112 protein-coding genes, 1 tRNA gene, 1 pseudogene and 1 riboswitch (1 of these 115 running past the window's edge) are annotated in these 115,343 nt (G+C 40.5%); of the genes and pseudogenes, 18 read left to right on the top strand and 96 right to left on the bottom strand.

All coding sequences use genetic code 11. The features are described 5' to 3' along the window. The 21 genes from KH180_RS01870 to KH180_RS01770 form a co-directional block, all read right to left on the bottom strand. Positions 1 to 201, bottom strand: the beginning of a protein-coding gene (locus KH180_RS01870; RefSeq protein WP_290755824.1) for an N-acetyltransferase. Its footprint begins 375 nt before the window's first position; 201 of the gene's 576 nt are visible here — the first part of the coding sequence; its start codon is at positions 199 to 201; its stop codon lies beyond the left edge, outside the window. Further along, positions 201 to 1,274: a Gfo/Idh/MocA family protein gene (locus KH180_RS01865; protein WP_290755822.1), complete on the bottom strand. Its 1,074-nt coding sequence runs from the start codon at positions 1,272 to 1,274 to the stop codon at positions 201 to 203. Before KH180_RS01865 ends, KH180_RS01870 begins: the two co-directional genes overlap by 1 nt. 10 nt (positions 1,275 to 1,284) lie before the next feature. After that, positions 1,285 to 2,199: a UDP-3-O-(3-hydroxymyristoyl)glucosamine N-acyltransferase gene (locus KH180_RS01860; RefSeq protein ID WP_290755820.1), complete on the bottom strand. Its 915-nt coding sequence runs from the start codon at positions 2,197 to 2,199 to the stop codon at positions 1,285 to 1,287. After that, positions 2,189 to 2,926, bottom strand: a complete 738-nt coding sequence (locus tag KH180_RS01855) for a hypothetical protein (protein ID WP_290755818.1) — start codon at positions 2,924 to 2,926, stop codon at positions 2,189 to 2,191. The genes KH180_RS01860 and KH180_RS01855 overlap by 11 nt, the downstream gene beginning before the upstream one ends. Before the next feature lie 2 nt (positions 2,927 to 2,928). Further along, complete coding sequence (locus KH180_RS01850) at positions 2,929 to 4,242, bottom strand: nucleotide sugar dehydrogenase (RefSeq protein WP_290755816.1); 1,314 nt, start codon at positions 4,240 to 4,242, stop codon at positions 2,929 to 2,931. A 13-nt stretch (positions 4,243 to 4,255) separates the two neighbouring features. Continuing rightward, positions 4,256 to 5,344: a non-hydrolyzing UDP-N-acetylglucosamine 2-epimerase gene (wecB, locus tag KH180_RS01845; RefSeq protein ID WP_290755814.1), complete on the bottom strand. Its 1,089-nt coding sequence runs from the start codon at positions 5,342 to 5,344 to the stop codon at positions 4,256 to 4,258. 4 nt (positions 5,345 to 5,348) lie between these two features. Then, a complete protein-coding gene (asnB, locus tag KH180_RS01840; protein ID WP_290755812.1) occupies positions 5,349 to 7,181 on the bottom strand; it encodes an asparagine synthase (glutamine-hydrolyzing) in 1,833 nt (610 codons plus the stop codon). 12 nt (positions 7,182 to 7,193) lie between these two features. Beyond that, complete coding sequence (locus tag KH180_RS01835; RefSeq protein ID WP_290755810.1) at positions 7,194 to 8,168, bottom strand: D-glucuronyl C5-epimerase family protein; 975 nt, start codon at positions 8,166 to 8,168, stop codon at positions 7,194 to 7,196. Then, on the bottom strand, positions 8,156 to 9,466 hold the full coding sequence (locus tag KH180_RS01830; RefSeq protein ID WP_290755808.1) for a lipid II flippase MurJ: 1,311 nt from the start codon (positions 9,464 to 9,466) through the stop codon (positions 8,156 to 8,158). Before KH180_RS01830 ends, KH180_RS01835 begins: the two co-directional genes overlap by 13 nt. Further along, entirely contained in the window at positions 9,463 to 10,779 is a 1,317-nt protein-coding gene (locus KH180_RS01825) for an O-antigen ligase family protein (RefSeq protein ID WP_290755806.1), read from the bottom strand. The genes KH180_RS01830 and KH180_RS01825 overlap by 4 nt, the downstream gene beginning before the upstream one ends. Beyond that, positions 10,776 to 12,041 (bottom strand): glycosyltransferase family 4 protein, encoded by a 1,266-nt coding sequence (locus KH180_RS01820; protein ID WP_290755805.1) that lies wholly within the window; start codon positions 12,039 to 12,041, stop codon positions 10,776 to 10,778. The genes KH180_RS01825 and KH180_RS01820 overlap by 4 nt, the downstream gene beginning before the upstream one ends. Next, positions 12,016 to 13,014 (bottom strand): ATP-grasp domain-containing protein, encoded by a 999-nt coding sequence (locus tag KH180_RS01815; RefSeq protein ID WP_290755803.1) that lies wholly within the window; start codon positions 13,012 to 13,014, stop codon positions 12,016 to 12,018. Before KH180_RS01815 ends, KH180_RS01820 begins: the two co-directional genes overlap by 26 nt. Beyond that, complete coding sequence (locus tag KH180_RS01810; RefSeq protein WP_290755801.1) at positions 13,007 to 14,536, bottom strand: hypothetical protein; 1,530 nt, start codon at positions 14,534 to 14,536, stop codon at positions 13,007 to 13,009. The genes KH180_RS01815 and KH180_RS01810 overlap by 8 nt, the downstream gene beginning before the upstream one ends. After that, on the bottom strand, positions 14,533 to 15,465 hold the full coding sequence (locus KH180_RS01805) for a 1-aminocyclopropane-1-carboxylate deaminase/D-cysteine desulfhydrase (protein ID WP_290755799.1): 933 nt from the start codon (positions 15,463 to 15,465) through the stop codon (positions 14,533 to 14,535). The genes KH180_RS01810 and KH180_RS01805 overlap by 4 nt, the downstream gene beginning before the upstream one ends. A gap of 17 nt (positions 15,466 to 15,482) precedes the next feature. After that, the gene (locus tag KH180_RS01800) at positions 15,483 to 16,448 is read right to left on the bottom strand and encodes a GNAT family N-acetyltransferase (protein ID WP_290755798.1); all 966 of its coding nucleotides are present in this window, start codon (positions 16,446 to 16,448) and stop codon (positions 15,483 to 15,485) included. 3 nt (positions 16,449 to 16,451) lie between these two features. After that, positions 16,452 to 17,048 carry a sugar transferase gene (locus KH180_RS01795; protein ID WP_290755797.1) on the bottom strand — a complete coding sequence of 199 codons (597 nt, stop codon included), beginning with the start codon at positions 17,046 to 17,048 and terminating at the stop codon, positions 16,452 to 16,454. Between the two features lie 38 nt (positions 17,049 to 17,086). Further along, entirely contained in the window at positions 17,087 to 18,238 is a 1,152-nt protein-coding gene (locus KH180_RS01790; RefSeq protein ID WP_290755795.1) for an aminotransferase class I/II-fold pyridoxal phosphate-dependent enzyme, read from the bottom strand. 52 nt (positions 18,239 to 18,290) lie between these two features. Further along, positions 18,291 to 19,685, bottom strand: a complete 1,395-nt coding sequence (locus tag KH180_RS01785) for a glycerophosphodiester phosphodiesterase family protein (protein WP_290755793.1) — start codon at positions 19,683 to 19,685, stop codon at positions 18,291 to 18,293. Between the two features lie 165 nt (positions 19,686 to 19,850). Continuing rightward, on the bottom strand, positions 19,851 to 21,830 hold the full coding sequence (locus KH180_RS01780; RefSeq protein ID WP_290755791.1) for a S8 family serine peptidase: 1,980 nt from the start codon (positions 21,828 to 21,830) through the stop codon (positions 19,851 to 19,853). Next, on the bottom strand, positions 21,827 to 24,493 hold the full coding sequence (locus KH180_RS01775; RefSeq protein WP_290755789.1) for a YfhO family protein: 2,667 nt from the start codon (positions 24,491 to 24,493) through the stop codon (positions 21,827 to 21,829). The genes KH180_RS01780 and KH180_RS01775 overlap by 4 nt, the downstream gene beginning before the upstream one ends. Before the next feature lie 16 nt (positions 24,494 to 24,509). Next, the gene (locus KH180_RS01770) at positions 24,510 to 27,155 is read right to left on the bottom strand and encodes a YfhO family protein (RefSeq protein ID WP_290755787.1); all 2,646 of its coding nucleotides are present in this window, start codon (positions 27,153 to 27,155) and stop codon (positions 24,510 to 24,512) included. Positions 27,156 to 27,349: 194 nt separating this feature from the next. Between KH180_RS01770 and KH180_RS01765 the strand changes: the two genes are divergently transcribed. After that, positions 27,350 to 27,775 carry a GtrA family protein gene (locus KH180_RS01765; RefSeq protein WP_290755786.1) on the top strand — a complete coding sequence of 142 codons (426 nt, stop codon included), beginning with the start codon at positions 27,350 to 27,352 and terminating at the stop codon, positions 27,773 to 27,775. A gap of 3 nt (positions 27,776 to 27,778) precedes the next feature. Beyond that, positions 27,779 to 28,528 carry a PIG-L family deacetylase gene (locus KH180_RS01760; protein WP_290755784.1) on the top strand — a complete coding sequence of 250 codons (750 nt, stop codon included), beginning with the start codon at positions 27,779 to 27,781 and terminating at the stop codon, positions 28,526 to 28,528. Positions 28,529 to 28,547: 19 nt separating this feature from the next. Here KH180_RS01760 and KH180_RS01755 read toward each other — a convergent pair whose 3' ends face one another. The 28 genes and pseudogenes from KH180_RS01755 to KH180_RS01620 all read right to left on the bottom strand — a co-directional run bounded on the left by KH180_RS01755 (position 28,548) and on the right by KH180_RS01620 (position 56,771). Next, the gene (locus tag KH180_RS01755; protein ID WP_290755782.1) at positions 28,548 to 29,474 is read right to left on the bottom strand and encodes a glycosyltransferase family 2 protein; all 927 of its coding nucleotides are present in this window, start codon (positions 29,472 to 29,474) and stop codon (positions 28,548 to 28,550) included. Between the two features lie 10 nt (positions 29,475 to 29,484). Continuing rightward, positions 29,485 to 30,714, bottom strand: a complete 1,230-nt coding sequence (locus KH180_RS01750; RefSeq protein WP_290755780.1) for a CdaR family protein — start codon at positions 30,712 to 30,714, stop codon at positions 29,485 to 29,487. Next, the gene (gene cdaA / locus KH180_RS01745) at positions 30,692 to 31,516 is read right to left on the bottom strand and encodes a diadenylate cyclase CdaA (RefSeq protein WP_290756037.1); all 825 of its coding nucleotides are present in this window, start codon (positions 31,514 to 31,516) and stop codon (positions 30,692 to 30,694) included. The genes KH180_RS01750 and cdaA overlap by 23 nt, the downstream gene beginning before the upstream one ends. A gap of 59 nt (positions 31,517 to 31,575) precedes the next feature. Continuing rightward, the gene (locus KH180_RS01740; RefSeq protein ID WP_290755778.1) at positions 31,576 to 32,532 is read right to left on the bottom strand and encodes a hypothetical protein; all 957 of its coding nucleotides are present in this window, start codon (positions 32,530 to 32,532) and stop codon (positions 31,576 to 31,578) included. Continuing rightward, entirely contained in the window at positions 32,510 to 32,965 is a 456-nt protein-coding gene (locus KH180_RS01735; RefSeq protein ID WP_290755777.1) for a hypothetical protein, read from the bottom strand. The genes KH180_RS01740 and KH180_RS01735 overlap by 23 nt, the downstream gene beginning before the upstream one ends. 109 nt (positions 32,966 to 33,074) lie before the next feature. Next, positions 33,075 to 33,980, bottom strand: coding sequence for a metallophosphoesterase family protein (locus KH180_RS01730; RefSeq protein ID WP_290755775.1), 906 nt, complete (start codon positions 33,978 to 33,980; stop codon positions 33,075 to 33,077). Further along, the gene (locus KH180_RS01725) at positions 33,977 to 35,101 is read right to left on the bottom strand and encodes a DUF4474 domain-containing protein (RefSeq protein WP_290755773.1); all 1,125 of its coding nucleotides are present in this window, start codon (positions 35,099 to 35,101) and stop codon (positions 33,977 to 33,979) included. The genes KH180_RS01730 and KH180_RS01725 overlap by 4 nt, the downstream gene beginning before the upstream one ends. A 406-nt stretch (positions 35,102 to 35,507) precedes the next feature. After that, the gene (locus KH180_RS01720) at positions 35,508 to 36,725 is read right to left on the bottom strand and encodes a hypothetical protein (RefSeq protein WP_290755772.1); all 1,218 of its coding nucleotides are present in this window, start codon (positions 36,723 to 36,725) and stop codon (positions 35,508 to 35,510) included. A 381-nt stretch (positions 36,726 to 37,106) separates the two neighbouring features. Next, positions 37,107 to 38,579: pseudogene (gene lysS / locus KH180_RS01715) on the bottom strand (lysine--tRNA ligase); the annotation flags it as partial. 12 nt (positions 38,580 to 38,591) lie between these two features. Then, the gene (gene greA / locus KH180_RS01710) at positions 38,592 to 39,071 is read right to left on the bottom strand and encodes a transcription elongation factor GreA (RefSeq protein WP_290755769.1); all 480 of its coding nucleotides are present in this window, start codon (positions 39,069 to 39,071) and stop codon (positions 38,592 to 38,594) included. A 116-nt stretch (positions 39,072 to 39,187) separates the two neighbouring features. Beyond that, on the bottom strand, positions 39,188 to 40,114 hold the full coding sequence (locus tag KH180_RS01705) for a glycosyltransferase family 2 protein (RefSeq protein ID WP_290755767.1): 927 nt from the start codon (positions 40,112 to 40,114) through the stop codon (positions 39,188 to 39,190). 11 nt (positions 40,115 to 40,125) lie between these two features. Beyond that, positions 40,126 to 41,109, bottom strand: coding sequence for a tRNA dihydrouridine synthase DusB (gene dusB / locus KH180_RS01700; protein WP_290755765.1), 984 nt, complete (start codon positions 41,107 to 41,109; stop codon positions 40,126 to 40,128). Next, positions 41,093 to 41,860, bottom strand: a complete 768-nt coding sequence (locus KH180_RS01695) for a type III pantothenate kinase (RefSeq protein ID WP_290755764.1) — start codon at positions 41,858 to 41,860, stop codon at positions 41,093 to 41,095. The genes dusB and KH180_RS01695 overlap by 17 nt, the downstream gene beginning before the upstream one ends. 2 nt (positions 41,861 to 41,862) lie before the next feature. Continuing rightward, entirely contained in the window at positions 41,863 to 42,192 is a 330-nt protein-coding gene (locus tag KH180_RS01690) for a DUF6145 family protein (protein ID WP_290755762.1), read from the bottom strand. Positions 42,193 to 42,203: 11 nt separating this feature from the next. After that, positions 42,204 to 43,187, bottom strand: a complete 984-nt coding sequence (locus KH180_RS01685) for a biotin--[acetyl-CoA-carboxylase] ligase (protein WP_290755760.1) — start codon at positions 43,185 to 43,187, stop codon at positions 42,204 to 42,206. 3 nt (positions 43,188 to 43,190) lie between these two features. Then, positions 43,191 to 44,129 carry an ornithine carbamoyltransferase gene (gene argF / locus KH180_RS01680; protein WP_290755758.1) on the bottom strand — a complete coding sequence of 313 codons (939 nt, stop codon included), beginning with the start codon at positions 44,127 to 44,129 and terminating at the stop codon, positions 43,191 to 43,193. Positions 44,130 to 44,167: 38 nt separating this feature from the next. Beyond that, positions 44,168 to 44,821, bottom strand: a complete 654-nt coding sequence (locus tag KH180_RS01675; RefSeq protein WP_290755757.1) for an SGNH/GDSL hydrolase family protein — start codon at positions 44,819 to 44,821, stop codon at positions 44,168 to 44,170. 81 nt (positions 44,822 to 44,902) lie between these two features. Then, positions 44,903 to 45,652, bottom strand: a complete 750-nt coding sequence (locus tag KH180_RS01670; RefSeq protein WP_290755755.1) for an amino acid ABC transporter ATP-binding protein — start codon at positions 45,650 to 45,652, stop codon at positions 44,903 to 44,905. After that, positions 45,642 to 46,325: an amino acid ABC transporter permease gene (locus KH180_RS01665; protein WP_290755754.1), complete on the bottom strand. Its 684-nt coding sequence runs from the start codon at positions 46,323 to 46,325 to the stop codon at positions 45,642 to 45,644. Before KH180_RS01665 ends, KH180_RS01670 begins: the two co-directional genes overlap by 11 nt. An 11-nt stretch (positions 46,326 to 46,336) precedes the next feature. Then, a complete protein-coding gene (locus KH180_RS01660; RefSeq protein WP_290755751.1) occupies positions 46,337 to 47,143 on the bottom strand; it encodes a transporter substrate-binding domain-containing protein in 807 nt (268 codons plus the stop codon). Positions 47,144 to 47,216: 73 nt separating this feature from the next. Beyond that, positions 47,217 to 48,188, bottom strand: a complete 972-nt coding sequence (locus KH180_RS01655) for an SPFH domain-containing protein (protein ID WP_290755748.1) — start codon at positions 48,186 to 48,188, stop codon at positions 47,217 to 47,219. 10 nt (positions 48,189 to 48,198) lie between these two features. Further along, complete coding sequence (locus KH180_RS01650; RefSeq protein WP_290755746.1) at positions 48,199 to 48,624, bottom strand: NfeD family protein; 426 nt, start codon at positions 48,622 to 48,624, stop codon at positions 48,199 to 48,201. Position 48,625: 1 nt separating this feature from the next. Further along, positions 48,626 to 49,399: a TrmH family RNA methyltransferase gene (locus KH180_RS01645; protein WP_290755744.1), complete on the bottom strand. Its 774-nt coding sequence runs from the start codon at positions 49,397 to 49,399 to the stop codon at positions 48,626 to 48,628. 57 nt (positions 49,400 to 49,456) lie between these two features. After that, a complete protein-coding gene (locus KH180_RS01640) occupies positions 49,457 to 50,101 on the bottom strand; it encodes a potassium channel family protein (RefSeq protein WP_024726545.1) in 645 nt (214 codons plus the stop codon). A gap of 140 nt (positions 50,102 to 50,241) precedes the next feature. Then, on the bottom strand, positions 50,242 to 51,600 hold the full coding sequence (locus KH180_RS01635; RefSeq protein WP_290755740.1) for a TrkH family potassium uptake protein: 1,359 nt from the start codon (positions 51,598 to 51,600) through the stop codon (positions 50,242 to 50,244). Between the two features lie 68 nt (positions 51,601 to 51,668). After that, on the bottom strand, positions 51,669 to 52,658 hold the full coding sequence (pfkA, locus tag KH180_RS01630) for a 6-phosphofructokinase (protein ID WP_290755738.1): 990 nt from the start codon (positions 52,656 to 52,658) through the stop codon (positions 51,669 to 51,671). Between the two features lie 81 nt (positions 52,659 to 52,739). Beyond that, positions 52,740 to 56,201 carry a DNA polymerase III subunit alpha gene (locus KH180_RS01625; protein ID WP_290755736.1) on the bottom strand — a complete coding sequence of 1,154 codons (3,462 nt, stop codon included), beginning with the start codon at positions 56,199 to 56,201 and terminating at the stop codon, positions 52,740 to 52,742. Between the two features lie 18 nt (positions 56,202 to 56,219). Further along, positions 56,220 to 56,771 (bottom strand): GerMN domain-containing protein, encoded by a 552-nt coding sequence (locus KH180_RS01620; protein ID WP_290755734.1) that lies wholly within the window; start codon positions 56,769 to 56,771, stop codon positions 56,220 to 56,222. Positions 56,772 to 56,887: 116 nt separating this feature from the next. Here KH180_RS01620 and KH180_RS01615 point away from each other — a divergent pair, with 116 nt between their 5' ends. The 3 genes from KH180_RS01615 (at position 56,888) to KH180_RS01605 (ending at position 60,891) form a co-directional block, all read left to right on the top strand. After that, a complete protein-coding gene (locus tag KH180_RS01615; RefSeq protein WP_290755733.1) occupies positions 56,888 to 58,243 on the top strand; it encodes a UDP-N-acetylmuramoyl-tripeptide--D-alanyl-D-alanine ligase in 1,356 nt (451 codons plus the stop codon). A gap of 392 nt (positions 58,244 to 58,635) precedes the next feature. Next, positions 58,636 to 60,024 carry a uracil-xanthine permease family protein gene (locus KH180_RS01610; protein ID WP_290755730.1) on the top strand — a complete coding sequence of 463 codons (1,389 nt, stop codon included), beginning with the start codon at positions 58,636 to 58,638 and terminating at the stop codon, positions 60,022 to 60,024. A 24-nt stretch (positions 60,025 to 60,048) separates the two neighbouring features. Beyond that, entirely contained in the window at positions 60,049 to 60,891 is an 843-nt protein-coding gene (locus KH180_RS01605) for an MBL fold metallo-hydrolase (protein ID WP_290755728.1), read from the top strand. Between the two features lie 97 nt (positions 60,892 to 60,988). Here KH180_RS01605 and KH180_RS01600 read toward each other — a convergent pair whose 3' ends face one another. The 6 genes from KH180_RS01600 to KH180_RS01575 form a co-directional block, all read right to left on the bottom strand. Then, positions 60,989 to 62,359 carry a sodium-dependent transporter gene (locus KH180_RS01600; protein ID WP_290755726.1) on the bottom strand — a complete coding sequence of 457 codons (1,371 nt, stop codon included), beginning with the start codon at positions 62,357 to 62,359 and terminating at the stop codon, positions 60,989 to 60,991. A gap of 2 nt (positions 62,360 to 62,361) precedes the next feature. After that, positions 62,362 to 63,723 carry a HAMP domain-containing sensor histidine kinase gene (locus tag KH180_RS01595; protein WP_290755724.1) on the bottom strand — a complete coding sequence of 454 codons (1,362 nt, stop codon included), beginning with the start codon at positions 63,721 to 63,723 and terminating at the stop codon, positions 62,362 to 62,364. Beyond that, positions 63,720 to 64,394, bottom strand: a complete 675-nt coding sequence (locus KH180_RS01590; RefSeq protein WP_290755722.1) for a response regulator transcription factor — start codon at positions 64,392 to 64,394, stop codon at positions 63,720 to 63,722. Before KH180_RS01590 ends, KH180_RS01595 begins: the two co-directional genes overlap by 4 nt. 227 nt (positions 64,395 to 64,621) lie before the next feature. Then, a complete protein-coding gene (locus KH180_RS01585; protein ID WP_290755720.1) occupies positions 64,622 to 67,006 on the bottom strand; it encodes a leucine-rich repeat protein in 2,385 nt (794 codons plus the stop codon). Positions 67,007 to 67,075: 69 nt separating this feature from the next. Further along, complete coding sequence (locus tag KH180_RS01580; protein ID WP_290755718.1) at positions 67,076 to 68,395, bottom strand: GHKL domain-containing protein; 1,320 nt, start codon at positions 68,393 to 68,395, stop codon at positions 67,076 to 67,078. After that, positions 68,392 to 69,177, bottom strand: a complete 786-nt coding sequence (locus KH180_RS01575) for a LytR/AlgR family response regulator transcription factor (RefSeq protein ID WP_290755717.1) — start codon at positions 69,175 to 69,177, stop codon at positions 68,392 to 68,394. Before KH180_RS01575 ends, KH180_RS01580 begins: the two co-directional genes overlap by 4 nt. A gap of 470 nt (positions 69,178 to 69,647) precedes the next feature. Between KH180_RS01575 and KH180_RS01570 the strand changes: the two genes are divergently transcribed. Both KH180_RS01570 and KH180_RS01565 read left to right on the top strand, forming a co-directional pair. Beyond that, positions 69,648 to 70,124, top strand: coding sequence for an entericidin EcnA/B family protein (locus KH180_RS01570; protein WP_290755716.1), 477 nt, complete (start codon positions 69,648 to 69,650; stop codon positions 70,122 to 70,124). Between the two features lie 25 nt (positions 70,125 to 70,149). Continuing rightward, on the top strand, positions 70,150 to 70,809 hold the full coding sequence (locus tag KH180_RS01565) for an Ig-like domain-containing protein (protein ID WP_290755714.1): 660 nt from the start codon (positions 70,150 to 70,152) through the stop codon (positions 70,807 to 70,809). 45 nt (positions 70,810 to 70,854) lie between these two features. On the opposite strand, the gene KH180_RS01560 is transcribed toward KH180_RS01565, so the two are convergent. Further along, the gene (locus tag KH180_RS01560; protein WP_290755712.1) at positions 70,855 to 72,255 is read right to left on the bottom strand and encodes a glutamate decarboxylase; all 1,401 of its coding nucleotides are present in this window, start codon (positions 72,253 to 72,255) and stop codon (positions 70,855 to 70,857) included. 134 nt (positions 72,256 to 72,389) lie between these two features. Here KH180_RS01560 and KH180_RS01555 point away from each other — a divergent pair, with 134 nt between their 5' ends. Beyond that, positions 72,390 to 72,563: a hypothetical protein gene (locus KH180_RS01555; protein ID WP_330624276.1), complete on the top strand. Its 174-nt coding sequence runs from the start codon at positions 72,390 to 72,392 to the stop codon at positions 72,561 to 72,563. Between the two features lie 48 nt (positions 72,564 to 72,611). On the opposite strand, the gene KH180_RS01550 is transcribed toward KH180_RS01555, so the two are convergent. From KH180_RS01550 to KH180_RS01450, 21 genes are all read right to left on the bottom strand, one after another. Continuing rightward, on the bottom strand, positions 72,612 to 73,046 hold the full coding sequence (locus KH180_RS01550; protein WP_290755708.1) for a zinc ribbon domain-containing protein: 435 nt from the start codon (positions 73,044 to 73,046) through the stop codon (positions 72,612 to 72,614). A 53-nt stretch (positions 73,047 to 73,099) separates the two neighbouring features. Then, entirely contained in the window at positions 73,100 to 73,900 is an 801-nt protein-coding gene (locus KH180_RS01545; protein ID WP_290755707.1) for an N-acetylmuramoyl-L-alanine amidase, read from the bottom strand. Next, positions 73,887 to 74,159 (bottom strand): phage holin family protein, encoded by a 273-nt coding sequence (locus KH180_RS01540; protein WP_290755705.1) that lies wholly within the window; start codon positions 74,157 to 74,159, stop codon positions 73,887 to 73,889. Before KH180_RS01540 ends, KH180_RS01545 begins: the two co-directional genes overlap by 14 nt. 13 nt (positions 74,160 to 74,172) lie before the next feature. Then, positions 74,173 to 74,457 carry a CTP synthase gene (locus tag KH180_RS01535; protein WP_290755703.1) on the bottom strand — a complete coding sequence of 95 codons (285 nt, stop codon included), beginning with the start codon at positions 74,455 to 74,457 and terminating at the stop codon, positions 74,173 to 74,175. Positions 74,458 to 74,465: 8 nt separating this feature from the next. Continuing rightward, positions 74,466 to 75,596 carry a phage baseplate protein gene (locus KH180_RS01530; protein ID WP_290755702.1) on the bottom strand — a complete coding sequence of 377 codons (1,131 nt, stop codon included), beginning with the start codon at positions 75,594 to 75,596 and terminating at the stop codon, positions 74,466 to 74,468. A gap of 2 nt (positions 75,597 to 75,598) precedes the next feature. Then, positions 75,599 to 76,165: a putative phage tail protein gene (locus KH180_RS01525; RefSeq protein WP_290755700.1), complete on the bottom strand. Its 567-nt coding sequence runs from the start codon at positions 76,163 to 76,165 to the stop codon at positions 75,599 to 75,601. Between the two features lie 9 nt (positions 76,166 to 76,174). Continuing rightward, entirely contained in the window at positions 76,175 to 77,338 is a 1,164-nt protein-coding gene (locus tag KH180_RS01520) for a baseplate J/gp47 family protein (RefSeq protein WP_290755698.1), read from the bottom strand. Between the two features lie 14 nt (positions 77,339 to 77,352). Beyond that, positions 77,353 to 77,823 carry a DUF2634 domain-containing protein gene (locus tag KH180_RS01515; protein WP_290755696.1) on the bottom strand — a complete coding sequence of 157 codons (471 nt, stop codon included), beginning with the start codon at positions 77,821 to 77,823 and terminating at the stop codon, positions 77,353 to 77,355. A gap of 17 nt (positions 77,824 to 77,840) precedes the next feature. Further along, complete coding sequence (locus KH180_RS01510) at positions 77,841 to 78,128, bottom strand: hypothetical protein (protein WP_290755694.1); 288 nt, start codon at positions 78,126 to 78,128, stop codon at positions 77,841 to 77,843. Then, entirely contained in the window at positions 78,128 to 79,132 is a 1,005-nt protein-coding gene (locus KH180_RS01505; RefSeq protein WP_290755692.1) for an XkdQ/YqbQ family protein, read from the bottom strand. Before KH180_RS01505 ends, KH180_RS01510 begins: the two co-directional genes overlap by 1 nt. 12 nt (positions 79,133 to 79,144) lie before the next feature. Next, entirely contained in the window at positions 79,145 to 80,113 is a 969-nt protein-coding gene (locus KH180_RS01500) for a PGRP and LysM peptidoglycan-binding domain-containing protein (RefSeq protein ID WP_290755690.1), read from the bottom strand. A gap of 15 nt (positions 80,114 to 80,128) precedes the next feature. Then, the gene (locus KH180_RS01495; RefSeq protein ID WP_290755688.1) at positions 80,129 to 82,276 is read right to left on the bottom strand and encodes a hypothetical protein; all 2,148 of its coding nucleotides are present in this window, start codon (positions 82,274 to 82,276) and stop codon (positions 80,129 to 80,131) included. A 353-nt stretch (positions 82,277 to 82,629) separates the two neighbouring features. Then, a complete protein-coding gene (locus tag KH180_RS01490) occupies positions 82,630 to 83,136 on the bottom strand; it encodes a phage tail assembly chaperone (protein WP_290755687.1) in 507 nt (168 codons plus the stop codon). A gap of 14 nt (positions 83,137 to 83,150) precedes the next feature. Further along, positions 83,151 to 83,618 carry a phage tail tube protein gene (locus KH180_RS01485; RefSeq protein ID WP_290755686.1) on the bottom strand — a complete coding sequence of 156 codons (468 nt, stop codon included), beginning with the start codon at positions 83,616 to 83,618 and terminating at the stop codon, positions 83,151 to 83,153. 12 nt (positions 83,619 to 83,630) lie between these two features. Next, positions 83,631 to 85,046 (bottom strand): phage tail sheath subtilisin-like domain-containing protein, encoded by a 1,416-nt coding sequence (locus KH180_RS01480; RefSeq protein ID WP_290755684.1) that lies wholly within the window; start codon positions 85,044 to 85,046, stop codon positions 83,631 to 83,633. A gap of 3 nt (positions 85,047 to 85,049) precedes the next feature. Further along, the gene (locus KH180_RS01475; RefSeq protein WP_290755682.1) at positions 85,050 to 85,223 is read right to left on the bottom strand and encodes a hypothetical protein; all 174 of its coding nucleotides are present in this window, start codon (positions 85,221 to 85,223) and stop codon (positions 85,050 to 85,052) included. 1 nt (position 85,224) lies between these two features. After that, positions 85,225 to 86,085 carry a hypothetical protein gene (locus KH180_RS01470; RefSeq protein ID WP_290755680.1) on the bottom strand — a complete coding sequence of 287 codons (861 nt, stop codon included), beginning with the start codon at positions 86,083 to 86,085 and terminating at the stop codon, positions 85,225 to 85,227. Between the two features lie 241 nt (positions 86,086 to 86,326). Next, positions 86,327 to 86,449, bottom strand: a complete 123-nt coding sequence (locus KH180_RS01465) for a hypothetical protein (protein WP_290755678.1) — start codon at positions 86,447 to 86,449, stop codon at positions 86,327 to 86,329. A 2-nt stretch (positions 86,450 to 86,451) separates the two neighbouring features. Continuing rightward, entirely contained in the window at positions 86,452 to 86,871 is a 420-nt protein-coding gene (locus tag KH180_RS01460) for a DUF1492 domain-containing protein (RefSeq protein ID WP_290755676.1), read from the bottom strand. An 18-nt stretch (positions 86,872 to 86,889) separates the two neighbouring features. Continuing rightward, positions 86,890 to 87,162, bottom strand: a complete 273-nt coding sequence (locus tag KH180_RS01455) for a hypothetical protein (RefSeq protein ID WP_290755675.1) — start codon at positions 87,160 to 87,162, stop codon at positions 86,890 to 86,892. An 86-nt stretch (positions 87,163 to 87,248) separates the two neighbouring features. Further along, positions 87,249 to 87,461 carry a hypothetical protein gene (locus KH180_RS01450; RefSeq protein ID WP_290755674.1) on the bottom strand — a complete coding sequence of 71 codons (213 nt, stop codon included), beginning with the start codon at positions 87,459 to 87,461 and terminating at the stop codon, positions 87,249 to 87,251. A gap of 157 nt (positions 87,462 to 87,618) precedes the next feature. Here KH180_RS01450 and KH180_RS01445 point away from each other — a divergent pair, with 157 nt between their 5' ends. Both KH180_RS01445 and KH180_RS01440 read left to right on the top strand, forming a co-directional pair. Beyond that, positions 87,619 to 87,942 carry a helix-turn-helix transcriptional regulator gene (locus KH180_RS01445; RefSeq protein ID WP_290755673.1) on the top strand — a complete coding sequence of 108 codons (324 nt, stop codon included), beginning with the start codon at positions 87,619 to 87,621 and terminating at the stop codon, positions 87,940 to 87,942. 7 nt (positions 87,943 to 87,949) lie between these two features. Then, positions 87,950 to 88,669, top strand: coding sequence for an ImmA/IrrE family metallo-endopeptidase (locus KH180_RS01440; RefSeq protein WP_290755672.1), 720 nt, complete (start codon positions 87,950 to 87,952; stop codon positions 88,667 to 88,669). A 99-nt stretch (positions 88,670 to 88,768) separates the two neighbouring features. Here the strand turns inward: KH180_RS01440 and KH180_RS01435 are convergent, their stop codons facing one another. Continuing rightward, positions 88,769 to 89,842, bottom strand: coding sequence for a serine/threonine protein kinase (locus KH180_RS01435; RefSeq protein WP_290755671.1), 1,074 nt, complete (start codon positions 89,840 to 89,842; stop codon positions 88,769 to 88,771). Between the two features lie 335 nt (positions 89,843 to 90,177). After that, a complete protein-coding gene (locus KH180_RS01430) occupies positions 90,178 to 90,423 on the bottom strand; it encodes a hypothetical protein (RefSeq protein ID WP_290755669.1) in 246 nt (81 codons plus the stop codon). Between the two features lie 107 nt (positions 90,424 to 90,530). Between KH180_RS01430 and KH180_RS01425 the strand changes: the two genes are divergently transcribed. Next, complete coding sequence (locus KH180_RS01425) at positions 90,531 to 90,734, top strand: helix-turn-helix domain-containing protein (RefSeq protein WP_290755667.1); 204 nt, start codon at positions 90,531 to 90,533, stop codon at positions 90,732 to 90,734. Between the two features lie 113 nt (positions 90,735 to 90,847). Here KH180_RS01425 and KH180_RS01420 read toward each other — a convergent pair whose 3' ends face one another. Beyond that, the gene (locus KH180_RS01420; RefSeq protein WP_290755666.1) at positions 90,848 to 91,384 is read right to left on the bottom strand and encodes a helix-turn-helix transcriptional regulator; all 537 of its coding nucleotides are present in this window, start codon (positions 91,382 to 91,384) and stop codon (positions 90,848 to 90,850) included. Between the two features lie 258 nt (positions 91,385 to 91,642). Between KH180_RS01420 and KH180_RS01415 the strand changes: the two genes are divergently transcribed. After that, a complete protein-coding gene (locus KH180_RS01415; RefSeq protein WP_290755665.1) occupies positions 91,643 to 92,689 on the top strand; it encodes a replication initiation factor domain-containing protein in 1,047 nt (348 codons plus the stop codon). Positions 92,690 to 92,701: 12 nt separating this feature from the next. Continuing rightward, entirely contained in the window at positions 92,702 to 93,811 is a 1,110-nt protein-coding gene (locus KH180_RS01410) for a tyrosine-type recombinase/integrase (protein WP_290755663.1), read from the top strand. Positions 93,812 to 93,963: 152 nt separating this feature from the next. Here KH180_RS01410 and KH180_RS01405 read toward each other — a convergent pair. The 11 genes from KH180_RS01405 to queF form a co-directional block, all read right to left on the bottom strand. After that, positions 93,964 to 94,036: transfer RNA gene (locus KH180_RS01405), tRNA-Thr, on the bottom strand. Between the two features lie 13 nt (positions 94,037 to 94,049). Next, a complete protein-coding gene (locus KH180_RS01400; RefSeq protein ID WP_290755661.1) occupies positions 94,050 to 94,307 on the bottom strand; it encodes an HPr family phosphocarrier protein in 258 nt (85 codons plus the stop codon). After that, the gene (gene whiA / locus KH180_RS01395) at positions 94,304 to 95,230 is read right to left on the bottom strand and encodes a DNA-binding protein WhiA (protein ID WP_290755659.1); all 927 of its coding nucleotides are present in this window, start codon (positions 95,228 to 95,230) and stop codon (positions 94,304 to 94,306) included. The genes KH180_RS01400 and whiA overlap by 4 nt, the downstream gene beginning before the upstream one ends. Before the next feature lie 3 nt (positions 95,231 to 95,233). Continuing rightward, entirely contained in the window at positions 95,234 to 96,088 is an 855-nt protein-coding gene (gene rapZ / locus KH180_RS01390) for an RNase adapter RapZ (protein WP_290755657.1), read from the bottom strand. 12 nt (positions 96,089 to 96,100) lie between these two features. Beyond that, positions 96,101 to 97,009, bottom strand: coding sequence for a UDP-N-acetylmuramate dehydrogenase (gene murB / locus KH180_RS01385; protein WP_290755656.1), 909 nt, complete (start codon positions 97,007 to 97,009; stop codon positions 96,101 to 96,103). A 6-nt stretch (positions 97,010 to 97,015) separates the two neighbouring features. After that, the gene (locus KH180_RS01380; RefSeq protein ID WP_290755654.1) at positions 97,016 to 97,954 is read right to left on the bottom strand and encodes an ROK family glucokinase; all 939 of its coding nucleotides are present in this window, start codon (positions 97,952 to 97,954) and stop codon (positions 97,016 to 97,018) included. Positions 97,955 to 97,959: 5 nt separating this feature from the next. Beyond that, entirely contained in the window at positions 97,960 to 98,895 is a 936-nt protein-coding gene (gene hprK, locus KH180_RS01375; protein ID WP_290755652.1) for an HPr(Ser) kinase/phosphatase, read from the bottom strand. Between the two features lie 196 nt (positions 98,896 to 99,091). Then, positions 99,092 to 100,975 (bottom strand): excinuclease ABC subunit UvrC, encoded by a 1,884-nt coding sequence (uvrC, locus tag KH180_RS01370; RefSeq protein WP_290755650.1) that lies wholly within the window; start codon positions 100,973 to 100,975, stop codon positions 99,092 to 99,094. 303 nt (positions 100,976 to 101,278) lie between these two features. Next, the gene (locus tag KH180_RS01365; RefSeq protein ID WP_290755648.1) at positions 101,279 to 101,953 is read right to left on the bottom strand and encodes a DUF5105 domain-containing protein; all 675 of its coding nucleotides are present in this window, start codon (positions 101,951 to 101,953) and stop codon (positions 101,279 to 101,281) included. A gap of 75 nt (positions 101,954 to 102,028) precedes the next feature. Beyond that, a complete protein-coding gene (locus KH180_RS01360; RefSeq protein ID WP_290755647.1) occupies positions 102,029 to 103,177 on the bottom strand; it encodes a pre-peptidase C-terminal domain-containing protein in 1,149 nt (382 codons plus the stop codon). 108 nt (positions 103,178 to 103,285) lie between these two features. Further along, positions 103,286 to 103,783, bottom strand: coding sequence for a preQ(1) synthase (gene queF, locus KH180_RS01355; protein WP_290755645.1), 498 nt, complete (start codon positions 103,781 to 103,783; stop codon positions 103,286 to 103,288). Between the two features lie 388 nt (positions 103,784 to 104,171). On the opposite strand from queF, the gene KH180_RS01350 reads away from it, so the two are divergent. Genes KH180_RS01350 through KH180_RS01340 form a run of 3 tightly spaced genes read left to right on the top strand, consistent with a single transcriptional unit; the run spans position 104,172 to position 106,460 of the window. Beyond that, a complete protein-coding gene (locus KH180_RS01350) occupies positions 104,172 to 104,423 on the top strand; it encodes a TM1266 family iron-only hydrogenase system putative regulator (protein WP_290755643.1) in 252 nt (83 codons plus the stop codon). A gap of 12 nt (positions 104,424 to 104,435) precedes the next feature. Then, positions 104,436 to 105,854: a [FeFe] hydrogenase H-cluster radical SAM maturase HydG gene (gene hydG, locus KH180_RS01345; protein WP_290755641.1), complete on the top strand. Its 1,419-nt coding sequence runs from the start codon at positions 104,436 to 104,438 to the stop codon at positions 105,852 to 105,854. Between the two features lie 9 nt (positions 105,855 to 105,863). Continuing rightward, entirely contained in the window at positions 105,864 to 106,460 is a 597-nt protein-coding gene (locus KH180_RS01340) for an NUDIX hydrolase (protein ID WP_290755639.1), read from the top strand. Here KH180_RS01340 and KH180_RS01335 read toward each other — a convergent pair. The 5 genes from KH180_RS01335 to KH180_RS01315 are packed head-to-tail and all read right to left on the bottom strand — an operon-like array spanning position 106,425 to position 111,791. Further along, the gene (locus KH180_RS01335; protein ID WP_290755637.1) at positions 106,425 to 108,059 is read right to left on the bottom strand and encodes a putative manganese-dependent inorganic diphosphatase; all 1,635 of its coding nucleotides are present in this window, start codon (positions 108,057 to 108,059) and stop codon (positions 106,425 to 106,427) included. The genes KH180_RS01340 and KH180_RS01335 overlap by 36 nt on opposite strands. Further along, positions 108,056 to 109,201, bottom strand: coding sequence for a sensor histidine kinase (locus tag KH180_RS01330; RefSeq protein ID WP_330624259.1), 1,146 nt, complete (start codon positions 109,199 to 109,201; stop codon positions 108,056 to 108,058). The genes KH180_RS01335 and KH180_RS01330 overlap by 4 nt, the downstream gene beginning before the upstream one ends. Beyond that, positions 109,191 to 109,892, bottom strand: coding sequence for a VanR-ABDEGLN family response regulator transcription factor (vanR, locus tag KH180_RS01325; protein ID WP_290755635.1), 702 nt, complete (start codon positions 109,890 to 109,892; stop codon positions 109,191 to 109,193). The genes KH180_RS01330 and vanR overlap by 11 nt, the downstream gene beginning before the upstream one ends. Before the next feature lie 9 nt (positions 109,893 to 109,901). Next, positions 109,902 to 110,930 carry a hypothetical protein gene (locus KH180_RS01320; RefSeq protein ID WP_290755634.1) on the bottom strand — a complete coding sequence of 343 codons (1,029 nt, stop codon included), beginning with the start codon at positions 110,928 to 110,930 and terminating at the stop codon, positions 109,902 to 109,904. Positions 110,931 to 110,960: 30 nt separating this feature from the next. Continuing rightward, complete coding sequence (locus KH180_RS01315; protein ID WP_290755633.1) at positions 110,961 to 111,791, bottom strand: patatin-like phospholipase family protein; 831 nt, start codon at positions 111,789 to 111,791, stop codon at positions 110,961 to 110,963. Positions 111,792 to 112,054: 263 nt separating this feature from the next. Next, positions 112,055 to 112,158: riboswitch (TPP riboswitch) on the top strand. Positions 112,159 to 112,299: 141 nt separating this feature from the next. Between KH180_RS01315 and thiC the strand changes: the two genes are divergently transcribed. Next, entirely contained in the window at positions 112,300 to 113,601 is a 1,302-nt protein-coding gene (gene thiC / locus KH180_RS01310; protein WP_290755632.1) for a phosphomethylpyrimidine synthase ThiC, read from the top strand. Between the two features lie 23 nt (positions 113,602 to 113,624). Then, positions 113,625 to 114,980 carry a sodium-dependent transporter gene (locus tag KH180_RS01305; RefSeq protein ID WP_290755631.1) on the top strand — a complete coding sequence of 452 codons (1,356 nt, stop codon included), beginning with the start codon at positions 113,625 to 113,627 and terminating at the stop codon, positions 114,978 to 114,980. The last annotated feature ends 363 nt before the right edge of the window (positions 114,981 to 115,343 follow it).

Genomic DNA, 115,343 nt, shown 5'->3' with positions numbered 1-115,343 from the left:
CGATACATTATTTTGAATTTTACATCCATCTCCAATCTTTACTGAATTAGATATATTAACATTCTGTCCCAATACACACTGTTTTCCGATCACAGCCCCTTTCTGCAAATGGCAAAAATGCCATATTTGGGTACCATCACCAATCAAAACCTCATCATCTATGTAACTGCTCTCATGGACAAAATATTTTTGTTTATCCATCAGAATTCTCCTTTCATATCTGCACTCGAAAAGTCTGTCATCGGAAAATTGACTATTTCCCCGGTTTTTTGGCTTTTGTAAATAGCTAATATCATTTCCAACGCTCTTTTTCCAGCTCTTGCATCCACATATGGAGTCCTATTTTGTTCAATGGCATACAACATATCCGTAAATAAACTAGTATGTCCATTTCCATATACATTACTTGTTGCTTCTTCTAACCCTTTATTTTTCAAATCATCTTCCGTTTCATCCGCAAAATCCCACACATCTATATTATTGGTAGATTTTCCACCCAATTTAACAGTCCCTTTTTCTCCAAACAAATACAATGTTTCTTCTAAGTTTTTCGGATAGACATTCGTTGTTCCTTCAATAGTTGCCACAGCACCATTTTTAAACTTAACTACTGCCATACCAATATCCTCAGCCTCCAAATAATGATGGAATTGTTGCCTTGTAACACCATATACACTCTCTACTTCATCTCCGAGCATCCATCTTAATAAATCAATTCCATGTATACATTGGTTCATAAGAGCTCCGCCATCCTTATCCCATGTTCCACGCCAAGGAGCCTGTAAATAATAATCCTGGTTTCGATTCCACCTTACGTGAATTGAGCCATGTGATAATTTCCCAAATCTTCCTTCTTCCACTGCTCTCCGCATTCTTTGAACAGCTATATTAAATCTATTTTGATGGCACGCTGCGACCTTAACATTTTTAATTTCAGATAATGCAATAATTTTATCGGCGTCAGCTAAACTCATAGCCATCGGTTTTTCAATAATTACATTGATATTATGCTCAATACAATATATAGCGATTTCCGCATGAACTCCACTTTCTGTGGCAATGCTTATCAATTCTATCTCGTTCTCCTCAATCATCTTTTTATAGTCAGTATAACATTTAATTGATTTCTCTTCTTCGAGATTATGTATTTTTAATAACTGTTTCATATGATCAGTGCTCAAATCACATACAGCTATTATTTGCATGCTATTATTTAATGCTGCCTTTATATGATTTGTTGATATCCTTCCACAACCAATTAATGCATATTTCATATTATACCTCCTAATTGTCTCTTAAAATTTTTGCAGGAACACCAACTACGGTTTTTTTATCATCTACATCTTTAAGAACAACTGATCCCATACCCACAAAACTATTTTCTCCAATTTTTACCTGATTCTTAATTAAACACCCCGGTGCAATATATGAATTTTTTTTCAAATCACAACTGCCACCCAGCAAAGATAGAGCAATTACAAGCGAGTTTTCACCTATATGAACATTGTGAGCAATATGACACAGATTATCGATTTTTACATTATCTTCAATCCTGGTATCTTCAATCGTTCCTCTGTCTATACAAGAATTAGCACCAATTTCTACACATTTTCCTATCTGCACCCCACCAAAATGTGGTACTTTTTTATAGTAACCTTTGCTGTCTTCATAATACCCAAATCCGTCTGTACCAATCACAACTCCAGATCCTATCACAGTATTTTCTCCAACTACAGTAGGACATTCTATCTGCACATTATTCTTAATAATTACGCCATCCTTTAGTATGACATCCTCTCCAATAAAACAATTATGCCCAATAGATACATTTTTTCCTATATGTTTCGTTTCTACTATTGCATCACTACATATTCTTTGTAAAGGTTTATCATAAAAAAATTCATTAAGAATTTCAAAAAACACCATTTTCGAATTTTCACAAACAATAAAATTATGATTTGGATATGCTCTCTCCCTGGTATTTGCTACAATTAATACTTTTTCTGTAATTTGATTTATATTATAGTTAGATACATCTTTTACCCAAACTACAGAATTATTCTTTATATAATTTAAGGAAGAAAATGATGTTATGTACAGATTGTGCTCTCCTAAATATTCAAATCTTATTCCTTTTCCTTTTAAAAAGCAAAGAATATCTTTTACCATTATTTTTCTACTCATATTTTTATTTCTCATTTTCAAAATCCATTCCCATGACCTTTTCCAAATTCAATATATTTTTCTTTAGTCCCTCATAACGTTCTTGACCTGCTCGTGATATAAAATCCCCTAGGCATTCCTTCATTTTTATTTCTTCTTTTCCATACCAAATAGGGTGTGTTAAAATATGCAGTTTTTTATATTTTTCTGAATTAATAATCTCATAAATATTCTCACGCCAATTTCTTCTGGAGTCAGAAACATATTTAAAACCTTCAAAAAATTCTTTTCCATAACTATTGACTATTTCCCCGTTTTTTATTTTGTAGTCTGCATCCAACGTTATTTTTGAAGGTCTGTGCATTGAGACAGAATTCACCTTTCTATTTATGCATTTTTCCAATATTTCAATTTCATTCTCAATATTCTTAATGATATTAGATGTATCGTTATATTTTTCCTCATCAAAATGTAAACCAATATCATGTCCCAAAGAAGAAATTTGCTTCAACAACAATTCATTTTTTTTTGAAAAAACATTATAAAAATCACTTGATAACAATACATAATATGTAGACGATATTCCTAAAGAATATTCCAATGTTGAAATTTCTAAAGCTTTTTCTATGTCCATATCTATATCGTGACGAAGTATTACAGCTTTGTCAAATTCTGCATAGTTGTGATAGTTTGCAAATTTATACTCTTTTTCCTGAAGAAATTTTAATAAATTTCTATATGCCTGAAATGTGAATTCTATCATTTTTATAAAACCTCAATATTTTCTTTATTATGAATATCCTTCATTACATTTTTTGTATCAAATATAGCTTTTGCTGATTTCTGTACCATATTATAATCAACATTTGTATGTCCAGTTGTAATGATAACCAAATCATATCTCTCTATTATTTCCTCATTAATTTCAGTTAATCCCTTATGTTTTTCCCCTTCATAACAATATTCATTAACCCACGGATCATAAAAAGTTACATTTGCACCTTCACGCTTCAGAATTTCAATAACCTGCAATGCAGGGCTTTCTCTATAGTCATCAATATCCTGCTTATAGGCAACCCCTAACACCAACAGTTCAGAACCTTTTAATGATTTCTCATATTTATTCAAAATTTTCCCTGCTCTCTGAACCGTATATTCTGGCATATTATCATTTATCATCATTGAACTTTCAATCATAGAGGTGTGAAATCCATATTCTCTGGCTTTCCATGATAAATAGTACGGATCTAGGGGAATACAGTGTCCGCCTAACCCAGGACCTGGATAAAAAGCCTGAAATCCATATGGTTTTGTTTTTGCGGCATCAATAACTTCCCATATACTGATCCCCATTTTATTACATAGCATAGTTAACTCATTAACTAATCCAATGTTGATATTTCGATATGTATTTTCCAAAATTTTTTCCATTTCTGCTACTGCAGGAGCAGAAACTTCATGTACATCTCCTTCTAATACAGCTCTGTACATTTCAGCAATTACTTCTGTTGCATCTTTACCTATGCCGCCCACAACCTTAGGAGTATTTTTTGTTTTATATATCAGATTTCCAGGATCAACACGTTCTGGCGAGAATCCTAAATAAAAATCTTCTTCACACTTTAATCCTGAACAAGACTCCAAAAGAGGCCGAACAAGTTCTTCTGTAGTTCCAGGATATGTAGTTGATTCTAAAACAACCATAGTATTTGCTTTTAAATATCTTCCAATTTGTTCCGTTGATGCCTGAACATAACGAATATCTGGCTGTTGATGTTTATCTAAAGGAGTAGGAACGCATATGGCAACGAAATCTACATTTTGAATGAAGCTAAAATCATTTGTTGCTTTTAATTTTCCTTCATTTACCAATTTTTTCAAATCAGCATCTACAACGTCTCCAATATAATTTTCTCCTTTATTTACTTTTTTTACTTTTTCCTTCTGTACATCAAAACCAATTGTCTGAAATCCTGCTTTTGCTTTTTCTACTGCTAACGGAAGGCCAACATATCCTAATCCTACCACTCCAACTCTCATACTTTTATTTCTGATCTTATCCAATAATAGTTCTTTCATTAAATTCCTCCGATTAAATCAACTTTTCTTCTTCTAGTATTTTTACAATATATTCAGCTGTTTTCCCATTTCCAAAATAAGAAATTTGTTCTGCTTTCGCAGTATTTTCAATTGAGTTAAAGTACTTTAATTTAGAGTCTATATCCTCATCGTTATTAAAATCTAAAGTTATAATATTTCCGTTTTCTACAAGTTCTTTCCATGGATTAAAATCCAGCATAAACAAACATTTTTTTCCTGCAAAAAAAGCTTCTTTTGAGACGCCGCCCGAATCAGACAAAATAAACTTAGAATAATTCATTAATACAACCATATCCATATATCCAATGGGTTCAATGATTTTTAAATTTTTTATATGTTTAATTCGATCCTTCAACTCAAATACTTCTAACATTTTTCTGGTTCTGGGATGTAAAGGGCAAAGCACCGTTTCGTTAATTTTTTCCACAAAATCCAATATCCCTTCCATCCGCTGTCTGGAAACAGTATTTTCCTGCCTATGCCAAGTCATAAGAACGTATTTATTCTCTTCTACACCATATTTGCATAATATTTTCTGGTTTCCTTTCCCTTTGCAATATAAAAATGTGTCATACATAATATCACCGGTATTATATACACCATGGTATATATTTTCTCTATTCAGATTATCAACAGAAATCTTGTCCGGACAGCACAGTATTTTTGATACATGATCTGTCAATGTTCTATTTATTTCTTCCGGATTATTTTTTACAAATGTTCTTGGACCTGCTTCCACATGAACAATTGGGATATCCAGTTTTACTGCCGCCAATGCACCTGCTAATGTAGAATTTGTATCTCCATAGACAATAACAATTTGGGGGGCTATTTCTGTCATTATTTTTTCTAATTCTATTAATGCTACCCCAGTCATATGTCCATGTGTTCCACTTCCGACCTGAAGATTTTTATATGGCTTTTCTATTTCAAGTTCGTCAAAAAAAATATCTGACATATTTTCGTCATAATGCTGACCTGTATGAATAATTATATCTTCATAACCTTTTTTTCTCAGTGTTCTTGACAGGGGCGCTAATTTAATTAATTGAGGTCTGTTCCCTACTATATGCATTATCATATTTTTATCTCCCTAAATCTTCCGATTTCACTTTGAATTTACGCATCCACAATTCCAGACATATATATCGAAAAAGTCCTGCTCCATTATTATTATCTAATATACTATCCCAATTTTTCAACAATTGATTTGTATCTATAAATGCTTCGGACCAAATTTTTTCTTCTTTAAAAATAGACCTGAAATAGTCCCTTTCATTTTTCAGCCAACTGTCCTCCGGAGTAGCAAAGCCAATTTTATCTTTTCTTTTTTTTATCAAATCTGGCATCTGTAAAGAATTTCTCATTATATATTTGGACCATCCATGATGAATTTTTTTCCCGATAGGTAAAGAAGCACAAAATTCTACAAATCTGTAATCCAAAAAAGGTAAACGACTTTCAATAGAAAAAGCCATGGAATTTCTATCTGCATACCGAAGCAGCGCAGGAAGAGATGATACGAATACATCATTGTGTTGGAAATCATTTTGCCTGGAATAATCATATCCTTTTTCCACTTTGACAAAATTTTTATTTAAATAATCACTGTTTATTTTTACTTCTCGTTTTGAGAGTATTTTTTTTATCTTGTATAAGTCATTTTTTAAAAACATTGTTCCTTTTATCTGAGAAAATGCCCCCAATAATTCTGCTAATGCCGAAAAAATACGTTTTTCTTTTATCAATTTTTTAATATAATATATTCTGGCTTTTCTGTAACCACATAAAATTTCATCTGCACCCTGCCCGTCCAACAATACGGTAATTCCATTCTTACTCGCTTCCCTATATACGCAATAACTTGCATACATGCCAGTAGAAGAAAAAGGCTCATCTTGAAAATATATCAAATCTTCCAGTTCGCATTTTAAATCTTCTTCATCTGCAAAAACCTGATGTGGAATAGTATCCGTGGCTTTAGAAACTTCCTCCATATATTTTCTTTCATCTATTCTTTTATCTTCTGTACAAAAAGAAAATGTATGCTGCTCTGTTTTCCTAGGCTCTTTTTTTAATAATTCATCCATACAGCACACGATAGACGAAGAATCCAGCCCCCCCGAAAGACAACTTCCCACTGGAACATCTGCTCTTAATCGTAACCTTACAGAATCTTCTAAAATTTCCCTGCATTGATTCTGATCCCTCACATTTAATTTTCCATCTGTCTCATCAGAAAATGTTATATCATAATAGCATTCTTTATGAATATTTAACTCTGAATCTACTATCATAAAATATCCGGCAGGCAACTTATAAATACCTTCAAAAAAAGTTTCATTTGTATGTTCCACGAGTCCCTGAGTCAAATAATCAAAAACAATAGGAGCATTTGCAATTCGTTCAATATTACTGTCGCATAATAATGCTTTGATTTCTGACGCAAACAAGAAACGTTCTTTATTGATATTATAATAAAATGGTTTAACTCCAAATCGATCTCTGGCACAAAATAATTGTTTCCTTTGTTTATCCCATAAGGAAAATGACCACATTCCATTAAATCGCTCTAAACACTTTGTTCCCCAACAGTCATAAGAAGCTAGTATAACTTCTGTATCTGTATTTGTGTCAAAGGAATAACCCTTTTCCTTTAATTCTTGCCTCAGTTCCAAATAATTATATATCTCACCATTAAACACGAGGACATACCTTGTATTATATTCCATTGGCTGATGCCCTTTACTGGATAGATCAAGAATTGATAGTCTTCTGTGACAAAGCCCTATTGGCTTTTCCTCAAAATACCCAACATCATTGGGTCCCCTATGAAGAATTGCTTTCCCCATTTTATGTAGAAGCAATTCTTCTTGCAAAGCTTCATCTTTCGCCAAATATCCACATATTCCACACATATTTTGTCCTTCCTAATAGTAAAAAACCTTAAACCAGCATTTGTATAATAAAGCTATCTTTCTAAATATAAAGTTTTTCTGATATTTATCCCATTTTTCTGCATATACCTTAAACTTATTATCTTTTGTAATAATATATAATGCCCTTAACTGTTGTACATGCACATTATGATAAAAACGACTTGCCGGCATTTTAGGCTTTTCTAAATAGCAGTCAGCTCTCGACCAAAATCCTAAATCAAATTCTGGCAACCTCTCTTTTACTGTTTCACAGCATCTGTAGAATATTTGTTTCGCTTCTTTGTCGCCCGTAAATAAATAATAATCATATGCTCCAAACATAGCATAAATAAACCCATCTAAAATACAAGATATTTTTTCCGTTACTGCTTCTTCTAAGTACATTCTTCCTTTTTCATCATAGTTTACGATCCCCCCTTCGAAAACAGTGTACCTAAAAGATTCAAAAATATTATCTGCAGCTTTTTTATATCTATTTTCCCTTAGAATAATACCCGCTCTTATTAAAAAACTGATTGCCTGCCCTTGTGCTATTGCCGAAATATAATTCTTATTCGAAATCTGATTATAGTCATCTGCAGAAAACGTATATTCTAATCTTCCCATCCCCTTTTCATCAATTTTCATAGTACTACATAACCATTCAGCTTGTATTCTAATTTTTTTTAGATATTTATCTTCTTTTGTCTTAAGATACTTCGAGCATATTCCCAGACCATATTGTGCAACTGCACAAGGATTATATTGAATTCCCATACTGCCTTTATAATCTAATAGTAATACTCCATCTTCATCAAATAAACAGTCATACTCTGCCTTTGATGAAAAATCCAAGTAGTAGTCACATACTTTATGACTGCTTAAATTATAATTTCCATCACCTTCATATAACGGTAACCACCAAAATGCTAGCGATGATGTATCCTTCTGTATATACCTTTTAACCGTGTCTATTAATCTTCCCATTTCTTCCCTCTGTGAAAAATATTTATATTATAATTTTTTCTTAAAACAATTAACCAAATAAGAACAGAAACACTTATTGCCACAACATTTCCTAACACAATTGCATTTACCCCCATATTTTTCAAACAAGTACTTGTAACTCCTATATATACAAGAATCTGAACAGCTAACACCCTAAATGGTTCAAAATATCTGCCTTCTGCATATGATATACTCTGAAAAAAGGAACTTAAAGCCATTCCTGCAATGCCAAATGCATAAAACTTTAAAGCATCAGCAGTAGCTATAATATCACTGCCCATGAATGCTCCTCTTCCAAACAAAAGATGAACAATCCAATTACCAAAAATCTGAATTATTATTATTGCTATTGTTCCTCCCGATATACAAAATAAAATTACTTTTTTAATTGTTTCTGATAACTTTATGTGCTGATTATTGACAATCAGTTTCGTAATATCCGGCAGCATCACTTTGGTAACCGAAGTAACAAATAAGTACACTGGAAGATTTATAATTTTGTAGCTATAAGATAGAATGGCAACAGCGCCATCTCCTAACTGAGAGGCAAAGAATTTATCCATCATAAGATTAATAGAAGTAAACGATGAAATAATACATACCGGCAGAATGGATGCTATGATTATACCAATATTTTTTATATTCACTCTTCTTATCTTTAATTGAAATTTATATTTGTGTATACAATAAATTAATACAGTTAAAAACATAAGAATTCCGCCGCATACAGACCCCCATGCTACATAATATACATTTGCTTTTGTCAATATCTGTATTGCGATAATACTTCCATTCAGAAACAACGTAGCACCAGTTGGTACTATAAATTGCTGGCGAGAATTCAAAAAAGAATTCAATACTGCCACCATAGATAGAAAGAATATATTTGGTACCAATATAGTTACCAACCGACAGGTTATTAAGTATTTTTCACCTGTAAAACCAGGGGCAACTATTTTCACAAATGTCTCCGGAAACATCCAGATAATTCCTGCCAGTATGATCAGCACTATACTCCATAAAACAATTGCATTATGAATCAGACTATCTTTTTTCTCTTCCTGTTCTCGAACCAGTAAAGGTGTTAAAGCAAGTGGAACCGCACTTATTAAAACCTGCGTAAACAATAAAGGGACTGTCTCCGCAACCTGGAATGCCTCTAACCCTTTCGATGTTCCAAGATAAAATGCAAAAAGCATTTCCCTAATATATCCCATTCCTTGTGACAACAATGTCAACACTGCAACACCTAATGTATTGGTTATGTATTTTTTCATGTTTTTACACCATTCACTATGTTTTCATATTCAAGGACAAATGCTGCTATACAAACTGAACATATCACTACAAATTCAATATTTCGGAACACTGCAAAAAAATTAGCATATGAAAACGCCATTATTATTATAGAAAAGTATAGAATAAAATTCTTTCTACTCATTCCAATTAGAACAGAATTTCTAAATGTTTTCCTAAACATATTAATCAAAAATATCATTATTAGAACAACATAAATTAGACCTATAATTCCGAAGTCCATTACAACAAATGCTAATATATTGTGCATATAAATAACAGGTTCTCCATAATCAATACCTTTGGCTATCCAACGATATCCTATTCCCTGCCCTAAAACAGGTGACTCTTTAAACTTTTGCAATGCTGTTTTAATTTCAATTATTCTAACCGAAACACTTCCTTGGTCAACTATAACTTTTTTTTCTGTCTCTTCGATGCCTTCTTCATTTTTTTCTTTGACTTCTTTCACCGCAATCATTGATTCCCATCGTTTTCCAAGATTGCTTCCCAACATCATTATACCTGTACAAATAAAGAGGCTACAGCAAATTATGAACATTTTCCCAATTAATTTGTTTTTATCAGTTTTTTGTTTTCTTATATAACACGCAATACAAATTTCCAAAATTATCCATCCAATAACGAGTGCAATTAACATTGCTTTTGTTTCTGTAAGTAGTACTGTTATATAACAAACTAAGAAACCAACAAAATATCTTAAATTTTTAGTTCTTCTTTGGATAAAGTAATATCCTAAGATTAGTGATCCTATCATAGGCATTATCGAGGTAGCCTTTACTAAATGAAAAGTCACCCTCTCATAAGGATTTCCAAATACATAGATAAAGTAATATATAATAATTCTTGCAGCATAAAAAACTGCCAGTACTCCAATCACTCGAATAATTTTCTCTAAATGCACAGACGTTAGACTTTGAGTGAGTACTATTATATAAATAAACCACACAAATGGAAGAATTCCTCTGACAACGTCCGTTAATAATATTCCACGACTTATTCCCCATACTGCTGATACCGCACACATTCCAAAGAAAAACATGACACTCCAAAAAGTTAAATCAACTTTTATTTTTCTTTCAAAAAAAGCTTTTTTTACAAATATCAACACTAATGCTATTGAAATAAAGGAAAATATAGCATAAATAATTACCCTGATTATATTAATCTTACCATCAAGAGGTGGTAAAATAAATAATAATATTATTTGAAGGATCAATAATTTATAAACCATATCAGAATTTTTTGTCGTTTTTTGTACTGCTGAAATCATTTTTCTATCACCTCTATAAGCTTTTGTGTCAAATTGCAGAAATCAAAATTCATCACAGCTCTTCTGCTATTTCTAGACATTTCATTATAACATCCCACATCTATTCGATAAATTTCCAGTATTCCACGCACCAAACTTTCCACTGTTTCACTGTCATTCAAGACCTTCCCACAATGGTACTTTTCTACTAAATTATACGAACTTGGCTGTGTATATAAAATTGGCTTTCCTGCAGCTAGATACTCAAACAGTTTATTATGGCTTCCCCCATATCGAAGAACATTATGTTTGCTTTCAAAAATTTCTTTTGCATAATTTACAACTAATAGATCTCCTTTACTTAAAATATAAGGTATTTTTTTCTTGCTAACCTGCCCTTTAAAAATCACGTTTTTAATTTTATGTTCAATACAATATTTCTCTAGTTCCTCTTTTTCTTCCCCATGTCCGTAAATTAAAAAAATAATCTTTTGTGCAAAATCTAGCTGAATCTTTTCTGCTGCTTTTATTAATCTCCCAACATCATTTGCTTTTGAAATCGTCCCTGTATAAATAATTTTAAATGCTGTAGATTCTAACTCTTTATCCTCAAATACCTCATTTTTAATATCATTATAAAACTGTTCTAAATCAACACCATTATTTATATAATGTACTTTCTTTAAATCTATCCTGCTTTCCCAGCCTCTGTCAATAATATATTGCTTTCCGCCTTCCATTGTAAAAATAACATCATCAGATTTTTGGTAAATCCATCTTTCACCCCAATATAAAATCTTTGCTGCCAGACTATTTTCCTTTATACTTCCAAACATAACTAAAGTCTCTGGCCATAAATCTCTTATTTCTGAAATCACTTTGCATTTTACTTTTTTTGCCATAATGATTCCTGCCACACATGTTAAAGGATGAACTGAAGATCCTATAATTACATCTGGCTCTCCTAAATCTTTTATGATTTTTTTTCTGTGCCTAACTAGTCTTCCTGCAAACTCTATCATATTCTTAATACGTTGTTTCCCATTACCTAAATATGCTGATGTTTTAATAAATAGGAAGATAATACCATCCTGTTCTAAGATAGAATATGGGCAGTCGTCTTGTATATAGTTTGTTGTTCCTTTATGCATAAAAGAAGAACAAATAATTATTGGGCAATATCCATTTTGCTTAAGATATTTCGCAAAATAGTAATGCCTTCCTCTTTTACTTTGAAACATACCAGTAGCATAGTGATTAATCAACCACACATTCTTTCTCATTTTTTTCTCCTAATTTTAAAACCTTTATCTCGCTGTATTTCATCATTACTAGATTTTCCTGATAATCTCCAATCTGACACTTGTTTTCTATCCCTTTTAAATTCCTAACAATTAAGTTCATGTGATCTACACCACATTCGTATGCATGTGGATAACCGCCTCCAAATCGTGGATTCACTTCAGAAATATAATATTCTCCGTTAACATCAAAAATGTCTATATCTATTTGCCCTTGGTATCCACTTTCTTTCACAAATTTTTTGATCAATTCAAATAATTTCTCGTCTTTAAAAGATACTGCTTTATCTGTCTCGCCTGCCCGCATTACTATTTTCTTTTTCAAAAAAATGGAAACTAATTTTCCGCTTATTAAATCAATATAACAATCTGCTCCAATTTCCTGTCCATTTAAATACTCTTGGATCATTAACCCTTTGTTTTGTTTAAATACCTCTCTTAACATTTGCTCATTATCAATCCTTGAAATTGAAACACTTGCGCTTCCTCTGACAGGCTTCACAAAAACAGGGTATGTAATCTTGCCCTGTCTCTCATCACTAATAAATTTCTCTAAATCTATATAAGATGCCGCGCATTTGTAGTGATGTTCTTTGCACCATAAAAACATTTTCCATTTATCCAATGCCATTTCACATAAGTTAAGCGGTGAACCAATGATTTTTACATCAAGAGCCTCAAAGTGACCTCTGTTTACCTCTAGTAAAGACAATTCAGGATCTATTAAGGATAGTACTCCTTTAATATTTTCTTTATAGCATATATCCAGAATCTTCTGTATATATTGAGGATCTGTTATTTTAGGAACTATATAATATTTATCTGCTTCATACAGTGCCGGAGCCATATAACTACAATCTGTAGCCACAACAGTCCCAGATTTTCCTATACAATTCTTAAAATACTTAACTATCTTATTCCTCGTACCACAACTTAAAATTAATATATTAGTCATAACTCTTTTTCCTATATCTTTTTTTTGTGTTAGTAATTCCCCAATGGAACATATATGAAACAGCCAACGGATTTTCCACTTTTATTATCCTCGTATTTACATCCTTAATTCGTTTTTTTATTCCTGCCTTTCTGAGTATATAATTTATATATGCAGGTGTCGTATTAAAAAAATATCTTACTATACGAATAATTCGTTTAACTGTAATTTTCTTATGAAGATTATAATATTCACAAAAATCTGTATAAGACTTTTCTGACATTCTGCCCTTCATCCGTTTCAATGTATCAAACCTATAATTGAATCCTGCACCTACCTTTTCCGCTCCAAACATTTGCCTTGGTACTCCAGATTCTTCTACGATTCTTCTTGCAATAGGACGATCATAAGAATTGTGGACTGCCCAGTGTTCCATTTCTTCTGAATGATTTATTTTATATAATGATGGCCAGCAGACAGCACCATAAAACGGAAGTGGAAGATAAATATAGCCTAATCTTAATCTTGGTTCAATCAATGTTGACCCTGAATATAATTCATTAATAAAACGAATTTTATCATTCACATCTTCAACATTGCGATCCCATAATCTGTCTCCGCCTTCACCAATAAAAACTAAATTATCCTCAAACTCTTTATCGAATGCTGAAAAAACAATTCCTGTCCCAAGTTCACCGCCTGCTACATATTCTGCCTCAGTAAAATCTTCTCTGCTCTTATAATCGTCTGCATTTTTACAGATAATATTTTTATATCCTAAGACTTTTGCTATCTCTTCACCACTGTCGACTGCATATTTTTTAGGTGCATTGAATGTTACTGCTGTATCACAGCCAATACTTTTGGCAACTGCAGCACATGCAGCTGAATCATATCCACTTGAGATTGTAGTGACAACTCCATATTTCTTTTTTCTTTCTTCAGCTACTATATTTTTCTTAATCATCGCTATAGAGGTATATAACGACTCTTTATATTGAAGATAACTCTGAAAAGGCTCACACTCTTTCTTTTTCTCGTATTTTAAATTTAGATTTTTATCAATAATTATATTTTTATAATACACAACAAAACACTGCGCATTTTTTTGCTCTAATGGTATATTTTTTTCATATTGGTCAATTCCCAATAAAATCGAATGAAAAACTTTTTCGTAATCTAAATAATTCAAATCTAAGTTTGTCTTTGTTGTTTCCAACGCAAATGACAGAGAATTAGATATGTATAATTTATTCTTTTTTCTTATGAAATGCAGTCTTTCGAGCGTATGAGAAGGCGTAGCAAAAAGTACTTCGTTTTTATTAATTTTAGCCCCTGTGCCAAGAAAAAACGTACTTTGCTCAAACTTCCCTGCAGAAAAAATACCATTCCACGCTCCTTCTGCAAACCAGTCTTCTTTGGTCTCTACTTGCTTTCCACATTTAATCCGAACTCTTTCTTCTCCTTTTATCAACTCAGCACACCACGCTAACTTAGGGAGATTCCTGTCCACCTTATAATCAAAATACATTACTTTACTCACTTTCTCCGTAGCCAATCAAAAAATAACGGGGTTCCCCCAGTATGAATGAACAATACTTTTTTTTGTTCTATATTATTCATGTGCATATACTTCTGCATTCCATAAAACGCCTTTCCTGTATATGTGGGATCTAAGGGTATAGATTCATTTAACATAACTTCTTTTATTGCTTTGTTGATTTCTATTGAACTTTTTCCATACCCCTCAGTTGTGAATTGATCTTCAAAAAAAAGAAACTTCTTAAAATCAATACTCTCAGTATGACCTATATATTCTTTTACACTGTCTTCAATAATTTGTATTCCACGAGGGTTCTTACGTGCAATGCTGATACCTATGATTTTTTTCTTATAATCCTTATGGATTAATTGCCCACATATTAATCCAGCTTGAGTTGTTCCGGTCCCTGATGCATGGAAAATATAATCAAAATTAATATCATTTTTAATCTCGTATTCTGCAATCTCACTATATGCGTTAATATAAGCTTGGGTGCCTAACCTTCCATGCCCTCCTCCTTGTATAAAATAAGGATGCAGACCTTTTCTCTTTAGCTCATACAGTACATTGTCTATTGTTTCTTTTACACACGTAACAGAACACAGCCGAATTTCGGCTCCAAATAACTCCATCAAACAACTATTATTAGTAGTTTTATGCTCTTCTTCTGGAGAAATAATAACACAAGGCATTTTCTTTGCAGCTGCCATATTTGCTATAATCCGACAATGATTTGAACTACTGCTTCCATATGTAACTACACAATCTGCCTTTTGCTCTTCTATATCCTGAAAAAACAAAATCGCTTTTCTTGCCTTATTTCCACCAAACGATAATGGAATTTGATCCTCCCGTTTTATGTAAATGACATTATTTCCATAACTATTATTTAATTTATAAATTGGTGTTTTAACTTTAAATTCACACATTATATTTTATCTCTTCTTCATTTTCTATAAGCAGGAAAATAATTTTCTCTTGCCCCACCTGCCTGCTCAACCAATGCGTCATATATTTCTTCCATTCTTATTTTCTTTGCAATATAGTAATCAAAAATATTTTCTTTATTCACAAAGTTTAATTTAAATGTCTCTATGTTTCCTCCTGCAATACCACCACCCATATCAAAAAGTTTTTTCCCCTTCTCTTGCGCATATAGGGCCGCATGATATGTTAATAATGAATTTGCCTGACATTCACTATATTCAGGATTATTTCCCAACAGATGATAATGTGCGATATCTTTCCCCAACAACATAATTACGGAAGCTATAATAGTTTCGCCATAGATTGCATTTAAGATTACTACTTTTCCTTTGAGTGCTTTGAAGTATTCTTCAACAAAAGCTTTTTCAATATTATAGTAATCCGATGTATGATATTTTTGCTCCGTATATTTATATAACTTAATAAATTCTTCTATTGTTTTTCCCTTTTCATCAACTTGAACTTTTACTTCCATTGAATTGGCCTTTTTTATCGAACGTTTGCTTCTCCGATTATATTCTTCTTTATAAAAATCTTTTCTTAGATCATTACAATAAAAATGACCATATAATTCTATTTCATAAATGTATTTAAAATCTTCTTCATTCCTTTTCCACGGATCAAATCTTATTAATTCTGCAACAATATTATTTTCTTTACAATACTGCTGAAATTGATTATTAAAATTTTGAATTAATTCATTTTTGCGATCTTTATAATTTAACTCTTCAAGATAAGGCCCGCCTACCCCACGAGCCGTTACAATATCAAAATATTCAATTCCATTCAAATTTCCAGCCGCTCTCTTAATAAACGAATATTCGATTCTTCCAGTTTTATCTTCATAAACATATTTTACTGCTTTTCCCTTTTCTTTATTTTCCTGTAACAAATACCAGTTCTTATCTCTATATATACTTTCCATATTCTACTCTCCTGTAAAAGTTTCTTTATAAAACATTGCACGAATAGTCAAAAACATGATTTTAACATCCATCCATAAACTAAACTTTTCGACATACTGCTTATCTAATTTCATTCTATCTTCCCATGTTGCAGAATTTCTTACCTTCACCTGAGCTAATCCAGTAATTCCAGGTTTAACTTCAAATCTTTTTTTAGCCCAATCAGGATAATTTTTATATCCATTATAAGGGTGATAAACCACTGGAGGTCTGGGCCCAACAATACTCATATCTCCAACTATAATATTTATTAGCTGAGGCAATTCATCAAGACTAGTTTTCCTCATAAATCTTCCAAATTTCGTTATCCTGCTGTCACTTTCATCACGAACAATCAATCCATCACCTAAATTTTCCGCATTCTCAATCATAGTACGAAATTTTATCATTTTAAATTTCTTTCCTTTCTTTCCTATTCGATCCTGCAAGAAAAAAACAGACCCTCCATCTGCTTTAATCACAATAGAAATGATCAGAAAAAACGGAAAAAATAAAGTAAGCATTAATACACTGAAACCGAAATCAAAAGCTCTTTTTATCTTATACTGAATTTTTTTCATATTTTCCCTTTCACCATTATATACAATATACATGGGCTCTATTTATACCAAAGTTGTTTTACTATCAGACTGACTTTTTTTAAATCCTCGTCTGTCATCTTTGTGTCCGATGGAAGACAAACGCCATATTTGAAGATTTTTTTTGACGTGTCTCTATTATCAATATAATCACAATCACTATAAAACGGCTGCATATGCATAGGTTTCCAAATATGCCTGGCTTCGATATTTTCTTTTTCTAAAGCAATTTGTATATCCAGCGGTGTAATCTTACATGTCGGCTTAAGTATAATGCATGTAAGCCAGCAATTACTTCTTTGCTTTTCCTCATTTAATGGCATCATCTCAATATCATCAATATCTTTAAATGCTTCCTTGTAATAATTAAAAATCTCTCTTTTTTTATTAACTCGCTGCTTTAATACCTTCAGTTGTCCTCTTCCTATGCCCGCAACAATATTACTCATACGATAATTATAACCGAGTTCCTTATGCTGATAATATCGCTCCGGTTCTCTTGCCTGCGTTGCCCAAAACCTGGCCTTTTCTGCCATTTTTTCAGCATTATCTGTATTACATAAAAGCATACCTCCGCCAGAGGATGTAATAATTTTATTTCCATTAAAAGATAGAATACCATAATCACCGAACGTTCCAGTCATTTTCCCTTTATAAAATGTCCCAAGGCTTTCAGCAGCATCTTCTAAAATTGGTGTATCATACCGCTTGCATATTTCTTGAATCTCATCCATTTTGGCCGCAATTCCATATAAATGAACAACAATTACCGCTTTAGGTCTTAATCCCTTCAGTTCATACTTTTTAAATGCTGTCTCAAGAGCTTCCGGACTCATATTCCATGTCTCTTCTTCACTGTCTATAAACACAGGAACTGCATTTTGATAAATAATGGGATTTGCGCTGGCCGAAAATGTTAAGCTCTGACAAAAAACAAGATCTCCTTGTTTTACGTCCAACGCCTTCAAACCTAGATGTAGAGCAGCAGTCCCTGCACTTAGAGCTACCGCATCTTTAGCTCCTGTCACTTGACATATTTCCTTTTCAAATTGATTGACATTTTCACCAAGAGGAGCAATCCAATTGGTGTCAAAAGCTTCCTTTATGTACTGCATCTCATATCCTTCGTCACTCATATGAGGTGAAGAAAGATAAATTCTCTCATTTCCCATAATCCGTCCTCCCCATTATGTCTGTTTCATAGATATAATAATAAAATTATTTTTATGACCAGAATTTCTTATTCGTTGTTATATAATCCACTTTTTTATTGATAAAGTCCCATACTTTCTCTTCGTCGTCTACAACCCACACATTTACTGGTATACCTGCTTTCATAAACCTATCAATCGTTGCCCCAGAAGTGCTGGTATAATCACAATCCAATGCAAAACCCCGATTCTTATAATAATTTATGTTACCTGTATTAGCATAGTTTACCACATGCTGAATTGAAACATTTGGCAGAGTTTCAGCATGAATTACTTTATTCATTTGAACCATAGTCTCCAAGTCAAATGCTATGAATATATAATCTTTTTCACCCATTATATCTTGAACTTGCTTATTCAGTTCCTTCATGTCTGACTGCACGATATCCTGCATATTGTTCCTTGTAACATTACCATCAGGCGCATACTCCATTTTAATCTCAATAACCGGAACCATATCCTTTTCTTTACATACCTTTAAATAGTCTTCCAAAAATGCAACCTTATTGGCATCAGAATCATTTTTATATTTCGTATAATTGCTGCCACTAATAATTTTAAGTTTACGAATCTCGTCTGCTGTCATATCTTCAGGTCTTTTATTTTCTCCGCACATTCTTTTAAATGTAGCATCATGCATTGCCACAAATGCCCCGTCACTTGTCTTTCGAATGTCGGTTTCAGCTCCCCAAAATCCCGCATCTCCTGCAAGCTCGAATGCTTTCACCGTATTTTCTGGTGCCTGTGAACTAAGTCCGCGATGTGCAACAAACTTAGTCCCACTGCTTGGATTACTTGTTATTTTACCGATCACCCGCACCGGGTAACTTGATTTCTTCTTAGATCCATCTGCTGATGTTGCCGTAATGGTTGCAGTCCCCTGCCCTTTTGCATAAATCTTACCGGAAGAATTAACAGTTACCACCTTTGTATTGGATGACTTATATGTAACCTTTTTATTATAGGCATAAGATGGTGATACTGAAGGTTTTCTAGTATAGTATTTTCCCTGCTGCAAAACAACTTTACTTGTGTTAAAGGAAACTTTAGAAACTTTTTTAGTTTTAACTGTAACCTTACATCTTACCTTTTTTGATTTCTGTGACTTTACTCTGGCTGTTATATAGGCTGTACCATTTTTCTTAGCTGTTACAGTTCCTTTTGAACTGACAGTGGCCACCTTTTTGTTACTGGAATACCACTGAAGTTTTCTGCTTTTTGCTTTTGACGGAGTTATTTTTACTGTGAACTTTTTTGTTGTGCCCCTGTACAGGGTCTTTTTTGATGACACATTAGAAAATTTTATCTTTTTTACCTTTGGAGTCTTCGCTGATACACTAATTGATCCCATCAAAATAAACGCCATACACAATGATGCCGTTCGCAATAAAAATTTTAGCTTTTTCATACTACACCTCATACTTTCTCTCTCAAGCTGAACAATAAATTACTGTCCCCCATCCAAGCCCTATCTCTCTGATTCCCTATTTTATCACAAAAGTAACATTTCTACAACATTTTTGACTAATTCCCTTAACATATCATACAAAATACGACATTTTTTTACTATGAACTAAATTTTCACCTTTTTTATTTTCTCATTCCCACACTGATCGGTGATATATACAGTATAGTACTTTCCTCTTCTTCCCTGAAAACTTGCACTTCCTTTTTTATTTTTCAGTTTCTTCCCTTTTTTTCCCTGCTTAAAGTATGACGCAGCTTTTTTCCCTTTCGCATACCTTATCTTTAATGTCTTTTTACTCTCATCGGATACTTTTATTTGTACCTTTGCTTTTGTTCGGTTCTTTTTATACACTTTGACTTTAAGCTTTGGCGGTTTTCCTGCTGTAATCTTTACTGTTTTTACTGTCTGGTTCCCTGCACTGTCCCTTGCATAAATTGTATAATATCCTGTCTTTTTGACTTTGATCGTTCCATTCTTTATAGTATATCCCTTTTTTCCATTAGAAAAGTAAGCCGAAGTCTTCTTCCCCTTTATGTATTTAACTGCTGTAACTGCTGCACTGCCTCTCTTTTTCGCGCTTACCCTCGCTAAAGAGTAGTTTTTCTTCTGTGCCGTTTTTACTGTAATATATGGCGGATAGTAGTTTGAATTCACAGTTTTCTCCGCATTCAAATATCCGCCGGATGCCACTTTCCCATTCAGGCTGCTGATCCTGGACGCTCCGCGCTTTAAAGCATTTTTAACCATGGATGGTGTTATCCCCGGATATTTAGCGTAGATCAGCGCTGCCGTACCAGTCACCATGGGTGCTGCCATAGAGGTTCCGGTCTCAACCAATCCCCGTTCATCCACTCCAAGACTGAGAATATCCGTCCCCGGTGCTGCCAGCAGCACCCTTTTCTTACCATAGTTTGAGGAACTCTCCAAGGATCCTGTATAATCAAGGTTCGCAACAGATACTACATTACTGTAATTATAACTGGCCGGATAAGCGGGGTATCTGTCATTGTTATTTCTCTCATTTCCCGCAGCACAGATAAACAGCATATCCTTGCTCTCCTTAATGAGATCTCTGAGCATCTTGTCATTTTGATAAGACCCAAAGCTGAAATTACAGATTTTTGCCCCCATCTTTTTGGCATATTTAATACCTTTGATGACACTCAGTGTCGTACCTTCACCTCTTCTTCCTCCCAAAGCTTTTATGGCCATAATCTTTACATTGGTGCCTGAAGCAATCCCTGCAATCCCATAGCCATTGTTTCGTACTGCAGCGATAGTTCCTGCTCCGTGAGTTCCATGATCATCCTCATAAAAACTATAGCTGTAAGCCCTGTTTGAAAAAACTTTGTTATTATTATCATAGAAATTCCAGCCATATATATCATCTTTATAACCGTTTTTGTCACTGTCTTTTCCGTTCTTTTTTTCCTTCGGATTCTTCCACATTACAGATTTCAGATCCTTGCTTGTATAATCAATTCCCGTATCAATGTTGGCCACAATAACGTTTCTTGTATTTTTTTTGTTGAGCTGTTTCCATAGATTCTTTACGTTAATATCTAGGCCCTTTTTCTGCGGAATCGTAATACCCTGTCCCCCATTCTGAGCACGGACATAGTCTGTGAGGTTTGTTCCATAGTTATAAATCCCCCACTGTGCATAAAAAAAGGGATCATTGACTCCAGCTGTTTTCATGGCTGTCTCTTTTTCTGACACTCTGCCATTTCCGTCCACCAGCCGATAGACATAGTTAGGCTGTACATATTCTACATCATCATTTTGATCCAGTTGCTTTACTGCGGCTGCTGTTTCTTTTTTTGTATCTGCTTTTACTACCGCTACATTCCCGGATACTTGTTCAGCATCACCCGGTGCCTCGTCTATAATATTTTCCTTTTTTGTCTCTGACACATTATCTTTAAATTTAACAATGACTTCTTTGGTCTTATATTCATTTGGATCTGTTACAGATACTGAAGTACTTTCAGTCTCATCGGCCCGGACTGTCTTTGTCTCGGGCTGAACAAAAATAAGGCTGCCTGCAAGACAGGCTGCTGTCAGCATGCTTATTGCTTTTCTCATACTCTTCTCCTCTTCCTTCTGGATACTACTATATAAATAAGAAAGATCATTCCGGCAGTTATACTGATCACAACTCCCGGAATCAGCCACGGGGTCCTATAGTCTAAAGTGATCTTATGCTTTCCGGGTTTAAGGACTACACCCATATACATACCGTTGGTCTTTAAAATTTCCGCCTTCTTGCCGTCAACTTTTGCCGACCATCCTTTAGAATATGCTATTGGAATACATAACAATTTTGTTTTCTTAGTCTCAATCTCACCTGAGAACACATTATCTTTGTAGATAATATTCTTCAGTGAGTTTCTTTTCCTTTTTTTCAGCTCTTTCTGCATAGTCACAGGATTTACAGTGATCAGCGAAACAGACTCTAAACTATATGTGCCGGAGCTTAAAAAATTCACCTCAAAGTCTCCGTCACCAGATATTTTCATCAAATAATCATGACGTCCGAAATAATAGGAACTCATCTTATCCTGGATATAGATATGCTTTTCATTTGAACCATCCATGACATCGATTCCTTTGTTTCCCTTTTTCCCTTTCAAAGCAATGTCTGACATATTCGATTTATTTTTTGTCAGAGGACTATACCGCAGATTCTTAATATAGATATAATTCTCTTTATTAGAGTCCAGTTTTAAACGATACTTTTCTGTCCTTCCTCCCCTATTGACAGACAGACTCTTTCTGCCGGAAAGTTTTTTCTGTGCAGTCTGTACTGAGGAACTGTCCTGTTTTTTCAGATCCTGTACTCCTTCATCAAGAACTGCTGACTTAATCATTGCCTGTTCACGCTCTGCTCCGTTCATAGAATCATAATCCTTCTGGCTGATCCATGAGTCGTACGTATATCCAAACGGCAGGGCATATGGATTTTCATAAAGCCTGATGCCTTCTGACTCATGAAGCAGGCGGCAGCCCTTCAGGCTTTCTGTTTCCGGCACCATAATATATTTAACAGATGCAAGACTTAAAAGCCCCTGCCTCAGATCCACGCCATGATATTTGTCCGCATACTGCATCCCCAGTGTCTCATAACTCCGCACCGTTTCCATGGTCTCTTTCGGAATAATACTGTAGTAGGCACTAACTGTATTTAATTCATCCAGCACGCCGTAATTATGAAACCTCTGCGTTTCATTGTGCACCCTGACCATCTGGCTGCCGGCCTGCTTTTTCAGCTGTTTATTTTCATCCGAGGATAAAAGCTTTATGGCTTCCCCCTTGTCCAGAAACTCACTGATATAATTTCTTCCGCCGTCTCCAAAGCGGTAAAATCCGTGAACTCCTATACTGATCACAACTAACACAGATATGACAATTCTGGTAGCCATGCTTTTGCTGTCCATGCCTTTCCACTGGAAGTACAATAGTACCAGATAAAATAAAAACAGAAAAATTCCTGCAATATAAGCCCCGTCATTTTTGAAAACTTCCGGTTTGCTCAGTTCAGCCACTCTTATGATCAAATTATAGATAGAGATGCCGATTAAAATTCCGATAATCTGGCGTTTAGACATGTAAAAAAGTCTCGGATACATTTCTGACACCAGCAATGCAATGATAAAAGTAAAGACGAAGTTCCACCGGTTTGTCACATAGGAAAAACCATTAAAGATAAATCCAAAAACCGGAAGTGCCAGAAATATAATGCATCCCAAAAACGCCATTTTATATTTTTTATGTTTCATTCTGCGTGAATACATCAGGAACAGAACAACAATGCCCGCGATGGGGATGAATCCCACATTTGTCGACTGGCCGCTGTTTCCGTACCCAACAAAATTCTCCAGAAACAAAATATAATATTTGAAAGGATATGCGATCAGATTATGGACCTGTCCGCCTCCCCGCCCGTTTCCTAAAAATCCATAAACTGCAGGCAAAAGAATCACAGCTGACAGCGCTACCCCCAGAATATAATATCCCGCGAATCTTCTGAGAAGCACAAAAAAATTCTTTAATTTATCTTTGGAATAATATTGATAAAACCGGATCAACGCATAAATAACAGTAAAAATCGTCAGCATATATAAGAAATAAAAATTGCTCATGGATGCTACCGCTGTGACTGCAATAAACAGATATGGCCGTTCCTTTTTATAAATTTTTTCAACGCCAAGACACAGCAAAGGAAAATAAATCATCGGATTGATGAAAAACGGATGTCTGAGACCTGACCGGAAAATGAAGCCGCAGAACACATAAACCAGTGCCCCCATGACTGAGGCAAAATGATTCTTGTTCATCTTTCTGCAATAAGCCATAAAGGCCGTCCCTGCTAAAAACATACGCAACAGAATCATAAAAGTATACATAGATTCAGTCTGCTTCATGGGCACAAATATATAGAGAAGATTCAAAGGATCTCCTATGGCATAATAATTCAGGGTGGACAAAATGTCCCCGCCATAGCCCAGACTCATATTCCACATTGGAAATGACGGATGGCCTGATAAAATACTTTTGACCGCTTCCCGCAGATAATGTCCCCAGTAGGCCAATGATTCAAAATGCTGTGTCAGCCCGTCTTCTACGCCTGCAGCCCAGATAAAAGATTTGCCTTCAGCAATAAATGGATAAAATGCCGCAAAACACATTACAATAAATAATATGAAATATAAAAAATAATATTTCTTTGTACTCTTTTGTGATGTCATATCTCTGTCGCTCCTTTTAGAACCTTCTTCGTTTCCACAATACCAAAAGCAGGCCAAGGGTAAATATACTGATTGCAGCACCCGGTACAAGTCCAGGCGTCCGGTAAGTCATCCGGATCTCATGTTCTCCCGGCGTCAGCAGCCAGCCCATATACATACCGTTTACTTTTTTTATCTTCATATCTTTGCCGTTGTCCTGTGCCTTCCATCCCGCAGAATACGGAATAGGGATGCACAGCATTCTATTTTCCCCGACAAAGATCTTCCCCGAAAAGTTGTTGTCCTTATATGAGGCCTGTTTCATAACACCTCTTTCCTTCAGCCGCTTCAGCCGGTGCAAAGTTTCTTTTTGGTTTACAGCCAGAATCTTCAAATCATCTACTTTATATTTCCCGCGTTTATTAAAAATAATACTGAGCGACTTATCCTTCAGCTTTCCAAGATGCAGTATATAATCCTTTCTCCCAAAAGAATAGCTGCTTCCTTTCTGCTGAATCCTCAGTTCCTGTCTCCAGCCCTGGCCTAACAGTGTTATAAAATACGTATTCTTTCCTTTTCTATCATTCTCATATTCCAATCCCTTTATATAGAGATAATTATCTTCCCCCGGAACAATATCCAGATCTAACTGCATCATCTGATACCGTTTTTTTACCTTGATAGATTTTCTTTCTAACTTGATATTTTTCTTTGTAATCGAAAAAGCCGGATTGCCCCTCTGAATTTGCGGCTCTTTTTCATTAAGAACGACGCTCTGGAGCATAGCCTGTTCTCTCTCGATCCCATTCATCTTTTTGTATTCCTCTGATGTAATATAGGAATCATAGGAATATCCAAACGGGAGGGCGTACCGGTTTTTCAAAAGCAGTTTCCCGTTTTTTATGGTTATCGGTTCAAACCCTTTCTTTTTCCAGGCTTCTGATGCATTTTTATTGTTTTCCACGGAAATATATTTAACTCCGTTTAATCCATACAGCCCAATCCTGTGATCCAGCCCTTTGAACTTAAATAAATAGGTCAGATTTAAGGTTTGAAAGCTTTCTACCGTCTTTCCTACATTTCCGTTTGTCACACTATAATAGTTATTTACTGTATTTAAATGGGCAGCCTGTCCATAATTATGATTCAGGCTCTGGTTGGTATTTACGCGGAAAACACCGGTATCTCCTGTACTTTTCAGAAGCTTTGCCGAGTCATCCACCAGAGAGTCATACCCTTTTCCACTGTCCATAAATGCTTCTGTATACTTTCCTTTCCTGGGGCCAAATCGATAATAAGAATGTATACCCAGACTGCCGATGATCAGCAAAGCTACCATTATAGAACTGACCACACTTTGATAGGATGAACCAATTTTCTGAATCAGACAGATACACAGAAAACTTCCTGCCAATGCAATAACAGCACTGTTAGAACCATGTGTATAGAATCCTCCCCCGACAAATTTTTGGGCTATTACACTGTAAACAGCCAGCAGGGCTATTCCAATTCCGACAAGCCACTTTTCTCTGCTGGTCATAGAAAACAGCCTCGGATACATTTCCACAAAAATATATGCAACAACAAATCCAATAACAAACGTCCAGCGGTTTGTTACATATGCAAAGCCATTCAGCCCATAACCAAATACTTTCACACTGAGAAATATGACAGCCAATCCAAATGCAACTTTGAGAGGGGTATATTTTTTATCTTTGTTCTTGGCCGCAAAAAGTAAAAGAACAGCTAATCCGGCCATAGGGACAAAACTTAAAGAGACAGAATTCCCGGAATTTCCAAAGCCAACAAAGTTCAGTAAGACACGGCTGTAATACCGCATTGGATAGAACATTCCCACTGATATATTTTCACTGCTTCTTCCATTTCCAAGAAACCCTATGACTGACGGCAGCAGAATGACCGCAGAAAGACCCAGCCCCAAAAGATAGTATCCCAAAAACCTGCCCACTATCCTAAAAAAATTCGTTAAATAATTTTCGCGGACATAAGAAAAAAAGCGGATCAGAGCATATAAAACTGTAAATACAGTCAGCATATAAAGAAAATAATAGTTGCTCATTGCCGAAATGCATACGGAGATAATAAAGACAAAAGGTTTTTCTTTTTTAAATATCTTTTCAGCCCCCATCAAAAGCAGAGGGAGATAGATCAGCGGATTAAGAAAAAACGGATGCCGGATGCCCGCCCACAGTGTAAACCCTGTAAAAACATAAATCAGGGAACCGAATACCGCTGCCCTGTGCCCTTTTTTCATATAGAAACAATATGCCATAAAAGACAATCCCGCAAGATACATTCTGAAAATAATCATAAAGTCATACAGATACTCTGTGTTCTTTTTGGAAACAAACGCATATATCAGGTTGAGCGGATCACCAATGGCATAATAATTTAATGTTGACAATATATCCCCACCATAGCCAAGGCTCATATCCCACATAGGAACGGAAGGATGTCCTGCAAAAAGATTCGCAAAGAAAGCCCTAAGATATTCGCCCCAGTAAGCCAGTGAGTTCAAATGCTGGCTTAATCCGTCACCTGCCATTGAAGTCCAGACAAGGGATTTCCCGCTCTGATACATAGGATAAAATACAATACAGGATATTACAGCAAATATTCCTGTGTAGATTAATATACTTTTAAATTTTTTATTCTCTCTCATTTAAACCACCTATCCTAAAATGCCTCAAAACTAAAGTATTCGTTTATTATACCATAAGTTGTCAATTATTTAACGTATTTTTAGTTATATCTTAATATTGTAAGAAAAACTTCACATTCTTGCAAACTATACCGGCAAGTTTTATACTATAATAAATTTCAAACTTATACTATATTTATGAAAAGGATGCTATTATGATTAATTTAATTAAAAAACTTTGGTATAATCAAGGACTCCGCTATCTCTTCTTCGGCGGATGCACCACTCTTGTAAATCTGGTAATCTTCAATGTACTAGTTTATACCTTTCAGATTAACTATACTGTCAGCAACATTATTTCTGTCATCGCCGCAATCCTCTTTGCGTATGTCGTCAATAAACTTTTTGTCTTCTCATCCAGCTGCAGTTCATGGAAAGAAGTACTGTCAGAGTTTTACAGGTTTGTTCTGGGCCGTCTGTCTACCATGGTCATTGAAGTCGGCGGCGTGTATGTCCTTGTACAATTCATCGGACAGTCCAAATGGCTTGCAAAACTGGAAACTCAGGTGATCGTAGTGATTGTAAACTACTTTATCAGCAAATTCTTAGTATTTAAACACACCCAGCCGGAAAGAGATTAAGTTATGAAATTAGACAGATTACAAAAGATAATGCTTTCGCTGACTCTGGTGTTTGCCATGGGACTGGCTGCCGTGAGTTCTTCATTTCCTGTGAAGGAAGACGCCACCCCACAATACCTTGACACGTTAGATTTAAGAGGTGTTGACAACCTCATGATCGTAGCTCATCCGGATGATGAATCCTTATGGGGCGGAGCACATCTGGCAAAGGACCGGTACCTTGTCGTCTGCCTGACCAATGCCAGTACATATCATCTTACCAGATACAAGGAATTTAAATATGCTATGAATGTTGCCGGCTCACCCAGTATCATGCTGAATTATCCGGACTACGTAAATAGAAAACGAGTTTCATGGGAGCCGTACAAAAACCAGATTGAACAAAATATCCGGACTCTGCTGCGGTATAAAAAGTGGAAAGTGATTGCCACCCATAATCCCGAAGGTGAGTACGGGCATCCTCACCATATTGGAACCTCCAATCTCGTCACATCTGCCGCAAAGAAGGAACATGTTTTTGACCATCTATACTATTTCGGCAAGTATTACCGCCAGCTGCCCACTGAGAAACCAATCGGTCCTCCTGAGGCCCCTAAATATATGAAGATCAAGAAGAAGATGTTCCCGTTCTATAACCGGGAGCGCCATACAATATGGAAACACAGACAGATGCATTATTTTGAAAATTGGATCAAAGCTTCCGACTGGAATAAGGAAACCCAAAATAAAACAGCGAAGGGAAATCGTTCTTGATATCCCCCCGCTGTTTTATTTATCTTTTCTGTTTCGTAATTTCCGAAATAATATATCTGGGTCTCATCTTTACTTCTTCATATATTTTTGACAAATAATATCCGATCACTCCCAGGCTAAACATTAAAATGCTGCCAATGATCAGCAAAAGAAGGATCACAGTGGTAAAACCTGCCACTGCCTTTCCCATGAAGTATAAATAGAGAGACTGCACTGCCAAAGCTACTGCAAATAAAAAGAATATAACGCCACAGAATGTAACAATCTGCATCGGCACGGCACTGAAAGATGTAATGTTATTGATAGCATAGCTAAACAGTGATCTCATGGACCATTTTGATTCCCCTGCTTCACGCTCCTGCACATGAAATTCTACATAGGTAGTCTTAAAACCTACCCAGGAAGACAGTGCACGGAAAAATACATTTCGTTCCGGCAGTTTCAAAAATTCGTCTACAGCAGTTCTGTCAAGAAGTTTAAAATCCGATGCTCTGGACATATCTACTCCAGTGGCATTGCTGATGATCTTATAAAATGTTTTTGCAAAAAACTTGTGAATGAACCCTTCTTTTCCTCTGGATGCTTTTACTCCTTCGATGACCTGATACCCTTGTTCCCAGAGCCTGTACATTGTCACCAAAGTCTCAGGCGGATGCTGGAGATCACAGTCCATAACTGCAACACAATCCCCGGAAGCACTGGCAAGTCCTGCAAACACAGCCCCTTCTTTTCCAAAATTCCGGGAAAAACAGACACCTTTTACATTTGGATTCATCTCCGATACCTTGACGATCCTTTCCCAAGTTTGATCCCTTGATCCGTCATTGACGAAAACCAATTCATAGCTTATTTCTTCTTTCTCCATAATCTCCGAAATCGTTCTCGCCGTCTTTTCTATCATTTGTTCTTCATTGTAAGCCGGAAGGACGACTGACATTGTCTTCATAATTAGACTCCTATTCTGTTACTGTAATCTTCACCTGGACATTCCCTATAATGTCCATGTTTTTCACTTCTTTCAGCTGTACCTGCACTGTATGTGTTCCGGTCTCATAGACCGACACATCAATTTTAGGATTCAAATCCTTTGCTGTCAACTCATCTACAACAGATTTTAACCCTGTAACCTTGATCGGCACTTCCGACTGGTCAAATTCTATGTGGTAATTATTCTTGTTGTTAATCAGCTGAATCTGATCTGTAGAGAGAGTAATGGTGCGCTTTTTATTCTTCTCAATATTTGCCTTCACAACAATATCTTCAATTTTGCTGGTATCCTTTACGAATGTAATACCTTCAGGAAGCTTGATGTCTTCCGCTTTAATGGTCTTTTCTACACTCTTTGTGCTGTTGCTGATATCAATCGTAGACAGCGCAATCTCATCCACTGCATCCAGAACATCCTTTTCTCCGGTAATCTCTATCTCCTCTGGAGAATAATCAATGCTTCCAAGTGCATATCCCTTAGCCGGAGTCCCTTTTGTCTTTACTATAATCGGTACAGTCTTAGTCCGGCTGAATTTGATCCTTACCTTGACTTCGTCGTCATCCAGCTTCAGTCTGGACTGATCAACCTGCTCTCCCTCACTGTCATAGCAGACAACCTTATGAGTGATGGATACATCTCTCTTCAGGCCGGATACATCCACGATCACTTTAATGGATTTTACCTGCTTGACTACACTTTTAGGTCCGGAAATAGAGATCAGATTCGGGGCCGCTGTCCTGCTGCTTACCGCATATCCCGCTGCCGGTCTTCCTGTCGTCTCTACTGTCACCGGAACCTGTACCCTGCGCAGGTCCTCCAGTTTTACTTTGACACTCTGATTATTGCCTGATACGATCTCCAGCTGGTCAGCAAACTTCAGCGGCACGATCTTAATCGGGATAGAGTTTACCTTAGACATGGAAGACACATCCGCCGTAGCTCTGAAATCGCTTTTCTTCAGCTTGTCAAGCACAGTCTTCTTCCCTTTGACTGTAAAGCTCACTGTTGAGCCTTCCGTGATCTTATAGGTCCGGTTCAGCTCATCCAGTACCTGCTCGTTGAGCATATCCACAGGGATATTTGAAAACGACTTGGTTATCACCGGATCCTCTGTATTGATAACAAACAGCCAGAGCAGGATGGCAAGGACAAGAGAAAATATTTTTAAGACAAGATCATTTCCTAATTTTTCTTTCATTGCGGTTCAATCCTTTCCAAAGCCTGAATTTTCTTCCGTCACTATAATCACTCTTAACCACGGCCAGCCGGTCTCTCAGCTGCTGCGGAGTCAATTCTCTGTAAATTCTGCCTCCCTGTGCTATGGAAATGCCTCCTGTTTCTTCAGAGACAACAATCGTCACACTATCAGAAACCTCACTGATGCCCACTGCCGCCCGGTGCCTGGTTCCCAGTTCTTTTTCAATCTCCAGGCTGTCGCTCAGAGGCAGGTAGCAGGTTGCCGATACAATACGGTTATTTCTTATGATCACCGCACCGTCATGCAGCGGTGTATTATGTTCAAAAATATTGATCAGCAGCTGGCTGCTCATCTTGGCGTCTACAGGGATCCCTGTCCTCTCATACTCTCCCAGCGGCACTTCCCTTTCCATCACAATCAGCGCGCCGGTCTTCACCTTAGACATCTCGATGGTGGCTCTTACGATCTCCTGAATCGTACGGTCTGTATATCCAACCTTTTGATCCCGGCTTTCATCGGATGAAAACAGGTTCACAATGGGATTCTTCCTGCCCAGCTGTTCCAGGGCATTTCTGAGTTCCGGCTGAAATACGATAATCGCCGCAGTGACGCCAACGCCCATAGTATTGTTAATCAGCCAGGATATTGTGTGCAGCTGAAATACATAAGCCGCCATGGCCACAAATACAAGCAGCATAATCCCCTTCAGAAGAGTCCAGGCTCTGGTATTTTTGATCCATCTGGCGATTTCATAAATCAGCACGCTGACGATCAGGATATCCAGAATATCCGTGATCGACATCTGCGGAATGGATAACCAATATAAATATTTTTCAATGACTGATAAAAACTGCTCCAAATCTACTCTCCCTTATGCTTTTTAAATCCAAATTTCTTTCCGGCAGGATTAATCTTGGTGATATTAATCTCTTCCTCATTCACCCTGCTTTTGGGAATCGCTTTGACATAGTAGTAGTAATCCTCATCCTCAAACTCCAGCGTTTCCTTTCTGGAGTAATCAATGACAATCTGAAAAAACTGCATGATCATCACCACAAGGATACTCACTGCCGCAATGACCAGTTCGCCACCGATATCTACATGATTTCCGGTAAAAAATCCTCCTACCAGCACAATAATTACGTAGGCAATACCTCCGATAAAAATCGAAAAATACCAGCCATAGTCTACCTGCATTCTGCGGATCCCTACAATCAGGGCGGCCACAAATATGAAACAAAGAATATAAATAATTAATTCCTTATTCTCTATCGTTCCCTGAAGTACAAAATTATACAACTGGCTTCCAAAGGAACCATTGTTTACCTGTACAACGCCGCTCTGTACTGTCTGTGCAAAAATATACAGAAATGTTCCCATGACAATCGCCGGTATTCCGGTGATGCCGATGAATGTACCTACAAACAGCGGTATCACGGCAGACAAATGAAAAAAGAAGAACACCGGGGTCATAAAAAACAAATATCTCATTTCAGGAAACATACGCTGATACAAAAGATAGTATATCCCGACAATAATCAAATACAATATAGCTATCTCGACCGATACCATGGACAAATGAATGATGATGATCAGATTGCACAGCAGAAATGTCATAGAGAACGGCAGAAATACACAGATTCCCGCCAAAACCAATGTGCTGAACGGCTGGCTCAGTATTTTAGAATATCCAAACAGGGAATTGATCACATAAAATATAAACAATCCTCCAATGAACTTTCCCAGAGGTCCGCAGACCTGCCAATGGGATGAAAGGAACTTTATAAGCTTTTCCCTATAAATCAATAATTTTTCCATCTGCCAACTCCTCTGTATCTATCTTCGGGCTGTTATCCTCGTTCTCTTCTTCCTCATAAACTTCAAGAAGCTTTTCCAGCTGTCTCTCATATGCGTTAATCCGTACCATAGCCTCATTATAGCGTCGTTCTGCCCTGGCCCGGGTGGCTTTTACATAGCAGAAAAAAAGAATGCCAAAACAGAATAGTATGAATACTGCAGGCACGGCAATGGTCCCTTTGCGCATCATGGAAATCACATTTTCTATTTGAAATATAATAATAACTCCGGTAAGAAGTATAAGTGATACCACTAAAGCAACCCCTACCTTCATTGTTTCCATTTTTACATAATCGCTGCAGCTGTATCGGTTTATCCTCAAATCTTTTGCTCCCTCTTTTTTTTCATACTGAGCAAGAGCAGTCATAATCTTCACTTTTTTTTCTGAAATCACAGGATCTACCCCTCCTTTTTAGCCGCACCGCCGGACATGTTGACATTATATCACAAAATGAGGTACAGACCAAGGCGTCTGTACCTCATTGTTTACTCTTTTATTTACTTCAGCTCATCTGACAATATTCCGCAAGATCTGCCGGACCTTCCAGAACTTCTCTCTCCACTCTCAGAATCCGGTCCTCTCCGGACCGGACAGACCATTTCACGAGAGAGATTATATTATGCTCAATCTCTATACAGGTGATACAGCGCGGATGCACACAGCTCCCGGAATTAAAATAAAATCCTTCCTCCGGCTTAGAAAAAGCAGGACGGTGCGTATGGCCTGCAATCAAAATCTGCTTCCGGTCACTGCTGTAATCGGCCAGTCTTTTCTCTACACGTTCTTTGGCTTTCCTCGGCCGCCCGGCACCGGTAGGGTCCAAGAATCCAATCAGTTCCATATGGCGCCATACATACCTTACTAAAAACCTGGCAAGAGGCCAGAGTGTATCATTCAGAAAATCCCCCTGATAACCGTGAACCATGAATAATTCTTTTCCATTTTCACTGTTTCGGAAAACCAATCCTTCCTCCACAGTAATTTCCGGCAGGAGAGGCTGATTCGCACGATCGCAGTCACAATAATAATGTCCGCAGTGGCGGTTCATATAATTCTTATCCCGTTTGACAATATCATGGTTTCCATAAACCATATAGAGCCGTTTCTTCTTATAAAATCTCGAAAGCATCCAAAAGATATCATCGTGAACCTCTACAATGGTTTTTAATTTCCTGTTTTCCCACAGTTCATCCCCGTCGCCAAGTTCAATATAGGTAAATCCTCCGTTGAAGTAATATTCCAATGCCCCGAAGCATACTGCCTGATTAGCAAGAAAATTATCTCCTGCGTTTCCCTGCCCCCGGTGGCAGTCACTCATAATCACCAATTTAGAACCAGAGTCAAATGATAAAACCGGCGCATGTGCATAAACCCGGTCCAGTTTCCGCTTTACTGTCCTGTAACTCATTCTTCCCTCTGTTTTCCGCAGTCTCTGCAGGAATCTGGTTTCCGGCAGCAGCAGTCATGAGGCTTGCATCCCCGATTCGGCGGGCATGGATGGCATACCGGTTCCGGAGGACATGAAGGCTTAGGCGGGCATGGCGGTTCTGGAAGACATGGTGGTTTTGGCGGGCATGGCGGTTTTGGCGGATGCGGCCTCTTTCCCTTCAGCCAGTCAATAATCCATTCAAATGCTCCATACAGGCCTTTTGCATAGAGAGAATCCACAAATATTGTGTAGAGTTCCGGCATAACTGCCTTTATATATTCCACTTTATCAAGTGTATCACTGTACTTTTCAGTAGAGAATTCATATAATCTGCAGTTATTTCTGTTTGTTTTCTGGACCACAGCTTCACTCAATCCATCTTGGGCTTCCGGCTGCACAGAATGAGGCTCCGTATAATGTATATTCACTGTATTTTTTCGGACAGAAAATTCCCTTCTTCCATATCCAAGATTTCTCAGGCTGTCTGTAAATGCATTCCTCATTTCCGGATTTGGAAACGTTATGGATGCATCCATAGTAAGGGAATCTTTTTCAGAAAATTCTCCAAGCTTAAAACCAGTCAGCCACCAATGGACAGCCTTGCGGCGCAGAATGACTTTTCCATTTTTCCTCAGGACAAAAGACAGCGGCAGCCTCTCGTCATCTCTTATATTTTCGTAAAAAGTTCCCCGAAACCTTTCATCATCAATGTCTTCCCTTTCTGTATTGTATATACCTATTTCTCCTCCGGTTGTAATTCCGTACTGCCCTTTCCACAGTTCTATCAGCCATCTTTTCCCTCCATAAGAGAATGTAACAGGCTCACAGTCCATGATCATATTAAACATGGGTGCTGCTTCATCGTAAAGGCGGCAGTATCCTACTTCCCGCTGCCAGCAGTTCATTAAAGAATAAAAGTAATCACCATTTATTTCATATGCAAACCCCGCATCTTTGAGGTCGGCATTTAAATCCATCTGTTGCTGCTTCTTATCCGCACTTGGTCGAAACCGGCGGCTTCTGATCCGCCATACGATTAGAACAGCCAGTACAGCTATAATGACAATAGCCGCAGCAATTATAATAGAGGTTACTAACACACTTATCCTTCCTTTATTTATCTTTGTAATACATTTTATTCCGATTGAACATCTTACGTTACAGTATCTCTGCAAACCTCTTTTTCTCCCCCAACGCCTCATTCTTTGAAAGGTTTGTACACTTTGCGCGGCAAATGCGATTTGCCAAAGGCAAATAGTTTCTCTGTTCAATAAGAAAGAGAGACTGTTTTTTCAGTCTCCCTTTCAATTTCTGTTTCTTCTATTGCCTTTTTGATATCTTCTGCATATACTACCATAGTAGTTGCAGTATCTCTGTGTCCCATGATTTACTGAATATCGCTATCCTGTAATTTGGATATCGGATTCTTTTCGGAAAAATTATAATTGCTACCTTTAAACTCTTATATCTTCCCTACAACACCGTCTTTTCACATGCGTTCCTCTGTTATTCGGCACTTGCAATGTATATCCTGTTTTCATCAAAATAAATTTGTGACGTATGATTATATATACGAACCATTTCATTCATTTGCTGTATAATTCCTGATATTTCGGGATTAGCGATAGATGCAAACTCTTTGACATATTTCATTTCTAATTCACTAGCATTTTTTTTGATCTTTGCACCACTGCCCTGAAGAAATTCATCTACTTGTCCTTCCTTTACAACAGGTATTGCACCAATAAGTTTTCCAGCTCCTTTTGTTGCCACGCCTAATCCCTTTAGCAAATTTGTTTCCAAGGAAGAATCGCTCTCTTTTTCTATGCTCTCTGATGCCTTTCTAAACATTTCTCTGTATGTATTTGCCAATGACACCACCTCATCTTTGACACCAGAGATATTCTCTTCTTTAAAATTCCCACTAAGCATAATTTCTAATAATGATGCTAATGAATAGATATAAAGCGATAATCGATAGAACTTAAATTTGTCCTGCAGTTTATCCAATTTTGATTTCACCTGCAGCTGAACAGTAATTAACTGCTTTGAATTAAGCAACCCTGATACTTCTTTCTGATATAAAAGCATATTTTTACGGGCAGTTCTCTGAATATCCAAAACCAGCTTGTGGTTATTTTTTACATAAGTTTCATTATCCCAATTTGATTTGTACTTATTAACGATATAGATCAGTGTTTCAATGTCAGCTTCTATTTCTGATTTCTTTTCTTTTTCCAAGAAATCAAGAATCTGCTTTTGCATCTCAGCAATTCCGTCCAGTTTTTTTTCTATTAAAAATAATGCTGCTGCCATCATCATTGTTGCCGGATCAATCGGCAGAACAGTAGCTGTTGACGCAGATAAAGGTCCAGCCTCTTGTAACTGTACAAACTTAGATTTTCCCGTAGATGTCTTAAGCGCGCCCCAAAAATTTCCATTCTTTGCTTTTTGTAAAGTATCTCCAATCTCTGCATTCGCTAATTGAAATAACCCATTTACATTGACCGTTGTAGTTTGTGTCACTGTATGTAATGATGGAATCAAAGACGACACTCCTGCCCCTAACGTGGCAAGTTCAGCTATTGGAATACTAATTGTATTTCCAACTTCAATTTGCTTTTTTACATCATCCAGCATATCCTCTGCAACTCGAATTATTTCATTTTCTCCGCTTAATACTTCTAAATCTTCAGATGTATTCATTTTTATGACTTCTCCCATAAAATTCCTCCTTATTGTGATATCTAATTACAATATTTTTATAAGAGTTCTTGCAAATTTTACGAATCGGCTGATACTTTATAAGTTGATATTCTTCATGAACTATATGTAAATTATACCACTTAAGCACAATAACATCAGGTAAAATTCTGGATCTTTATTACATTTTATATGTTTGAATACCTTCCCTTTTTATGGTAACACAAAACCAGCCATAAGGTTCACACCTCACAGCTGGTTAATTACTTTTTTCACATTTATCCGCAGATTCTTTATTGAACTACAAAATACATGATTTAAATGTGATGTAAAATTTGATTCTTTAATAACTGTTTTTTATTAAAAATTGCTTATATATGGGCTTTCTTGCCTCAATTATTTGTCTAATGACTTCATTGTCGGAAATAACAATACATCCCTGATAGCAGATGAGTCTGTCAGCAGCATGACCATACGGTCAATCCCAAATCCGATCCCTCCTGTAGGCGGCATTCCAACTTCCAGCGCATTCAGGAAATCTTCATCTGTAGAATTGGCTTCCTCATCTCCCTGAGCCAACAGTTCTTCCTGAGCCTTAAACCGTTCTCTCTGATCGATCGGATCATTCAGCTCAGAATATGCGTTTGCCATTTCCCATCCGTTCATGAAAAATTCAAAACGTTCTACATAGTCCGGATTTTCAGGTTTTCTCTTTGTAAGCGGAGAAATCTCAACCGGATGATCCATGACAAATGTAGGCTGAATCAGTTTATCCTCTACAAACTCTTCAAAGAATAAATTAAGGATATCACCTTTCTTATGGCGTTCTTCGTACTCTACATGATGTTCCTTTGCAGCCGCCCTTGCTTCATCCAGTGAATGGATTTCGTCAAAATCAACCCCTGCATATTTCTTTACCGCTTCCACCATTGTAATCTTCTCAAACGGTTTCCCAAGATCCATCTCAATGCCATTGTACGTAATCGTTGTGCTTCCTACGACTTCCTGTGCAAGATAACGGTACATATTTTCAGTCAGATCCATCATACCGTTATAATCAGTATATGCCTGGTATAACTCCATCAATGTAAATTCAGGGTTATGTCTTGTATCCACGCCTTCGTTTCTGAATACACGGCCAATCTCGTATACCTTTTCAAGTCCGCCTACGATCAGCCTCTTTAAATAAAGCTCCAGAGAAATACGGAGTTTTACATCTTCATCCAGCGCATTATAATGAGTCTCAAACGGTCTCGCCGCAGCTCCTCCGGCATTGGCAACCAGCATCGGGGTCTCCACTTCCATAAATCCCTGTCCGTCTAAATAAGAACGGATCTTACTGATGATCTTAGAACGCTTGATAAATGTGTCTTTGGATTCTTCGTTCATAATCAGATCTACATATCTCTGGCGGTATCTTGCATCCGTATCCTTTAATCCATGGAATTTCTCCGGAAGCGGCTTTAAGCTTTTGGATAAAAGGACAACTTCCTTTGCATGAATAGACTTCTCACCAGTCTTTGTTGCAAATACAGTTCCCTTGATCCCGATGATGTCTCCGATATCCATTTTTTTGAAATCCTTGTACTCCTCTGTACCGATCTCATCTCTTGCCACATATGCCTGAATCCGGCCCTGCAGGTCCTGGATATTGCAGAAAGAGGCCTTCCCCATGACCCTTTTAAACATCATCCTTCCCGCAACCGCTACTTCTTCCCCTTCCAGTTCTTCAAAATGATCTTTAATCTCCATGGAATGGTGGGTTGTATCATACTTCATAATTTCAAACGGGTTTTTCCCGGCACTCTGCAGCTCTTCCAGCTTATCTCTCCGTACCTTGACCAGTTCACCCATATCTTTGTTCTGTTCTGCCACTTTCCAATCCTCTTACTTTCTCTTTACGTCTAAAACTTTATATTTATTGACCTGGCCTACGCCTTCCACTTCTACCACATCTCCGATTTTAGCCCCAAGCAGTGCTTTTCCGATCGGTGCTTCATTTGAAATCTTATTGTTCAAGATATCCGCCTCTGTGGAACCTACAATATGATAAGTCACTTCTTCATTAAATGTCATATCTTCTAATTTTACAAGGCAGCCAAGGCTGATGACACCATGCTGGAACTCTTCATCAATAACTTCAGCATTTTTCAGGATCTGCTCTAACTCTTCGATTCTTGCCTCAATATCCCTCTGCTCGTCTTTCGCAGCATCATATTCTGCATTCTCCGATAAGTCACCCTGCTCTCTTGCTTCTTTAATCTTCTGGGCAACTTCTTTTCTCTTTACTACTTTTAAATCCTGTAATTCATCCTCTAAAGTCTTTAATCCTTCCTGAGTCAGAATATTCTTCTTTGCTTCTGCCATATTTTCGCTTCCTTTCATTCTATATCAATACTTCTGTCCGTCTGGTTCGTACACGCTCATCCGTAAATTATATCCCAGCGGTAATTTGTTTGTCAACTAAGGATTGTTCTCTTTCTTTAGTTTTTCTCTTTTACAATGTAAATGGGTCTGCTTTTAGCCTCCAGATAAGTCTTTGATAAATATAATCCCACGATTCCGGTACAAAGCAGCTGCACACCACCTAGTGAAGTGATAATACACACCAAAGACGGCCAGCCGGCAACCGGATCTCCTACCAGAAGCGCACGGATAATGATTACAATCAAAAGAATAAAGGAAAGCATACAAATCACCACTCCAATGACAGATACAATGGAAAGCGGAGTTGTAGAAAAAGCAATAATCCCTTCCATAGCATAATGGAACAGCTTCCAAAACGACCATTTCGTTTCTCCTGCCACCCTTTCCACATTCTCATATTCCAGCCACTTGGTTTTAAAACCGACCCATCCAAAAATACCTTTTGAAAACCGGTTATACTCTTTCATTGACAGGATAGCATCCACCATGGAACGTTTCATAAGCCTGAAATCTCTTGCCCCGTCTACAATATCCGCATCTGACATCTTATTAATAATCTGATAAAACTTCCTTGCAAAAAATGACCGGATCTTAGGCTCACCTTTTCTTGTGACCCTTCTGGTAGCTACACTGTCATACTCGCCTTCCTGAATAACTTTATACATATCCGGAATCAGTGACGGAGGATCCTGTAAATCCACGTCCATCGTTACTGCATAGTCCCCGTCAGCATTCTGAAGACCTGCATAAAGTGCTGCCTCCTTTCCGAAATTTCTTGAAAAGGAAATATACCTGACCCTGTCATCTTTTTGTGCAAGCTCTTTCAGAACTTTAAGCGTACCGTCACTGCTGCCGTCATCAATAAACAGCAGCTCAAACTTCAGATCCGGGATTTTCGGCATAACGTTCTGCATTTCTTCATAATAATAAGGAATCGCTTCTTCTTCATTAAAACACGGAACAATACATGTGCATAATTCCATACTAAGCCCTCCTATTTCTCGTATCCTCTTATAAGGTCAGCCAGTTCTTCAATACTCTCTGCATGATTTACCTGATCTCTCAGCTTTGCTGCTCCGGCAAGTCCGTGCGTATACCACGATACATGTTTTCTCATCTCCCGAATCCCGATATACTCACCTTTATATTCTATCATCATCCTGGCATGCCTGAGAATCATCTCTGTAATCTCATTCATCTCCGGTCTCTGAAGAAGTTCTCCTGTCTCAAAATAACAGCACAGCTCTCTGAAAATCCAAGGATTTCCTTTGGCACCTCTGGCAATCATTAGGCCGTCACAGCCTGTTTCGGCGAGCATCCTTTCAGCATCCAAGGGTGAGTTGATATCCCCGTTTCCTATAACCGGAATGGTCACTGCTTCTTTTACCTGCCTTATAATATCCCAGTCCGCCTTCCCGGAATAATACTGCTCTCTTGTTCTGCCATGAACAGCAATTGCCGCTGCGCCGCTCTGTTCTGCAATCTTAGCCATCTCTACTGCATTGATGTGCCGGTCATCAAAGCCTTTCCGGATCTTTACGGTAACCGGCACTTTCAGTTTATCTGCCATACTGCGGATGATCTTCCCGGCCAGCTTAGGGTTTTTCATCAAAGCCGATCCATCCCCGTTGTTTACGATCTTCGGAACCGGACATCCCATATTAATGTCGATAAGATCAAAACCCATTTCCTCCATCCGGACAGCCATATCCGCCATCAATTCCGGCTCTGATCCAAAAATCTGGGCGGCAATGGGTTTCTCTGTTTCCTCTTTCTCAAGAAGCGGGCCTGTATTGGGGCTGTTATAGTACATTCCCTTTGCGCTGACCATCTCTGTATAGAGAAGCCCCGCTCCCATCTCCTTGCATAAAAGCCGGTAAGGAAGGTCTGTAACTCCTGCCATTGGAGCTAGTAAAAAAGGATGTTCTATTTTAATATCTCCAATGGCCAATGGATTTAATCTACTGCTGCTTTTCATAAATAATCCGCAATCCCTTCAATGTCAGTGTGTCATCAAAACAGTTGATCTCCGGAACTTCTTTGGAAATCATCTTGCCCAGTCCTCCTGTGGCGACAACCTTCATGTCTTCGAACCCTGTTTCCTTTTTCATCTGCTCAATGATATATTTTGTCTCACCGATAACGCCATACATAAGCCCTGCCTGCATGCTTGTAATCGTATTTGTGGCAAGAATACTCTCCGGAGTCTTAATTTCTATTTCCGGAAGCCTTGCGGCTCCTTTCCAGAGGGCGTTGGCAGAAGTACGGATGCCCGGGGCTGTCACCCCGGCTAAAAAGACGCCGTCTTCCGTCACAACATCATAGGTCGTCGCTGTCCCATAATCGATTACTAATGTAGGACCCCCGTAGATCTCATAGGCTGCTACCAGATCCACGATCCGGTCTGCTCCCACTTCCCTGGGATTCAGGCGTCCAAGGTTGATCCCTGTTTTAATGCCGGGTCCCACGATCACTGGCGTCACATCGAAATATTTGATAATCCCGTTCGTCAGGGAATACATAATATTCGGCACTACAGATCCGATAATAGCTGCATCAATCTCTCTCGTGTCAAGACCTTTTGCAGCGATCATATCCCGGATCAGAATCCCGAATTCATCGGAAGTCCTGGGCAGCTTTGTAGTAATCCTGAACAATTCCACCAGATCCTTATCCACAAAAATACCTGCTGTAATATTGGTATTTCCCACATCCATTGTCAATAACATCTCTATACCTCTTCTCCCAGAAAAAACACTCTGAAAAACAATTCCAGCGATTCCCAAAGATCTGCTTTGTCCCGCTGCATTTCTTTTATTTTCAGTGCACTTCCAATTTCATCATAAAAATAATCATTGTCTGCGGCTGTTGTCTTAAATGAAAGCTTTCCTTCTTCATCAAACTCCAAAGTCAGGATGCCTCCGATTTCCTCCGTATACAAAACACAGGCAATCTTCAGTTCATCCTTTATCTGCTGGGGAAGAGATTCAAAATCTTCATTTAAATAATATTTTTTTTCATATCCGTTGGAACCGCAAAGGACCATCGTCTCCTGATACATACTTCCTCCTGTCATACACTGTAGCCATGAATTCCTCTGATTGAAACTTCTCCGGAAAATATCTCCTGTGTCCGGCCAAGGGAATCTTCCACTGTAAGTTCACCCCGCCTGTTAATCCCTCCGGACCGGCAGATGTACTCATCCTTTCCCCGCACTACCTTGATCTCCTGTCCATAGTGGGCAAGAAAACTGTTGTATTCGTCCATCAGTGCAGAAAAGTCTTCTGTCTTTCGAAAGATCTCATAGTCTTGTTCAAAATGCTTCAGAACCTGGCACAAAAGCCTTGTCCGGTCTACAGGTTCTCCTGCTTCTGCAAGCAGGGAAGTAGCCTTGTCCCTGACTTCCTCCGGAAAGTGGTCAATGTTTGCATTAATTCCAATACCCACGACAATATAGTTCAGCTCATCCATCTGTGCACTCAGCTCTGTAAGGATTCCACAGACCTTTTCCCCGTTAATCAGTACATCATTCGGCCATTTGATGCTTCCGTCAATGCCTGCTGCATCTTTGATCCCTTTCTCTACTGCCAGAGCCGCCACAAGAGTCAGCATGGAACTGTTTTCAAGCTCAATATCAGGCCTCAGTACAAAACTCATCCAGACGCCCTGTCCCGGCACGGAGATCCATGAGCGGCCTCTTCTTCCTCTCCCGGAGGTCTGTTCTTCCGCAGTCACAAGGGTCCCATGAGCAGCCCCCTGCTCTGCAAGCCTCCTTGCCTCCAGATTGGTAGAATCCACAGTTCTCATGACCTTTACTGTTCTGCCGAGCCAGCAGGTTGAAAGGCTGCTTTGAATATCTTCGGCGCACAGCACATCCGGACATTGAACCAGTTTGTAGCCCTTGTTGCTGACAGAATCAATAACATATCCCTCTTCCCTCAAAGCCTTGATATGCTTCCAGACTGCTGTTCTTGAAACACCGAATTTTTGACACAACTCCTGTCCGGACAGATAACCGTCTTGCTGTTTTAATTCCCTGAGAATCTTTTCTTTCATTGCTTAGTTTTCTCCAAGAGTCGCAACCATGACCGCCTTTATCGTATGCATACGGTTTTCCGCTTCATCGAAAATCACTTCTGCATGCTTCTCAAAGACATCCTCCGTGACTTCATTGCCTTTCACCGCCGGTAGACAGTGCATGACGATGCTCGTATCTTTTCCGGTCTTTTTCATCAGTTCATCATTGACCTGGAATGGCTTTAACAGAGCTACTCTCTCTGCAGCCTTATCTTCTTCTCCCATTGAACACCAAACATCTGTGTAAATGCAGTCTGCTCCTTTTACTGCATCTGTATCTTCTGTAAAAATAAGTTCCGCACCGGACTGCTTTGCGTACTCTTTGCACTGATGAATCAGCTCCTCTTTCGGCCAAAGGCTCTTCGGCGCAAGACAAGTAAAGTTTACACCCATTTTTGCACAGCCGATCATCAGAGAATTGCCCATATTATTTCGTCCGTCTCCTGCAAAAACGAAGTTCAGCCCCTTTAACTGCCCGAACTGTTCTCTCAGGGTAAGAAAATCAGCCAGTATCTGTGTCGGATGGTAGTCATCCGTCAGGCCGTTCCATACCGGTACTCCGCTGTATTTTGCCAGTTTCTCCACATTCTCATGTAAAAATCCCCGGAATTCAATACCGTCAAACATTCTTCCGAGAACTCTGGCTGTATCCTCCACACTTTCCTTATATCCAAGCTGAATATCGTCTTTTCCCAAATATTCAGGATGTCCTCCCTCGTCAATACACCCGATCGTAAATGCACATCTTGTCCTTGTGCTGGGCTTTTCAAATATAAGAGCAATGTTTTTGCCTTTGAGACTGTCTCCTGTAATTCCTTTTTTCTTATCTGCTTTTAACTTTGCCGCAAGATCCAGCAGATAGCCGATCTCTTCCGGGGTAAAATCTTTCAGTGTTAAAAAATTTCTTCCTTTTAAATTCATCTTTCTTCCTCCGTTTTATGGGCTTTGCATAACAATCATTATATAGCACTCCATATGTTTTCACAAGCCTTACTGATGGCTTCTCCGAGCTTTCGATGGCCTTCGGCACTCAGATGACATGCATCTTTTTCAGACGGTTCTGCATACTGTGCCGCATTCAAAAAATAAACCCCGTAACATTCGGCCCATTCTTTGTATACAGAAGCCAGACGTTTAGAATAATCACAGGCTCTTTCAAATCCCATTGTCTCACCGTCAGAAACCTCCCGTATATTTTCTCCGACTAAAATAGGAGAAACCAGCAGAATGTCCGCCGGTCTGCCGTCTTCTCTTTTCTGCGGCGTTACTTCCAGTATTTTTTTCATCAGCCTCTCAATGGCTTTCCCAATATCCACCGGAGTCAGCTGGAACCGGATCTTGAGATCATTGGTGCCAAGCATCAAAATCACCAGATCTACAGGACCATGAGAGTGAAGACACGGTTCCAGATAAGTATAGCCGTTTCTTCCCGGTCGGATCTCATCTTCAAAGCAGGTAGTTCTCCCGTTGAGCCCCTCCGGGATTACCCTGGCGCGGCCGTAAAAATTTTTTTCTAAGATACTTGTCCATCTTTGCTCGTATGGGTATCTGTATCCGCTGTCCGGATTATAACCGTATGTATTGGAATCCCCATAACACAATATTGTCTTCATCGCAGTCCTCCTTTTCTGAGACACTATAGAAAAACAGCCGCCTCTTATCCATTCATAAGAAGCGGTTGTTTTGTATCGTCTTTATAATACCTGATTCAGGAAATTGATTGTTCTTTCTTCTTTCGGATTTGATAAAAGCTCGTGGGGTTCTCCCTGTTCAACGATATATCCTGCATCCATGAAAATAATCCGGTCTGCAACTTCACGTGCAAATCCCATCTCATGTGTTACCACAACCATGGTCATTCCGTTCTTTGCCAGCTGTTTCATAACATTCAGAACTTCTCCGACCATCTCAGGGTCAAGGGCACTCGTCGGCTCATCAAACAACATAATATCAGGATGCATTGCCAAAGCTCTTGCTATGGCCACACGCTGTTTCTGGCCTCCGGAAAGCTGAGCCGGATAGACAGAAGCCTTTTCCTCAAGTCCAACATCCTTCAGCAGGTCCATGCCTACTGTTTTGGCCTCCTCCAGCGTCATTTTCTTTAACTGGACCGGAGCCATAGTGATATTTTCTAAAACAGTCTTATGAGGAAACAGGTTAAAATGCTGAAATACCATGCCGATATTTTCCCGCACTTTATTGATGTCTGTTCCCTTGTCTGTGATATCAAAACCGTCCACAACGACTTCTCCGCCCGTAATAGTTTCCAGGCGGTTGAGACATCTTAAAAATGTACTCTTTCCGGAACCGGAAGGGCCGATCAGGCAGACAACTTCCCCGTCCGCAACTTCCAGATCCATCCCTTTTAATACTTCTAAATCGCCGAAGCTTTTAACCAGTCCTCTTACTTGAACCTTTACTTTTCTCTTGTCTTTATTTTCCATAGGACAACTTCCTTTCCACAACATTTGCCACCTTAGAAAGGATGGTGCATATTACCAGATAGTAGATGGCTGCCATCACATAGATACTCATGACAGATGTAGGCTCATTGGCCGTTATAATCTGGCTGTTCATCGTAAGTTCCCGGATACCGATCGCATAGACTAAAGAGGTATCCTTGATGGAAATAATGAACTGGTTGATGATAGAAGGAAGCATGGTCCGGATCGCCTGAGGAAGGATTACTTTTGACATAGCTTTTCCGTAAGGCAGACCGAGGCTTCTTGCCGCCTCCATCTGACCCTTGTCCACAGACTCGATTCCTCCGCGGACAATCTCAGCCATGTAAGCTCCTGCATTTAAGCTGAGAGCTACAACTGCGGCCACAAACGGCCCGCCGAAATCATCCCAGTTTAAATCCATCGGCTGCAGGAAAGCTCCTGCCACTCCGTAATACATAATAAAAACCTGTACCACTAATGGAGTTCCGCGGATGATATCTACATATATTTTGCAGATAATGTTCAGTATTTTGTTTTTTGATACGCTGAACATACCAAAAATAATACCGATGATGCTGGCACAGATCAGGGAAGCAAGGGCAAGCTGCAGTGTCAGTCCCAGCGCCGTCGAGAACGACGGAAAATACTGTTGAAATAGTTCTATAAAGTTCATAATCTGTCCGCCTACTTAGTCTTAGTATATTTATCAACGATTTCCTGATATTTTCCGTTGTCTTTGATCTTCTTTAATCCGCTGTTAAACTTCTCTACAAGCTCAGAGTTTTTGCCCTTCTTTACAGCAAATCCATACTGGCTTCCGCTCTCAGATGTGAAAGCAACCTGTAATTTCAGATCCTTCTGCCCGATCTGGTAAGAGATTACCGGGAAGTCTTCAAAACATGCTGCTGCATTTCCAGTCAGCACTGCCTGATACATGGTTGGTGAATCCTTGAACTGTCTTACCTTATAGCCGTATTTGTCAGCATTTTTGTTGGCATATGTTGCACCAACTGTACCTACTTTTGCTGCCACAGTCTTTCCTTTCAGGCTGGAAAGAGCTTCTTTTTCTGCTTTTTTCTTATCTTTAATATTATCAAATGTCTTTCCGCCTTTTTTCACAGCGAATGCTACTTTGGAATCATAGTAAGCATCGGAAAAATCATATTTCTGCTTTCTTTCCTTGGTAATAGACATACCTGCGATCATTCCGTCGCTCTGTCCGGACTCTACGGAAGCCATTGCAGCATCGAAGCCAACTGCTGTGACTTTGTATTTAAACCCTTCTTCTTTTGCAATCGCATCCAATAAATCAAGATCGATCCCTACACGGTTTCCATCCTTATCTTCAAATTCGAACGGGGTAAATGTTGTGTCAGATGCAATCTTATATGTCTTTTCCTTGGAGTCTTTCTTATTTCCGCCGCCGCATGCAACCAGGCTGATTCCCATAACAGCTGCGAGACCTACTGCTAAAACTTTTTTCAATCTCATTCCTTTTTCCTCCTAAATGATAATATTCGTGCCTTTTCGTTTTGAAAAAGTACACACTAATGGATATTATATCTTATTTTGAAGAATTGGTCAAACTCTCTTCAATTTCCTCCCTCAGAGAAGGTTTTTCGTCTGCAGCTACTTCCGTGATTGATTTCACCAGTCCTGCAATTCCCTGGATCTCAGATGGAACAATAATCTTTGTAGCCTTTCCGTCTGCGGCTTTTGCAAAGGCTTCAAGGCTCTTTAACTGGAGTACGGCATTGTCCGGTGATGCTTTCTTTAAGAATTCAATACCGTCTGCGTTCGCCTTCTGGATCTGTTTGATCGCTTCTGCCTGTCCTTCTGATTCCCTGATGGTCGCTTCTTTGTTGGCTTCTGCCCGCAGAATCGCAGATTCCTTATCACCTTCTGCTTCCAGAATCACGGATTCCTTATGCCCTTCTGCACGGAGAATGGAAGATTTTTTCTCACCCTCTGCACGGAGGATCGCTTCTCTTCGTTCTCTTTCCGCTTTCATCTGCTTTTCCATGGCATCCTGAATAGCAGCCGGAGGAATGATATTTTTTAATTCCACACGGTTTACTTTGATTCCCCACGGGTCTGTTGCCTCATCTAAAGTGGCACGCATCTTTGTGTTGATTGTTTCTCTGGATGTCAATGTCTGGTCGAGTTCCAGGTCACCGATGATATTTCTTAATGTTGTGGCAGTCAGATTTTCGATCGCCATGATCGGATTTTCAACTCCATAGGAATAGAGCTTCGGATCTGTGATCTGAAAATAGACAACGGTGTCAATCTGCATAGTAACATTGTCCTTTGTGATAACCGGCTGAGGCGGAAAATCCACAACCTGTTCTTTCAGGTTTACTCTTCTCGCCACGCGGTCAATGAAAGGAACCTTTATATGAAGTCCCACAGACCATGTTTCCTTAAACGCTCCCAAACGCTCTACCACATATGCATTTGCCTGCGGTACGATCCGGATACTGGAAAGCATGGCCATAACGATGATAACAAATAAAATTATTAGTAATATAAACATTCTGCACCTCCTATTTCTTGCTCACGATTAGTTTCACACCTTTAATTTCCTCTACGACTACTTCTGTGTCTTCGGGGATCTCTCCATCATCGGCAGAGCGTGCTGTCCATTCCATTCCCTGGATATAGACCATTCCCTGCCCCTTGATATTGACAATCCTTTTTTTAACGATGCCTGTTTTCCCAATCAGACTTTCTGCATTAGTCTTTTCTGTCTTGTTGTTCAAATACTTTTGTGCCCACGGCCTTGCAAACACAAAGACAATGCAGGAAACTGCCGCAGCCAGGATCAGCTGTCCAATAAATGGCAGTCCCAGTCCGGCGGCAATGGCTGCTGCCAGCGCTCCCACTGCAAACCAAATACATGTAAGGCCTAAAGTTAATATTTCCAGCAACAGGAAAACAGCTACCGCAATCAACCAGTATACCGTATACATATCAGCTACCTCCTTTTCTCTGCCGTCTGGCCTCATACATAAGAAGGCCTCCGGCCATAGCCGCATTTAATGATTCGACCCGGCCTTCCATGGGGATCCTTATCCTCTTATCCGCCAAAGCCGCTATTCTGTCCGTCAGTCCGTTCCCCTCGTTGCCTATGAGAAATGCACTGAGTTTATCATATGATTCATCCGTATAATCTGTACCATTCAGATGCGCCGCATAGACATGAATGGACTGCTGCCTTAACAGCCCTACTGTCTCAGAGAGATCCTCCACGTAACAGAATGGTACCCGGAAAACGGAACCCATAGTAGAGCGTATGACTTTGGGATTATAGATATCCACCGTATCTTTGCTCATAATAACACCGCTGACTCCCGCACCTTCTCCAGTCCTGACCAGCGTTCCCAGGTTTCCCGGATCCTGAAGGTTTTCAAGCAGAAGAATGCTGCTGCCACTCTGTTTGAGTATTTCAGAAACCGAATGCTGCTGCATTCTTACCAAAGACAAAATTCCCTGAGGTGTCTCTGTGTCAGATATCTCCCGGAACACCTGCGGAGATACTTCCTCAAATGAGATTCCCCGGAGCAGTTCTTTATGCTCCTTCAGAAAATCACTGGAAACAAACACTTTTTCTCTGAGTTCTTCCGGAATTTCCCGAAACATACGAAGCCCTTCTGCCACAAACAATCCGGTCTTTTTTCTCTCTCTGGAGCTTTTTAAAAGCTTCACTGCCTGTTTGATCTGCTTATTCTGTGATGTTGTAATCATGAATTTTCTCCATCTGTTTCACAAGCTGCCTTCCCCGGCATACACTTCATTCCTTTGCTACCTGAGCTTAATTAAATCTTCTTTGTTTCCAATGACAATCAGGCTGTCGCGCTCATTCAGTATCTGGTCCGGATCCGGTGCTCCGTTAAAGTCCTCTCCGCTGTGGATTGCCACAACATTAATGTTGTACTTTCCGCGGATGTCCAGCTGGCGCAGATTCTTTCCGACCCATCCCTTTTTCAGATGAATTTCTACAATACTGGTCTTGGAAGACAGATCAAACAGGTCCATCACTTTTCCGCTGACAAGATTATAAGCCGTCCTTGCTCCCATTTCTTCTTCCGGATAGACCACCTCATCGGCTCCGATCCGTTTTAAAATCTCTCCTTTCAGCCTTCCGTCCGCCTTGGCAAGTATATAGGGCACTCCAATCTCTTTTGCGATCATCAGTGCCATGACACTGGCTTCCAGGCTTTCTGCAGTGGCGATGACCACTCCGTCCATTTCCTCCAGCCCGATGCTGTTCATTACTTCCATATCTGTGACATCTGCACAGACTGCACAGGTAACATAATCCACAATATCCCGGACCAGCTCTTCTTTCTGATCCACTGCCAGCACTTCCGCCCCATCCTTCATAAGATTTAAAGCCACACTCTTTCCAAATTTGCCAAGCCCAAGCACTGCATATGATTTTCCCATCTTCGTTACTCCTTTACAATAATATCGTGTAAAATATATCTCCGCAAAATACAATTTGTACTGTAGAAACTATCTCCATTTTTCACATGATTGGAGTGAGGCATTCTAAGAGCCGAACGGAAATCATGTAAAAAATGCCTTTATCCTAAAATTATATCTTCTTCCGGATAGGCTGCCAATACTTTCTTTTTGCCCCGGACAGCAAATCCTACCGCCAATGACACCGGGCCTACTCTGCCCAGATACATGGTGACGATAATTGCCAGCCGTCCGATGACACTCAGATCCGGAGTCAGCCCTTTGCTAAGGCCGACAGTACCCAATGCGGAGACACATTCATAACATGTATCCATAAAGGATGCTGTATCAGAAACCAGCACAACCAAAATAGAAGACAGAAGCACAATCAGGTTGACGCAAATAATCGTCAGAGCCTTTGGTATAACATGCATCGGAATCGTTCTCTTAAATATATGGATGGCACCCTCTTGTTTTACTGTTACAAGCACACAGTATACCAAAACAACAAAGGTCACAGTCTTAACTCCCCCGGCTGTTCCTACCGGAGATCCTCCGATAAACATAAGAATCATAGAGATCAGTGAAGACCCTTCTGTCAGTGCTGCCTGAGGCACCGTCTCAAATCCTGCGGTTCTCACAGTTACCGACTGGAACAGAGATGCCATGATCTTATTGCCCAGAGACAGATTGCCTATAGTCTTAGTATTTGCATATTCAAAGATAAAAATAAAAACTGTTCCTATAAAAATTAAAATCACTGTGGTGGACAGCACAATTTTAGAATGAAGCTTCAGTTTTCCAAAGGCTCTTCTCAGCGGAAATTCCCTGTGGATCAGCCCCCGGAATACCCGAAGCAGATCTCTCCAGACAATAAAACCGAGACCTCCCAGGATAATTAATGCCATTACAGTAAAATTTACCACTGGATTTGTTATATAGCTTCTGAGACTGTCTGTCTGTATAATATCAATCCCGGCATTGCAGAAAGCAGATACAGAATTAAAGACAGAAGCCCATATACCATATTTTACCCCGAATTCAGGGATAAACTGTGTCGCAAATAACGCCGCTCCGATTCCTTCTATTATAAAAGTTCCTTTTAAAATCTTGCGGACCAGTTCTATAAGACCGGACATTGTATTCAAGCTAAAGGACTCCTGAATCAGGATTCTGTTTTTCATCGTCAGCTTCTTTTTCAAAAACAGGAACATTCCTGTGGTGAATGTTATAACACCCAGCCCTCCAAGCTGTATCAGCACCAGGATCACCAGCTGCCCGAATGTACTCCAGTAGGTCATCGTTGTCTCCACCACCAGACCGGTAACACATACCGAAGTCGTGGATGTAAACAGTGCATTGATATACGGCGTGGCTTGGCCGCTCTTTGACGCAATCGGCAATGTCAGCAAAACAGACCCAATCAGTATGACAAATAAGAATCCAAATAAAATAATATGGACCGGCTTAATCTTTTTCATTCCCTTTCATTTCTCCTTATATACAGAAAAAGCCATCTTTAAAAGATCGCTTTTTCCATAAAATCTTTTTATTTTCCAAGTAAATGGGCAATCTGTAATTGATAGTCATCCACATGCTTTTCCATTGACAGACCCTCGTCCATATCGATGTCCATGAATTTTCCGTTCTGGTATCCGACGATACGGTTGCTCTTTCCTGCGCATAAAAGATCAACTGCATAGGCTCCCATCATAGAAGCATATACCCTGTCCTTTGCTGTAGGGCTTCCGCCTCGCTGCATATGGCCTAAAATCGTAGCTCTTGTCTCAATTCCGGTCGCTGCTTCAATTCTCTTAGCCATACCGTAGGAATGTCCGACACCTTCTGCATTGATGATCATATGATGGGTTTTTCCTAATGCCCTGTTTCTGAGCAGATGTTCAATGATCTGCTGTTCCAGTTTCGGCATATTGCCATCAAAGCTTTCCGGAATCAAGATATCTTCTGCTCCGGTTGCCATTCCGCACCACAGTGCAATATAACCGGCTCCCCGTCCCATTACCTCTACGATGCTGCACCGTTCGTGGGATGTAGATGTATCTCTGATCTTGTCAATGGCTTCCATGGCTGTATTGACTGCTGTGTCAAAGCCGATGGTGTACTCAGTACATGCGATGTCAAGGTCGATGGTTCCCGGAATTCCGATGGTATTGATTCCAAGTTCAGCAAGTTTCTGCGCTCCCTGGAAAGAACCGTCTCCGCCGATAACAACCAGCCCGTCGATTCCCTGTTCCCGGCATACCTCAGCGCCTCTTTTCTGTCCTTCCGGTGTCTTAAACTCATCACAGCGGGCAGTAAATAAAATAGTGCCTCCCCGTGAAATACTATCTGCAGTGTGTCTTGAAGTCAGATCAATGATATCCTCGTTCAATAACCCATTATATCCTTTTCTGATACCTTTTACATTTAAACCGCGTTCCAAACCTACTCTGACGACTGCTCTTGTGGCAGCGTTCATTGCAGGTGCATCTCCTCCGCTGGTCAGTACTCCAATAGTTCTTACTTTCGGTGTTCCCATGTTAAAATCCTCCAAATAATAGCATAAAATTATATTTTGTTAGACTCATTTTAATTCATTTGTTAAACATTTTCAATATAATTATTTTAAGCCTGTTTTCTTTATCCTGATATTTCCTTTTCCATATCGTTCTCCAAGTGCATAAATAAGTTCATCCTCACTGCTTACTGCGAAAGCCCGATCAAGCCTGTTTACTGCTCTCTCCTTGCGGCAGTAGACGATGACAGGATTGCTGCCCCTGTAGGGCTTCAGCATCTCATAAAATTTCTCCTGTTCAGCGAAAAACCGGTCCTTATCATCAAACTGCACCCAGATTTCCTGGGCCAGATCATCAAATGTGCTGATCTGGCTGCAGACCATTTTGCTCTCTTCCTCAGAAATAGAAGTATTGCCTTTTACAAAAATTTTGGCATCCTCCTTCAAAAGGTGCTGGTAATTGTTAAATTCTCTCGGAAATACAATGACCTCCACAGTCCCCATCAGATCTTCAACGGTCAAGAATGCCATATTTTGGTTATTTCTCGTAAGCTTTACATTCATATCACTGATAATGCCGCCGATGATGCAGGTCTGCTTATCTTTTAGTACCGGCTGCCCTGTATCCTCTTCTGCGGCAAAATCCGCTGTACTGGCTGTTGTGAGCTTTTCCAGTATCTCCACATCATCTTCCAGAGGATGTCCGCTTACATAGATTCCCAGCACCTCTTTTTCCATGGCCAGCCTCTGCTCTTTATCATATTCTCCCACATCCGGATACTTTATCTCAAAGCTCTCCTGCTGGTCTTCAGACAGAAAGTCTAACAGGCTCATCTGTCCGGAAATCTCGTGTTTCCGTTCTTTTTGGATACTTTCAAGGATGCTTGCATAGACAAACATCTGCTGCTTCCTTGTGCGTCCCAGCCCGTCCAGTGCCCCGGATTTGATTAAACTTTCCACTGTGCGCTTGTTCATTTCTTTGCTGGAAAGCCGTTCCACCAGATCTTTCAGGCTTTTAAAAGGACCATGCTCGGATCTTTCTCTTAATATCTCTTCTATGACAGGCTTTCCAAGGCTCTTGATGGCACTGAGTCCGTAACGGATACACCCGTCATCCACAGAGAAAGCACCTTCGCCCTTGTTGATATCCGGAGGCAGTATCTTGATTCCCATTTTCCGGCAGGCATAAATATATTCTGATACTTTATTAGTATTTCCCAAAACAGATGTCAGTAATGCAGCCATAAATTCTTTCTGATAGTAGCACTTCAGATAGGCAGTCTGGTAGGAGACAACCGCATAGGCCGCCGCATGGGATTTATTAAAGGCATACTTGGCGAAATCCAGCATCTCATCCCAGATATGGTTTGCCAGCTTTTCATCAATCCCGTTTTTGATGCATCCGGGAATTCCTTCTTCCTCGTTTCCGTAAACAAAATTCTTCCGCTCCTTCACCATGACATCGCCCTTTTTCTTAGACATGGCTCTGCGGACAAGATCACTTCGCCCGAGGGTATATCCTGCCAGTTCCATAACAATCTGCATAACCTGTTCCTGGTATACGATACATCCATATGTGGGCTTTAAGATCTTTTCCAGCTGCGGACAGTCATAGCGGATACTCTCTTTATCTACTTTTCCCTTTACATATCTCGGGATAAAGTCCATAGGTCCCGGACGGTAAAGAGAAATCCCCGCGATAATCTCCTCCAGGCTCTCCGGCTTCAGTTCCTTCATGAAAGATTTCATTCCGCCGCTTTCCAGCTGGAACACACCCTCAGTCCGCCCCTGGCCGATCATCTCATATACTTTTGCATCTTCCGTATCAATCTGGTTAATATGAAACGGTTTTCCCTCTCTCTTTTCAATCAGATGCACTGCGTCCTGTATGACGGTCAAGGTCCGAAGTCCCAGAAAGTCCATTTTGAGCAGTCCAAGTTCTTCGATTGTGGTCATGGTAAACTGTGTCGTTATCGCCTCATCTGTGCCTTTTGCCAAAGGCACAAATTCATCAATGGAATCCTTGCCGATAACTACACCTGCGGCGTGCATGGACGCGTGCCTCGGCAGACCTTCCAGCCGCTTAGACATGTCGACCAGATATTTCGTTTCTTCATCTTCCGCATATGCCTTCTTCAAGTCGGGACTTTTTTTCAATGCCGTTTCAATGGTGATATTCAGCTCATTGGGAATCATCTTTGCGATGCCGTCCACTTTAGCATAAGGAATATCCAGAACTCTTCCCACATCACGGATGACAGCCCTCGCCGCCATCGTTCCGAAGGTTATGATCTGGACCACCTTGTCTTTTCCGTACTTCTCCACGACATAATCAATTACTTCCTGCCTGCGCTCATAACAGAAATCAATATCAATATCCGGCATGGATACCCGCTCCGGATTCAGGAATCTCTCGAACAGAAGCTGGTACTTGGTAGGTTCAATATCCGTGATCTCAAGACAGTAAGATACAATACTTCCCGCTGCCGATCCACGCCCGGGCCCCACGGCAATCCCGTTCTCTTTGGCATACCGGATAAAATCCCATACAATCAGGAAATAATCCACATATCCCATATTCTCAATCGTGTCCAGTTCAAACTCCATACGGCTTCTGAGTTCCTCCGACACATCCTTGTAGCGCCGGCTGATGCCTTCGTCGCAGAGCTTTCTTAAATATGAAGTGGATGTAAAGCCTTCCGGTACATCAAACTTTGGTACTTTCTGTTCGCCGAAGATAATCTCTACGTTGCACCTCTCTGCAATCTTTCCTGTATTCTCCAAAGCTTCTCTGGCATACGGAAAGAGACGTTCCATCTCCTCAGGAGATTTAAGGTAATACTGCCCGCCTTCATATCTCATCCTGTCCTCATCAGCCACTTTTTTTCCGGTCTGAATGCACAAAAGAATATCATGGGGCTCCACATCCTCTGCAAATGTATAGTGAAGGTCATTGGTAGCCACCAGCTCGATGCCTGTTTCTTTTGACATCTTCAGCAAAGCTGAATTTACCGTTGTCTGCTCGCTGATTCCGTGGTCCTGAAGTTCCAGAAAAAAGTTCCCTTTTCCAAAAATCTTCTCCAGCCTGAGAGCCGTTTCTTTGGCCTTTTCATAGTTTCCTTCCCTGATATAAGTGGGAATTTCTCCTCCCAGACAGGCGCTCAGTGCAATGATTCCCTCACTGTATGTCTGCAGCACTTCATAGTCCACTCTCGGCTTATAATAAAATCCTTCCGTAAATCCTCTGGATACAATCTTCATCAGATTATGATATCCTAAATCATTTTCAGCCAAAAGAACCAGGTGAAAATAATGATTGCTGCCCTGCCGTCCGTCTTTTTCAAATCTGGATCCTGCCGTCACATAGATCTCACATCCGATAATAGGCTTTATGCCTTCTGCTTTGGCAGCTTTATAAAAATCAATAACACCATACATGGCGCCATGATCTGTAATGGCGATGCTGTCCATCCCCAGCTCTTTGGTCTGATGCACAAGCTCGTCAATCTTACTGGATCCATCCAGCAAACTGTATTCTGTATGAACATGTAAGTGTGTAAAACTCATGGACTTTCTCTCCTGTACTTATTCTTCGCCCGGTCTCAGCGGCTCATCGTAAATATTATGCCCGGTCTCCAAAACTTTTCCTTCTACTGTAAACTTCATAGCCTTTGTTCCTAAATTATCGCAGATGGTCTTTGTCACCGCCTGGACTGTCAGTCCCTCACCGGAGCTGCCCATTTTACGCAGTGTCTTCTCAAATGCCTTATTAAAATCAATATAAGCTATTTGTTTCCTGATCTGGAACGAATTGATCTTAGTCCCCTCCTCCAGAGTCCCCATCTTGATCATTTCTTTCAGAAGCTTCTGTGCCGTCACATCCCGGATCTTCACCTTTCCGTTAATCAGTGTTTCCACGTTGTCATCCGGTGCGTAGATGATGCACTCTTTCACATCCGGCTTTTCAGCCTCGGTTGATGCTTCTGAAGCTTTTTTCCCTTTCGTCTGCTTCTTCTCAGTTGTCTTTTCTGTTGTTTTTTCAGTTTCCTGTTTTGTATTATTATGACTGCATCCGGCCAGCCCTGCTGCCGCGGCCACAGCAAACATTCCGGCAAATATCAGTTTTTTCCTTCTCATAATGTGTCCTCCTTTGATTTATCGAACAACTATATACAGATATTTAGATTTTACCACAAAACCATTTCCTGTGCTATAATGCTAAAGAAAAGATAAGAAGATAAAGGAGTAAGATTATGGAACATATGACCATACAGGATATTTTAACCGCAACCGGCGGCACTCTTTTGTGCGGCGACCCTTCTATGCCAATAGAACGCATAAGCACAGACTCCAGAGCAGTGGGTCCTCATACATTGTTTGTACCGATCATCGGTGAACGGGTGAATGCCCACAAATTTATCGACAGTGCCCTGAAGGACGGAGGAGCTGCTCTGACACAGGAACATGACCGTGCAGAAGGACCGCATCCGTTTATCAGAGTACCGGATACCCTGAAAGCCATGCAGCAGATCACAGCCTATTATAGAAACAAAATGAAACTGCCCATCATCGGTGTCACCGGAAGTGTAGGAAAGACTACGACCCGTGAAATGATCGCCCATGTCCTGAAAGGAAAATACCGTGTGTTTGAGACCATCGGGAACCAGAACAGCCAGGTAGGCGTGCCCTTAACTCTGGACCGTCTCACCTCAGAGGACGAGATCGGTGTGCTGGAGATGGGGATGAGCGAACCCGGACAGATTACAATTCTTGGAGAGATGATCCATCCCAATGCGGCAGTAGTCACCAATGTGGGTGTCTCACACATTAAACAGATGGGCAGCCGTGACAATATCTGCCGTGAAAAACTGGATATACAAAACGGCCTGCCAAAAAACGGTGTAATATATCTGAACGGTGATAACGATATGATCCGAAAACACATTGATTATGTAACACATCCATATGAGTTTTTTGGTTTTGCCAAAGACTGTACTTACCGTGCTGACCAGGCTGAGGAAATCGGGGGCCAAACGCATTTCACCTTTGTTTATGGGGAAACAAGGGAACCTGTCGTATTAAATGCCCTTGGAGATCACAATGTATCCAATGCTCTTGCCGCTATTGCTTTAGGCCTTGCCTATGATGTGCCGATGGACGTCATCAAAAAGCAGCTTTCAACCTTTTCAGGACAGCGGCAGAACATTATAAAGCAAAACGGCTATACGATCATTGACGATGCCTACAATGCCAGTCCAGATTCTATGAAAGCCGGACTCAAAATATTATCTGACTATCAGGACAGCGGCAGAAAAATAGCCGTACTGTCTGATATGCTGGAACTGGGCCCGGATTCTCCCCGATATCATAAGGAAGTGGGAGAATACCTTGGATCCGTAAAGGTCACTGATCTTTATATTACTGGTACGCTCTCCAAAGAATACGCAGAAGCAGCTCTGAGAGGGAATCCTTCACTGAGAACCCGGTGGTTTGCCTCCAACGAAGAACTGATATCATTTCTGAAGGAATTTTTAAAGGAGCATGATACGGTCCTTGTAAAGGGGTCCAATGGAATGAAGCTTTACGAAATAGCAAAAGCTCTGGAATAAAAATGAAAGGCCCTCCACCTGGCGATGGAAGGCCTTTCATTATACCAAAATACACTTAATGTGTGAGAGAGGGTTATCTCTAATTCAAGGGAGGGAACCTTGAATTTAGATTAATTATACATCATATCTCAGATTTTTGGGCGTCAATGTAATAAATGGCGGTTTTGTTGTCATAAAAACTTTTTGCAACCCTGATATTTCCTATTTTTATACCGTTTATCTTTTTATTCTCCCTTTTAACTTTTTGCTATATTGGCATCCCGTAGTATATTTTTTGACATTTTTTACCCTTTATGCTATTTTAAAAAGAGAAAACGGAGAATGTTCCTGCAGCATCAGCATAGGCACACTCCGTTTTTCTTATTATTTATATACATAAAAGGAGAAATAAAATGAAAAACGAAACGTATTCTTCCCCTCATGACCTGGAAGGGAAGATTCCCCTTCCCCAAGCTGTTATATTGGGACTGCAGCACGTACTGGCAATGTTTGCCGGAAATCTTACTCCGATCATTCTGATCGCCGGTGCCTGCGGCATCGGAGCAGGCACTCCTCTGCAGGTTTCCATTCTGCAGAATGCTATGCTGGTAGCCGGACTTGTAACCTTTGTGCAGCTGTTTACCATCGGACCTGTAGGTGCCCGCCTTCCGGTAGTAATGGGAACCAGCTCCGGCTTCATCGGCGTATGCTCCGGAGTGGCAGCCTCAATGGGAGGCGGAATCGCTGCCTACGGCGCTATTCTGGGAGCCAGCATGATCGGCGGCCTCTTTGAAGGTGTCCTCGGACTGTTCTTAAAACCGCTCAGAAAATTTTTCCCTTCCGTAGTCACGGGTACAGTTGTTATGGCCATCGGTTTATCTCTCATATCCGTAGGAATCAACTCCTTTGGCGGAGGTTCAGGAGCCGGAGATTTCGGTTCTCTCCCAAATCTGTTTGTGGGAGCCACAGTCCTGATTGTCATTGTTGTTTTAAAACATTTTACAAAAGGGGTGACCAGCTCTTCCTCCATCTTAATCGGCGTAATTGTGGGATATATCCTGTGCGGCATTCTCGGGTTATTTCTGCCCCACACTTACACCAATTCCGAGGGTGCTGTACAGACAGCCTCCTGGGTATTAAACTGGGATAAAGTCGCAGCTGCCAGCTGGTTTTCTCTCCCCAAACTTATGCCCGTAAAAATTATTTTCGACCTGAAAGCAGTCATTCCTATCACCATTATGTTTATCGTAACCTCTGTGGAGACTATAGGTGATATATCCGGCATTACAGAAGGCGGTCTTTCAAGGGAAGCCACAGACAAAGAGCTGTCCGGCGGTGTCATCTGTGACGGGCTTGGTTCCTCCTTTGCCTCCATCTTCGGAGTTCTTCCCAATACATCCTTCAGTCAAAATGTAGGGCTTGTAGGAATGACAAAGGTCGTCAACCTGTATTCTATTGCTATGGGTGCCGGATTCCTTGTGATCTGCGGGCTGTTTCCGAAGCTGGCCGCACTGGTTTCCATCATGCCGCAGTCTGTTCTGGGCGGTGCTGCTGTCATGATGTTTGCGTCGATCGTTGTCAGCGGTATCCAGCTGATTACAAAAGACGGCGTAAGCAACCGTGTGGTAACCATCGTCTCCGTTGCCCTGGGTCTCGGATATGGCCTCGGCGCAAATTCAGATGCACTGGCCAACCTGCCCCAGGCAGTCCAGCTGATTTTCGGCGGCTCCGGTATCGTGCCGGCTGCTCTGGTTGCCATTATTTTAAATGTAGCTATTCCGAAAGACAAACCTGCTGATTAAAAGCCTTTACAGGAGACAAAACCTATGAAAGTTACAATTCTTATTGAAAATCAGGCCCCGGACGCTCTCTTAAAAGAACATGGACTGGCCATAAACATTGAATACAAAGGACGCAGTTATCTTTTGGATACAGGAGCCTCCGGCAAGTTTTTGCAGAATGCAGAACAGATGGATGTAGATCTGTCAAAAGTCGATGCAGCTTTTCTGTCTCATGCTCATTATGACCATTCCGGAGGCTTCAGGGAATTCTTCGCCAGGAATTCTAAAACCCCGCTTTATCTGCAGAAAGAAGCCCTGGAAAACTGTTATTCCAAAGTTCTGTTTTTCCGGAAGTATATCGGAATACCAAAAGGACTTTTAGAAGAATACCGGAGCCGTCTGTGTTTTGTCTCCGGCATTACAGAGGCAGAACCCGGTGTCTGGGTAATCTCCCATAGTATACACGGCCTTTCTGAAAAGGGACGCAAAGGTCACATGTATCTGAGGACTAAACATGGATTTACGCCGGATGATTTCCGTCATGAACAAAGTCTGGTCTTTGAGCGTGAACACGATCTTGTAATGTTCAACAGCTGCTGCCATGCAGGCGTGGTTTCTATTATCAAAGAAGTCAACCGGGCCATGAAGGCTACCGGGAAAAAAGTTTCCTATGTATTCGGGGGCTTCCATACTATGGGACTCCGGGGTGCACACAGCATGAGCGGCAGCCCTAAAGAAATCAGACGGCTGGGAGAACAGCTGCTTGCCCTGGATCTCCTGGGGGTCTATACCGGGCACTGCACCGGGATTCCTGCCTTTGGCATATTAAAAGAAACAATGAAAGACAAAGTACACTATATGAAAACAGGCAGGGTAATTTTCCTGTAAAAATGTCCGCAAAAAAGGCCTTGGAGCCGTTTCTCCAAGACCTTTTTTATTGCATTTGTCGCACAAAGTGTACATGGTTCCCACTTCGTTCTTAATTCTATCTGAATTTTTCTATATATCCCTGTACAAAAATGAAGATGACGATCAGCGGCAGAATGAACGTAACATATTTTCTCGTCCATGCCGGATATTTAATACCTTTTCCTGCATTGGCTTCATCGTTAAAATTCTTCCAGCCCCATCCGTACTTGGTAACACAAAACAGCAGATAAACCAGAGACCCCAGCGGAAGGATATTATTGCTCACAATAAAATCTTCCAGATCCTGAATCGTACTGTTTGCCCCAAACGGCATGATGTGGCTCCATACATTAAACCCAAGTGCGCATGGAAGTGACAAAATACTGATCAGTACTCCATTGAAAATGCTTGCTTTCTTTATTGTCCATCCCCACAGGTCCTGTGCGAAAGAAATAATATTCTGGAAGACTGCAATGATGGTCGACAATGCTGCAAAGGACATAAAAAGAAAGAACAATGCTCCCCATATTCTGGAACCCGGCATCTCATTAAATACATTTGGCAGTGTGATAAACACCAAATTGGGCCCGCTGTCCGGCCGCACGCCGAAGGCAAAGCAGGCCGGGAAGATAATCAGGCCTGACATGAGGGCAACAAGCGTATCCAATACTGCCACACTGACAGCTTCCCCCGTCAGCCGGTAAGACCGGTCTATGTAGCTTCCGAAGATTGCTATAGCCCCGATCCCAAGACTCAAGGTAAAGAAGGCCTGTCCCATAGCCGCCGAGACAACTTTCATAATCCCCTGTTCCTTCATAGCCTGGAAATCCGGCACAAGATAAAAAGACAGTCCTTTTGATGCTCCCGGCAGTGTAACCGATCTTATTACCAGCACAAGAATGACTAAAAACAAGCAGGACATCATAACTGTGGTAATCTTTTCTACACCGTTCTGCAGTCCTAACGAACAGATCAAAAATCCAACAATAATAACAACCATCATCCAGAAGATCAGCACTTCCGGCCTGGATAACAGATCCCCGAACACAGCCTCCACCTGCTTCGGATTTTTCCCTACAAAGTCGCCTTTCAGCATTTTAAAGAAATAGCTGATCATCCATCCTGCAACCGTTGTATAAAACATCATCAGAAGATAATTTCCTGCCATTCCGAAATAGCTGTACCAATGCCACTTTGTCCCTTCCGGCTCCAATGTCTGAAATGAGGTTGCAATGCTCCTCTGGCTGGCACGTCCCACCGAAAACTCCATAACCATGATCGGCAGTCCCAGAGCAAACAGGAAAAACAAATAAACCAGCACAAATGCAGCCCCTCCATACTGCCCGGTCACAAATGGAAACCTCCACACATTTCCGATTCCTATGGCACACCCTGCCGATATTAAAATAAATCCAATCCTAGACGAAAACTTTTCTCTCTTTTCCATAATTACATTTCCTTTAATTCAAAGATAAATTCTGAACCTTCTCCTTCCTTACTTTTTACCCATATCTGCCCTTCATGTATCCTGACAATCCATCTTACCATAGACAAGCCCAGACCGGTACCCCTCTCTTGACTTTGACTGTTTCTGCTCCTGTCTGCCCGGTAAAAACGATTCCATATCTTATCCAAGTGCTCAGATCCGATGCCCTGCCCGTCATCCTTTACAATTCCTCTGATCTTTCCGTTTTTGCTGAAAAGAGATACTTTTACGATCCCATTTCTTTTTCCATACTGAATGGAATTCTCTACCAGATTAATCAGCATCCTGGTCAGCAGCATCTGGTCTCCTTTTGCCATAAGTCCGGGTTCAATCTCGCTCAGAAGATGGATCTTTTTCTCTTCTGCCTGTCCGGACAGCTCTTCCAGAGTCATCTCTGCCAGCATGCTCATGTCTACAGCCTCAAACTGGAAATTTTCCTTCCCCCTCTCGCACCGGGCGATCATTAAAAGCTGCGCGATGAGATCAGACATCTTTTTCGCCTGACGGAGCACAATGCGGATCTCATGTTTGTCTTCCTCAGTGACACTGTCATCTTCCAAAATGTACTCGCATTCAGCTATAATCACAGATACCGGCGTCCTGAGTTCGTGGGAGACATCGGATGTAAACTGCTTCTCATCCTCAAAGGATGCTTCCAAGCGGTCAAACATCTCATTAAACGTGCATGTCAGCTGATGCATCTCATCTTCCGTCCTCGGCACTAAGAGCCGCTTTGACAGATCTGCCCCGCTGCTGATCTCCTCCGCAGTGGTACATATATCATCCACCGGCTTTAACGCTTTCTTCGTCATAATATATCCGATCATGCCTATGGCAAGGATTAAAAGCGGATATACAGCCGCAAAAGCCAGCATAACCAAACGCATAACCTGCTCCATGCCATGAATAGAGGCAATACCTCTGACCCATATTGCTTTTCCCGTTCCGTATTGATAGGAAGCATCATAAACCATCCACTGCTTGCTGCCCTGTTTAATATTCCTTACCTCATGAGACTGAAGCCTTAGATCTTTAGGAAATTCTACCGGCATACTTCCGTGAAGAAGCCTTCCGTCCTGATCATAGATGCAGAACATGACGCCGTCATCATAATAATCCACCTCCGGGTTCAGATAATAAGTTCCGTTTTGGAACTCAAACTCGTCTGCAAAATCTGCCACTGCTCCCTGCAGATCTTCCTCAGTTTTGGACAGTTCAAGCTGGTTGATAAAAATAAGTACTCCTGCAAATACTGCTGCCAGTACGACAGCAATCATGCCCGTATACCACAGCGTTACCTTTTTCTTTATTGAAAATCTCTTCATTCTTCTTCCCTCAGCACGTATCCCACTCCCCGCACGGTATGGATCAGTCTGCACCCGAATCCTTCATCGACTTTTTTCCTCAGATAACGGATGTAAACATCGACCACATTTGATCCGCCTTCAAAATCATAATTCCATGCATGCTGCTCGATCTGATCCCTGGACAGCACAATATTCTGATGCCTGAGCATATATTCAAGCACCATAAATTCTTTGCTGGAAAGTAAAATCTTCTGGCCGGCTCTGGTTACCTCTTTCGTCTTACAGTCTAAAACAAGATCAGCGATTGACAGACGGTTTGATATAAAAGACGGTTTTCTCCGCATCATGACCCGTACTCTTGCCATCAATTCATCAAATGAAAAAGGTTTTACAAGATAGTCGTCTGCTCCAAGGTCCAGACCTTTCACACGGTCTTCAATACCGTCTCTTGCAGTCAAAAACAACACGGGTGTGTCATTGCCCTCACTGCGGATCCTTTTAAGCAATTCCAGTCCGTCAAGCCCCGGAAGCATAATATCGAGGATCATCCCGTCATAATCTGCCATAGTGATATAATCCAGTGCTTCCAATCCATTTCCGCAGTCATCCACTGTATAATGCTCTTTCGTCAATTTCTTTTTTAATATATTCCTTAAATCTTTTTCATCTTCTACAATTAACAGGCGCATGTCATACCTCCGTATGGAACCATTATAATATAAATGCATTTTTATGAAAACATGTTAATTTAATTAACCTGAGAATTGCGCTGCTTTTGTATCGTATCTGCAGATGTAAAAATGCAGGTGTCTGTTAGACAGAACACCTGCATCCACTTACGTCTCCTGAAAAAGTCTCTTTTCCTGTACTGCTTTTCAGCAGCTTTTGCCCATACAGCAATTCCTGCGGCAAACTCTTACTTGGTTTCCTCGCTTATGCCTCTTCTGCGGTCTGAAAAATACAAAAGCAGACAGGCAAATCCGGCAATCATCGCAAGGGCGGCATACAGCTCTGCCGATGTGTAATCCCCTGTCTTTGGCACATCGTCCTTTGCCGAATCTGTTTTTATGCCGTTTTTGTCAGAGTTGTTATGACTGCTGTCACGATTATCGCTATTGTTATTGGTGCTGCTGCCATGGCTGCCGTTATCGTCATTGCCTGATGCATCTTTATAAACGATTGCGTAGGTGGAGAAGCGGTCTGTTTCTATGGTAATAGTATCTGGGCTGCTGTCCACATCGTTCAAAATCTCTGTCCTGCCGTTATGTACCCGGGCTACCGCAAATGTCCTTGTTCTGCCGCTGTCTCTGTTTCTCAGGCTTTCCGGCACAGTCATGACGATGCTTATCTTCTTTGGCGTCTCGGCTATATCCGTGCGCTTTTTCCCTACCAGCTTATACAGGTCAATATCCAGGTATTGTCCAACTGTAAAACCATTTAATGCCTGCTTCATACTCTCCTTATCCGAATTGCTCACGGTATTTTCTGCATCCTTTAATTCAAGGACAATCCGGATATTGATTCCATCCTGTACCTGCCGCTTTTCTTCTTCTGTCAGGAGCATCTCTTCCAGCTCTGATTTCGGGGTGGAAATGCTGGCTGCCGGAGCATTATTCCCCGGCTTAACTTCCGGGGTAACGGTTCCGGTTCCAGCTGCAGGAATGGTTCCCGTTTCCTTATAACCGCATGTCTGACATTCTCTGTGCCTGGTTCCCGAAACAGTTTCTGTTGCCTCCTGATCGGTTACCCAGCTTCCAAAATCGTGGTCCGCCCTGTCTTTTTCATCTCCGCAGGAGCATGTTTTCCAATGCTGTGTCCCGTTTTTCTGCCACTCTTTCCCATAGACATGTGTATGCCCGTCTTTATATGTCGCCGTCACAGTTACCGCACTTTCCGGCATAATAAAGGTTGTGGCAGAACTCGTAGAAGAAGCTAAGGTCACGCTTCCGCTGTTTACCACCCACTTGTCAAACTGCTTTCCGACTGCAGGGGCATTTGCCTTGATTGTTACGGTGGTTCCTGGTGTATAATTTGCACTGCCTGTTCCGCCGCTGACGGTTCCTTCCTTAACAGTTACGGTATATGTGCCGTCTGTAATATGCGGTGCAAGCGAAGATTCAAATTTGTTCTCATAATCCGCCAGCTTTCCGGCAGGGACAATAAGCCCCTTTGTATTTCCTGCCACACACGGGCAGCTATAGAAAACAGAGCTATCTACGGCAGGGATTGTGTCTGTGCCTTGAAAGAATACCTTCGCCAAGCTGGTACACCTATTAAACGCATACCAGTCTATGCTTGTCACACTGCCCGGTATGGTGATTCCCGTCAGGGCTTTGCAGTCACTGAATGCACTGTTCCCTATGGTCTGCACCCCGTCCGCTATGGTCACGCTTTCCAGTGATGTACAACCTTCAAATGTGCTTTTTTGTATGTTCTGCACACTGCCCGGTATGGTCACTTTCGTCAGGCTGGTACAATTCTCAAACACCCGGCTATCTGTGATATTTGCTCCATCCTGTATGGTCAGCGTTTTCAAACTGCTGCAGTCAGCAAACACTGAAAAACCTGTGATCGTCGCACTGCCCGGTATGGTCACATTGTCCAGACTGCTGCAGCTCTTAAAAGCAGCAATATCTATCGTCTGCACACTCTCCGGTATAGTCACGCTTTCCAGATTGGTACAGTCATAAAACGCATTCATACCGATACTCACCGCACCGGAAATGACCACCGATTTTATACTGTCCTTGTAATTATACCAGCAGCCGCCTGACGGCCTGCAGGCATTATCCTTCATCTCTCCGCTTCCGGTAATCGTCAGCGTACCGGCTGTACTGTCGAAAGTCCATGCCAGCGTACCATCGCCATTCTTGCTGCAATCGCCGCCAATCGCAGTGTCTGTATTATAATTCTTAGAAGTACTCCTGCCTCTTGCCGCTTTATAAGCATCCGCTGCAGCTGCCGGGACACGAATGTCCTCTGTACTCTCCGCAGCATGTGTTTCGTCCGCTGCGGTATTTTGGCTGACGTTCTCCGGCATTTTTTCCTCCGTCTCCGGTTCTGTGTCCTCCTGTCCCGCCATCGCGGTGTCCTCTACCACTTTTTCCGTTTCTCCGGGTTCGGTTTCCTCCACAGGCTCCGTCTCTTCCTTCGCCTGTTCCGTGCTATTCCCGCTGACGCTCTGCAGCGCCCCGCTTCCCTCCTGCGCCGGTACACAGACCGATACGGAGTTTGACACTATACCTGCTACAAGCAGCAGCGCAAACATTCTTTTCCGAAAATTTCCCTTTCTTTTTTTCATAATATTCTAACCTCCGTCTCCCCTATATTTTACTGAATCCTCAGATCCATCCCATTCCTAATGTCTGTCTCATATCTGCCTGTACTCCTGCCGCTTTCCTCCCGGAAAAGTATCACTGGCAACCAGTACATCCAATATAAACATCCCGCTGCTGGCATAACAGAACATATCCCCGTCCAGCCGCTCCGCTGCTTCCTTTACCGTGGCAAGGCCATATCCGTGGCCGCCGCCCTCCTTGCCGGTGGCGGGTATCGTCCCCCTTTCCACGTACAGGTCACTGCGGCACTTATTCTTGATCCGTATCAGCAGGTATTCCCTGTTATACTTCATATAGACGGCAGCCTCCCGCTGCCCTTTCTCCAGCTCCTTTAAGGCATCGCAGGCATTTTCCAGGCCGTTTGACACGATCTGGCACAGCTCCATGTAAGGCAGCTCTTCATCCCCGATCTGTATATCATGTTTAAACACTGCGCCCATTTCCTCGAATTTCCCTGCGTAATGGACAAACACCGCATTGATGTACGGGTTGGGACAGAAGGGCTTTAACAGCACATCCGTCTCCGCCTCCACGCCTTTTAAGTAGGTCAGCGCATCCTCAGTCTTGCCCTCCGCAAGCAGACCGGAAAGGGTAGCGGTATATCCCTTCATATCGTGTTTCATCTTCCGGATGCGCTGCTGGTTCTCCAGCCGTGCCTCCAGCGAGTTCTTCTGCTCAAGGAGAATCCGCTCGCTCTGTTGTTTTCTAAAGAACAGAAGCTGCCGGTACATCGCCACAAGAATCGTGGCGTAGGTCATGGGCATCAGCGTCATTACAAGCAGAAATACCGGAAGTTCCTGCGGACGCCCGGTGATGATCACGGGGTAATTTGCCATGACTGCAAGCAGCAGGTAGTAAAGCACCGACATGACTGCAAACAACCCCCATCCCCGTGCCGCTGACTTCTGCAGTTCCCGGTAAGGCTTCCTCAGATACCGCACCGCAGCCCACTCGATCAGCGGGAACAAGACAAGCCGCCCGATGAACATGAGAATATATTTCTCCCCGCCGAAATAGAAATCCAAAAGGTTCGTTGCCGCGAGTATCCAGTAAGACACCGTATCCGCAAGGCAGAAGGTAAAGAAAAACTGTCCCTTCCTGTCCTCCGACATAAACCAGAAGAAGATAAAGCTGGGCAAAGTGCAGGTGATGAGAAATATCTTCCCCATAAACTCTGGCCCGTACAGAATAAGCCCCGCTACATTCAGCACGATCAGAGGCGCCATGAATACGCCTGTCAGAACAAACGTCTTTTTCCTCGGATATCGGGAGCGGTACAGCAGGATAAACAGGATCAGGATATGAAACAGCGACCACAGCACAGATAAATCCCTCAATATTTTCATACTCATTCCACTTCCTCAAACAGCAGTTCCTGATACTGCTTTTTTACTGTCGCATAATAACGTCTTGATACCGGAACCTTCTGCCCGCCTGCCGCAAGCACAAGCTCCGTGCCGGCAAATCCCCGGACATGCCGCATGTTAACAATAAAGCTCTGGTGGCAGCGCAGGAAGTCCTTCCCGCTAAGCTGCTCCTCCAGATCTCCCAGTTTTCCCACGCTTTCCTGCACTCTGCCGTCCGTACAGCAGATGGACAGGACATGACCCCTGCTGCTGATATACAGGATTTCACTGTAAGGGATAGCTCCGTTTTTTCCCCACCAGGAATAAACCAGTGCTTTCTCCCTGCCGTCAGAATGCTTTGCATGTTTCTTTTCCACCTTCCTCAAAAGTTCCCTTAAGTTTTCTTCCCCTACAGGCTTAATCAGGTATTGAAGGGCGTACAGGTCATACGCTTCCCGGTAAAAATCGTCGCTGGAGGAGACAAAACAGATCGGTGTATCTTCCTGTATCCTCCGCAGCCTTTTCGCCAGCTCAATTCCATCCATAGGGGGATTAACAGCGGCATCCGCCGCCGGATTCACTGCCTCATCCCCGGAAGAATCCATCGCTTCCTTCACAGACACATCCATGAAAATATCCAGAAGATATAAGTCGTACCGTCTGTTTTCCCCCTCCACGTCCGCCAAAAGACCTTCCCCGTCGGAATAGAGGCTGACCTCATGCCCTTCCAGATAATTTTTAAGGGACAGGGCATCTTCCATACAGTCATCGCAAACCGCTATCCGCATAGACATTCCTCCTTAATCAATTTATAAACGAAAAAAGGCACCTTCTGTTTTATGGTTCCCCTTCCCCAGCAGACATTGCGTCCATTTTGACCAGTTCAGAGGCCTTCGCACTAAGCTCAGTCTTCACTTTGTTTGCCTTCCCGAAGTGTTCCAGACCGCTGGTCAAAATATCATATATCATAAATTATAACATGTCTTTTTCCGGTTCATTATGTCAATTCTGTTTCAAATCGTGTTGATTTTGTATATTTGGGACTTTTCACCTGAATTGAATAAAACAACTCTCCGGGCTTTGAAAACCTTATATTTTTTTGTTAATTTTTTCGTTTTCCCGGAAGCTTGGTACGTTCATTGGTATTTATCTCAGTATAAAAAATTACAAAACATTTTAAATGAATGCAGACTTTAATTAAATTTTAATAATAGGGAACTATAATAAAGATATCAAAGATGGGAAAGGAGATATTATTATGAAAAATAAAATAACAACTATTTTAGCTTGTGCAGCCTTTGTCTTCCTGCTGGCAGGATGCCAAAACACTTCGAAAGAGCAGGCAGAAGCAACGACTACCCAAGAGATTGCCACAACCACAGAGACAGCTGAAAAAGCTACAGAAAAATCAACTGAGACTGAGGCTTCTGCTTCTGATACACCTGAATTCAGCAAATATGAGAAAAAAATCTCACAAATCACAAAAAAAATTCAGGCAGCAAAACCCGGCACAGATTCTTCTAAGAATCAAAAGAAATTCTACAGCCTTAAAAAGGAATTGGATGCCATAGACCACGAATTAGATACTCTGGATGATGAATACGAAAACCAATACGACACAGGCAATCTGTCTGCTGCAAAATATAAAGAAATAGAACGTAAAATTGACGCACTGGAAGATAAACTGGATTTTGCAGAGGACACACTGGAAAATAAATTCGGCATTGATGATTAATGTTTTATAAGAGGAGGTAAGTAAAATGAAAAGAAAGAAGCTTTGTATCATGATAATGGGATGTCTGATGGGACTTTCCCTGACAATGTCCCCGGCTGTGATCCATGCAGACAGTGATGATCCGAAACCCACATCTATCCGAAAACTCAATTACAAAAAACGGACTGTAAGGGTAGGACAAAAATTTGAACTGGAAGCCTATGCAAGACCGTATGACTGTGATGACGATCAGCTCATATGGACAACCAGCAACAAAAAGATTGTAAAAATCGTAAGCCGAGACCGAAGAGATGATGATATTACTCTGAAAGCGCTGAAAACAGGCAAAGTAAAAATCACCTGCCGAATCCGCGGCACCAGCAAGAAAAAAACCTGTACAGTGACAGTGAAGAAAAAAGCGAAAAAGAAAACGGTAAAACCGACCCGCATCTGGGTAGAAGATAAATATATGGATGTAGACGTTTATGATACGGAAGATATCGAATACAAAGTTCTTCCCAAAAAAGCGACCAACAAAAAAGTAACTTTTTCATCCAGCAATAACAAAATTGCATCTGTCAATTCCCGCGGTATTGTTTATGGAAAAAAGCCGGGCAGAGTAAAAATCACACTGAAATGCAAAGGCGATTCTAAAATAAAAGCCTATGTCTATGTACTTGTTGAACTAGATGAAGACGATGACTAGCATAACTTAAATACTGCCGGCTGCGTGATGCAGCCGGCAGTATTTTTAATGGGTGAATCCATATACTTTTTGTTCCTCTTTTTCATGGACCAATATCCTTGCATTGTCCAGCTCATCTATGGATTCTTTAAAATCCCTCATAAACAGCTCTGCCATATCGCGGCTTAAATCTGCCCGGCATACAATTCTCTGAATCACAATATCTTCAAGATCAGCAGGCAGCGGATAAGCGGGAACCTGCCACCCATGCATGCGCAGACGGTCAGCCAGATCATACAGACTCCAACTGCTGCTTCCCGTCAGCCGATAACAGACAATCGGCATATTCTCACCCTTATTATAGATCTGGAATCTTCCCAGACTCTCGATTTCTCCGGCCAGATACATGGCCACATTTTTAGTGCGGTTCTGAATTTTTCTGTAACCCTCCATTCCCTGCCTGAGGAAATTATAGTACTGCGCAATAATCTGAGAAGCGCTCCTGGAAAAGTTTAATGCCATCGTGGGCATCTCTCCTCCCAGATAACTGACCTTAAAAATCAGTTCCTTAGGAAGGTATTTCTCATCCTTCCAAATAATCCAGCCCACTCCCGGATAAACCAAACCATATTTATGGCCTGATGAATTTATGGAGACCACATTCTCAAGCCGGAAATCCCATGCCAGGCCAGGATCGGTAAACGGTGCAAAAAAACCTCCGCTTGCTGCATCTACGTGAATATATACTTTATGAGCTGTTCCCGCATTATATTCACTGACTGCCCGGTCCAGGGCAGCAATATCATCAAATTTACCGGTATATGTAATTCCCAATATTCCGACAATCCCAATCGTATATTCATCAACGGCTGCCACAGCCTTGGCAATATCCAGGCTCATATGATCCGCATCCATCGGTATAACACGCATTTCAATGTCCCAGTATACACAAAACTTTTCCCAGCATACCTGATACCCGCTGGAAATAATCAAATTAGGCTTTTTCGTGATATCCACACCCAATGCTTTTGCCTGCTTTCTCCAGCGGAACTTCATGGCCATCCCTCCAAGCATACAAGCTTCGCTGGATCCAACGGTACTTGTACCGATATAAGACTGATGCTTTGGCGCATTCCACAAATCTGCGATCATATTCACACATCGGTTCTCAATCTCTGCTGTCTGGGGATATTCCGATTTATCTATGGCATTCTTCTCCAGAGTCTCGCTCATCAGCTTTACCGCTTCGTCCTCCATATACGTCTGGCAAAACGTAGCTAAATTTAGCCGGGCATTGCCTTCATCCAGCAGTTCATCGCTGATGAGCCGGTAAGCCATGTCCGATGAAATACTCTGTTTTGGCAGTACATTTTTAGGAACAGCACATCCCATATCTGCATTCTCAAAAACAGGCGTTTCATAGGTATCCTGATTCTGATTGCTTTTGTTCTTACGGTCACATAACATTTCACTCACCTCCTCCGCTTATTGTAACGCTTTTTTTGTCCATACAACTACAAATTATAAAAAGTTTTATAAAGCTTTTAGTTTTCTTGCATCCTTTTTTCTTTTAAAGCCATACTAAATGTGAGGTGATGACAATGAGAAATGAAGATATTCCAATCGGTTTTACTATGGAACTGGCACAGCATGAAAATGCCCTGTCTGCATTTTCCTCTCTGACCAATGAACAGCAGCGTCAAGTCATCGACGGTGCCAAACAGATGAAGACCAGACAGGAAATGCGTAATTATGTTGAAAACCAATTTAAATAAAAAAGAACAGGAAACAAAAATTTGTTTCCTGTTCTTTTTCTTTTCCTGTCACTGTTTTACAAACTCAGGATTTTTCATCACATAGTTAATCTTTGTCTTATCGTTCCAATACCCTGCAAGAGCTACGGGAAACCATCCAATTAATACATTTACAATGAGCGTTACGATGAGAAGTTTCTTCTTGTTTTGATAAGACTGTACCAAGTCTACGGATGGATTTTTTACTTTCTCTGCCTGTACAAACCTTAAAATAATAACGACTACATTATAAATAGCTCCAAACCAGACAATCCAATAACTTAATGCTAACCATGCATAGAAAAGTGTTACAACACTCCAAAAGATACCGGAATTCCGCTCTTTCCTGCTCAGGAACAGACGAAATTGCTGCTCCTTTTCCTTTAGAGCCTCCAGCTTTACCCCGCACCATTCACAGTACAGAGCATCCTCCCTGTTCTCTTTACCACAATTCTGACAAATCATCTCTCTCCCTCCGAATCATTGTATCGTTGTAACTAAATTATATCATAAATGTGCTATTTTTTCCTGTTTTTATACAATGCTTTACAAGTTTTTCTTCCTGCATAACTTCCTTTATTCCAGTTCAGCTGTTCCCAATATCCCTCTAACATTTGCTGGGTCCTTGGTCCCCATATTCCATCTTCTGAAAGCTTCGGAAGAGTTCCTGTATAACAATCGTTTAATTTTTCCTGAAGCCAGCAAACCGCCTCTTTTGAAGATTTTTTTTTCACAGAAGTATATTGCATAGCTTTTTCCTGCTTTATTGTTTCTCCCGCAATTCCTTCAGCGATTGCTCTGGCCACAACTTTATAACCACACTTTGTGTAAAGTTCATAATCGTCTTTGTCGTCTACGAAACAAACTTCCACAAGAATCGCTTTATTGGCTGTATGATTCAGATAGTATAGCCCTCCGGTTGTCTTAATTCCCCTGTCTGAAAAACCAAGTTTTTTCATATTTATTAAAATTTTTTCAGCAGTGCGTTTTTTGATTCCAGAAGATGATGTACACCAGACTTCAGTACCTGCTACTTTTCCATCACCCTCACAGTCATTTCTTCCTGAGTTCAAATGAATGGATACATCCAATATTACCTCCCTTTTATTACACTTGCTGACAATTTTTTTTAAAACGTCTCCCTGGCTTTTCCCATTGCTGCAGGTACAATCGTATACTTTATGTCCCGCAGATTTTAATAGTCGGATAATTTCTTTTACAATCAGTCTGTTTTCCTTGGATTCATCCAAAAGTCCAACTGCGCCGCAGGCCGGCTTTCCAGATGGATTATGCCCTGCACTGATATTAAAACTTGCCATCTCGTTCACCCTCCACCAATCTTGTAAATGCCTGATGAAATCCTGTACTTGCAAGTCCGGAAAATGCACCATAGACCACCGGTTCCAATGCAACCGTCTTGTTTGCAATGCACCCCAAGACCGCTCCGCTTACAGCAAGAATCAAAGGTATGTATTTGTTCGGAATAAAATTAAGAGATCTTTTTACCACATATCCAATGATCAAAGATGCTGCCAGCACTATCGGCACATAATATTCCATGATAAAATTTAAATCCATCAAAAACCTCCTTCTATTTTTCAATGATACTCTCTAAGAGTTCATCTCTGATTTTTTTCATATTTTCTATCCCGTTTCCTGTTATCTGATGATTCAGCATTGCCGCTAAGCATTTGGATTGTTGTTTCTGCATTTCTTCCAGACATCTCAGCCGCTGATAATCTTTTTCTGAATGTTCCTCAAGCTGATCAACACGATGACTAAAGTGTACAGCCGGATAGATAATTTTATAAACGACGGCACCAGCTCCGCCAATGATGCTGATCCCGCCGCATACTGCTAAAATTTGTTCGATCACTTTTTGTCTCACCCTGTTCTTTTCCAATAGTAAACCGTTATATACGGCTGCAGATTTTTATTTGTTCCATCTCCACCGCTGGTGTTTGTTGTATGCCCGGGGACTGTATGATTATGTCCCCCACTTCCAGACATTGAGTGCGTGTGGTTCCCTGCATAAGGAGTGGCAGATTCCCATAAGGTATCTTTGTTCTTTTCAGGACATGCCAAATCTCTTGCGCCTGCTGCAGAAGTAATACAGTCAACATCAGCGTAGACCCCATGTCTGTGGTTTCCTGCACTGTTTATCGTATGTGAGTGGTTTCCGACATTGCTAACTGTCAATCCATTTACGCTGTGATTATGTGCCGCTACTACAGAATTCTTGTTTCCTCCTGTTTTTTCTGCTGCATTAAACAACGGATCTGCTGTATTGACTCCAACCAAAACCTGACCTTTGGCAAACTCCTTCCATTCACCTCCAAATAGTGCAGAAGGATTTTGGGGACTTATAGATGTATAAATACTGCCCATTGGATATGTTTTTTCCAGAAATGTCTGATTTAAACGGTCCACCCCATTTTTCAGTTCATTGACAGCCAAAACAAGGCTTTGTTTTTCACTGGTTTTTAGATTGTCTAAATTTCCCATTTTAACTTCTACATCCTGAAATTTTTGATTTACTTGATTCTTTCTTTCGTCAAAATGCCAAAAATCTACTAACCCTGCAGGGGTTATAGAAATTTGTGTTTCCGCTTTTCCAGAATTCTTCAAATGAAATTTCCACGTAACTGAAAAACCAGGTTCTTCTGACGCTGCCGGAATAGTCTTTGCTTCTGCCGCCTGTACAAGGCAATACAAAATTTCACCTTCATCCGGGTCCAGTGCAAAAATTCCAACCTGCCAGAGTTCATATCCCTGTAAAAGTTTTGTGTTTTCCAGAAGCACAGAAATATCTATATGACCATCTATTTCCTCTATTTTCTGGAACGTAATAATCTGATTGGCCCCGGTCAATTCTGTCTGATCTTCCAACTCGCTCACCAAAGCTTCTCCAGTCCCTGTCTGTACTTTTGTAAATTTTAATATTTCTCCTGCTATTAATTTATCTTGCAAAGCCTGCCCTTTTTTTGTAATGACTGCTGATTTCCATGCATTCATTTTTATTCCACCTCAATTCTATAAAACTGATGTTCTGAAACACAAATTCCAGTGTAAATCCATACATCTGCCTCAATCAGTTCTGACATCTTAATTTTATAGCTGAGATGCGCCGGTTTTACTTTGTCTACAAAATCAGTAACAGGCTTTAGGTCTCTGACATATCCCATAACAAACACCTGAAATTTATTTTTGCCGATATTTTCTTCAATCTCAACATTATGACCTGTCAGTACCTCAAGTACATTTTCAATTTTTTTTGGATTATTAAATCGATGTCCCAGATTTTCTATTAAATTTTTCCGACGCTGTTCTGTGCTCCATCCGGATTCCGGAAAAAGGCCATACTGTTCTTCCCAATAATTCAGAGACCACGTTGCGGTCTGTATCATAATCTGATTAAGAAAATCATCAGGAAAATTGTTTATCTCATCCAATGCCAAACCAATGCTTTGAAACAGTTTGAGGGCGACATAGGAATTTCCATAAACAGGACTGACAAAATCAATAATTTTCTGTGCTTCTTCACTGGTCAGTATTTCTTCCATCAATTTTGTATGTGCTGCCATAATTACCTCCTATTCTGTCAGTTCCAGATTCTGAAGATCCAACACCGGTATTTTCCCGCCATCGATCGGTATATTTCCCTGCTGACCATTTACAATAAGATTGCTGAAATCGTAAACGCCAGATGTATTTCCCAAAATATTGGCGATCTTTGTATATCTGATTTCTCCATCGGCCTCCGCTGTCGTTAAATATTCCTGCATACCCTTGATAAACATATTTCTGACGTTTTCAATTGTACTATCTTTTAACTGAACAACTGCTTTCACTGCAATAGAAAGCTCTGCCGCCGGTTCTACAGCCACTATGGAATTAATGGGTGCTAAACGCTCATCCGGATTATCCGGTCTCATAATATAATTTTTGACTTCCAGACATAATTCATTCGAAGCAGGTTTTCCATCTGAACTTGTCAAATAAATGGTCACGACTCCGCTTCCATCTTCAGGACTGACGATCCTGGCATTTCCTGTTCCCTCCACAGACAAAGCCCATCGTTTATAATCATTCATATTACCTACAAAAGAGTCACCTTGTGTCTGATCATATTCCATAATCCTCTCTCTCAAGCTTTCATCTTCTTCTGCTTCCAGACCTCCTGCAATAGGAGCAGGATTTGTAACCGTATTTATCCCTTCAATAATATCCGCCTGCAGAATAACCGTGTTTTCAGCACTATTACCTGCTAATCCGGCTTCTATGCTCTGAATTTCTATATCTACGAAACCATCTTCCTCAATTTGCGCCTCCATCATCGTCTCATATTCCTTCTCAGGTTCATCATTTATACCCTCTGTGGTAAAAACAGTCCCCTCTGGTATAAGTGTACCGGCCTGCCCTTCAATATGTAGCATCCCTTTTGCATTGATTGCTTCTTTTCTTTCCAACCCTCTTGTTTCCGCATGATAATCCAGGTAAATCCCCTCAGCAAATCTTGGCCAAATCAATTTAAGTGCTTCTACCAGTTCAAATTCTTTCATTCGGGAAACTTCGATGGCTGTCGGTTTTGTCAAATCATATACAAATCCGCCTTCAGAGGTATCCAGATCTTTCTGCAGATTATCCAGCATTCTTTTATGAATTTCTTCCTCACTGGATTCCTCAAGAAACTTAGGGACTTGAAAATCATCTTCTTCTAACTCTTCTTCTAAATTATCTAAAATTTCTTCATCCATATACTTCCTCCTTACTATCTCTCGATTACAGCCTGCAGCTCAGCCTCGTTCGAATCAATACCAATAACTTTACATAACACCTCCACAGCATCAGGATCTTTCCACTGGAATGTGACAGACTGCACAAATTCTGTCCTCCCATACGGATCTGCCTCCAATGCTTCCACAATTTCGTTTTCCAATATACTCTCCGCTTCTTCGCGGGAACCTGCCTGAAAAGCCTGCTCAATATCAATTCCAATATCATCACTGTATGCCTGACATACATATCTTCTTGTCTGTATAATTTTTTTGCACCACTGCTTCCAAGCCTCCAGACCGCTGCACTCTACCAGTTTCATAGAGCCATCCCGTTTAAAGTCTTCTAATCCATCGTCAAAACAGATACTTTCTTTATATCCCACTGGTTCATCATCTATTTGTTCTTCCAGCTCCTCTAACTCCAAGTCTTCATCTTCCATATCCTCAGGAAAAAGATTGTCCATATCATCACCTCCCCAATTTAGAATTCGTCCACAGCTTCTACCCGGTCCACTATTATCGGTGTTTCGTCTGCCCATACAACCAGTACTCTTATACTTTTGCCTGCAGATTGTGCAAGCTTTTCTTTTAAGGTGCTGCATAGTACAAGTTCATCATTTCCGATAATATTATCCGGAAAACTATCCAATACGAGTCCTTTATTTTTATAAGTACCTATCTCTGCATTAGGAATAAATCCTGCTTCTTTGATCTTCCCTATTCTCTTCTGTAAAATAGCTGCCAGCCTTATATTTCCTTTCACCGCCATCAGGTTTCCACCTCCAAATTCATTGTTCCATTAAAACAGTCATGCTCAATACCAATTACGGTATAATAGCCTATTAAGGCCCCTGCACCGCTTTTAATTCTGTGCCCTTTTTTAATGTATGGATTGTCCACTGCTTCCAATGTACGTTCGTATGTCGGCTTCCCGTGTTCTTTTAATATTTCTTTTGCCTCTTTCTTTGCATGGGCAGATTTCTTATCGTCTGAATCTCTCACAATGATTTCCTGAAGAGTACCATAGCGGGACGTATTCCCTTTTACCACTGTGACTTTTTTAGGTGGCAGTTCCTTTTTTTCTGACTCCTGTTCTCTGTAAATTGCCACTTTTGTCACCATTCCGTCCATTGTAACTCTGGTATTTTGTGATAATGCAGAATCCTTCTGATTCAAGGTATAAATTTTTTTATTATATGCTCTTTTGCGTATAGTCAAAACACCCTTTTCACAATAAATCACATATTTTATTCCTGTTTTTTTCTTCACTTCCTCCAAAATTGTAAGTATGGCGTCTGAAATGTATTCTTCCCTGATGATCTTCCTCTTGTGTTTAATGCTTTTATACTGAAAATTTAATTTGATCCCCCATCGTTTACAAATGGTTTGAAGAATTGTCTTTGTATTCTTTCCCTTTGGAAAGAAAAAATTATCCTGTGAATTCTGCAAATAAATCAGCCGGTCATATGCTGTGAAACTTAAATCCTTCGTCACGTCACTTGTATAATCTTTCTCCCAAATAATTCCTCTGAATATTTCTTTAAAACCGGTTCCCGCATCACAGTATAAATATAAAGAATCTCTAACTGTAATATTATTATATAGATATTTGTATTTATCCTTTATGTTGGGAATTGTAATGGAAACACTTTGAGCCAATTCCTCATCGTTTTGTGACGTCGTAAGGCTCGTCAGCAGATTTGAGACGTCATATGAAGCCTTTTTTGTTTTTATAAGGCACCTGTATAACGGATGCTCTAATGATCCTGCCATTCCATCCACCTCCTACTTTACCATTTTCATCAATGTATTGTATCCTGCCATTCCATCCACCTTTAGACTATGCTTTCTCTGATAGGCCTTAATGGCTTTTACAGTTTTGGGGCCGCATATGCCGTCTTTTGCAGTTCCCACTTTTCCCTGAACAAACTTCACAACTTCTCCTCTTTTTCCACTTCTGATCACAATCTTTTTCATAGCATTTTTTGTTTTTGCATCCAATTTGCCGTTCACAGACAACTTGGCATATTTATCTTTGTTAATCGCTTTCTGAAGTGCAACCACTGAAGTTTTTTTCTTTGGTGTTTGGGAAGCCTTTGGAATTGTCAGAACTTGTCCTTGGTAAATTTGGTATGGTTTTGTCTTGATACCTTTTTTTCTTTGACTGGCATTTTTCTTATCAATCAACGATTTATTGGCCTTATATATTGTCATATATTTTTGACCGTCTCCATAAAACTTTTTAGCAATATCTCTCAGTGTTTCTTTATTATTTCTAACCTTATATTTCTTTGTACTTTTTCCTGAAGTCCTTTTTTTGGCAGTTTTATTCAGTGTAAGGTCTGCTGCCTCCACAAAAGAAATGGAATAGTTATAATCTCCCATAGAAACAATGTGATAGCTGAACTCATCTATGTAGACTGGAGTTTTCTTCAGCGCCGTACCCGAAATCGCCAAATTGAGCTTCTTATGATTTTCTTTCCATTTCTGTATCTTATTTACATAATAGGTGGGGCTATTTTGTTCCGGATTTCTCTTCTTTACAAAAGACAGAGTTTTTCTTGAAACAGCCGGGAAGATACCTTCCCAGCTGACTGTACTCAGATTCCTACCTCTGGGCAGTTTAACTTCTCCCAGATCTAAAATTTCATACTCTTGAAACCTCGTTGTACTTGAATAAGAAAGCTCTTCCGGAAGCAAAGGTATTTTTATATATTTTTTTGCATTGCTTGCTTCTGATATTTTTATTTGCATTTTTGCCTCCTCTTCTTACTGCACAGCCGGAATATTTTGATAAGCTGATTCCAGAGCATCCGCCAAAATCCTGCAGATTTCATCTGATACTTGATTTTTTTGTTCTTTCAGAACTTTTAAAAGATCAATGTTTGTTCCATTTCCGTCCTGTCCGCCTTTCAGCTGAATAGTAATATTTCCGACAGATACACTGACTGGTGCCTTTTTCTTTCCTGATCTTCCGCTACCTGCAACACTTCCTCCACCGACAAAACCGCCGTCTGCGTGCTGAGATACACCAAGCATTGCCCCTGCCTGCTGCCAGAGATCAAGGCCTCTTTTTCTTCTCTTTCCACCCAGAGGAATAATCACCTCAGGTCCGTCTTCACCAACCCAGCTCAGCATTTTTCCGCCTACAAAGCTGCCGTTTGCATTTTTAGCAACGCCTGCGCCTCCTACAACATTAAATAAAGAAATACTTGCAAGGCTTGCAGCTGCGACCTGTGCTGCTCCAGACAGCATGGAAAGTGCATCTACAACGCCGATCGCTGATCCTCCCATTCCTTCAATCATACCGGCTGCGTTCTGAGAACCATCACCCAGTCCTTGTACCTGCTTTTGTGAACCATTTGAGGTAGATCCCAAGTTTTTGATATCACCCTTAGCCTTGTTAGAACTTTTCCCAACGCCACTCATACCTTTTTTGGCATTTTTAGTGCCTTTATCCATAGATTTAAGACTTTTCTTTGTTTTATTCACTGTAGAGTCAATTACTTTTCCCACATCTTTTCCATTTTTCTTTCCGGCTGCCTTGCCATTAGGTCTAGTTGCTTTCTTCTGCTTTTTGGCTCCTTTCTTTTGTCCTTTCACTATCGTGTCATATCCATACTTGAATCCAGGATTATACATGTAGTCAGAATATGTATCATTGCCGACACCATATGGATCTATTTTATCCGACGGCTTTGTCGGTATCTTTGGTGTTTTGGGTGTAAATAAGTTTTTAACACCTGTAAGACCCTTTTTCAAAAACTTACCAGCGCTTGCAATCGGTTTCGGAACTTTAATATTCTTAATGTTTTTTTTAACATTTTGGACGCCATCATAAAGTGCTCCGGCAATTTTTTCCCCGCCCAAAGTACCGGCTGCACCTGCTAGAAGACCTACTCCTGCACCTGCAATAGTTCCTACTGGACCAAAAGCAGTGCCTAATGTTGCTAATTTTGCTGAGAGGGCTGCTGTAGCTACTGCGCCTCCTAATAAACCTCCCCCTTCTTTTACGGCAGTTCTTGCTCTGTCTTTTGGCTTTGCTGTTGCAATATTATAGCCAGATACCGCATAATCTAAAATTCCAGGGGCTCCTTTTTTCAGAAAATTCAATCCTTTTCCAAGTGTCTTAGTTACTGGCAACCCCTTTACTTTCGGTACTACTTGTGCTACCTTCTTAACTCCTTTTCCAATTGTTTTAGTTATTGGCAATTCCTTTATTTTGGGTGCTACTTGCGTTACCTTCTCGACTCCTTTTCCAACTGTTTTAGATATTGGCCATGACTTCACTTTTGATGCTGCTTTCGATGCTCCACCCTTTATTTTGTTAACTCCTGTTTTGATTTCCTCTGGTAAACCTGCCTCCTCACTCAAATTTTTGTATTCTTTTATAGTTTTTTCAAGAAGCTTTTTCTTTGCATCTGAAACCACGGTGTCTTTATACTCTTTTGCTAGACTCTTTCCTTTATCCCAGACTTTTTCGATAAAAGGCTTCTGTTTACTTCCCCCTTTTGGTTTTGTACTGTCTGATGAAGTGCTGCTTCTGCCAACAGCCTGTCCAATTCCATATTGTATGGCTGCCCCTGCTGATGAGACTGCGCTTTGCGGACTATTCCCTGAAACACTTCCCACAGCACTTATCGCTTTTTGGACATTGGTATCTACATTAACCCTGACATTAAAAGATCTTCTTTCCAGCTGTTTTCCCAAAGAAATAATATTTTGAATTTTTTTTGTTGCTGTATCTACAGCCGAGATTTGCATATTAATTTTTAAACCATTTAAACGGTTACATTGTCTGATGATTTTTTCCATTTTTTTGTCCAGTTTCTCCAGACTTCGATAAGCTTTTCCTGCACCCGGAGAAATTTTGTCTGTAAAATTTCCTTTCATATTTAAGACCAATGTTTCTGCCATCCATTTTCCTCCCTTCTCTCGAATATATACCCCCTCATAGGGCACACCATATTTCATACCCTTCGGGTATAAAAAAAGAAAAGACATCAGAGAAATCCTGTATTACCTCTGATATCTTTTCTTCTGTATTATTTCTATATTTAATCTAAAACCCCTCAATGATATAGACCAAAATCAAATCAGTTGGATTTATCGTGCATCTTCCTCTGCCTGATTTGCTTCCTCTATTGCCAGCATTGTCGAAGCCAGGACAAATGCCCTCTCTCCCCGATTTAACCCGAGGATTTCTGAGGGCAGTCTCCCCTGTCTCTGCCAGATGAAATGCAGCTTCGCAGCCAATGGACTGGCATTAATTAGTTTTTTGCATATTCCTCTTCAGAAATTTCAGAGTCATAAAAGCCGCTGATCTTATCAATCTGGTCATCAATAGCATCCTTTTCCCCTGCTCTTAAGACTGTATTAATAACATCAATCCCTCTTAATACAGGAAATCCTTTTGCTTCCAGCCCCTTCATAACAGAAGGATTGTCCCATACTTCCTCTTTGTCAACGGTAGCATAATAGATTTTCCATGCAGTAAACTCTTCTACTCTTAAATCTTTTTCAATCGGAGGCAGCTTTGGATTTGACGGATTCGGCATTTTAACAACTGCATTTCTTCTTGCCTTCACCAATTCTTCCTCACTTAACGGTCTGACTTTAAACTTAAAAAATACCTTATTATTTCTTTTAACCTGAATTTCTGTCTGGAGATCATCATCATTTCTGAAGTCAGCTGCTTCTAAAAGCCCCTGTACCAGATCCAATTCATTTTCTTTTGTTACTTTTACCATTTCTTCTGCTTTTGCTGCATTTCCCATTCTATTCTTCCTCCTTATTTTGTTCCGTCAATCCACTCGATAAAGTATGGTACTTCATTGACCACGAAACTCTGCTGTCTTGTAACCACTTCTCCTGCTTTCAAAGTCATCAAGTCGAAATCCCCGTCCGGCAGACAATTCTTTAGTACCAGTCTCTGCTCCTTGCCATCTGTATTGCGGGCTGCAGATGCCTGGAAATCATATGTCGGAATGGCTCCGGTTTCTTTGATGCTTTTTAACAATGGGGCAATGGTCAGATCGTCTCTGATCACCGCTCCTGTAAAATTCAGAGTGAATTTTACTTTATCCGGAATAGCATACTGCTGTACATCCCCTACCGGTTTGTACTCAATATTTGCAAAATTTGCTTTAATTTCATATTCCTTTATTTCAGCCAGTAATACCGGCTCATTTTTTACGTGCAGAAATAATTTTCCATCATTTCCTGTCATGATTGTTCTGACATCAATTCTTTCTTTCATCTTTTATTCCCCCTATTCTGCTGCTCCAAAGCTAAACTGATAATTAAGATATACCTTTTCAAGGCTGTCAAGATCTGTCACCTTAATAACAAAATGAACATCATCGGTTCCGTGTGGATTTTCCTTGTCTTCAAAGAAATCTGCTCCAACCATCAGTTTCTTTTCATTTACCATCTCATCTAATACATCTTTTGCTGCTTTGATAACTGCAGCAATTCCATCAGAATCACAGTTTACACGTCCGATAAGAGGAGTAATTGTACGGTCGATTCTGTCAAAGATTTCATATCTGGTCATAGTCCTTCTTACTTTCTTCCATCCGGCATCCTGATTTTCCGCCGGTACTGTCAGTGTATTGACACCACTGTCAAACCATACCTGTCCATCCTCACTTGGAGACAGCAAAAGCAGTCCATGGTTAATGGCGTCAATATACTCCTCATCTTTCAGTACTTCAATTACATCGACTGCATTAGGAATCGCCTTATGCACAATAGACTGATTTGTCGGGGTGCTCCCGATGACTCCGGCCTGAAGTGTAACAGCCTTATACCCGTCTACATTATTTCCCTGCATATCTACAAATCCGCTTCCAACATAGATAACATATTCACAATTGCACTCTTTTGCATGCAGCAATCTGTCTTCAAAAGATACATCTGTTCCTTCTCCGATGACACATGCACCAACAGAACCATTTTTCTTGATTCTGTCCATATATGTTTTCATGAGTGTGTGAACCCCTGTATCTACAGTATCTGCCACAAGAATATTCCATTTATAAGCTTCAAATGCTTCAAATGCTGTACTGTAATCTTCAGTTGTCACTGTAGTTTCAGATCCTGGAGTAATTGGTTCCTGTACAATTTCTGCCAGCTGTTTTGGTTCTTCAGTCTTTTTTGCTGCAGTAAAAATGGATGATTTTTTATTTACTGTATTCACAAAAATCTCTACTTCATTTCCATTTTCAGGAATATCATATTCCATTTTTTCTTTTAAAACTGCGCCTTCATAGACTGACAGTTCTTTTCTCATACTGAAACCAAGTTTTCTTTTTAAGGTAACAGAAAATTCAATCGGTGAAGGATATTTCGTTTCCAGTGAAACAACAGCTGCATCTTCTCCATCTTTTAATTCGAGTTTTCCTGTACTGCCTCCTGTTCCCAGCCGATAAATATACACTTTCTGAGCTCCGCCTTCAAATAAATTAAGTGCGCCTTTGACCGTACCGCCGTTTCCATACATTGTGCTTACTGTATCTGCTTTCGTATGTACGGTGACTGTGGCAAGAGGTCCAAAGTCCGCTTTGATCGGAATTGCAAATACCCCTGTCATTGCACCCGCTACTGTTTCTTTTACTGGTGTTTCATACTTGCGATAAACACCAGGTCTGATTTTTTCTTCCCCTGTATGATATGTACCTGCCATAATTTAATGTACCTCCTTATTTTTAAAATTTTGAATTATTTTTCTTGCTTTTCTTTCAGTTGCTTCTTTTACTCCGGCTGAAGAAAAAGCAGCTCTGATCAAATCTTCAGACGCTGCCAGCACTTGCGGATTCGAAGCAAACTCTTCGACACTATATGTTGTCTGTTCTTTCTGCATGTCATTCCTCCTGAATATTAATTTTTCTGATCGGTTCTTTTTCCACCTCTTCCCGAAGAACTCCATACTGGCATTCAACAAAGAATTGTCGGTTTTTTAAAGGATTCATCGTGTCGTTGTAGTTTATCTTAGAGATAAACATTGGTCCGCCGTCATTCATGATAAGTTTTTCTTTCATCAGCAGCTTCTCACTGATATTTCTGATCAGGAAGGACTTGGATTTTCTGTCAGACATAATATGAAGACGGATACCTGCATTAATCCATGTCACTTCCCAATTATCCCCATAACTTCCCGAAGTAACACTTTCCAGCCTACCATAAATCGCAGGTATATCTTCTGATGATTTCCATACTTCTTCCATATCATCATATCCAATAATTTTTGCGCCAGGATAAGCTGCCTTCATCCATTCATTTAAGGTTACTACCGGATCTGGCAGCTGAACCTGTTGATTTTGAAATTTCATTATGTCAAAAATATAACATCCTAATTTCTTATCCTGGAATTCGGAAAATTCTGTTCTGTTCCATCTGGCACAGAGAGAGGTGTCCCGTCTGCTGAAAAAGCAGAAATCCATAGAGTCAAGGATTGCGGTTTCCAAGTCTTCCGGCTTAACTCCCTGTTCTATGGAAGTTAGGACTGTCAGTTTTAATCCTTGTTCAAACTGACGCTCCATTGCCTCATTTTGAGATAAATCTACCAGTATTCTGGGGTATGGTTCTCCATCCCACTTTGCATCTGCATCATCTGGAGCTGTCCGGATGAACACCGCCGGCTTACCGTCGTAAACAGCCAGTAATTCTGAGATGCCAACACATTCTGACAGTCTTTTACAGATTAAATCTTCGATTTTTTTCACCTCCTGAAATTTTTTTGCTATAGCTTTTATTAAAGATCATGATCTCTATGATAACTATATCATTTTGAATACGGACATTGTGGGCAACTTATCTGCACAGATCCTTTAAAATAATATAGGTAAAAAGAATAAAGGATAATGAGACCTTACTACCTTACTTGACATCTCTTATCCTTTATTCTCTATTATAACTATATCAGCTTATATTGGGACATTGTGGGCAAATGTCTTTTTACTTCCCTCAAAGATCCATACATAGAAATCCAATTATAACCATTGTGACAGCCATCCAAGTTGGCATAATATTTTCAGCAATACCGAAAACTGCAGTAAAAATAAAAGCACGGCCTAAAATTTTTTTCATAATTACTCTCCTCTATTTCTTTCACTATGAACAAGCTTCTCCTCACAAAATTTCTGATATTTCCTTGATGCAGTCCTCCGGTCCATTCCCAATTCATCCCCGATTTCCTGCCATCCAAGATTATTGATAGATCTAAGCCGTATTATAAGTCTGAGTTCCGGATCTTCAATCTCCTGCAAAAACCTTTCGATCTCTGCTCTTGTGTACAGCAGTTTTTTTATGGAAAGATCAATCAGTTCCCTGATCTCCTCCATTCGAACTGCATAATCCGCTGTTTTGTCGCTCACTCCGCTGCCAAACGGCATTCCTGTAAGAAGAGGCGATTTTATCATACTCTTACATTCCATCCAACTCAATTCCTCATTTAGTTTCTCAATTTCTCTGTTCAGATAATGCATCTGACCCAATTCCTTTTCTGTCATAATCATCCCCTCATTTCCTTATTTAATATGCTTCCAGCCTATATACATTGATCCTGATGTGGGCCTGTATACTTCCACTAAAGGCTTCATCCTATTTACCGCTCTTCCATTAAAATGAATCTGCCTATTTCTGATTTCCCCTGCTGCCCTGCTGCGGTACTTTCCTATCCACTCGTTAATTAACCTGAGGGATATTCCATAAAACTCTGACAAACTTTCTCTTGTATAATGATGCAGCAGAATACCAATAACTGCGTCTATTTTCCCTTTCTCAGTACTAAAGTCAAACATATGGCTCCTTTCCCATTTTTGTCTATTATGCCTATTGTCTTTTCCAAACAAATGTTCTATACTTATTTTTATCAAAGGTAAATCTGTTACGTTTCAGACTCTGTATGTACAAACAGATACTCCAAAGGCATCTGCGGAAAATACCCCTTTTTCAGAAGCATTGCTTCTTCAATAGTGAATCTTCCGGTGCCTTCCAGTTTGTCCTGCACGTCTTCTAACTGCAGATTTAATGCACCCGCAATTTCTTCATTTGTGATATTAGATTTTATTAATTCCGTTTTTAAATTCATATATGGCAACAGTCTACCTCCTATTTATTACTCATTTGCGTAACTTATATTGTCATGATATACTCATTCGAGTTATTTGTCAATGTATTTGTACGCATTTGCATATTTTTTTATTTACTTAAACTTTTTAATATGCTATTCTTTCTATAGAAAGGCGGTATTTTTTATGGGAATTGGAGCAAAGTTAGAACTGTTGTTAAGAGAACATCATATGAATGCCAACGAGCTGGCCAAAAAGATTGATGTGGCACCTACGACGATTTATTCTATGATTAAAAGAGACAGCCGAAAGGCCGATATTGAAGTTCTTTTAAAAATTTCAAAAGAACTTGGAGTCACCACAGAATATTTCTGCGACGATGAATCTCTGACCTCTGACAGTCAGAAAGAACCATCTTATGAAGATTTGAAAACATTGATTGCAAGGAATGGCAAAGAAATGTCCATTGAGGAAAAATTAGAACTCATAAAGATGTTATCTGAATTATAAAGGACTGGTGGATTTGAATTATCACGATATACTTGTTAAGATACTCGATGTTTACAAAGACTGTGGGATTCAGTCATTTCCGATTGACTGCTACAGCATTTTAAGACACTACGGATACCGGATTTTCACTTATCAAAATATCCGGGACATTAATGAACGGCTCTATGAATACTGCAGGAACTATTCTGAGGATGCATTCCGCTACGGGGCCAACCGGATCATTGCCTATGATGAGACAAAATCTCCTTTTCGGGTTCGTTTCTCCATTATGCATGAGCTGGGACACATAATGCTGGAGCATTCCAAAGAGTGCTCTTACAATGAACACCAGGCGAATTTTTTTGCAAGTAATATTCTGGCTCCCAGAATGGCCATTCATTTTGCCGGCTGCAGAAATGCGGATGATGTATCCTCCCTCTTTCAGATCAGCAGGGAGGCCGGCTCTTATGCTTACCAGAATTACATACTGTGGAAAGATTCTGTATCTAATGAGGTAAGCGATATTGACGAAGCTATGTACCGTCATTTTTATAATGAAGATATAGGAGAATTTATTTACAGGACCGCTGATTGCTGTATCTGCGGAAAAACAATTTATAATTCAGATGAGGACTTGTGTATTCACTGTAAGATGGATCAGATAAGAAGGCAGTGTTCCTGCACACAAATGAACAGCAATGAACGGATGCTGATGAATATGGAACAGCAGCTGCTCAACAATATATAGCAGCACATATTCCATCTGATAAAAGCCTTATAATAAAAAACTCATATCATATGTCCAACAGCCATATGATATGAGTTTTTTATTATCTAAATTATTTTTTTAATATGCTCCGTTTAACCTCAAACAATAATAGGATGCCATCACCGGCTTCCCATTTTTATAACCCACAATTTTGATTGGTAAAGAAGCAGTATGCTTTTTGGGATCCTTGCGTTCTGGTATAAATTGTTCTGAACATCCGGATTTTATTATTCCATCACAGTTGGATGGTCCGGGAGTCGGGGTATTCTTCAAGTTTTCAGACTTAAAAACCTTATAATAGAGAGTTACTCCATTCTTAGCACAGAACCAAATCTTCTCTTCATTGTTGCTTTGGTCCAAATAATGATAAGTGTAGCCATACTTACCTGCGCCTTTTCCATAATACACCATAGAATATCTTTTTGCTATGTCAACTCCAGAATAAATAGAATGATCTGCAAATTTACTGGCACTATTTACTTTCTTGTCAAAACCCTCAAGATCAATAGGATCAGACAGGCCAGGCAGCTTTCCTGTATAAGGCTTTCCGTCCTGATAATACGCAGCCCTTGGAGAGGCGTCATAAGCTTTTCTCTTATAGGATTTCAAAAACTTTCCTTTTGCATTATATACCTTAATTTTTGCCGTTGCAGTTCCGGCTGCTTTCTTCATTTTAACTGAAAAATATCCATTCCTGCTGCCGGCCTTTTTGGTATAAGTCTTCCCGTTCATAATGACTTTTACCTTATACTTCGGCCTTACATATCCTTTTATATATTTTGAGGACTTATAAAATTTTTTGACTGAAATGGTTTTTGCCAAAACATAAACTTTTTTCTTCGTATAAGCTTTCCACTTCTTCCCTTTCTTCCAATAGGACTTCACTGTCAAAGTTTTGCCCGCTGCCTGTTTCGGAATCTTTACACTGTAGTTTCCCTTTTTACTTGCAGTTGACTTGTAAGTCATCTTCCCAATCTGAATACGCACCTGGTACTTTCTCTTAGTCTTCCCTTTTACCGCTGTTGCCGTGTCATACACCTTGTTTACAGACAGCTTCTTTCCTGCTGCATGAGCCGGTATTGCCGGCAATGCAGAGACTGCCAAGATTCCACTCATAGCCGTTACAAACACTTTGCTTTTTAATTTATTCATTCCCCTATTCCTCCTTTTGTTCTTTACCCTTTTATTATACTCCTATTTCATAATACCTCCATACAAAATTTCATTTATACATTCATTCACTAGTGTTTTCTGTAATTTGCCTAATCCTTTAAAATCATATCTCAAAATTACCTGGTATTATAAACCAAAAAATAGCGCAAACGTTGTATTATCAACGTTTGCGCAAAAGCCGAAAACCGGATTTGAACCGGCGACCCCTTCATTACGAGATGTATTTTATTACACCCGATCCTTTAAAATATAGACTTTTTTATATGACTGACTACTTTTTGACTACTATATTTTTGTTATGAGCTTTTTGTAAATTAAATATATCTAATACCTTTTAGCACTTTTACAGCATAACTGAATCCATCATAAAATCCTTGACGTTTACATTCTGCACCATAGTCACTTTTCTTATCTGATAAACATTGTTTGATACATAAACTAATTTCCCCACATCCACTTAAATATTCCTCAAAATTCCGATTTGCGATTTTGACACATTCCATATCTTTCTCATTTTCCATATAGAAGTCATAAATCAAATTTAATATATTTATTTCCATATCTAAACTCCTATTATTGTATGGGGTGTATATAAATACAGGCTATATTATTACAGCTTATATTTTAACACACCTGTATCTATACTTAAAGAAAAAAGGAAAAAAATATGGCTAAAATATATATAGATTTAGAAAAGGTATTAAAAGATAAAAATATAAGCAAAAACAAAGTATGCTCACATTGCAATCTGCAACGTACACAACTGAATAATTACTGCAAAAATAAAATAACACGCATAGATTTATCTATCCTTGCCCGTCTGTGTGAATATTTAGAATGTACACCCAATGATATTTTAAAATTTTATTAGTCAAAAATATGTAGCTAAAAAGGGTGTCAAGGTCAAACAACGTTTGTTTATATAACCTTGACACTCGTTTCATGTGTTATAGATGAACCCATCCTTAAGAAAAGGGCAAAGCATTATTTATGATTTGCCCTTGTTTGAATTGTTTTTTCTTTCATTTCTTTATACATATTTTCCGAAGCTTTTTCAATCTTCTCCACTACATAGCGATGATATAAAATATCTGCAAGATCTTTTTTATCTTTATAATTCTTAATAAACCAAAATAACATTACATCTAATTCGGCCTCTGCCTCATCCCAATTATTTTCTAATTCAGCCATTTCGATTTTTACCCGCTGTTCTTCAACTATTTTCATAAAGCCTACCATATCAGTAAATGAAGTATCTAGTTTATCAAATATTTCTTTTTTCAAGTCTTCATAACTTCGTTGATCTAACAATAAGTCATTCGGCGTAATCTGTAAAGTCTTACAAATTTCCATTAGCTTATTTAATGATGGTGAATATAGTCCTCTCTCCATTTGAGAATAATTTTGATAATTCATTTCTATACTTTTAGCAAATTCTTTTTGGTTCATTCCTTCTTTTAGCCGATATTCTTTTATGTTTCTAGCTATATTTCCTACGTCAATATCTCTAAATATACCCATTTTTACTCCTTTTTCAAAATAATATATCCAAAAAACTTAAAATTATATTGACAAATATGTTTTATAGACTTATTATCTTAATATAGATTAAATTAATTTAATTTCACCTTATTAGTATATACTAAATAAACATATTTCACAAGACACTCATTAAAATTTCGGCTGCGTGCGACGTGCGAAGCGAAAGTCGCAAAGCAGACCGATATAGCCCCCATATTGCTAATAGGGGGGCACAAAAAACAGTTTGGAGGAAACTATATGCAAAGAAATGAAACAAACAATAACTTAAAAGTACAAGTCGACTGGTTAGAATTTACCATACATGAATTTAATACTCCTATCCAAGTTTTCAATTACCTTGGTTTAATACCAACAGACTTTGAAGAATCAACAGGAAAATATGGCTATAGAAAAAGTCTTAAACATATCTGTGAGCCAATCTATATTTTGTACGATGGCACTGAAGATATGGGAATACATATAAGGGTTACTGGCAGTGCAATTGATCCATTTTTAAATTATTTAAAATATAACACCGGCATATCCTATTCACGTGAATATAACGGTACAATTTTAGATAACGATTCTTCGGACGAAAAGATTTTTTCTTTTTTCATAAATAAGATTTTAAGTATTGACGCAAAATTTACAAGAATTGATTTAGCTATCGATGATGTATATGAAAAATATTTTTCTTGTTCACAAGTTCAAAAAATGATAGAAAACGGTCAGTGTGTCTCAAAATTTAAGTCTTACAATAACCAGGATTTCCGTACACTGAAGGGTGAGAAAAAAGGTCATACTATTTATTTTGGAAGTCGTCAAAGTGATACTTTTCTAAGAATATATGATAAAGCGTTAGAGCAAAAATCTTCTTATCCTTGGGTACGATGGGAATTAGAAATCAAACATGCCAAAGCTGATCGTGTTGCTCATGAGATTTGCCAACGGCAAAGTATAAGTGCGGTTGCTTTTGGAATTTTACAAACATATATCAGATTTATTAATATTGATAATAATGTTCGGAGCCGTTGCTCTACAAACACTATTTGGCTTGATTTCCTTGCAAATAGCCAGAAAATAGCTCTTACACTTCCTAAAAAGGAACTATCTGTTGATCGAAGTTTAGGTTGGCTTAACAAGCAAGTTAAACCTACTCTAGCCGGCCTTGTAACATATTTTGATGGAGATGCATCGTTTATATTCGATGATTTATCATCTGATTTTAATAGACTAAGTCCTTTGGCAAAAGCTTTATATTTAAATGACGGTAAAACTAAAAAAGGCAATGATGATAAAAACTAGGGAGAGTAGTACATGGCGAAATACACAAAACGAAAGGATGGACGTTATTTTACTACAATTACAATCGGTCATGACAATATAACGAATAAGCCAATTAAGAAAGGTATTTATGGATATACAGTAAAAGAGTTGGACGCTAAAAAGGCAGATATCCTGCAACATTTAAATCACGGCACATATTCCGATGATAAAGGTATGACTGTTGCACAATGGTCTTGGAAATGGTTCGGTATATATAAATCACATAATGCTACAACGACGAAAGAAAGCTATTACCACACCATCAGAACACATATTATTCCGACGCTTGGGAGTATACAACTTAAAAATTTACGAAAGTCTGATATTCAACAATTACTTTTGTCGCGCTCTGACAAACCAGAAACACAAAAGAAAATTAAGTTGACTTTAAATCAGATATTAGAAACAGCTATAGATGACGGACTTCTTTATAAAAATGTAGCACGTAATATAAAACTCTCTATTCCAAAAACAAAACAAAAAAGGCGCCCATTAACTGATGTCGAAATAAAAGCCATTCAGACGGCTCATTTAACTGATAAAGAACGTGCCTTACTCTTGATTTTAAGATGGACTGGTGCCAGACGCGGTGAAGCCCTTGCCTTATCGAAAACCTGCATCAATCGAAAAAAAAATATAGTCAAAATAGAACATTCTCTAACTTTTACACAAAAAGGCTCAGAGCTTAAGGAGCCTAAGACTTTTAGCAGTATACGTGAAGTTGATGTTCCATCAGAAATTATAGATGAACTGCATCAATATATAAAATCCATTGATACTTTCTATCTATTTACTGCCCCTAAAGGAGGCTTTTATACAAAAGCAAGCTTCCGCAGATTCTGGGGACAAATTATTGACAAATTAAATACTGCCATAGGAGGTGATAAAAACCATAGAATTATATATAACCTGACACCCCATATATTCCGTCATAATTATGCAACCATGTTATATTATGCTGGTATTGATACAATTGATGCAAAACGCTTGCTGGGGCATTCTGATATTAAAACCACATTGGATATTTATACTCACTTAAACAAGGAGAAGTCCCAAACAGCAGAAAAAATAGAAACACTGTACCTAACAAATGCCAAGTGATATTTATGACTATTTTTTGACTACTTATCAGTTAGTTTCATGCTTCCAGACTACTTTTTGACTACTTGGTTTTACACTTATATCAAAATATAATAGCAAAAGAAAATGGCTTAAATACGTGCTTTACGCCGTGTCTAAGCCATTTTTTAAAAAGCCGAAAACCGGATTTGAACCGGCGACCCCTTCATTACGAGTGAAGTGCTCTACCTGCTGAGCTATTTCGGCAAATCGGGAGCAATTATGCTCCTTTTGTTAAATATTCTTCAATTGCTGAGATAGCAGTCTCTTCGTCTGCTCCGTCTGCAACAACAGTAATATTATCTAAATCATCTAAACCAAGACTCATCATACCCATGATACTTTTACCATTGATCCTTTTGCTGCCTGCCTCAATTAAAATCTTGCTCTCAAACTGGCTGGCCATCTTGACCAAAAAAGCAACCGGACGCTCTTCCTTATTCTCGGTCACATGAATATTGATACTCTTAGAAATCATAATGATCCTCCCATTCTCATATCTTCAGCAATCTTACTCAGCTTCTTAAGACGATGATTCACTCCTGATTTGCCAACGGGGGGATTCAGCATCTCTCCTAGCTCTTTCAGAGTAGCCTCAGGATGTTCCAATCGCAGATAGGCGATGTCTTGCAGTCCCTGGTTCAGTTCACTAAGCCCTCTGTGCTCTTGTAAAAATCGAATATCCTCGGCTTGCTTCACGGCTGCTGATACTGTCTTATTGATGTTGGCAGTTTCACAGTTCACACGGCGGTTTACCGTGTTCCTCATATCTTTTAAGATACGGACATTTTCGAGGTTCATCAAAGCTACATGTGCCTCCATGATGTTCAGTACATCAACGATCTTGGCACCTTCTTTGATATACACTACATAGTACTTCTTACGAATAACTATTTTAGCATCTAATTCAAAAAAATCAAGCACATCTTGTAATTGTACCGCAAATTGTTCATGAAGAGTCACAATTTCAAAGTGATAATTTTTCTCCGGATCACTCATAGAACCGGCTGCCAGAAAAGCACCCCGGATATAGGCCCTTTTACAGCACGTGTTCTGCAGGACTAACCCAAAACTCTTTGGCTCAAAATATTTCACTGCTTTCAATAATAAAACACAATCCTCATGTTTGTCAACAAAAACCGAATAATTTCGACTTCTTTTCAAATATTCATTGCGTTTTACCTGCAGTTCTCCATGAATACCAAATGTGTCTTTCAGCAGTGTAAAAAACCGTTTTGCCACTGACACATTTTCTGTATGCACTTTTACGCGGTAAGCTCCTTCATCAAGAACGATCTCCCCGCAGAAATCAAGAATACCGGCAAGCTCTGCGATCCTGCAGTGTCTGGCTCCGCTGGTAATCCTTGCGAGTTCTTCTTTCACTTCACTTGAAAATGACATTTCCTACCTCGTTATATCTCTATGCTCAACCTTTACCGGATATGGCAGCTGTTTCAATCTTTCAGCCAAAGCATTGGTAATTGTGACTGACCGGTGTTTCCCTCCGGTACAGCCGATCCCTATGACAAGATTATACTTTCCTTCTTTAATATAGTTTGGAATCAAAAATTTCAGCATATCCTCCAGTTTATTTAAAAACACTCCGGACTCCTCATGCTTCATTACAAATTCCTGGATCGGTTTGTCATTGCCGGTCAAAGGCCGCAGCTCAAGATCATAATAAGGATTCGGAAGAAATCTTACATCAAAAACCAGATCTACATCCGCTGGTATTCCAAATTTGAATCCAAAGGATACCACCGCCACATTGAAATTAGCATAGTCTTCTTCCCGTACAAATATCCTGTCAATTTCAGCCTTCAGTTCTCTTGTAAGAAGCTGGCTCGTATCTATGACATAGTCTGCATGTTTTTTCAGAACATCCACAGCTTCCCGTTCTTTTAAGATCCCATCCTCAATCCTTCCGTTGCGCGCCAGCGGATGGTTTCTCCTGGTCTCTTTATACCGTTTAATCAGGATCCGGTTGCTGGCATTCAAAAACAGGATCTCAAACTTGACACCCATTTCATGGACTTTATTTAATTCTTCTAAAAATTCATGAATGGATGCCCCGCTCCGGATGTCAATTCCGAGAGCAACATTAGATATATTTGCCGTCTTATCCAGAGTAAGCTCTGCAAACTTACAAAGAAGCCTGGTCGGGAGATTATCCACACAAAAATATCCGACATCCTCAAGCATTCTCAGCGCGCTGCTCTTTCCTGCCCCTGACATCCCGGTTACAATCACAAACCTCATATCATTCTTCCTCTAAAACTTTCCGACCCGTTTCACTTCCGGTTCCAGGTCCACTCCAAACTTCTCCTTCACCTTTTTTTGGACATCTCCGATAAGCTGCAGAACATCTTTGGCTGTTGCATTATCCTGATTCACAACAAAACCACAGTGTTTATCCGATACCCGGGCACCGCCTACCTGATATCCTCTCAATCCTGCATCATCAATCAATTTCCCTGCAAAGTATCCTTCCGGACGTTTGAAAGTACTGCCTGCACTTGGAAGTTCCAGCGGCTGCTTTGTCTTTCTGGCTAGTGTATATTCATCCATCTGTTTTTTTATCCCGGCCGGATCACCTTCCTTCAGGCAAATGGTACCGCTTAATACTGTATATCCGCATTTGATCACATTGCTGGTCCGGTATCCTAACTCCAGTTCGCTGGCTGAAAGAGTCAAAATCTCACCGTCCTTGGTCAGTACCTCAGCTTCTTTTAACACTTGAATCATCTCTCCGCCGTAAGCTCCGGCATTCATAGTGATGGCACCGCCGAATGTCCCCGGAATTCCGCCTGCAAATTCAAATCCTGTAAGGCTGTTTTTCTGAGCTTCCTTGGCAATAGAACTTAACAGCGCACCTGCCTGGGCAGTGATCTCATTGCCTTTACAGGTAATCTTGTTCATATTTTTATAGATCTGGAGAACAATTCCGTCTATTCCCTGATCACCAACCAGAAGATTGCTTCCGTTCCCCAAAATAAAAATAGGCGTGCCGTGCTCTTTAGCGGCTTTGACTGTACACTGTACTTCCTCAATAGATTCCGGAATCACGTACAATTCTGCTTCTCCGCCGATGCGGAAAGTCGTATGATTTTTCATGGGTTCCTTTGTGAGTACCCGCTCCGGTGCTATCTTCTGTCTCAACTCCTCAAGAATTGTGCTCATGTTATCTTATTCTCCTTTAATCAATCTTGCAGCGCCGTAAATACCTGCATCATTTCCAAGACTTGCAAGAATAAATTTCCCTTCTGTTACAGCGCCGAAGGTATACTTTCTATAATGTTTTTTAATAGCGTCCAAAAGAATATTTCCCGCCTTGGAGACTCCTCCCCCAAGTACAAAAACTTCCGGATCAACTGTCAAAGTGATATTTCCAAAGGCTAATGCCAGTTTTTCTCCCAAATGATCTACCTGTTCGGCGGCAAAAGCATCTCCCTCTTTTGCCAGGTCAAAGATGTCCTTTGCGGAAAAGTCTGTCATCCGGCGCAGAGACGTTTCGGCATCGGACTCTTTTAATGCTTTTTTTGTCTCAAACACAATCCCTGTTGCGGAAGCATAGAGTTCGAGGCATCCTGTTTTTCCGCAGTTGCATCTGCGTGTCTCAGCAGGATTTACAGTCATATGCCCGATCTCTCCGCCGTAGCCATGGCTGCCGTTGATGATCTGTCCATCGACAATCATGCCTCCGCCTACTCCAGTACCCAGAGTCACCATAACTGCACTGCAAAAATCCTTTGCAGCTCCTACCCACAGTTCTCCCAGTGCAGCCACATTGGCATCGTTTGTCACTTTGACAGGGCATCCCAGAAGCTTTCCGAGTTCCTCTGCCACGTTAACCTGGCCCCATCCCAGATTGACACATTCATTTACCTTCTCAAATGAAAGAACTGCTCCCGGTACGCCTACTCCTGCACCGATCAGCTGATCTTCCCTGATTTCGTGTGCTGCAATGTTCTCTTTCAGCGCTGCTCCGATATCCTCAATAATATGGGCTCCGCCATTTTCTTTCCTTGTGGGAATCTCCCACTTTTCCACAAGACTTCCGTCTTCCTTAAACAGCCCTAACTTTACAGTGGTTCCTCCGACATCGATTCCGTATATATATTTCATGCCGCTTATTCCTCCAATTTCCCAGTCACTCGTTTATATAATTCCTCTGCAGCATTATAACCCATTTTCTTCTGGCGGTGATTGATGGCCGCAGCCTCAACGATGATTGCCAGATTCCTGCCCGGACGGATTGGAAGTGCATGTGCCACCACTTTATTTCCAAGATATTCTACATAATTTTCATCCAGGCCCAGCCGGTCATAATCAGTATCTTTATTCCAGTCTTCCAGCTGAATGACAAGATCAATGCTCTGAGTCATCTTGACGCTCTCCACACCGAACAGATTTTTAACATCAATGATGCCTATGCCCCGCAGTTCAATAAAGAACCGGGTCACAGCCGGAGAAGACCCAATCAGTGTGTCTTTGCTCACACGTTTGATCTCTACCACATCGTCAGATACCAGACGGTGTCCTCTCTTTAAAAGCTCCAGGGCCGCCTCGCTTTTTCCGATGCCGCTCTCCCCTGTAATCAGAATCCCCTCACCAAAAACATCTACCAGCACGCCATGGATAGAAATTCTCGGAGCCAGCTCCACACTGAGCCAGCGGATCACCTCAGCTGTAAATTCCGAGGTGGAATCCTTGCTGATAAAGACAGGAACTCCGTATTTGATTCCGAAATCAATAATCTTTTTACATGGCTTTTTGCCCCGGCAGAATACCAGACATGGGATCTGGGCACTGAAAAGCCGGTCCAGGATCTGGTCACAGTTCTCATCCTTTTCCAAAATATTATTGATATATATATATTCCACGTTGCCGATGATCTGCACTCTGGAAGAAGAAAAATGATCAAAAAAACCTGCCAGCTGCAGCGCCGGACGGTTGACTTCTGCCTGTGTTATATAAATGTCATTGGTGTTGATATCCGGGATTACCGGAATTAATTCCAGCTTTTTTGCCAGTTCTGCCACCGATACCTTGTATTCTTCGCTCATAATGAATCCTCCTTGTCCGATTGTTATTATGATGCCAGGGTCAAAAGGTTATACAATGACCTTGGACCCGCAAAACATGAGAAAACAGCCCTGTCAGGGCGGATTTCGAATGTTTTTAGGATTTCGGGAGCACGAAGTGCGGAGAAATCCCTAGGCATCAGAGGTCAAAATATCTTTTGACCCCAACATCTTATTACTAGTTTATCACATTTTCTTCCTCAGACAAATGGAAAAACATATAGATTTCCTTTGCTGCTTTCCGAGTCATACCCGGTACCTGCATGATTTCCTCTTCCGTGGCGTCTTTGATATTCTGAATCTGTTTAAAATGTTTCATCAGTTCTTTTCTGCGCTTTGGACCGACTCCCTTGATATCATCCAGAACAGAGGTGACTTGTCCTTTTGCCCTGAGTGACCGGTGATACTCAATAGCGAATCTGTGGGCTTCATCCTGGATTCTTGTAACAAGAAGGAAAGCTTCACTTCTCTTCGGAAAATAAATTTCATCATTATTATAGTATAATCCTCTGGTCCTGTGATTATCATCTTTTACCATACCGCAGACAGGGATTTGAAGATTTAAGTCCTTTAAAACTCTTTCTGCAATATTGACTTGTCCTTTTCCTCCGTCCATCAGCAGCAGGTCCGGAAACTTTGTAAAGCTGCCAAACTCCAGGTCCTGATTTTTGGCCTTCAGCTCTTCGATCTCCCGCTGCCCGTGAAGCAGCCTCCTTGTGAGTACTTCTTCCATACTTTTGTAATCATCGGGACCATCTACCGTCTTCAGGCGGAACTTTCTGTAATCCCGCTTTCTGGCTTTGCCGTCTTCAAACACAACCATTGATGCCACAGTCTGAAAACCGCTGATATTGGAAATATCAAAGGCCTCCATCCGGTGGAGTCCCTGAATGCCCAGAAGCTGTTCAATTTCCTTCACCGCTCCAATAGTACGCTGTTCTTCCCTCTTTAGCTTTTCCTTATCTCTGTTCAGAACATTCCTGGCATTTTCTCTTGCTAGTTCGACCAGACGGTGTTTTTCTCCCCGGACCGGAATCCTGATGTGGACACGGCCTCCCCGTTTCTTTGACAGCCATTCTTCCACAATCTCTATATCATCCATGCCGCATTCCAGGAAAATTTCACCCGGAAGATACGGTGTACCCGCATAAAACTGCTTTACAAATGCGCTCATAAGCTCTTGATCCGATGTTTCTTCGTCCTGAGTCATATGAAAATACTCTCTTCCCAAAAGCTTGCCTTCCCGTATAAAAAATACAGAAACTACTGCGTCTGTCTTTTCTTTGGCAAATGCAATGATATCCCTGTTTTCAAATCCTTTGCTGTTGATCTTCTGACGGTCTGCGATCTTTGCAATACTTTTCAGCAGATTCCTGTATTCTGCCGCAGATTCAAATTCCAGTTCGGCAGCAGCCTGGTTCATCTTTTCAGTGAGCATGTCTGAGACATCTTTATAGTTACCATTCAGAAAGCCCAAAACCTTTTCTATAGACCTTTGATATTCCTCTTTGGAAATATAACCCTGGCAGGGGCCTTCGCACTGCTTGATCTGATAATACAGGCATGGCCGGTCCTTTCCGATGTCTTTGGGAAGTTTCCTGCTGCATGTCCTGATTTTAAAAAGCTTTCTCAGCAGTTCAATGATATCCTTTACAGCTCCCGCACTTGTATAAGGGCCAAAATATTTGCACTTGTCCTGTTTCATTTTTCTGGCCATCATAATCCGGGGATATTCTTCATTAGTGGTAACCTTGATGTACGGATAATTTTTGTCATCCTTCAGCATGGTGTTGTATTTTGGCCGGTGCTCCTTGATCAGGTTGCACTCCAGCACCAGTGCTTCCAGCTCTGAGTCTGTGATAATGTACTCAAAATATGCTATGTGTGATACCATATGCTGAATCTTTGTAGTCAAATTCCGGCTGTCCTGAAAATACTGCCTCACACGGTTGCAGAGTTTGATCGCCTTACCTACATATATGATCTCATCTTTGTCATTATGCATTATATAAACTCCGGGTTTTGCCGGAAGTTTTTTTAATTCTTCTTGAATGTCAAACATACTGGCACTCCTCCATCATTCCAACATGTGTGTACCATGATACCATACTCTGCGGAAACAGCAAAGAAAAAGAAAAATTTCCTCTGCAACAAAAATAGCCAGCCCCGCTATGTCAAATGCGGGGCTGGCTGTTTAATGAAAAGAGAGGATTAATATATATGAAAAACTATATTCTAAGTATATCAGAATCCTCTTCCGAAACAATGGATAGAAAATAAACAATTCTAAACAAAGTATAAAAAAGCCTGAAGGAAATCTTAGGTTTTCCGGATATAACTATCGCCCTCTGCTTTTCTTTGCAGATTACTGGCTTATGAACAGTTTCTCCATTTCAGTCTGAAAGGTATTGATATTCTCAGGTATCCACCGTTTTACTTCTTTGTTATTAACTTTAACTGTTTTCAGTTTCATATTTACGGTAGTTTCTTTCATTTCTTCTGTAGGTTTTGATTTTTGAATCAGTTTTGCCATTTCAGAAAGAATGTAGGGGCCAAGCTCACTTTGCTGTTTAATTTCCCCTGATTTAATCGCATTCTGCATGTTAGTCATTAGCTTTGTCTGAATACTTCTCAGATCAATACTCTGTGACTTCAGAATTACTGTAGCAGTTCCTTCTTTTTCATCCATCTCGTCTGTCTTTACTTCATATTTAAGCTTGGCTAAAGCATGAAGAAGCGCATCAAGAACCTGATCTGCATCCTCGGATTCAAACGTGCCTCCGGCAGCATTTGCAGCTGACATAAAGGCGGATTTCATATTTGTCTTATATTGCTTTAAGCTCTGCTTTGCTTTTTTTTCTGATGTTCCAGATTTTACCATTTCATCTGTATTGCCTCTTGTATACATCAGATAGTATGCTTCTACCAGTTTATCCGGTTTTGGAATTTCCTCTTTCTTTTTACATCCTGCCAAAGCCAGGGAAACAACCAATACAAGACTGAGCAAAACTGCCAGTTTTTTCTTCATGTGTTTTTTCATAACCTGTTCTCCTATAACTTATATTGTAAATCTTTACCTAAACACGGCAGAGCCGGCTGGCTCTGCCGATAAAAACTATTTTACATATTTAACAATATATTTTCCGCTTGTATTCTTAGTATTTTTGGTAACCTTGACATAATATGTACCTTTAGATAACTTTCCTGAAAAGGTAATATAGCTTGGATTATAAGCGGTACGTGAACTCATCTTCTTTTTACCTTTATATAAGGTTGCAGTTACACTTCCTGAACTGTTATAAGTAGTAATCTTAAACTGAGTAGAACGTCTCTTAGACACTTTGAATTTATACCAATGTGTTTTCTTTTTTGCATCAGATGCTGTCAAAACATTTGTCTTTGATTTTTTACGGCTGATGGATTTTGCTTTGGATTTCTTTGTTGCGTATTTTCCTGTATAAGCTTTTTTCCCATATCTTGCAACATATTCGCTGTAAATTGATGTATTTGCAAATACAACTCTGTAGCTTCCTTTGCTTAATGCATAATACTGTCTTACACTGCTTGTACTAGAATAATTTTTATCTGACACTGTAGACCACTTACTTCCGGATTTCTTCTGGAGATAGCTGTATGCAGAATAAGAATCTACCCAAACCTGACTTCTTTTTGTAACGGAAAAAGTTTTGTAAACATTTCCTCCATTACCAACAAAGTGTCTGTAACTTCCTGTTAAGCTTGTAGGATCACTTGACAGACAAACAGGTACAACTGATGCGAAAGCATTTACATCTGTTTTTAAATCCAAATAATATGTTCCTTTTTTAAGACCTGACACAGAAATTGTTCCATCAGAACTTAAATACCTATCATATCCGTTTGCATTTCTTAAAATAGCATCACCATCTATAAGATTTACTTTATCTGGTGAAAAAGCTGCTGCGATGATTAATTGACCATTTACCGGCATTGTAATCCTAAATCTTTTATAAGTTCCAGCTGTAAGACTTGTTATATATGAATTTGCATTTTTTACATCATTATCTACATAACAAATCTTAGCAGTTGCAGAATCTGCCGTAACTGCTTGTTTTGACTGTCGATTACTCGTACTTGTCTTTTTTACTTCCTGCTGGGCTTTCTTCTGGACTGTCACATCAAAACTACTCTTTGCCTCTTTCTTCTCCGCTCCAAATGCCACAGTACTGAATCCCAATGAAAGAGACAGCCCCAGGCATACGGCAGCTTTTAATACTTTCCTCATAATGTTCTCTCCTTTTATATAATGTTTTATGTACTGCTCCGATACGCAATCCCCCGATGATACAGGAGCAGCTGTTGCCTAATCCCTCAATAATTTATTTACTGATGATTATCGGTTATCCACCTTCTCCGGATACATATCATGATGTGCCAGCCTGTCAAAGGCAATCTGCTCCCACGGTGTATCCTTTTTCCCATAGTTACAGTATGGATCAATGGAAATGCCGCCTCTCGGCGTAAACTTGCCCCAAACCTCAATATATTTGGGATCCATCAGTTTTATCAAATCTTTCATAATAATATTCATACAGTCCTCATGGAAATCTCCGTGATTTCTAAAACTGTACAAATAAAGTTTTAAAGATTTACTTTCCACCATCCTCTCTCCCGGAACATAGGAAATATAAACAGTCGCAAAATCCGGCTGTCCGGTCATCGGACACAGACTGGTAAATTCCGGTGCATTAAACTTTACAAAATAATCGTTTTCCGGATGCTTGTTTGGAAAAGTCTCAAGCACTTCCGGCGCATAATCATCCGGATATTTTGTCTGCTGATTTCCCAACAGTGTAATACCTCCCAATTCTACATTGGTTCTACCACTCATCTCAGTTCCTCCTGTGTCAAATATAAATCATAGATTCCTTTTATTCTTCCTATGATTACCTTTTTAGTATACCATACTCTCCGTACACTGTCATGGAAATGTGAATACAAAATGTTATGGGATTACAAAAAATTTATGCCTGCACAGCACACCATATTTCTGTCCCCCGGCTGGATGTACTGATTGACTTTTGTGCAATTATCCGCTACTATAAATTTATTCTAAATATCATTCTGAAGCCAGGGTAACCGCCCGATGCCAAGATTGATCCTTTATAAGACAGGTACAGATTTTCTGTGCCCTTTTATACCGTGATAATCAGGCATGTTCCAAAATGGGATGTGCCTTTATTTTTTAATAAAAGTCTTCAAAGGAGGTTCGCAATTTCATGGAGAAAACGAGGATCGCTCTGATCGGTATCATCATCGAAGAAGAAAAAGGCATAACTCCCACCAATCAGCTGCTGCATGAATACCGGGACTATATCGTCGGCAGAATGGGTATCCCCTACCGGACTAAGGATATCAACATCATCTCCATCGTTTTAGATGCACCGGAAACAGCTATCAGTACTCTTTCCGGCAAGCTGGGCATGATCGATGGAATCAGTGTGAAATCAATGTTTGCCAAAACAAAGTAAAGGAGAAATACCATGTACCAACCAGATTCAAAAACTGCAGAGGAATTTATCAGCGACCAGGAAATAAAAGATACCATTGCCTATGCTGATGCCAACAAGGACAATAAAGAACTTATTTTGTCCATCATTGAAAAAGCGAAAAAGCTGAAAGGCTTAAACCACAGAGAGGCCTCTGTCCTTCTCGCCTGCGAAGACAAAGAATTGATGCAGAAGGTCTTTGACCTGGCAATCAAGATCAAGGAAGAGTTTTACGGCAACAGAATTGTCATGTTTGCCCCTCTGTACCTTGCCAATTACTGCGTCAACGGCTGTGTGTACTGTCCGTACCATTATAAAAATAAACATATCCGAAGAAAAAAACTTTCCCAGGAAGAAATTAAGAAAGAGGTCATTGCACTGCAGGATATGGGACACAAACGCCTGGCCTTGGAGACCGGGGAGGATCCTGTCAATATTCCGATCGAATACGTTCTGGAGAGTATTAAAACCATTTACGGCATCAAACATAAAAACGGTGCCATCCGCCGTGTTAATGTCAATATAGCTGCCACAACCGTAGAAAATTATAAAAAACTAAGAGATGCCGGAATCGGAACGTATATTTTATTCCAGGAAACATATCATAAGGACAACTATGAAGTCCTGCATCCGACTGGTCCAAAACATGATTACGCCTACCATACAGAAGCTATGGACCGTGCCATGGAGGCCGGAATTGACGATGTCGGCATCGGTGTATTATTTGGCCTGAATATGTACCGCTATGATTTTGCAGGACTTTTGATGCACGCAGAACATCTGGAAGCCAGATTCGGCGTAGGCCCCCATACCATCAGTGTGCCGAGAATCCGCCCTGCTGAGGATGTGGATCCGGATGAGTTTGAAAACGGTATCAATGATGATATTTTTGAAAAAATCGTTGCTGTCCTCCGTGTGGCAGTGCCGTACACAGGCATTATTGTTTCCACGAGGGAGACAAAAGAATCCAGGGAACGTGTCCTGCGGGTCGGCGTATCTCAGATCAGCGGCGCTTCTTCTACCAGTGTAGGCGGATATGCGGAACCGGAAAAACCGGAAGATAATTCTGCCCAGTTTGAGCGAAGCGATGACCGTACATTAGATGAAGTTGTAAACTGGCTGCTTGATCTTGGTCATATCCCAAGCTTTTGTACTGCATGCTATCGGGAAGGCAGGACCGGCGACCGCTTTATGTCCCTTGTAAAATCTGGCCAGATTGCAAACTGCTGCGGTCCCAACGCCATGATGACCCTGAAAGAATATCTGGAGGACTATGCCTCTGAAGATACAAAGCAAAAAGGAGAAAAAGTCATCGAAAAGGCTTTGGAAACGATTACAAATCCGGTGGTAAAACAGAAAGCAAAAGAATATATTGAAAATATCCATGAAGGTAAACGTGATTTCAGATTTTAGGAGAATCCCATGTTTGAAACTTTAAAACATCACATTCCAAAACGAATCGGAGCAGAAAAAGAAACATCTTTTGCGGTACTCATCCCTCTTGTAAAAAAGAAGGATGGGTACCACGTTTTATTTGAGGTGCGTGCCAAGCATCTGAACAAACAGCCGGGAGAGGTATGCTTCCCCGGCGGAAAAGTGGAGACCGGCGAATCTACTTATGAGGCAGCTGTCCGGGAGACAATGGAAGAACTGTTTGTAAAAAAAGATGATATTCAGGTTTACGGTGCTCTGGACTATCTTGTAACCCCATATCAGACCCGCATAGAACCTTTTCTTGCAGAACTTCATAATTACCACGGACAGTTTTCCCTGGATGAGGTGGATTCGGTCTTTACAGTGCCCCTCTCCTTTTTCCTTGAAAATGAACCTGAATATTACAGCAGCCTTCTTATGACAAAACCGCAAAAAAATTTCCCTTTTGCCGACATTCCAAACGGAGAAAAATATCCGTGGGCAAAAGGGAAATATGAGGTTTGTTTTTACCGCTATAAAAAGTGGATCATATGGGGCATGACAGCCAGATTACTGCTGTATAATATTCAGTATATTCGGAATTAACTGTTTCTTCCTGGACATAACGCCAGGCAGCCTTGCTGTACAGCCGTCTGCTTCGGCTCCGAATCCCTGCTCAATAATACTGCTGCTCTTATCCCCAACCATAATAAGGTACGTCGTCTCCTCTAAGATATTGGTCAGCATAAAATAGATCATATCCAGTCCCTGCTCATTTCTGACAGTCTCGGCATAAGGAATGATCTTATCTTTGATCTCTTCCAGCTCTCCCTGATCCAGGGACGTAATCTGTCCCACTCCAAAAGAGACATCCCCTGATGAGAACTTTTTGTAATCCTGATAGAATATCTCATCGGCAGCTTTTCCTTTCAGATCGCTTCCCGCACGGAACATCTGCTTCGCATACTCTTCCACCTCTATGCCTGCAATATCAGCCAGCTTTCTGGCTGCTGCCTCATCCATCGGCGTACAGGTCGGGGAACGGAACATCAAAGTGTCAGATAAAATAGCAGAGCAAAGCAGTCCTGCCACCGGTTTGGTGATCTCCACACCCTGTTCCTCATACATCTGTGTCACGATCGTTGCCGTACATCCTACCGGCTGGTTTCTGAAATATACAGGCGACATCGTTTCCATAGACCCGAGGCGGTGATGGTCGATAATCTCCAAAATCTCACACTCTTCCAGCCCCTCCACTGCCTGAGACAGTTCATTGTGGTCTACAAGAATCATCTTCCGCTTTTCAAATCCCAGCATACGCCGTCTGGAAGCCAGCCCGAGGAACTCTCCTTTGGCGTCCAGAACAGGAAAATAACGAAATCTTTTCTTGGCCATAAGCGCCTTTACATCGTCTACATAATCATTAGAAGAAAACGTAATGATATTTTCTTTTGTCATGACATACGAAATCGGCAGTGACTGGCAGACAAGCCGGCTGGCAGTAAAGGTATCATACGGGGTCACTAAAATACGGCATCCTTTTGACACTGCCATATCCTGAATCTCTTTGCTTACCTGGCTTCCCATACATACGATAATACACTGGGCGCCGATCTCAATGGCACGTTTCTGGGCATCATCCCTGTCTGCAAGAATCACCAGATCCCCCTCAGTCACAAACTGCTCCATCTTATCAATGCTGGCAGCAGAGACTGTAACCTTTCCGTGATCAATGGTCTCAGAAATGTCACCCACAGTCATGCTTCCGTCCAGAGTTTTTACCAGATTCTGATATGGCGTTCCCGCCTTTGCCAGTATCTCACTGTCATATACATCCATGTCGGCGTGGGCGATATCACTGATGGTGGCCATGCCCTTAAGCCGGTTATCCTCAAGAACAGGCAGAGCCACAAGCTTAAGCTCTTTCATCCGGTCGCCTGCCTCTTTAATTGATATATCCTGCTTGACGCCTTCCACCTCATGGAGAGTGATATCACTCATCCTCGGCCTGATGTCACTTAAAAACTCCGGCGGCTTCACATTAAACTGCTGCAGGACAAAATTTGTCTCTCCGTTGACATTGCCTGCCCTGCGGGCTTCAAATCCGCCTCCGTTGACCTGATTCTTCAGATTAGCGTAAGCAATGGCAGAGCAGATGGAGTCCGTATCCGGATTCCTATGCCCAATTACATAAGTACTTTTCATGGCTCCTCCTTTTGTTCCATTGGAAGTCTGACAATAAACTCTGTGAACTCTTTGTTGCTGTTTGCTGTGATTGTTCCCTGATGCAGTTCCACAATCTCCCTGGCAATTGCAAGCCCGAGACCCGCTCCGCCGGTCTCCGTAGACCGTGCCTCATCCAGCCTGTAGAACTTTTCAAACAGATTCTCAAGTTTGTGTTTTGGTATTTCTTTGCCCTGATTCCTAATCCGGATCACCGCCTCATCCCCCTCTCCCGCAGCACTGACCTCAATCACTGAATTCAGATAACAGTATGAGACTCCGTTTCTCAGAAGATTTTCAAAAACGCGGGCCAGCTTATCCGGGTCTCCGTGTATCATGATGGAATCTTCGATTTCAGTGCGGCAGGCCAGCCCTCTCTCCTGGAAGACCGGTTCAAAAGAATCCAGCACCTGCTCCAGCAGGACGTACAGATAAAATGTCTTTTTCTCTAATGTAATATTCTGAAGATTGTATCGTGTGATCTCAAAAAACTCGTTGATCAGGTCACCCAGCCTCTTGGCCTTTTCCAGAGAAATATTTGTGTATTTTGCCCTCTGTTCCAGCGGCATATCCGGCGCCTCGCTGAGAAGGCTCAGATATGCAATGACAGAGGTCAGAGGAGTTTTTAAATCATGGGCCAGATAAACAACCAGATCATTCTTTCTCTGCTCGCTTTCCTGGGCCTGTCTTCTCTGTTCCTTCAAATTCACCTTAATCTCATTGAGGCGGTTCTCCATAGGCTGCAGTTCAGGCTCCAGTTCGATCAGATCGCTGGAATCCGTAAGGATCATATCTATTCCGGACTCAATTTGTCTTAAATATGTGGTAAATCTGGACATACCGAGATAAAAGCTGCACAGAAATAAAAAAATGAATCCTGTGGAGATAATCATAGTTTTGTTGTCCCAGAAAATCGCCCGGTACAGATGAATGGCACTCTCATTGTCAAAACCGAACTTCTCAAAAAAGCGCACCATACTGTCTGCAAACGGCGCCTGAAGGACCCCGTCTACAAACACAAATATAAACAGATAACCAAAAATCCCCACAAGAAGACTGATGCCCAAAGTCTGAAGCATAATCCTGATCTTAAGGCTCCGGTATTTGTTCCACTTACTCCTCAACTTTATAACCCACTCCCCAGACAGTCTTGATCAGTTCCTTGTGGCCCATCACCTCTCCGAGTTTTTCTCTCAGATGACGGATGTGGACCATAACCGTATTGTTATTATTCTTAAAATATTTTTCTTTCCATACCTGCTCAAACAGATTCTCAGAGCTGATAACCTTTCCCTTATTCTTTGTGAGAATCCAGAGGATAGAAAACTCCAGCGGCGTCAGCGTCACTTCTTCTTCCCCATACAGACACTGGTGTGTATTTTTATTCAGCACCAGACCTGCAATCTCCAGTGTATCTTCGCTGTTCTGGCCGCTTCCGTCATTGTAGCGGATAAATCTTCTGAGCTGGGCTTTGACTCTGGCCATTAACTCCAGCGGCTCAAACGGTTTTTCAATATAATCATCTGCTCCCAGCGTCAGCCCGTTGATCTTATCCATGGATGCCGTCTTGGCTGTCAGCATAATCACAGGAAAGTTATGATCCTTGCGGATCTCTTTGAGAATCTCAAAACCATCAATATCCGGAAGCATCACATCCAGAATTGCCAGATCGATCTGCTCCTGCTTAACACATTCCAGTGCCCCGGCTCCATTGTAGAACTTGAACACCTGATAGTTTTCATTTTTCAGATAGAGTTCTATAAAATCAGCGATTTCTTTTTCATCATCCACTACCAGCACGCTTGATTGTTTCATTGATACCTCCTAAGTTTCTTTGCCTCCATTGATCACCTGGAAGGGCACATCTTCCTGTTTCCTGGCCATATCTGCGAGGGTATGGCCCTTTTTCCCATATATCGGTGTGTGATAAAAAACAGTTTTCAGGCAGTCATAGAATAATTTCTCGTCTTCTTCCTCTGTATCCAAAAGCCTGGATACCTTCACAACGGTGTCCAGATAACTGGCCCCGTTCTGGATCATGAGAATAATTGACTTCATGATAACCATAGCCTTATACCGGTCATCCTCAATCTCCTCCAGAATATAGGTAAACAGCTCTGAAACTCCCGGCCATCCGGTCACTCCATTCCCCATGGCAAGTGCCACATATTCGTCTTCCGTATATTCTTTAAACCCGAGATCCTGCTGTTCATTCCATTCATCAAACACTTCATTTCTGTCCAGAACCTCACGGCTCACCATAAACAGGCGTTTTGTCTTTTCATTCCGCAGCAGGATGCCGCTTCTCCAAAATACCATCCGGATTAAAAGAAATCTTTCCATCTCGGGATAAGAAATCTTCTCCCCGGTTACCTGCACAAAAATATCATAGCAATAGTATACATCCAAAATGCCGTAGGTAAACAACATTCCGAAAATGACCTGTTCCCACCTGGAATACCGTTCCATCACCTCTGCTGATTTATGGCTTTTTAAAAGAAAATAAAACAGATCTTCGGCCTCCAGATTGATGGCAATAAAATCTTCCTCCACATGGACAAACCCTAAATACCGGAGCTGCTGCAGATCATTAAAATTCGTTTCCAGTGCGAAGCTTCCTTCTCTCTGCTCCCACAGCTCAAACAAAAGCTCCACGGCCTCCGCCTGCAGCATCTCAAGGAGTACCTGCGGATCCTCACTGAACTTCTCCGCAATCTCCTTTGCCAATTCCAATTTTGACGCATCTGCCTGTACCGGCAAAAAGAGGCGTTCACAAATCACCATTAAATTTCTTGTCTTATTCGTAGATAGTTCTTCTACATACGGCCGTTCTGAAATTAAAATTCTCGCCATACTGACCACCTCTTTTTCTAATTTATTGTATCACAGTTTTTTGATTTCTTCTATTCTTTCCAGTGCCATATCATATCCCATCTGATATGTATCCCGAAGCACATCAATATCCTTCTCAAAGCTGTCAATGGGACGGTCCGGTCTCAGAATAACAGCTTTCCCTTCCCGCTCCAGCTTCTCGCAGAAATGGACGGTGCGGTTGTACTCCACATGCCGGTTTAAAAGCAGATCCGGGATCTTGGGATACTTTTTCTTAAGCAGCGCAGAGGTCACTTTGTGGCTCTTGCTGAGTTCTTTTTTGTATCCCTTCGGCCTGGTGAGAACGATCAGATGCTTGTCATTGCCGTCACGGATCGCTTTCCTGACAGGAATCGGATCTGCAATGCCCCCGTCATAATAAGGAACCCCATCCAGCTTGATAGCCGGAAATACCAGCGGCAGCGCACAGGTCGCCCTGAGCATCATACACTCCTTATCCAGCTCTTTCCCATCTTTATATTCAATCTCACCGGTCAGGGCATTGGTCACACCCACCAGTATCTTTTCATCATATTTATAAAATGTATCCCAGTCAAATGGATATAATTTGTTTGGGATCACATTGTAGACAAAATTCAGTCCGAACAGGCTTTTTTCTTTGATTAGATTTTTCTTCCCAATATATCTGGAATCGTTTCTGTGATTTAAAAGAATCTGAAGATTCCTCTCCCTCTGCCTGGAAACATAAGAAAAGCCGTCGCAGATGCCGGCGGACACTCCTATCACATAGGGAAACATAATGTCATGATCCAGCAGGGCATCCATCACTCCTGCACTGAAAATAGGGCGGAACGTCCCGCCTTCCAATATTAAACTTGCCATATCTCTACACTCCTAACTGCATTTGGGCACTTCCGTATAAATCCAGAAATGCTTCTTCTATATTATAACACAAAAACTGGAAACCTATTGAAGAAATCATATATCTGTAATTACATTATTCGAGGGCTCAAAATTTGTACCTGGCGGACAAAAATGAACCGGAAAAACTAATGCTGAAAGAGAACTTCACACATGCTGTTCAAACCATTGCACTTTCTAAAAAACAATGATACAATACGTAAGATGACCTTTCAGGTCATTTTTGAAACTAAAATGGGAGCTTTTACGGGCTGAGAGGAAGGATGATCCTTCGACCATCGTACCTGATTTGGGTAATGCCAACGTAGGGATTTAGGTGCTTATTGTAACGGAAACAGCTATAAGACGTGATCTGTCGATGAACCATTTATTTATTTGGTTGGTCATGCATATAAAGAAGGAATGTTCCGAAAACTAAATAATGCATTTTAGATTCCCTCCCGACTGATTTGAACGAGGAGGTTGTAAGATGACTTACACAACACAGATGAATGCCGCCAGAGCCGGCATCGTAACCAAGGAAATGGAAACTGTCGCTGCTTACGAAGGAATGGATGTGCAGAAGCTTATGAACGAGGTAGCCGCCGGAACAGTCGTCATACCGGCCAACAAGAACCATAAATGCTTAAAGCCATTCGGTATCGGCAATTCTCTGAAAACCAAGATTAATGTAAACCTTGGAACATCCAGAGATTGTCTGAATCTGGACGTAGAGATGGAGAAAGTAAATCAGGCTGTCTCCATGGGTGCGGAAGCTATTATGGATCTTTCTTCTTTTGGAGATACACAGACCTTCAGAAGAAAGCTTGTGGCGGAATGCCCTGCCATTTTGGGCACTGTACCGATCTATGATGCCATTGTATACTACGGCAAGGCTCTGAAAGATATCACATCCAGAGAATGGATTGATGTATTTAAAATGCATGCAGAAGACGGAGTAGACTTTATGACCATCCACTGCGGGATCAATCGCAATACTGCAGACCGTTTTAAGGCCATGAAGAGACAGATGAACATCGTGTCCCGCGGCGGATCTTTGATCTTTGCCTGGATGGAAGCTACGGGAAACGAAAATCCATTCTTCGAATACTACGATGAAATTTTGGACATCTGTAATGAATATGACGTTACCTTAAGCCTCGGGGATGCCTGCCGCCCAGGATGCCTCAGCGACGCCAGTGATATTTCCCAGATTGAGGAACTGGTCACTTTGGGAGAGCTGACGGCCCGTGCCTGGAAACGGGATGTTCAGGTAATGATCGAAGGTCCTGGACATATGCCTATGGATCAGATACAGGCAAATATGAAAATTCAGCAGACCATCTGCAACGGGGCTCCGTTTTATGTATTGGGGCCTTTAGTAACTGACATTGCACCTGGCTATGATCATATTACTTCTGCTATCGGCGGAGCAATCGCCGCTGCATCCGGTGCAAGCTTTTTATGTTATGTCACACCGGCAGAACATTTGCGCCTTCCAAATGTGGATGATGTTAAGGAAGGCATCATGGCTTCCAAAATCGCTGCCCATGCTGCAGATATTGCAAAGGGTATTAAGGGAGCTGTGGATTGGGACAACCAGATGGCTTTGGCAAGACAGAAGCTTGACTGGGAAGCCCAGTTTGATCTGGCCCTGGATCCTGAAAAAGCCAGGAGATACCGGGCCGAATCTAAACCTGAAAGAGAAGATACATGTACTATGTGCGGAAAAATGTGTTCCGTTCGAAATATGAATGCTGTGTTGGCAGGTGAAGATGTTGACGTAGTATAGACAAAGGAGGATTTCACAGATTTATGAATGAAGAAAGAGGCGGCTTTTCCAGCAGGATCGGCTTTGTGCTGGCAACTGCAGGATCAGCTGTAGGACTAGGAAACATATGGAGATTTCCATATCTGGCGGCAAAATACGGAGGCGGCAGCTTCCTTCTGATTTACCTGATACTCGCAGTAACATTTGGTTTTACTCTGATGATTACTGAGATTGCCATTGGAAGGCGTACCGGAAAAAGTGCCATACACGCATTTTCCGCTTTTAACAAAAAGTATAAATTTATCGGTTATCTGACCAGTATCATACCGTTCATCATTTTTCCTTATTATTGTGTCATCGGAGGCTGGGTAACAAAATATCTGTTCGTCTCTGTGAGCGGAAACATCAGCCAGGCGGCTGGAGATACATTTTTTGAAGGCTTTATCAGCCAGTCAGTCAGCCCTATGGTTTGGCTTTTGATCTTTGCCGGTATTGTCATGATTGTCGTAGCTCTTGGAGTGGAAGGCGGAATTGAAAAAGTCAGCACAATCCTTATGCCGATCTTAATTGTACTGCTGGTTGGAATCTCTGTCTTCTGTATTACCAGAAAAGGGGCAATGGAAGGTGTTTTATACTACATCAAGCCAAACCTTAAGGATCTTACGCCGACTACGTTCCTGGCTGCTCTGGGACAGCTGTTTTATTCTATGTCCCTTGCTATGGGAATCATGATCACGTTCGGTTCCTATATGCCGAAAAAATCCAACCTTGAGAAATCTGTCTCACAGGTAGAGATTTTTGATACAGGTGTCGCTTTCCTGTCCGGACTTATGATCGTTCCTGCAGTTTTTGTATTCTCAGGCGGTAATGCGGACATGCTTGCGTCCGGCCCTTCCCTGATGTTTAAAATGCTGCCAAAAGTATTTAACAGTATGGCTTTGGGAACTGTCATCGGAGCTGTTTTCTTCATTTTAGTATTCTTTGCAGCTCTGACTTCTGCGATTTCACTTTTGGAGACCTTGGTCTCCATCGTAATGGATAAGTTCCATTTATCCCGGCTGAGAGCCTGCATCACCATGTTTGTTATTGCGATGATCATGGCAGTGCCGTCATCTCTGGGATTTGGTATCTGGAGCCACATTAAACTTCTCGGCTTCAGTTTCCTGGATTTCTTCGACTTCCTGAGCAACAGTGTATTAATGCCGATCGCCGCATTCTGCACCTGCATGTTTGCCGCTTATGTCATTAAGCCAAAGGAAATTATCGATGAAGTAGAAAGTTCCGGAGATTTTAAACGTAAAAATCTTTATCTCCCGATGATAAAGTTTTTCGCACCGATCTGTATCATTGCGATCCTGTTATTCTCTGTACTTCAGGGGATGGGAATCATTACAGTATAAAGATTTTCGTATTGTTGGAAATATATAAAAGTGGTTCTAAAGTATCATCTTTGGAACCACTTTTTTGTATCTATGAAATAAATATAATGGTTTATATACTAATTAATTGATTAATTTCTTAAAAAAACTTATTCCTATTTTTGAAAAAGAAAACGGCGGCTTTGATTGCTATTTCAAAACCGCCGTTAGGCTCGCATTATTTTGTTTGGGCGCATGAAAACCCCACCGCCTCAACAACGGTTTTTTTCCCGTTGGGTGGCTGTATCATACTTTCTGTTTCATAATAATCGGTTCTCGTCATACCATATAAATAATAATCGCAATAAGTATTTACCATTTTTCCGTCCCGAATATGCCCCTCTC

Source organism: Anaerostipes sp. (assembly GCF_018381315.1).
GTDB lineage: Bacteria > Bacillota > Clostridia > Lachnospirales > Lachnospiraceae > Anaerostipes.
The sequence above is the reverse complement of the archived record's forward strand: the minus strand, read 5'-3'. Positions and strand labels throughout refer to the sequence as shown.

Coding starts and splice junctions, on each gene's coding strand:
- KH180_RS01350 (WP_290755643.1), top strand. CDS start 104,172: ATGGAGAAAACGAGGATCGCTCTGATCGGTATCATCATCGAAGAAGAA.
- whiA (WP_290755659.1), bottom strand. CDS start 95,230: ATGTCATTTTCAAGTGAAGTGAAAGAAGAACTCGCAAGGATTACCAGC.
- KH180_RS01505 (WP_290755692.1), bottom strand. CDS start 79,132: ATGGCAGGATCATTAGAGCATCCGTTATACAGGTGCCTTATAAAAACA.
- KH180_RS01740 (WP_290755778.1), bottom strand. CDS start 32,532: ATGGAAAAATTATTGATTTATAGGGAAAAGCTTATAAAGTTCCTTTCA.
- KH180_RS01750 (WP_290755780.1), bottom strand. CDS start 30,714: ATGAAAGAAAAATTAGGAAATGATCTTGTCTTAAAAATATTTTCTCTT.
- KH180_RS01645 (WP_290755744.1), bottom strand. CDS start 49,399: ATGATTACAACATCACAGAATAAGCAGATCAAACAGGCAGTGAAGCTT.
- KH180_RS01625 (WP_290755736.1), bottom strand. CDS start 56,201: ATGAGTTTTACACACTTACATGTTCATACAGAATACAGTTTGCTGGAT.
- KH180_RS01820 (WP_290755805.1), bottom strand. CDS start 12,041: ATGAGAAAGAATGTGTGGTTGATTAATCACTATGCTACTGGTATGTTT.
- KH180_RS01400 (WP_290755661.1), bottom strand. CDS start 94,307: ATGATTTCTAAGAGTATCAATATTCATGTGACCGAGAATAAGGAAGAG.
- KH180_RS01785 (WP_290755793.1), bottom strand. CDS start 19,685: ATGAAAAAGCTAAAATTTTTATTGCGAACGGCATCATTGTGTATGGCG.
- KH180_RS01380 (WP_290755654.1), bottom strand. CDS start 97,954: ATGAAATATATATACGGAATCGATGTCGGAGGAACCACTGTAAAGTTA.
- KH180_RS01430 (WP_290755669.1), bottom strand. CDS start 90,423: ATGGAAATAAATATATTAAATTTGATTTATGACTTCTATATGGAAAAT.
- KH180_RS01620 (WP_290755734.1), bottom strand. CDS start 56,771: ATGAGAAGGAAAAAACTGATATTTGCCGGAATGTTTGCTGTGGCCGCG.
- KH180_RS01520 (WP_290755698.1), bottom strand. CDS start 77,338: ATGGATGAAGAAATTTTAGATAATTTAGAAGAAGAGTTAGAAGAAGAT.
- KH180_RS01545 (WP_290755707.1), bottom strand. CDS start 73,900: ATGGCAAGTTTTAATATCAGTGCAGGGCATAATCCATCTGGAAAGCCG.
- asnB (WP_290755812.1), bottom strand. CDS start 7,181: ATGTGTGGAATATGTGGATATTTGGCGAAAGATGAAGCTTTGCAAGAA.
- KH180_RS01365 (WP_290755648.1), bottom strand. CDS start 101,953: ATGAAAAAACACATGAAGAAAAAACTGGCAGTTTTGCTCAGTCTTGTA.
- KH180_RS01795 (WP_290755797.1), bottom strand. CDS start 17,048: ATGAAAAAAATTCAGTATAAGATAAAAAGAGCTTTTGATTTCGGTTTC.
- vanR (WP_290755635.1), bottom strand. CDS start 109,892: ATGAAACAATCAAGCGTGCTGGTAGTGGATGATGAAAAAGAAATCGCT.
- pfkA (WP_290755738.1), bottom strand. CDS start 52,658: ATGGGAACACCGAAAGTAAGAACTATTGGAGTACTGACCAGCGGAGGA.
- KH180_RS01570 (WP_290755716.1), top strand. CDS start 69,648: ATGAAAAATAAAATAACAACTATTTTAGCTTGTGCAGCCTTTGTCTTC.
- hydG (WP_290755641.1), top strand. CDS start 104,436: ATGTACCAACCAGATTCAAAAACTGCAGAGGAATTTATCAGCGACCAG.
- KH180_RS01805 (WP_290755799.1), bottom strand. CDS start 15,465: ATGTGTGAATTTAAAGTTAAAACACCAATTTATAAATTAAATAATAGT.
- KH180_RS01490 (WP_290755687.1), bottom strand. CDS start 83,136: ATGGGAAATGCAGCAAAAGCAGAAGAAATGGTAAAAGTAACAAAAGAA.
- KH180_RS01495 (WP_290755688.1), bottom strand. CDS start 82,276: ATGGCAGAAACATTGGTCTTAAATATGAAAGGAAATTTTACAGACAAA.
- KH180_RS01585 (WP_290755720.1), bottom strand. CDS start 67,006: ATGAAAAAAAGAAAGGGAAATTTTCGGAAAAGAATGTTTGCGCTGCTG.
- KH180_RS01655 (WP_290755748.1), bottom strand. CDS start 48,188: ATGTTTATATTACTAATAATTTTATTTGTTATCATCGTTATGGCCATG.
- KH180_RS01565 (WP_290755714.1), top strand. CDS start 70,150: ATGAAAAGAAAGAAGCTTTGTATCATGATAATGGGATGTCTGATGGGA.
- KH180_RS01480 (WP_290755684.1), bottom strand. CDS start 85,046: ATGGCAGGTACATATCATACAGGGGAAGAAAAAATCAGACCTGGTGTT.
- KH180_RS01335 (WP_290755637.1), bottom strand. CDS start 108,059: ATGAAAAGTACTTATGTAATTGGGCATAGGAATCCGGATACGGACTCC.
- KH180_RS01425 (WP_290755667.1), top strand. CDS start 90,531: ATGGCTAAAATATATATAGATTTAGAAAAGGTATTAAAAGATAAAAAT.
- KH180_RS01460 (WP_290755676.1), bottom strand. CDS start 86,871: ATGACAGAAAAGGAATTGGGTCAGATGCATTATCTGAACAGAGAAATT.
- KH180_RS01660 (WP_290755751.1), bottom strand. CDS start 47,143: ATGAGATTGAAAAAAGTTTTAGCAGTAGGTCTCGCAGCTGTTATGGGA.
- KH180_RS01790 (WP_290755795.1), bottom strand. CDS start 18,238: ATGGGAAATGAGAGAATTTATCTTTCTTCACCTCATATGAGTGACGAA.
- KH180_RS01770 (WP_290755787.1), bottom strand. CDS start 27,155: ATGAGAGAGAATAAAAAATTTAAAAGTATATTAATCTACACAGGAATA.
- KH180_RS01315 (WP_290755633.1), bottom strand. CDS start 111,791: ATGGCAAGTTTAATATTGGAAGGCGGGACGTTCCGCCCTATTTTCAGT.
- KH180_RS01590 (WP_290755722.1), bottom strand. CDS start 64,394: ATGCGCCTGTTAATTGTAGAAGATGAAAAAGATTTAAGGAATATATTA.
- KH180_RS01540 (WP_290755705.1), bottom strand. CDS start 74,159: ATGGATTTAAATTTTATCATGGAATATTATGTGCCGATAGTGCTGGCA.
- KH180_RS01690 (WP_290755762.1), bottom strand. CDS start 42,192: ATGTATCAGGAGACGATGGTCCTTTGCGGTTCCAACGGATATGAAAAA.
- KH180_RS01835 (WP_290755810.1), bottom strand. CDS start 8,168: ATGGGAAGATTAATAGACACGGTTAAAAGGTATATACAGAAGGATACA.
- KH180_RS01445 (WP_290755673.1), top strand. CDS start 87,619: ATGGGAATTGGAGCAAAGTTAGAACTGTTGTTAAGAGAACATCATATG.
- KH180_RS01305 (WP_290755631.1), top strand. CDS start 113,625: ATGAATGAAGAAAGAGGCGGCTTTTCCAGCAGGATCGGCTTTGTGCTG.
- KH180_RS01320 (WP_290755634.1), bottom strand. CDS start 110,930: ATGGCGAGAATTTTAATTTCAGAACGGCCGTATGTAGAAGAACTATCT.
- KH180_RS01555 (WP_330624276.1), top strand. CDS start 72,390: ATGAGAAATGAAGATATTCCAATCGGTTTTACTATGGAACTGGCACAG.
- KH180_RS01475 (WP_290755682.1), bottom strand. CDS start 85,223: ATGCAGAAAGAACAGACAACATATAGTGTCGAAGAGTTTGCTTCGAAT.
- dusB (WP_290755765.1), bottom strand. CDS start 41,109: ATGAAAAGCAGCAGTAGATTAAATCCATTGGCCATTGGAGATATTAAA.
- KH180_RS01510 (WP_290755694.1), bottom strand. CDS start 78,128: ATGGCGGTGAAAGGAAATATAAGGCTGGCAGCTATTTTACAGAAGAGA.
- KH180_RS01695 (WP_290755764.1), bottom strand. CDS start 41,860: ATGTTATTGACAATGGATGTGGGAAATACCAATATTACAGCAGGTATT.
- KH180_RS01360 (WP_290755647.1), bottom strand. CDS start 103,177: ATGAGGAAAGTATTAAAAGCTGCCGTATGCCTGGGGCTGTCTCTTTCA.
- KH180_RS01755 (WP_290755782.1), bottom strand. CDS start 29,474: ATGAAGACAATGTCAGTCGTCCTTCCGGCTTACAATGAAGAACAAATG.
- KH180_RS01575 (WP_290755717.1), bottom strand. CDS start 69,177: ATGCGGATAGCGGTTTGCGATGACTGTATGGAAGATGCCCTGTCCCTT.
- cdaA (WP_290756037.1), bottom strand. CDS start 31,516: ATGTCGATCACGGATATTCTGGATATCCTGATCGTCAGCGTGCTGATT.
- greA (WP_290755769.1), bottom strand. CDS start 39,071: ATGGCAGAAGCAAAGAAGAATATTCTGACTCAGGAAGGATTAAAGACT.
- KH180_RS01500 (WP_290755690.1), bottom strand. CDS start 80,113: ATGCAAATAAAAATATCAGAAGCAAGCAATGCAAAAAAATATATAAAA.
- KH180_RS01860 (WP_290755820.1), bottom strand. CDS start 2,199: ATGAGAAATAAAAATATGAGTAGAAAAATAATGGTAAAAGATATTCTT.
- KH180_RS01830 (WP_290755808.1), bottom strand. CDS start 9,466: ATGAAAAAATACATAACCAATACATTAGGTGTTGCAGTGTTGACATTG.
- KH180_RS01610 (WP_290755730.1), top strand. CDS start 58,636: ATGAAAAACGAAACGTATTCTTCCCCTCATGACCTGGAAGGGAAGATT.
- KH180_RS01765 (WP_290755786.1), top strand. CDS start 27,350: ATGATTAATTTAATTAAAAAACTTTGGTATAATCAAGGACTCCGCTAT.
- KH180_RS01605 (WP_290755728.1), top strand. CDS start 60,049: ATGAAAGTTACAATTCTTATTGAAAATCAGGCCCCGGACGCTCTCTTA.
- KH180_RS01525 (WP_290755700.1), bottom strand. CDS start 76,165: ATGGCAGCACATACAAAATTGATGGAAGAAATACTGACCAGTGAAGAA.
- KH180_RS01465 (WP_290755678.1), bottom strand. CDS start 86,449: ATGAAAAAAATTTTAGGCCGTGCTTTTATTTTTACTGCAGTTTTCGGT.
- KH180_RS01720 (WP_290755772.1), bottom strand. CDS start 36,725: ATGGGAGAAGTCATAAAAATGAATACATCTGAAGATTTAGAAGTATTA.
- KH180_RS01665 (WP_290755754.1), bottom strand. CDS start 46,325: ATGAACTTTATAGAACTATTTCAACAGTATTTTCCGTCGTTCTCGACG.
- KH180_RS01485 (WP_290755686.1), bottom strand. CDS start 83,618: ATGAAAGAAAGAATTGATGTCAGAACAATCATGACAGGAAATGATGGA.
- KH180_RS01640 (WP_024726545.1), bottom strand. CDS start 50,101: ATGGGAAAATCATATGCAGTGCTTGGGCTTGGCAAATTTGGAAAGAGT.
- KH180_RS01595 (WP_290755724.1), bottom strand. CDS start 63,723: ATGAAGAGATTTTCAATAAAGAAAAAGGTAACGCTGTGGTATACGGGC.
- queF (WP_290755645.1), bottom strand. CDS start 103,783: ATGAGTGGTAGAACCAATGTAGAATTGGGAGGTATTACACTGTTGGGA.
- KH180_RS01825 (WP_290755806.1), bottom strand. CDS start 10,779: ATGATTTCAGCAGTACAAAAAACGACAAAAAATTCTGATATGGTTTAT.
- uvrC (WP_290755650.1), bottom strand. CDS start 100,975: ATGTTTGACATTCAAGAAGAATTAAAAAAACTTCCGGCAAAACCCGGA.
- KH180_RS01410 (WP_290755663.1), top strand. CDS start 92,702: ATGGCGAAATACACAAAACGAAAGGATGGACGTTATTTTACTACAATT.
- KH180_RS01435 (WP_290755671.1), bottom strand. CDS start 89,842: ATGAATAAATTAAAAAGCAAAGTGTTTGTAACGGCTATGAGTGGAATC.
- KH180_RS01580 (WP_290755718.1), bottom strand. CDS start 68,395: ATGAGTATGAAAATATTGAGGGATTTATCTGTGCTGTGGTCGCTGTTT.
- KH180_RS01705 (WP_290755767.1), bottom strand. CDS start 40,114: ATGGAATTATGCACATGTATTGTTCCGTGTTTTAATGAAGAAGAAGCG.
- hprK (WP_290755652.1), bottom strand. CDS start 98,895: ATGAGCGAAGAATACAAGGTATCGGTGGCAGAACTGGCAAAAAAGCTG.
- KH180_RS01515 (WP_290755696.1), bottom strand. CDS start 77,823: ATGGACAATCTTTTTCCTGAGGATATGGAAGATGAAGACTTGGAGTTA.
- KH180_RS01850 (WP_290755816.1), bottom strand. CDS start 4,242: ATGAAAGAACTATTATTGGATAAGATCAGAAATAAAAGTATGAGAGTT.
- KH180_RS01685 (WP_290755760.1), bottom strand. CDS start 43,187: ATGAAAGAAAAGATTCTCAGGGAATTAAAACAGCAAGACGGTTATCTG.
- KH180_RS01635 (WP_290755740.1), bottom strand. CDS start 51,600: ATGAAAAAGATTAAGCCGGTCCATATTATTTTATTTGGATTCTTATTT.
- KH180_RS01760 (WP_290755784.1), top strand. CDS start 27,779: ATGAAATTAGACAGATTACAAAAGATAATGCTTTCGCTGACTCTGGTG.
- argF (WP_290755758.1), bottom strand. CDS start 44,129: ATGAATTTAAAAGGAAGAAATTTTTTAACACTGAAAGATTTTACCCCG.
- KH180_RS01855 (WP_290755818.1), bottom strand. CDS start 2,926: ATGATAGAATTCACATTTCAGGCATATAGAAATTTATTAAAATTTCTT.
- KH180_RS01615 (WP_290755733.1), top strand. CDS start 56,888: ATGGAACATATGACCATACAGGATATTTTAACCGCAACCGGCGGCACT.
- KH180_RS01550 (WP_290755708.1), bottom strand. CDS start 73,046: ATGATTTGTCAGAATTGTGGTAAAGAGAACAGGGAGGATGCTCTGTAC.
- KH180_RS01560 (WP_290755712.1), bottom strand. CDS start 72,255: ATGTTATGTGACCGTAAGAACAAAAGCAATCAGAATCAGGATACCTAT.
- wecB (WP_290755814.1), bottom strand. CDS start 5,344: ATGATAATGCATATAGTAGGGAACAGACCTCAATTAATTAAATTAGCG.
- KH180_RS01775 (WP_290755789.1), bottom strand. CDS start 24,493: ATGACATCACAAAAGAGTACAAAGAAATATTATTTTTTATATTTCATA.
- KH180_RS01815 (WP_290755803.1), bottom strand. CDS start 13,014: ATGACTAATATATTAATTTTAAGTTGTGGTACGAGGAATAAGATAGTT.
- KH180_RS01415 (WP_290755665.1), top strand. CDS start 91,643: ATGCAAAGAAATGAAACAAACAATAACTTAAAAGTACAAGTCGACTGG.
- KH180_RS01600 (WP_290755726.1), bottom strand. CDS start 62,359: ATGGAAAAGAGAGAAAAGTTTTCGTCTAGGATTGGATTTATTTTAATA.
- murB (WP_290755656.1), bottom strand. CDS start 97,009: ATGAGCACAATTCTTGAGGAGTTGAGACAGAAGATAGCACCGGAGCGG.
- KH180_RS01420 (WP_290755666.1), bottom strand. CDS start 91,384: ATGGGTATATTTAGAGATATTGACGTAGGAAATATAGCTAGAAACATA.
- KH180_RS01675 (WP_290755757.1), bottom strand. CDS start 44,821: ATGAAGACAATATTGTGTTATGGGGATTCCAATACATACGGTTATAAT.
- thiC (WP_290755632.1), top strand. CDS start 112,300: ATGACTTACACAACACAGATGAATGCCGCCAGAGCCGGCATCGTAACC.
- KH180_RS01340 (WP_290755639.1), top strand. CDS start 105,864: ATGTTTGAAACTTTAAAACATCACATTCCAAAACGAATCGGAGCAGAA.
- KH180_RS01800 (WP_290755798.1), bottom strand. CDS start 16,448: ATGGAAAGTATATATAGAGATAAGAACTGGTATTTGTTACAGGAAAAT.
- KH180_RS01780 (WP_290755791.1), bottom strand. CDS start 21,830: ATGAGAAAAGCAATAAGCATGCTGACAGCAGCCTGTCTTGCAGGCAGC.
- KH180_RS01455 (WP_290755675.1), bottom strand. CDS start 87,162: ATGTTTGACTTTAGTACTGAGAAAGGGAAAATAGACGCAGTTATTGGT.
- KH180_RS01730 (WP_290755775.1), bottom strand. CDS start 33,980: ATGAGTTACAGGACAGTAAAGCGGAAACTGGACCGGGTTTATGCACAT.
- KH180_RS01865 (WP_290755822.1), bottom strand. CDS start 1,274: ATGAAATATGCATTAATTGGTTGTGGAAGGATATCAACAAATCATATA.
- KH180_RS01670 (WP_290755755.1), bottom strand. CDS start 45,652: ATGGAAAATAAAGACAAGAGAAAAGTAAAGGTTCAAGTAAGAGGACTG.
- KH180_RS01530 (WP_290755702.1), bottom strand. CDS start 75,596: ATGAATGCATGGAAATCAGCAGTCATTACAAAAAAAGGGCAGGCTTTG.
- KH180_RS01650 (WP_290755746.1), bottom strand. CDS start 48,624: ATGTATACGGTATACTGGTTGATTGCGGTAGCTGTTTTCCTGTTGCTG.
- rapZ (WP_290755657.1), bottom strand. CDS start 96,088: ATGAGGTTTGTGATTGTAACCGGGATGTCAGGGGCAGGAAAGAGCAGC.